Source organism: Flavobacterium piscis (assembly GCF_031457575.1).
GTDB lineage: Bacteria > Bacteroidota > Bacteroidia > Flavobacteriales > Flavobacteriaceae > Flavobacterium > Flavobacterium piscis_A.
In genome coordinates this window covers 57,672-173,014 of record NZ_JAVDWQ010000010.1, presented here as the reverse complement: position 1 = coordinate 173,014, position 115,343 = coordinate 57,672, and the positions used below count along the sequence as shown (strand labels likewise).

Below are 115,343 nucleotides of genomic sequence, written 5' to 3'. Positions count from 1 at the left end.
GTTACATTTGTCGAACTACGCAGCAAAAAGGCATAAAAAATTAGAATATAAAGTACTAAATACTGCCGATACTATTATTGTAACCAGTAAAACTACAAAAGCCGAATTTCAGACTATTACCAATAAGCCAATTTCGGTTATCACCAATGGCTATGATATCGAAAATATTGACAAGCAAACTTTGGATGCCAAATTTACTTTAGCACATATTGGATCATTTTTGTCTGACAGAAATCCGGAATTTTTATGGGAATGTCTGATTGAGCTACTTAATGAAATTCCTGATTTTAAATTTAATTTGGAAATTAAATTAATTGGTGCTGTGAGTCAGGAGGTTTTGGATTCTCTTAAAAAGTTTGATCTGAACAGCTATTTGAATCTTTTAGGATATGTTTCACATCATGAAGCCATAGCACATCAAAAAAAATCGCAGGTTTTGCTTCTTATCGAAATTAATTCAGAAGACACCAAAAGTATTATCCCGGGTAAATTATTCGAATATATGGTGTCAAATCGTCCTATAATTGCTATTGGTCCTCAGGGGTCTGATTTTGCTGATATTATAAAGGAAACAAATACGGGAGTATTTTTTGATTATTCTGAAAAACAGAAATTAAAAAGTGTAATTTTGGATTTTTATAATCAATTTCTGGAAGGAAAATTACAAGCTAATGGTGTTGGTTTGCAAAAATATTCAAGAAAAAACCTAACCAAACAATTAGTACAATTGATTAGTGAATAACAGCTTGCAATAATCAAAAATCTAAATTCATAAGTTCAAAAAATGGGTATTGTTTTAAATCAGTCCTTCAAGAATACTATAATAACTTACATAGGCTTTGGAATTGGGGCCATAAACACACTTTATTTATATCCCGTTTATTTAGGAGCTACCTATTATGCTTTAACAAATTATATCCTCTCTGCAGCAAATGTAATTATGCCTCTGTTTGCTATTGGGATGCAAAATACATTAGTCAAATTTTATTCTCAGTATGAGACCGAAGAAGAAAAAGAGCAATTTTTGTCTTTCACTGCTTTGTTTCCATTATTAATGTGTATTCCGCTGGGAATTATTGGAATATTTTTCTTTGATGATATAACAGCTTTTGTTTCTAAAGAGAATCCGGTAGTAAAAGAGTATATTCTTTTAATTCCGTTTATCGGAATTTGTATGGCGTATTTTGAGATTTTTTATGCCTGGGCCAGGGTTCATATGCATTCTGTTTTTGGTAATTTTATTAAAGAAGTTGGTTTACGTTTATTTTCATCTGCGGCTTTGATTGGACTTTATTTTCATTGGATAACATTAGTGCAATTTGTTTATTTAACAGCTGCTATTTATTTTATTGCGTTTTTGATTACGATGTTTTATGCTTTTTACATCAAAAAACCAAGATTTCAAATTACAATTCCAGAGAATGTGAAAAATGTAATGGAATATACTTTTTTTATTATTCTTTCGGGTAGTGTTGCTAATTTGCTTTTGGACGGAGATAAACTGATGCTGAATCAATACATGAAAATCGAGAATATTGCTTATTATTCTGTAGCGACTTATATCGCGTTGGTAATATCTGTTCCAAGTCGTGCCATGCACCAGATTGTATATCCAATTACAGCAAAATTAATGCATGAAAACAAGCAGGATGAATTGAACGAATTGTATAAAAAAACATCTATTAACTTGCAAATTGTGGGGGGATTTGTAATGTTGTGCATTTTTGTAAATATTAATCAGTTGTATGAAATAGTACCAGAGGAATACAGGGGCGGAATTCCGGTTGTTTTTATGATTGGGCTGTCTAAATATTTTGATTTGATTTTAGGTAATAATAATGCTATCATTTTTAATACGAAATATTACCGTATGGTTTTATATTTAGGATTGCTTTTAGTGTTTTTAACGGTTATTTTAAATATGATTTTTATTCCTATTTATGGTATTATTGGTTCTGCCTTCGCAACTTTATTATCTATTACATTATATAGTCTGGCAAAGTTGCTTTTTGTTGTAAAACGTTTGCATCTATATCCTTTTACTAAACAAACTCTCGAATCATTAATATTGACTTTTGTGCTTTTCCTATTATTTTATTTTTGGGAATTTCCATTTTACCCTCTTATTGGTATCATGTTAAAATCGATATTAGTAACAATTTTGTATGTTTATTTAAACTATAAATTTTCAATTTCCATTGAAATTAATCAGGTTATAAATAATATCCTGAAGAAAATTGGAATCAAAATTTGATTATTTTAGTGATAAATACAACATAGCAGGTTGAAATTCAGTCTTCTTTTATATTTATTAATGGAATTTATCCTTTCACAGATACGAAAAAAAGTATTTACGTTTTTGTTATAATACTGCACAAAATAATGAAGACTTTTTTAAATAATGAAAAATTTTAAATGTGACGAAAGTCAAGTACATTAAAAAAACAAATGCTACGAAATATCCTGTAAGTCCTTTAAAAGATGATTTTTAGAATACCAAATTAAAGTTTACACAAAAGGAATGAATTTATTTTTGATTTGCATCAATATTCAGGATTCTTTTAAACCACTCATATCGAAATTAAGTCTCCCCCCGATTACTACAAGATGACAATAAATCAACCCTATTTTGCTATTAATATATTGTCAAAAAACAGAATTAGCATAGGTTGAAATTTCATAAACAATTTTATAAATTATGTAAGGAATGGGATTGAATGAGATTCTAAATTCGTTAATTATCAATACTTCCTTTTTTTATGCCGAAAAATTACTTGAATATCACTAAAAGTGGGTATTGTTAAAAGAGTTCATATTTTTTAATTTTGTTAAATTAATTTTTCAGGAAAACCACACTGATTTATTTGAAACTAACAGTTATGATAAATAATCAATTTAATAACCAGGAGGAAGAAAACTTACAAGTATTCTCTAATATGATTTCTAAAAAGGTTCATAATGGATTTGTACTTGAAGAGCGAAATGATAAAATGCTTTTTGCCGTACTATCAAAAGGCGGAAAAGCAGTTGATCACGGATTTAATTTTGTTATTTTTTGTTTAACATTAGGCTTATGGTCTGTAGCATGGTTATACCTTACAGTTGAAGCCTCTAAACAAAAGAAGATCTTAGTTGCCATCGATGAAGATGGTGTTCCTTTTGAAGAAAGGTGTTTGGTTGCTTAGCAATTAAATGATTATAAAAATCTGGCCACGAATTATTTCTTATACGATTAGTAAAAAAGGAATAATTCGTGGCTAATTTATTTAATTAAGCTTTTCTTTTAAATAAATCCCAGTAATGGATTCTTTAATTTTTACAATATCCTCCGGAGTTCCCGTTGCCAATAAATGCCCGCCATTTTCTCCTCCTTCGGGACCCAGGTCAATAATCCAGTCAGCACATTTTATGAGATCCAGATTATGCTCAATTACAATAATAGAATGCCCTTTTTCTAGTAAAGCTTCAAATGAGGCGAGTAGTTTTTTAATGTCATGAAAATGCAAACCCGTTGTAGGTTCATCAAACACAAACAATGCTTTATCTTTGGTAGCTCCTTTAACTAAAAAAGAGGCTAATTTGATACGTTGCGCTTCACCGCCAGAAAGAGTTGAAGAAGATTGTCCTAATTGTACATAGCCTAAACCAACATCCTGAAGCGGTTGTAATTTTTGAGTGATTTTTGCCTGTTTATTTTTTTCGAAAAAAGCAATAGCATCATCTATAGTCATTGTCAGGATATCATTGATGTTTTTATCATCAAAAGTAATTTCTAAAACTTCCTTTTTGAATCGTTTGCCACCACAAGTTTCGCATGGTAATGATACATCGGCCATAAACACCATCTCTACATTTGTAGAGCCTTCTCCTTTACACGTTTCGCATCGGCCTCCATCAACATTAAAAGAAAAGTGTTTCGCCTGATAACCTCTTATTTTAGAGAGTTTTTCTTTGGCATACAAATCACGAATGTCATCATAAGCCTTAATGTAGGTTACGGGATTTGATCTTGAACTTCTGCCAATTGGATTTTGATCTACGTATTCAATATGTTTAATTTGTGAAAAAGAACCGTTTATTTCGCTAAACTGACCTGCTTTTTCAGCAGCATTCTCCAACTTCTTCTGCATAGCAGGGAATAAAATCTTTTTAATCAGTGTACTTTTTCCACTTCCTGAAACACCGGTAATCACTGTTAATACATCAAGTGGAAAAGTAACATTAATATTTTTTAAGTTATTTTCTCTTGCGCCAATAATTTCAATATAATTTTTGAATTTTCTTCTTTTCTTCGGAACAGAAATTTCTAAATCTCCGTTCAGATATTTCGCAGTCAGGGATTCTGATTTTAAAATTTCATCGTAAGTTCCCTGTGCTACCAAATTTCCTCCAAAAGTTCCTGCTTCCGGACCAATATCAATAATCATATCGGCCGCTTTCATGATATCTTCATCATGCTCAACTACAATAACCGTATTTCCTAAATCACGAAGAGATAATAAAACTTTTATCAGTCTTTCAGAATCTTTTGGATGCAGACCAATACTTGGCTCGTCTAAAATATACATAGAACCAACCAGACTGCTCCCAAGTGAAGTGGCAAGATTAATACGTTGCGATTCTCCTCCTGAAAGTGTTGCGGAATTCCTGTTTAGAGTAAGATAATCTAACCCGACTTCTGTCAGGAATGACAAACGATTATTGATTTCGACCATCAAACGTTTTGCAATTTGCTGTTCGTAAACATCTAAATCTATGTTTTTGAAAAAAGTAACCAAATGTTTAATCGGTAAATCGACTAAGTCAGAAACTGTTTTACTATTAATTTTGACGTAAGAAGCTTCTTCGCGTAAACGCTTTCCGCGACAGGCGTGGCATTTTGTTTTGCCACGGTAACGTGACAACATTACGCGATTTTGAATCTTGTAATTTTTTTCTTCCAGTTCTTTAAAGAATCCATTTAGACCCTGAAAATACTGATTCCCTTTCCATATTAAATCTTTTTGGTCTTCTGTAAGTTCGTAATAAGGTTTGTGAATCGGAAAATCAAATTTATAGGCATGTTTCACCAACTCCTCTTTGTACCAACTCATACTCTCGCCTCTCCATGGATAGATCGCACTTTCAAAAACCGATAAAGAAGTATTTGGAACAACCAGATCAGCATCAATGCCAATTATATTTCCATAACCTTCGCAAACAGGACAGGCGCCATAAGGATTGTTGAAACTGAATAAATGTACATTGGGTTCTAAAAACGTAATGCCATCCAACTCAAAATTATTTGAGTAAGTAAATCTTTTATCAGAATTTAATTCCTGTAAATAGCAGATTCCTTTTCCTTCAAAAAAAGCAGTTTGTACTGCATCGGCCAGACGGTTATAGAATTCTTCTTCCTCTTTAACAATAATTCTGTCAATAACCAATAAAATATCTTTATTGTCTAATTTATGAAGTTCTGTTGGTGTAAAATCATCCAAACGTACCATTTCGTTATCAACCAGAATACGGGCAAAACCTTGTTGTAAAAGCACTTTTAGTTTGCCTTCCAGTTGTCTTCCTTCTTCAAGATGAATAGGGGAAAGCAATAACCACTTACTGTCTAAGTCGAAACTTTTTACATCAGCTACAACGTCAGTAACTGTATTTTTTTTTACTTCCTGACCTGAAATAGGAGAATAGGTACGGCCAATTCTGGCGAATAGAAGCTTGATGTAGTCATAAATCTCAGTTGAAGTTCCAACAGTAGAACGTGCATTGGTTGTATTTACTTTTTGCTCAATGGCAATAGCAGGCGCTATACCTTTTATATATTCCACTTTTGGTTTGTCCAGACGTCCTAAAAACTGACGTGCATAAGAAGATAAACTTTCTACATAACGGCGTTGTCCTTCAGCGTATAAAGTATCAAAAGCCAAGCTTGATTTTCCGGATCCGGAAAGCCCCGTAATGACTACAAGTTTATTTCTTGGAATGGCAACATCTACATTTTTTAAATTATGTACTTGTGCGCCTTTAATGATTATATTATGTTTTGGGTCGAGTGTAGAAAGGTCGATTTGCATAAAAAATGTCAATTTCTACAAAAGTAATCAATTTTGAATTGAGTATTGTTAATGAACTCTATCTGAGTTTTAAAAAGCTGTTAAACATTTTCAGGTTTTTAAATATTTAACAGTTAGTTTTTTATAGCTGCCCATTTTATTTAAAATTAGGAATGTCAATAAAAAAAAAGTTAATTTAGAGCTGTTTTACGTTAATTAATACCACAATCAAAATTTGAAAACTAAATTCTTTTTGCTGTTTTTTTTGGTGAATCTCATGGCATTTTCTCAGGAGTTTCCGCCAATAATCAAATATTCTTCTTCTGTTTATGGAGCAGGAAATCAGAGTTGGATGATATCTCAGGATAATCAGAACTATTTATATTTTGCTAATAACGATGGACTTTTAGAATTTAATGGTACTAATTGGGAGTTGTACCACGCTCCTAATGAAACTATAGTAAGATCTGTAAAAGTAATAGACAATAAAATTTATACTGGCTGTTATATGAATTTTGGTTATTGGACAAGGCAATCCAATGGAAAATTAAAATATACTTCATTAAGTGATACTATTAAAAATAAAATTCTGGACGATGAACAGTTCTGGAATATTTTAAAATATGATCAGTGGATTTTGTTTCAGTCCCTAAATCGAATCTATATTTATGATACAAAAAGCAAAGTTTTTAAAATTATTGCACCAAAAAATGGTATTGTAAAATCATTTAATACCAAAAACTCTATTTATTTCCAAACCATAAAAGAAGGGCTTTTTGAAATTGAAAGTGGAAAAGTCAAATTGGTATCAGACAATCTTATTCTGAAAAAAAACACTATTGCCAATGTTTTTTCAACAGAAGACGGATTGTTGATTCAAACTCAATTAGATGGTTTTTACAAATTAACAGGAACAGATTTAACGCCTTTTATAACAGAAGCCGATGCCGAATTAAAAGCGGGCTTTGTTTATAGCAGTCAGCGTCTTGTTGATGGAAACTTTGCTTTAGGGACTGTTTCTAACGGGATTTTTATTTTATCTGATTCAGGTAAACTTAAATATCATATTTCGCAAAGTAAGGGTTTGAGTAACAATACAGCCTTATCACTTTTTGAGGATAACGATCAAAATTTATGGGTAGGTCTTGATAACGGAATTAATTGTATTAATGTTAAATCTTCTGTCCACAGTTTTACTGATGATACGGGGGTTTTAGGTACAGTTTATGCATCTGCGACTTATAAAGGAATGCTGTATGTGGGTACTAATCAGGGATTGTTTTGTAAAAAAAGTCAAAGCAATTCTGAATTTAGATTCATCAACGGAACAAAAGGACAGGTGTGGTCTTTGTTTGTATATGATGATACACTTTTTTGTGGACATGATTCAGGGACTTTTATAATTATAAAGGATTCGGCAAAAAACATATTTTCAGCATCAGGAACATGGAAATTTGAAGCGATCCCGAATATTAAAAATCAATTATTGCAAGGCAATTATTATGGGATTTCGATATTGGAAAAGGTGGATAACCAATGGAAATTCAGGAATAAAATTAAAGGATTTGATTATTCTTCACGATATTTTGAAATTACGAGCAATCATGATTTGTATGTAAGTCATGAATATAAAGGAATTTTTAGATTAAGACCAGATAAATTATTATTAAAAACAGGCTTTGCTGCTTACTCATCTCCATCAAAAGGAAAAAATGCAAGTCTGACAAAATTTAATAATACAATATATTATGCTTTTAAAGGGGGTATTTTTAAATTAAATGATACAACAAAACAGTTTGAAAAAGACAATTTGTTAAGTTCTGTTTTTGAGAAAGACGAATATACGTCGGGAAAAATGATTGTAGATGATTCTAATAAAATATGGTTGTTTTCTAAAAATTACATTCATTACTTTTCTGCAAGCAAACTAAGTAATCAGTTAAAACAAAATGTGATTCCAATTCCCTCATCGTTAACTAATTCAATGTTAGGTTTTGAAAATATCACACAGGTATCAAAATCAACTTATTTAATTGGAACCACAGATGGATATTATACATTGAATATTGATGATTTTAGTTTTAAAAATTATACTGTTTTAATTTCAGACATAGCAACAAACAAACTCAATCAGAATCAGCGAAATGTTGGGTTATCTGAAGAAGGAAAGTTTAGTTCCAATGAAAATAATATTACCTTCAATTATACTGTACCGGAATACAATAAATATATCAACTCAGAATATCAGTATTTATTAGAAGGTTTCCAGGATGAGTGGAGTGAATGGAGTACTAAAGCTACAGTAAATTTTAAAAACCTGCCACCCGGCAAATATACTTTTAAAGTTAGGGCCAAATATGCAAATAGTATTTTGCAAAATACGGCAAGTTATACTTTTATAATTTTAAAGCCTTGGTACTTAACTAACTTAGCCTGGTTTGTTTATTTTCTTTTAATTCTTGTAATTGCTTATTTTATAAATAAAGCCTACAGAAATTTTTATCAAAAGCAAAGAGAGAAATTAATAGAAGAAAATAACCTTTTGCTTGAAATAAAAGAGTTAGAAAATGAGCAACAATTAATGAGGGTTAGAAATGAACAGCTTTCCCAGGATGTTGATACTAAAAATCGTGAATTAGCAGTTTCTACAATGAGTTTAAATAGCAAGAACGAATTGTTAGCTTTTATAAAAGAGGATTTGAAAAAGACATCACAAGATGAGAATAAAAATATAAAATCGGTTATTAGTACAATTAATAAGAATATAACAGAAGAAGATTCATGGAAGGTTTTCAAAGAAGCCTTTGATAATGCCGACAAAGATTTTCTAAAGCGAATTAAACAGCTTCATCCGTTATTAACCCCTAATGATTTACGCCTTTGTGCATATTTAAGATTGAATCTTTCTTCAAAAGAAATTGCCCCATTATTTAATATATCTGTAAGAAGTGTTGAAATAAAAAGGTACCGTTTACGAAAAAAAATGGATTTACAGCACGAAAACGGTTTAGTAGAATACATTTTAGCTGTATAGTACAGTAAAGTCTAACAAAATAAAACTATACATTACCACAACATTTTACAATTGTTGTGGTTTTTTTATGCAAATGTTAAAAAATTTAACATTTTTGTTTGGGTGTGAAATATGGGTATTTTTTGAGTTATGTGTAATTTAATTGCATTTTTTTATGATGTATGTTTTTTGTTGAGGTAAATTTTAACGCATTGTTAATGATATCCGATAAATTTATCTTCAATTAAACTAACTAATTATGAAAACTAAATTATTGCAAATTGTATTGTTACTGTTTACATCTTTTGCATTTTCGCAGACTTTTGATGTAAACGGAACAGTACTAGATGGATCAGGTTTATCACTGCCTGGAGTAAATGTCAAGGTTAAAAGTTCATCACAAAGTACAACCACAGATTTTGACGGATCTTTTAAATTATCAGGTCTCTCTAATGGGACGATAATTGTTTTAAGTTATATTGGTTATCGAACTCAGGAAGTTGTGATTTCAAGTAACAAAATTACTGTCAAAATGAGTGATGATGCCAAATCACTAGAAGAAGTGGTCGTAATTGGTTACGGAAGCCAGAAAAAAAGAGAGGTAACAGGTGCTGTATCTTTTATAGACAGTAAAACACTTGATGTTTTAAAGCCAGCAAGAATTGAGCAGGCTTTGCAAGGGACGATTTCTGGTGTAAACGTAACAACCCAGTCAGGTGCTCCGGGAGCCCCATTGGATATTCGCATTCGTGGTGTAGCTACAAATGGAGAGAACAGGCCTACAACTATTATTGATGGATATGTGGGTGACTTAAATTTATTGAATCCTAATGACATCGAAACAATCACGGTTCTTAAAGATGCACAGGCAGCTATTTATGGTACTATTGGGGCCAATGGAGTTATCTTAGTTACCACAAAAATGGGCAAGAAGAATTCTAAAACAAGGTTTTCTTTTAATAGTTATACGGGATTTCAGGAAACATCCAGAACTTTACCAACTCTTAATGCAACGGAGTATGCTTTGTTATTAAACGAAAGCTATGCTAATGGCGGAAATTCAGTTCCTTATCCTAATGTTTCTGGTTTAGGTAATGGTACCAATTGGCAAAAGGAAATTTTTAATAAAGGTGTACCTCTTATCAATCATGATTTATCTATTTCTGGAGGTTCAGAAAAAATGACTTACTCTGTAAGTGGCTCGCATTTAGATCAGGAAGGAATCGTTGGCGGTGACAAATCGGGATTTTTAAGAAATACCGCAAGAGTTGGTTTAGCTGCAGATTTATCTGATAGATTGAAATTAAAAACAAACTTTATTTATACGTATTTTAATAGAAAAACATTAAACGAAAATGGCTTAGGGTCAGTTTTATTTAATGCTTTAAATGTCCCTGCTACTTTACGTCCTTATGATAGTAATGGCGATTTTGCTTTGGTACCAGGGACAACCGGATTAGGAACTGAAATCATCAATCCATTAGCACAAATAGATAATACTTATAATGATTACAATTATAAAAAAATAAACGGAAACTTTGGTTTGGATTATAAGCTTTTCCGTGGTTTTGTATTGTCTAGTGCAATTGGTTTTAATAGTTCAAATAGTGAGGAAAAAACCTTTGCAAAACAAATAAGTTATGGAGGAAAAGTTTTTGATGTACAAAGAAGTTCGGTTACTCAAAGAACGGTAAATGATAATAATTATTCTTTTGACCTTTTCGGAACTTATACAAAAAAAATTGCAGACAGTCATAATATAGCAGGAACTCTTGGAACAACTATTTTTAAAGAATGGGGCAATTCAGTTTCTGCCACAGGTTTTGATGTGCCAAATAATTCTTGGGAATTTGCGGATATTTCTTTAACAAAAGGAATTTCTGAGGCTTTAAATACAAGCGGATATGTTTATGATCAAAGGAGGCTTTCGTATTTTGGAAGAGTGCAGTATGATTATAAAGGAAAATATCTTTTGTCTGCTATGTTACGCCGTGATTCTTCGACAAAATTTGGACCGGGAAACAAAGTAGCTTATTTTCCTTCGTTTACAGGAGGTTGGGTTGTTTCTGACGAAGATTTTTTTGGAGAATCAAGAGCAATTAGTTTCTTGAAATTAAGAGCGAGTTACGGAACTTTAGGAAATGACCAAATTCCAAACTACGGATATTTAGGACTTTTGACAGGAGAAGCGACTTATGTTTTTGATGGTGCTTTGGTAAACGGAACAGCTACAGGACAAGTGCCAAATCCTGATTTGAAATGGGAAGAAGCAAGAAAGTTTGATGTTGGTTTGGATTTAAGATTATTCGATGATAAAGTATCTGTAGTAACTGATTATTTTATTGACACGCGAAACGATTTATTGATTCCTAATATTCCAGTTTCAGGAATAAATGGTACAGGAGCTCCAGGGGCGAGTGCTCCAACTCTGAATGCAGGTAGTGTGAGAAACTCAGGTTTTGAATTTGCTATCGATTACAAAGAAAAATTCTCTGATGATTTTACGATGAGTTTTGGGTACAATGTTACTTTTCTTAAAAACGAAGTATTAGAAGTTAATAACGGAATTGGTTTTATTGAAGGTGGTGCTTTTGGAGTAGGACAACCAGCTCCATCAAGAATGGAAATTGGAATGCCAATGGGATATTTTTATGGTTACAAAACCGATGGTATTTTTCAGAATCAAGCCGAAATCGATGCTCATCCTTCTCAATTAGCTTTAGGAGCAAATGCAGCACCTGGTGATATTCGCTATGTAGATGTAAACGGTGATGGGGCAATTGACACAAAAGACAGAACTGATTTAGGTAACCCAATTCCGGAGGCAACAATGGGGTTGAATATGCAGGTAAATTATAAAAATTTAGACTTTGCAGTTTACACTTTCGCTTCAATTGGTAACGATATGATCCGTAATTATGAGAGAACACTTTCTGATGCCAATCGATTAGATTATGTTTTAGACCGCTGGACAGGTGAAGGCACAAGCAATTCAGTCCCTAGAGTGACTACCGGTGCAACAGCAAACAATGTTTTTTCGGATTATTTTGTAGAAGATGCTTCTTATTTCAGAATTCAAAACATTCAATTAGGATATACTTTAAATTCTAATGTAGCTGCAAAAGCAGGTATGACAAAATTAAGACTTTATACAGGTGTAAATAATCTATACATGTTTACCAAATATAAAGGTTTTGATCCAGGTGCTTCAAATGGTGCTCCAATTGGAAGCGGAATTGACTATGGGTTTTATCCAGTGCCAAGAACCTATTTATTAGGGATTAACATTAATTTTTAATTTCAATTAAAATGAAAAAATATTTATTTACAACCATTATAATCCTAACTCTGTTCTCAACAATAAGTATTTCTTGTTCGGATGAGTTCGTAGATCCTAAGCCAGAATACTCAATAGATTCTGAGAATTATTTTAACTCTAAAGAAGATTATGATCAGGCTTTAATTGCTGCCTATGATTTGTTGCAGTCTTCCTATGTAAATGTTTTACTAGGCGAAATCGCTTCTGATAATACCTTTGCAGGAGGAGAAAGCCCAACTGATGTGGTAGGTTTTCAACAAATTGATGATATGATTCATACATCGGTAAACAGTAATTTAAAAGATATTTGGAATTGGATGTTTGCAGGTGTTCAAAGAGCTAACTACATACTTGAATTTAAAAATAAGACAGATTTTGAGGGTAAAACCCAACTTTTGGCCGAAACGCATTTTCTTAGAGCATACTATCAATTTGAATTAGTAAAATGGTTTGGTGGTATTCCTATGAAAGGAGATGCGAGGTTTAAAATTGGAGATGAAAAAACAATTCCGCGTTCATCAGTTGAAGAAGTTTATGCTTCTATTGAGGCTGATTTAAATTTTGCGGTTGCTAATTTATCTCCAATTGCTTCGCAAAAAGGAAGAGCAACAAAAGGAGCAGCACAGGCATTATTAGGAAAGGCTTATTTGTACCAAAACAAATTTTCGCAAGCAGCAACGACACTTCAGGGTTTAATAAATTCATCACCTTATTCTCTGGAAACAGATTATGATGCGATGTTTGAATTAGCTGGTGAAAACGGACCTGAATCTGTTTTTGAAATACAATATACAGATGTTGAGGGGGCTGGTTTTCCTTGTTTGCAATGTAGCGAAGGAAACGTAGCGGTTGGTTTTAGCGGAATACGAAATTATTCAGGACCTCTGTTCTCTTCAGGTTTTAGTTTTAATATTCCAACACCGGATGCAGTAAATGCTTTTGAGGCAGGAGATAAACGAAAAGATGTTGCTATTCTGGATATTGAAGCCTGGGCTGTTGCTAATGCCTCTTTTGATGGAGGAAATGGCATTAGTTTCGGAAAAGGTAATGAGGACACAGGATATTTCAACAGAAAATATTTACCAAGAAAAAGAAGTGATGTTGCAGCTGGGGATTTGAATTTGACTAATCCAAACAATTACAGAGCCATACGTTATGCAGATGTTTTATTAATGGCGGCTGAAGCGTATAATCGTGGAGGGATAGATGATGGTAAAGCAAGAGGATATTTAAATGAAGTAAGAAAACGTGCTTTTGGTGATACAAATCATAATATATCAGCTTCAGGAGCAGCTCTTACAGATTTTATTTTAGCGGAAAGAAGACTTGAACTTTTTGGTGAAGGACATCGTTTTTTCGATTTAGTGAGAACAGGAAAAGCAGTAGGAACAATACCTGGTTTTAAGGCTGATAAAAATGAATTATTTCCTTTGCCAATCGAAGAAATTCAATTTGCTAATGGAAACTGGAAACAAAATCCTGGATATTAAAAAACATTAATTATGAAAAAAATACATTTTATTATAAGTTTTTTCGTTTTTGCAATCCTTATGGGTTGTGCGAATGATAGCAGTGATATTGATTTAGATGGTATAAGTGCGCCTGAAAATATTTCGGCATTGACAACCGTAACCCAGGATAATTCTGGTAAAGTTACTTTTCTTCCTAAAGGAGAAGGGGCAACACAATACAAAATTAACTTTGGTGATGGCAGCGCTCAGTCCAATTATGTTTCTCCGGGAGCAACAATAACACACACGTATGCAGAGGGGGTTTACAAGGCAAAAATTATTGCAATGGGAATAAATGGCAAAACAACTGAAGTAGATCAGGATGTGGTTGTTTCTTTCAGAGCTCCGGAGAATTTAGAAGTAGTTATTACAAATGATGTGGCTGTGTCTAAAAAAGTAACCGTAAAAGCAACTGCTGATTTTGCATTGTTTTATGATGTGTATTTTGGTGAAGCCGGAAAACCGGATCCAATATCGGTTAACAATGGGGAATCTGTTTCATATGTTTATCAGGAAGCAGGAGTTTACACTATTCGTGTGGTTTCTAAGAGTGCGGCGGTTCAAACTACGGAGTTCACCAAAGAATTTACTGCAATACTAATTCTTAACCCAATTGCTTCAGCCCCTATACCGCCAAACAGACCAGCTGGTAATGTAATTTCTATTTATGGTTCAAAATATGCCAATGTTACAGAAACTAACTATTTTCCGGATTGGGGACAAGGAGGGCAAGGCAGTAGCTGGACTGAGTTTGATTTGAACGGGGACAAAATGCTGAATTACATTAATCTGAGTTATCAGGGAATTGCTCTGGCTGATGGTACATCTGTTGATGTTTCAGGAATGGATTATTTACACATGGATGTATGGACAGCAGATTTACAAAAAATTGAAACTTCTTTAATCAATGTAGGGCCTACAGAAAAACCAGTTACAAAAGATCTTGTTGCTAATCAATGGACGAGTATTGATATTCCAATTTCTGCCTTTACAAGTCAGGGAATGACTGTTTCTGAGATTTTTCAATTGAAATTAGTTGGTACTCCTTGGGCAGGAGGAAGCGTGTTTGTTGATAATATTTATTTTTATAAAGACGGAGAAGCATTAAATATTGCAGCACCAACACCAACAACGCCAGCAGGAGATGTTATATCATTATTTAGTAATGCTTACACTAATATTGGAATAAGTACCTGGCGTACTGACTGGTCGAGCGCAGTACTGGAAGAAACCGCTGTTGCAGGAAATGCTGTAAAAAAATATTCTGATTTAAATTTTGTTGGTATTGAGCCTGTCGCTCCTATTGATGCCTCCGGAATGACACACTTTCATGTAGATGTATGGTCTTCAGATTTTACAGAATTCAGAATAAAATTAGTTGATTTCGGACCTAATGGTGCTTATAATGGAGGTGATGATAAGGAACACGAACTTAAATTTACGACACCGGCAAAAGGAACGTGGGTGAGTTTAGATATTCCTTTAAGTGATTTTGCAGGATTGACAACACGAGCTCATATAGCCCAGCTAATTTATTCAGGAAACCCTAGCGGAACACATACAATATATATCGATAACGTATATTTTCATAAATAGAAAATAAAGTTATACAGATCATTTAAAATGAATTCACATTTTATAAAAAAATTAAAATGAAAAAATATAATAAATACTTAGTATTCCTTTTTGCATTACTATTCATGGTAAGCTGCCAAAAAGATGATTTCGCCTTTGGAGCTATAACTGCTCCATCCAATATTAAGATAACCGCTGAGATTGTTGGAAAAACAACTGATGCGCCTTATGGAGACGGATCAGGTATTGTTAAACTTGTTGCAACAGCAGATAATGCTATTTCGTATAAATATGCATTTAGTGATGGCACTTCTGTAAATTCGCCTGGTGGTCAGTTTGATAAGCGATTTACTAAAACAGGTGTAAATAAGTATACCGTTACAGCTATTGCGTATGGAAAAGGTGGCGTTGCTACTAATACAACAATTGAAGTTGAGGTTTTAAGTGACTTTAGCGATCCTGATGCAGTTAATTTTTTAACTAACGGAACTTCTAAAAAATGGTATTGGTCAGCTTCTGAACCGGGTCATTTAGGAGTTGGTCAAAATGATACGGATGCAACTAAAAATTATTATGCCAATTATTACCAGGCAGGCGTTTTTGAAAAAGCAGGATCGCAGGCCAGTAGTTGTTTATATGACAATGAATTGACGTTTTCTCTTGACGGAGAACTATTAAAATTTGAATTGAATAATGGAGGATCTACTTTCTTTAACGCAGCTTTTGCAAGTGTTGCAGGAGGAAGTTCGCCAGATGATGCCTGTCTGACTTATAATGCAGGTGGAGTGAAAATAGTTTCCCTTAGTCCATCAGAATCAGTTATAATGTCAAATCCTAATAATGCAACTCAAACCAGAGGTACAACGATGAATTTCTCTGATGGTGGTTTTATGGGGTATTACATTGGTCAGAGTTCTTATGAAATAATATCATTAACAGCCAACAGAATGGTTGTAAGGGCGGTAATGGGCGGTAATCCTGCATTAGCGTGGTACCATATATTTACTACAACCAAACCTTCGCAAGTTCCTGATACAAATGTAGATTATACTAATTTAGTATGGTCGGATGAGTTTAATACTGATGGTGCTCCTGATGCTACAAAATGGGGATATAATTTAGGAACCGGAGATAATGGATGGGGAAATAATGAAAAACAAAATTACACTAACTCCGCGACAAATGCTGTTGTAGAGGGCGGAAACCTTAAAATTACAGCTAAGAAAGAAACTTCGGGAGGGGAGGCTTATTCATCAGCAAGATTGGTGTCCGAAAATAAATTCGAATTCACTTATGGAAAAGTAGAAGTAAGAGCCAAGCTTCCAACAGGAGCGGGAACCTGGCCTGCTATTTGGATGTTAGGAGAAAATTATGCCACAAAACCTTGGCCTGCCTGCGGTGAAATTGATATTATGGAACATGTGGGCAATAATCAGAATGTTATTCATGGTACGCTTCATTATCCAGGCCGTTTCGGAGGAAGTGCAGATACTGGTTCAAAAACAATATCAAATGTTTCGACTGAATTTCACGTTTACAAAACGGTTTGGAGTCCGGCATCTGTAAAAATCTATGTTGACGAAACGCTGGTACATACTGTTGCCAATGCTGCTTCATTACCATTTAACAGTGACTTCTTTTTAATACTGAATGTTGCAATGGGAGGTAATTTGGGGGGAAATATTGATCCTGCCTTCACACAATCATCAATGGAAATTGATTATGTAAGGGTTTATCAATAAAATAAAGAAAAAAAAAAGTAAAATTAGGGAGTCAGTTTTTTTGACTGATTCTCTAATTTTTTTATGAATAAAATAAATTTATAAAATGAAAAAGATAGTATTATTGATGATAGCTAACTTTTGCCTGGCTCAACAAGCAGAAAGGAAACTAATTTGGGAAGAAAATTTTAATAAAAAAAAATTAAACGAATCGGTTTGGAATTACGATCTTGGTGATGGATGTCCCAATCTTTGCGGTTGGGGAAATAATGAGAGACAGGTTTACACAAAAAAAAATCACCAGATAAAATCCGGAGATTTGATTATTGAAGCCAAAAAAGAAGGAAATCAGTATACTTCAACAAAAATTACCACAAAAGGAAAAAAAGAATTTTTATATGGCCGAATTGAAGCCAGAGCAAAACTACCATTAGGTCATGGGTTATGGCCGGCTTTCTGGATGTTAGGTTCCAACATTGATGAGGTTAAATGGCCCAAAACGGGTGAAATAGATATTCTCGAATATATAGGAAGAGATCCGCACATGGTCTACACGACTTTGCATGCCCAGGATAGCCATGGCAACACGATTAATACCAAAAGAACTGAATTTCTTACTATAGAAGAAGGATATCATGTATATGCTATTGAATGGAGCAAGGATAAAATTGACTTTTTTGTTGATGACATTCTGGTCTATACTTTTAATCCTGAAGTTAAAAACGAAGATACATGGCCCTTTGATAAACCTTTTTATATCATCGTCAATTTAGCTATTGGAGGAAATTTTGGAGGACCAGATGTTGATGACAGTATTTTGCCACAAAAATTTCTAGTGGATTACATTCGGGTTTATCAATAATTAAAATTGTAAGATTAATAATACGTAAAAGTGTAGGGTATATTTAAAATGTCTGTTTTTGAATATTTTGCACTTTTTTAAATTCTAAAAAAGGATGGAGTTATTAAAGGTTTTAAAAGACTTTATTGCAAATGTTTGAGTTTTATCTTTTCTTTTTATGATTTTATTGTTAATTATCAGTCCATTCATTTGCATTTTAAAATAATTATTTGTTAAATTTGGAAGCAATATTAACATAACCTAAAAAGAAACAGCCTATACAATAAAATTACTTTTTTAAAAATTTTATATTTTAAATAGAAACAAAAAAGTAATATTATGGCTGATTTGCATATTCCTGACTCTCTATTGGTTAAAAATTATGTTGAAGGCAACGAAAATGCTTTGTCAACATTAATAAAAAGACATGAGTCTAAAATATATGGATTTATATACTCAAAAATTGCCGATAGGGATATTTCAAACGATATTTTTCAAGATACTTTTATTAAAGTAATTAAAACTTTAAAAAACAATTCCTATAACGAAGAAGGAAAGTTTTTACCATGGGTAATGCGAATTTCACATAATCTTATTGTTGATCATTTTCGCAAAACCAAGAAAATGCCCATGTACAGAGAAACAGAAGAATTTTCGATCTTTTCGATTATGTCGGATGATTCTTTGACTATCGAAAGCAAAATGATTTTAGATCAGGTAGAAATTGACTTAAAAAAGCTAATTCAGCAACTTCCGGATGATCAAAAAGAAGTTTTGGTAATGCGTATGTATCAGGATATGAGCTTCAAGGAAATTTCTGAAATTACAGGAGTTAGTATCAACACAGCATTGGGCAGAATGCGTTATGCTTTAATGAATCTGAGAAAAATCATCGATAAGCACCAAATTATTTTAACTAACTAAATACTATTTTGATACTTAGTTCGTTATACTACTATAAAAACATTTCACAGTATGGCGAAAATTTACTCTAAAAAGACATTAGTTACTAAAAACTTAAAACCAAAAAAAGAAGTTGTTTCTTTTTTATTAAATTATTCACAAGCGTTAACTATTGTGAAAATTGAGAACAAAAGGTTTGAGATTATAGCTAATTAAACAGCCCACTACTTTTGTCGGATGTTTATTTTGAAAGAAAGCCAAATGGTCGTTTTGGCTGAAAGCTCACTATTTGTATGTAAATACAGATAGTGAGTTTTTTTGTTCTGTTTAAGAATAATTAATTATCAGATTTAAGTTACGATTTATGTGGTTAATTTGTTAAAATTTATTGTTTTATTAGTTTATTTAATATTTTTCTTTAGTTTAGTTAAATAGTAATGCTCTTATTTGATTGAATTGACGGATTTAAATGTCTGTCTTAAAATGCATTGTAGGAATATGAATCACTAACTAATATTATTACTAATTAACCTAAGTATTATGAAGAAAAATTACACTACTTTATTCTGTTTGTTTGTTACACATCTTAATGTTTTGAAAAAAGGTTAGGCTATGGTAGGTGGATAGGTAACTTCAATTGTTGACAAAAGAAATTTTGCCCTGCATTTGAGTATTATGTCCCAACGTTTTGACGCAAAATTGTTGTATAGGTTTGCACCAAAAACTACTCATAAAAAACTATAAATCTATTGTTAACAATCAAATATAATTGAAATGAAAAAAAAACTTAAGATACTATCATTTCTTCTATTGATAAATATCGGGGCATTTGCTCAAAAAGATGAAATTAAAAATGCCCAGTCTTATTATGATAAAGGAAAAGTGCAGGAGGCATTAACTATTTTAAAAAAAATAGAATATCTCATCATCAACGCATCGGATGATATAAAATCCGATTTCTTTTACCTGAAAGGAAATGTATACAAAGAGTTAGCTATTAAAAACATTGATCCTGCTAATAATTTTTCTTTGGCAGCTGGAGCATATCAGGATGTTCTTTTATATGAAAATGATTCTCATAATTATAAATACGCATTTAAGGCAAATTTAGCTTTAAAGGAGCTGAAGTCTAAACTGGTAGATGGTGCTCATGCTGATTATAAAGCAGGAAAATTCAAAGAAAGCGCAGATAAAAGTTATGAAGTTTATTTGTTTGATAAAAAAGATACTTTAAACTTATTAAATGCTGCTGCTGCTGCTTTAACCGGGAAGGATTATATCTCTTCAATTAAATATTATGAGGAACTAAAAAAAATAAACTATTCCGGAAAGGCAGTTGTTTTTTATGCTACTAATAAAAAAACAAAAACAGAAGAAGCATTTAGTTCTATAAGTGCCAGAGATTCAAATATTAAAGAAGGTCTTTATGAAAAACCCAGAAATGTATTTCCACCTTCTAAAAAAGAAGATATTTTAATTGCTTTAGGGTTTTCTTACTTAGAGAGAAATGACTATGTTAATTCGGAAAAGTATTACCAGGAAGCCTTACAAATAAATCCCAGTTGCGTAAACTGTTGTATCAACCTTGTTTATATTAAAATGCAATTAAAAAACGCATTGGTTGATCAAATGGATACATTGGGAAATACTCCAAAGGAAATGAAAGAATATGATAAATTAAATATTCAAAAGGATGAAATCATAAAAAGTGCAATTCCGTATCTTAAGAAAGCATTGGTTATTGAGCCAAAAAATGAAGATGCTGTAAAATCTCTTTTGGGAATTTATAGGGCGCTGGATATGACAAATGAATATAATGCCCTAAAAAGTAGCAGATAAAAAGATATTTTCTAAAGAGCATTAAAAAAAAGGGTTTGACTAAAAAGTCAAACCCTTTTTTTTTAATATAGCAAATAACTAAAAAACGGTTGGATACATCTTTTTGTTATTTAGTACTACAAAATGACAAATTCAATTGGTTTTTTTTCAGCTTACACGGTTAGTAAGACAATATCTTTTTTATCAAATTAAGTTTTAATTTTTTTAACCTTATTTAAACAGATTGTCCATTCCCGGAATCATTGGCATATCCATTTTGGCAACGGCATCCAATTCTCTTTCATTTACGCTGGTTGCTTTTTCAATAGCTTTATTCAGGGTTACAATTAAGTAATCTTCCAATTGTTCCTTATCTTCAAGTAAAGAGTCGTCAATCGAAATTGATTTCACTTTTCTGTTTGCAGTTAATGTCACTTTTAGCAATCCGTCTGCACTTTGTTCGTCAATTAAAACCGTATCTAAACGTTTTTTTGTATCTTCAATTTTTTGTTGGGTTTCTTTAAGTTTTCCCATCATTCCCATTAAATCCATTTTATCAGTTTTTAAATTGTTTTCAACAAAATTAGTGTATTACGGTTTATAATTAAAGTAATATTTTATGAAAAAATTAATTCTGTTCTGTTTACTATATGGTATTTTTGCCTCGTCTTATAAAAATTAATGTCCAATCAATGCAAAACAATATTGTTGCTCCAAAAGCGAAAGTAATTCCAAAAGTATTAAAAAAACATAAAGTAACCCGAACCGACAATTATTTTTGGTTAAACGACAGGGAAAACCCCGAGGTCATTGATTATCTGAATCAGGAAAATGATTATTATAAAAGGATGACCGAACATACTAAGAATTTTCAGGGATTTTTATTTGAAGAAATGAAAAGCAGAATCAAGGAAGATGATTCTTCAGTTCCTTATTTTTATAATGGCTATTATTATATTACCCGTTTTGAAACAGGGCAGGACTATCCTATATTTTCAAGAAAAAAAGGAAGCCTTACTGCTAATGAGGAAATTATGTTTAATTGCAATGAAATGGCAAAAGGACATTCTTACTTTAAGCTTGGCGGAATGAGTGTGAGTCCGGATAACAAATATGTGAGTTTTGGTCTTGATATAGTAGGAAGGAGAATTTATACCATACAGATTAAGAATTTGGAAACAGGAGAAATTCTGGGGGATAAAATTGAAAATGTTACCGGAGGTTCTGTTTGGGCCAATGACAACAATACTCTTTTTTATACAAAGCAAGATGAGATAACCTTACGTTCCGATAAGGTTTTCAGACATAAACTAAACACAGATTCAACGAATGATATACTGGTTTACGATGAAATCGATGATACTTTTAATGTTTCGATAAGCAAAGAAAAGTCCAGAAAATATATTGTAATTGGTTCAGGGAGTACACTCACGACAGAATATCGAATTTTAAATTCGGATAATCCTGATGGTGAGTTTGTGGTTTTTCAGCCTCGTGTTCGTGGATTGGAATACAGTATTTCGCATTATGAAGATCATTTTTACATTTTAACCAATAAAGACAAGGCGACCAATTTTAAATTGATGAAAACGCCTGAAAATGCCACAGGAAAGAAAAATTGGATTGATGTTATTCCGCATCGTGAAGATGTTTTACTGGAAGATATTGAGATTTTTAGAAACTATCTGGTTGTAGAAGAGCGTTCTAACGGATTGAATCATATTCGCATTATACCGTGGAATGATGAACCGGATTATTATTTGCCTTTTGGGAGCGAAACGTATAGTGCCTACACTACCACCAATATCAATTTTGATACAGACATTTTACGTTACGGTTATCAGTCATTGGCAACGCCTTCATCTGTGATTGATTTTAATATGAAAACCAAAACCAAAGAAATCTTAAAAGAACAGCAGGTTTTGGGAGGGAAATTTAATAAAGATAATTACGTTGAAGAACGTCTTTGGGCAACAGCCAGAGATGGAGTTAAAGTCCCTGTTTCAATGGTGTATCGTAAAGGGATGGAAAAAAACGGTAAAAATCCATTATTGCTGTATGCTTATGGATCTTATGGAGCCACTATGGATGCTTATTTTTCATCTACAAGACTTTCGTTGTTAGATCGCGGTTTTGTATATGCAATTGCCCATATTCGGGGAGGTGAGGACTTGGGAAGACAATGGTATGAAGACGGAAAACTGTTAAAAAAGAAAAATACCTTTACAGATTTCATTGATTGCTCTAAATTTGTAATAGACGCGAAATATACTTCTGCAGAACATTTGTATGCAGAAGGTGGTTCAGCAGGAGGCCTTTTAATGGGAGTTATCGTAAACGAAGCGCCTGAATTATATAATGGAGTTATTGCCCAGGTTCCTTTTGTTGATGTAGTTACCACTATGTTAGATGATAGTATACCCCTGACAACAGGAGAGTATGACGAATGGGGAAATCCAAATAATAAAAAGTATTATGATTATATGTTGTCTTATTCACCATATGACAACGTAAAAGCACAAAAATATCCTAACATGTATGTTTCCACTGGATTACACGATTCACAGGTACAATATTGGGAGCCAGCGAAATGGGTAGCCAAACTGAGAAATCTAAAAACAAATGATAATTTTTTGTTTCTGGATACCAATATGGATGCCGGACATGGCGGAGCTTCAGGTCGTTTTGAAGCTTTAAAAGACTTAGCAAAGGAATTTAGTTTTTTATTAGATTTAGAAAAAATTAAAAGCTAATTAGAAATTTTTTGTTAAATTTGCAACCTATCGGGGTTATTTAAAAATACCTTTGATTAACTATTTTTTTATGAAAGAAGAAATAAATGCTTATAATAATGTTTTAGAGTTAATAGGTAATACCCCACTTATTAAACTAAATAAAGTCACCGAAGGTTTAGAAGGAAATTTCTACGCAAAGGTAGAAGCTTTTAATCCGGGACATTCGTCAAAAGATAGGATAGCATTGTATATTATTGAGGAAGCGGAGAAAAAAGGGATTTTATCTCCTGGTGATACCATAATAGAAACTACTTCAGGTAATACAGGTTTTAGTTTAGCGATGGTAAGCATTATAAAAGGCTATAATTGTATTTTGGCAGTAAGTTCAAAATCATCAAAGGATAAAATTGACATGTTGAGAAGTTTAGGTGCAAAAGTATATGTTTGCCCTGCTCACGTTTCTGCAGATGATGAACGATCCTACTACAATGTTGCAAAACGTTTACACGAAGAAACAAAAGGATCAGTTTACATCAATCAGTATTTTAATCAATTAAATATTGATGCCCATTACAACACTACAGGTCCTGAAATCTGGGCCCAGACTAAAGGAAAAATCACTCATCTTGTTGCTTGCAGCGGTACTGGAGGAACAATTTCCGGAACAGCAAAATTCTTAAAAGAGCAAAACCCAAATATCAGAATTTTAGGAGTTGATGCATTTGGTTCCGTTTTAAAGAAATATCACGAAACAAAAGAGTTTGATAACAAGGAAATTTATCCTTACCGAATTGAAGGTTTAGGAAAAAATTTAATTCCATCAGCGACAGATTTTGATATTATTGATAAATTCATCAAGGTTACAGACGAAGAAAGCGCACATACAGCAAGAGAAATTACCAGAAAAGAAGGTTTGTTCGTTGGTTATACTTCAGGGGCTGTAATGCAGGCAATTAAACAATATGCCGAAGAAGGAGAGTTTACCAGTGAAAGTAATATTATTGCTATTTTTCCTGATCATGGATCCCGATATATGAGCAAAGTATTTAGTGATGACTGGATGAACGAACAAGGTTTCTTTGATAGTGTAAATGAGGAAGAAGTTCAAAAAATTGAATTCGTAAAGTAAACTTACTAATTTATATAAAACAAAAAACTCCAGATGAAAATCTGGAGTTTTTTGTTTTTATTATTTTGCTTTCGCTAAAAGCTCTATTATTTTTGCTCTTAATTCAGGCCCTCTTAAATCCTGTGCAACAATTTTTCCTGATGCATCAAGTATAAAGGTAGCCGGAATAGATTCTACATTATATTGCTTTGCAATAGGCTCATCCCAAAATTTTAAGTTAGAAACATGTGTCCAGCTTAATTTGTCTTTTGCAATGGCTTCTTTCCAGGCGCCTGCTTCTTTGTCTAATGAAACCCCAATGATATTTAAACCTTTTGAATGTAGTTCATTATAAATAGCTACAACATTTGGGTTTTCTTTTCGACAGGGACCGCACCATGAAGCCCAAAAATCAACGATTGTTACTTTTCCTAAGCTTTCTTTAAGCGAAACTACTTTTCCCTCCGGATTTGGAGCAGAAAAATCTGCTCTTCAGTTAGGGCTGCCAACCGCAGGAGCTGTTGCGCCTACTGCAGGCATTTTTGCTTGACCTAATTTTGTTTTGATTTCTTTACCAGGAGCACTATTTTTTAAAGACTCATCTAAAGAATTGTATAAAGCCTCTGCTTTTTTAATATCTGTACTTGGATCTCCTAACATACCCTGAATGATCAATGCTGAAATAAAAGATTTTGGATGAGATTCAGCATACGTTAAATATTTCTTTTTAGAATTTGCCTGAACTTCAGTTTGAATTTCCATGTATTGTTTCATCAAACCATTGATAACTGCAGTATCCTGAGCTTGTTGAGCTTGTTGCATTTTTTGAGTATTGTTTTTTTGAAAGTCAACTAAACTCTTTTGAGTTTTTGTCAGGTCTTCATTAAATTTTACAAACTCATCATTATTGTAAGTTCCTGAAATTTTAGATTTATGAATGCTGTCTTTGTCAACTTCAATTTTAATTTCACCTGTTTCTAAGATAAAAGGCACTGGTCCTTGTAAATCCTGTATGATTAATGTATGAAAAGCCGGCTCAGTTACTTTTCCTTTTATTTCAAATTTTCCGTTTTCAACTTTTACTGTATCAAGGGCTACTGTCATTTTTGTAGTTGGATCCTGACCTTGAAGAATTATCGTTTTTCCGTTTTCAATTCCTTTTGCTGTTCCTGTAATAAGGTATTCTCCGTCTTTAACTTTACTGCATGAAATTATCGCTACTGAAGCGGTAAGTAAAAAAAATATTTTTTTCATTATTTAAATTAATTAGTTAATTGATTTGTGCAACAAAAGTATTTAAAAATATAAAACATAAACAATTTTGTAACCTAAAATTTTGTTATAGTTTATTTTGATTCAACTTGCTTATTGATAATGTGTTATCTCTTAAGGTTGAATCGAAAAAAGTTAATTGTTTTTTTATTCAGAATTAAAACGAGCAATTTAATACTTTTTAAGCAAAAAAAAAGCATCCTGATATGAGAAATGCTTTTATAAATATTATGGATATGAACTATTCCTGATTTGTTTTCTTTCTCCAGGTAAAAGAGTTTAAAACGTGTCTTTTTGCAAATCGTCCAGGTGAATCAGCATTTACCATTTTAACATAAGTTGCTTTAGGAACACTGATGTATTCGTAAACACTTCCGTTAGAAAAATCTATAATTAAGCGACCTTCAACAAATTTATAATCTGTAATTGTTGCAGTAGCGATAGTTTCAGTATATTCAGGTAAATTTGCTTTAATCGTTTCAGGATTAATACTTACCAAAAAGTGATAAGCTTCAATAATAGCTTTACTTTTTTCCTCTGCAGCTTTCAAACCAGCCTCATCACCTTGGAATTTGTCAGGATGAGATTCTTTCATCGCATTACGATAAATGGTTTTTAAATCTTTTAATTCAGCAGTTTTGTCTACGTTTAGTAACTTGCGGTATTCAACTATTTTTTTCATAAATAAGGTAACTACTTGTCTATTAGTTTGAAATTGATATTAATTGATCAAAAAGACAAATTTTTTGCAAAGGTACACTTTTTTTTAACTTTTTACTTTTGATAGAAAAAATATTCAGGAAATATCTAAAATGTAGTTTTTTAGGAGCTATTTCCCGCTATATGTTGCAATCTTTCATGCCAAACCCCGGCATAAAAGAATTTCTAGGAAACACTTTTAATGAACTTATAACTGATATGGTTTTATAAGATATCTTGAAAAGCTGAAACCTGAAACAAAAGAAACCTGAAACAAAAAACTTATTCCTGTTCCGGCTTATTATTTGCCTTTGCAAAGTTTTTAGATTTTTTAGGATATTTATTATAACTGATGTCACTCGGATTTTCGATTACAGATTTAATAGTAATTAATTCACCAAGAGTAAAGTTTGAATGTGCCATTTTATAATCTAAAAGATATTCACCACAAAAATAATTGTTGTTTTCATCTTTTTCCATGATGCCGGTGTAAACTCCTTTTTGCAACATTTTTTCTTGTGAACCTTTAGTCATGACCTCATTATTTTAAAATTGAAGCCACAAAGTTAATCAATATATCGTTTGTTTAGGCAGTTCTTTACAATCTGAGTATATTTGCACATGCAAAAAAACTTTAAGCCACATCCTAATTCTTTCAAAAATACATTTTGTGTTTTTAGAGAAGTTTTGCCAGAAGCAATTGAAGGATTGAAAATTCAGTTTGAAAGCAAAGCAGGAAGCACTTATTATTACACCGAAGCAGGAATGTACAGGGGTTCTAATCATTGGGGAAGATTAGCCAACAGCAAATGGCGATTAGTGGCAATGGAACCGGAAACCTCCTCGAAAATCAAAATAGGTTTTGCAGCGTGGAATGAATTCTACCCCGATAATGCTGAAGAAAAATTATATTATATTGAAGCAGATTACGATAAGAACACCGTAACTTATCAGCACAAAAAGAATCCGTTGTACGATAAAAAAGCGATTCTTAGAACCAGTTTTGAGACCACGAAACGGATCAAACAAATCAGAAATTTGCAACAACTCACATCCTGGGCAAAATATTTTGATTATGATGATATTGCCGATTTGAGAAAACATATCATTGAAGAATTGATTTATACAGAGAAAACTTTAGACGAAATTAAAAGAGAAATATAAAATGGGACGCAACAACGAAAGAAACATAAAAAAACACAATGATAAACTTCACAAAGCTCAGGATAAAGCCAAGCAGGCTGTCATTGCCCGTAAAGAAAGGCTGAAGGAAATCGTAAAAAAATTCAACGAAAACAAAACTGAAGAAGACAAATAAAAAGAAATACAATATGAATACTAAGTTTGAAAGTTTAAAAGCGAGCGTACAGGAAATTATAGATTTAATTGCAGCGGAAGATAACAGGGAAGCAAATAATAAATTACTTGATGTAAGTGATGTATTAGATGAGATGTTAGATTTTGCTGAAGAAGACGAAGAGCTAAGGGAAATAAGCAGATATCAGGTTCTGTTAAACCAGTTACATGTAAAACTTAACGGGGAAGAGAAAGTTGATGGTGAGTAACAAATGCTATTGCGATACTGGTTTGTTGTATGGAAATTGCTGTGGATTATATCTTGAAAACAATCAGAAAGCACCAACAGCCTTAACTTTAATGCGTTCCAGATATTCGGCATATGCAACTCACAATGCTGATTATCTTTTAGAAACGACTTATGTTTCTGAAAGGCAATATTATTCTAAAGCCCAAATTTTAAAATGGGCAACAACAAATAAATGGCAAAAACTGGAAATTCTAAATTTTACAGAAAACACAGTTGAATTCAAAGCTTATTTTTTAGATGAAAGCCAAAAACCACAAATGCATTACGAATTTTCGACCTTTAGATTCGAAAATGGAGCATGGTTTTACGTTGATGGAAAGTTTGAATAATTGACAGGATTAGGGACTGATTGAACTTTTATATACAAATACTTTAACTAAAAATTAATAGACGTTTCGTTTTTCATAATTCTAAAAAAACGTAATTTTAAAATTATGAAAAACGAATTTAAAAAAGGTTTTTATTTTAAGTCGTACGAAGCCCCGTTTCAGTCTCCGTTTGAAAAACTTTTTGGAATTTTCAAAGAGTTAATTACCCACACTTCGGGTGATTTTGATGAAGCTATAGACTGGCTTCGGGAGTTGGATAAAGAATATAAACTGACCGATGGCAACTACACAATCGATGATTTTATCGAAGATTTAAAAAAGAAAGGTTATATAAAAGATGAGGTTAAGGAAGATGGCACGGGAGGTTTTGGAATTACTGCTAAAACAGAACGTGCGATTCGACAACAGGCTTTAGATCAAATTTTTGGTAATTTGAAACGTTCCGGAAACGGAAATCATAAAACCAAATATGCCGGAAATGGAGATGAACATACCGGAGAATTCCGTGAATTTAATTTTGGCGATGGTTTAGAGCGTATTTCATTGACAGAAAGTCTTAGAAATGCCCAAATCAATAATGGTACTGAAAGTTTCATGCTGACAGAGAATGATTTGGTTGTAGAAGAAACACAGTTCAAGGCCCAAATGAGTACTGTTTTGATGATTGATATTAGTCATAGTATGATTCTATACGGCGAAGACCGAATCACGCCTGCCAAAAAAGTGGCGATGGCATTGGCTGAATTAATCACTACCCGATATCCAAAAGATACACTTGATATTTTGGTTTTCGGAAACGATGCCTGGACAATTCCGATAAAAGATTTACCTTATTTACAGGTTGGACCCTATCATACTAATACGGTTGCAGGATTGCAATTAGCAATGGATATCTTACGCAGAAAACGAAATACCAACAAACAAATTTTTATGATTACCGATGGGAAACCAAGCTGCGTGCGTGAACGAGACGGTTCGTATTATATGAACAGTAACGGACTCGATGAATATATCGTGGACAAATGTTATACGCAGGCACAGCAAGCCAGAAAATTACACATCCCGATTACCACTTTTATGATTGCAAACGATCCGTATTTACAACGTTTTGTCAATCATTTTACCGAGGCCAATCAGGGAAAAGCATTTTATACCGGACTAAAAGGTTTGGGCGAAATGATTTTTGAGGATTATGAAACGAATAGGAAAAAGAGAGTACGTTAATCAGGTTCAAAGTTGCAAAGGTTCAGAGGGACAAAGGTTTTACTGAGAAGCGCACAGCAGCGTTTAACATAATCCAAAATATAAAAAGTAAACAAATTGAATTTTAAATCATTTAATCTTTCAATTTTTAAATCATCAAAATGGAAATAAAAAATATAAATACACTCGGTCAATTAAAGGCTTCAGGATATAAAAGTATAAGCATCAAAGACGAATTGCGAAATAATCTTCGTGAGAAAATTAAATCGGGACAACCTGTTTTTGAAGGGGTGCACGGTTTCGAAAATACTGTGATCCCAGAATTAGAACGTGCTATTTTATCTCGACATAATATCAATTTATTAGGGCTTCGTGGTCAGGCAAAAACACGATTGGCGCGTAAAATGGTGGAATTACTGGATGAATATATCCCGTTTGTAACGGGTTCTGAAATTAATGACGATCCAATGAACCCAATTTCTCGTTTTGCCAAAGATTTAATTGCTGAAAGAGAGGATGAAACACCAATTTCGTGGTTGCACAGAAACGAACGTTTCTTCGAAAAATTAGCAACCCCGGATGTTACCGTAGCCGATTTAATTGGAGATGTAGACCCGATAAAAGCAGCCAATTTAAAACTATCGTACGCTGATGATCGTGTGATTCATTTCGGAATGATTCCGAGAGCTAACCGTTCTATATTTGTTATCAACGAATTACCTGACTTACAAGCGAGAATTCAGGTTGCTTTATTTAATATTCTGCAGGAAGGCGATATCCAGATTAGAGGTTTCAAATTAAGAATGCCTCTCGATATGCAATTTATTTTTACAGCTAATCCGGAAGATTATACCAATAGAGGGAGCATTGTTACACCATTAAAAGACAGAATCGGTTCTCAGATTCTAACACATTACCCTGAAAGTGTTGCCATTGCCAGAACCATTACAGAACAAGAAGCAAAATTAGACGAAACGCAAACCGATATTGTTTATGTTCCGGGTTTAGCCAAAGATATTTTGGAACAAATCAGTTTTGAAGCACGTGATAGCGAATACATCGATAACAAAAGCGGTGTGAGTGCCAGAATGAGTATTACGGCTTTTGAAAACTTGATAAGTACTGCTGAACGAAGAGCACTAAAAGCAGGAATTGAGCAAACAACATTACGTTTGTCAGATTTTATCGGAATTATTCCGGCAATTACAGGAAAAGTGGAATTAGTATATGAAGGAGAGCAGGAGGGAGCCGCTGTTGTTGCCCAGAATTTAATTGGTTCTGCAATCAGAACTTTATTTTCTGATTTCTTTCCTAAAATTGAAAAATTAGAAAAACCAGGTGAAAAAACGCCCTATTCTGATTTGATTGAATGGTTTTTTGCAGAAAGCGGTTTCGAATTATTAGATGATGCTTTGGATGCGGAATATCAACAAATTTTAGATGAAGTAACTCCTTTGGATGTTTTATTAAGAAAATACCAGCCTCAATTAAATAAAAAGGATCAGTATTTTATGAAAGAATTTATTTTGTGGGCATTGGTAGAATATAAAAAATTAAGCAAAGACCGTTTTGCAACTGGGCATCAGTTTAAAGATATGTACGGAAGTTATATTAGTAAATTGTAACAATAATTTTTATTTTATCAGGAACCCAACAAACTTAAAATTTGTTGGGTTCTATTTGTTTAAAAATAAAGCTATTACCAGTTTTATTTACTCTACCTTGCTTCGTTGACTGTATTTGCAGTTTTCCCCAATTAAAATGGAAGATGGTTTTGAAGATTTAATAGCAAGTTATATAGAAAATAAAGTAGGCATTTCAGAACATTTTTTAAGTGCAGAATTAGCTAATAATCTAAAACAAAATTTGTTGAATTTAAATGAAAATAGTTTCCTGTTAGCTGCAGGAATTGGCAACTCAGAGAAACTTTCTTACGATGGTGCTATTAGAAGCGATTCTATTTATTGGCTCGACAAAAAACATAACAGTGTTTTCGAAAATGAGTTTTTTGCTAAAATTGAGGCTTTCATTATATATTTAAACGAAAGTTGTTATGCCGGAATTACAAGTTATGAATTTCATTATTCCTTATATGAAAAAGGAGATTTTTATCTGAAACATTTAGATCAGTTTAAAAATAATTCAAGCCGGAAATATTCTATGATTAGCTATCTTAACAGCAATTGGCAGGAAGAAGACGGAGGGGAACTGATGATTTACCAAACAGACAGTAATCAAAAAATTGCGCCTACTCAAGGAAAAACAGTTTTCTTTAAAAGCAACGAATTGGTTCATGAAGTTCTGGTTACTCAAAATACCAGAATGAGTATTACGGGCTGGCTTAAAATTGATTAGTTGGTTTTTGGGAATCATTCCTGTGGTTATTTTTTCTTCATAATTAAATCATAATTCTTGCAGATGTAATTTGTATTATCAATCCAATTCTTATTTTTGTTGATAATACATTTATTATGAAACTACTCATAGTTGAAGATGAACCTAATCTTTTGTCCATTTTACGAAAAGGATTAGCAGAAAATAATAACGAGGTAAGTGTGGCTCTTGACGGAATAACTGCCTTGGAAATGCTTCAGGATTATACTTTTGATGTTGTGGTTTTGGATGTGATGCTCCCCGATATAAACGGTATTGAAATTTGCAGAAGATTGCGTGCAGGAAAGAATTTTGTCCCTGTTTTGCTTCTAACGGCTCTTGGAACTTCTGAAAATATTGTAACAGGACTTAACGCAGGAGCTGATGATTATCTGGTAAAACCTTTTAAATTTGGTGAACTTGAAGCAAGACTAAACGCTTTATACCGAAGAGCACATCAGGATGTAGAAAAAATAGACACCATCACAATCAGTGATTTAGAAATTAATGGACGGGCCAAAACTGTAAAAAGAGAAGATAAATCTATTGTTCTGACTGCCAAAGAGTTTAAGTTACTTTACTATTTGGCTAAAAATAGAGGGCATATAGTTTCTCGCGACCAGATTTTAGATAATGTATGGGATATTAATTTTGATATGAACACCAACGTAGTAGATGTTTATATTAACTATCTAAGAAAAAAAATTGACAAACCTTTTTCGACTAAACTTATCCATACAATCAAGGGATTAGGCTACGTTATAAAATCATAAAAATGAATATTAGAAAAAAAATTACATTCACTTATGTTGCTCTTTCCACATTTAGTACTTTACTTTTATGTATTATCGTTTTTATTTTATTTAGATCCAATAATCAATATTATTTTTTAAAACGTTTAGAGGACAGAGCTAAAATTGTAGCTTCAATTCATTTTCAAAAAGATCCTGAAAAAATCAGGTATTACAGAGAACTTAAAAAAAACGGACTTGAAGAGCTTATAGAGGAAGAAGAATTTGTTCTTAAAATAAAGAGTGCGAGTAGTTTTGAATATAATACGAACTTAAATTTGCCAAGCGAGTTTTATACAAAAATTCTAAGTACAGGAAAAAACTTTTTTGAAATTGATAATAAATATTATTTCGGGCAGGTTTTTGAGGAAAATAATCAAAAATATATTGTAATTATTGGAGCGAGGGACAGGAAAGGAAGTACCACTACAATTTATATTGTAAAAATCATGTTGTTTGGTGGTATTGGATTTGTCTTGTTGGCATTTTTTTTAGGGCGTCTTTTGGCAATAAGCGTTATCAACCCGGTATCAAGAATTACCAAAGAAGTAAATAGGATTAGTGCTTCTAATCTTCATAACAGATTGCCGGAACTTAAAAATTCAGATGAAATCTCAGATTTAACGGCAACTTTTAATGACATGTTAGATCGATTAGAAACTTCTTTTGAAATTCAGGCTAATTTTATTAATAATGCTTCTCATGAATTAAAAACTCCAATAACTACTATTATTGCCGAGTCTGAAATCATGCTTCTCAAGGAAAGGGAAGTGACGGAGTACATTCAGTCTCTGGAAAATATTTACAGTCAGGCTTCAAGATTAGGAAATTTAACTGAAAGTTTATTAAAATTGACTCAAACAGGTTACGATGGTAAAAAACAGGTTTTAGATATTGCCAGAATTGATGAATTGCTTTTAGATGTTAAATCGGATATCGATAAAATATTTCCTGATAACCGTGTAAGCGTCAAACTTAATTTTGCACCTAAAGATTCTAATTTACTTTTAATTCCGTGCAATAAACCTTTATTGGAACTGGCAATTAACAACATTATTACCAATGGTGTAAAATATTCAGATAACAATGAAGTTTTTGTAATGCTTACAGCCAATCAGGAATTAATTAAAATTTCTATAAATGATATAGGAATTGGCATTCCGCCTGAAGATATTCCACATTTATACGAACCATTTTTTAGGGGCAAAATTGCGGCAAAATATATCGGTTATGGTTTAGGGCTCCCATTAGCTTCTAAAATTATAAGAATGCACGACGGTGAGATACAAGTACAATCCGAACAAAATAAAGGAACTATTGTAACTATTATTTTTAAGAAAAACACATCCAAAAAAACCAACATTAAAATTTCTAATATTAATTCTTAGGAAATTCTAATTTAATATTAAGACCATACTAATGTAAGGAGACTTATTTTGTATGTATAAACAAAACATTTATACTTATGAAAAATTTCCTTATACCTACTACTTTAAAAGAAGATACAATCTGTGCTGTAAAATCTGCTATTAATCAGGCAAAAAAATCTGATTGTGAGATTGTCTTAATGATGGTTTCTGAAACACCGGATACTTTTTCCTCTTCTCAATTTTTACGCCAAATGAGGGCCGGACTTACCTCAAGTCAGGAAGAAGTTCTTGAAGTGTGTCGATATATTATCGGCAGTACTGCTAATTGTAAAATAAAAGTACATAACCAGTTTGGGCTTTCATCACCAATCTTTAAAGGGATTATTGATGCTTTTGATATAAAATTGGTTATTCTTACGCATTCTTATAAACAAGAAACAAAGCGAATTCATCAATATTTGGTAAAATTAGCCGGAAATCAAAAATGCCCTATTTTGCATTTAGGAATTGAGCAAATAAAGGACAATTTTAATAAAGCGCTTTACATAGAAAATACAACGGCGAACATGCATGTTAAGGATGTACAGCATTTTTTAAACCAAAATTTTTCATTTGAAATTGTAAGCCAGACTAAAAACTTTCAAAACGTCGAAGAGTTTACTCCTTATCTAAAGGAAGCTATATCAAAGTATGATATTGATTTGTTGGTTGAAACTCGTAAAGGGGAAAAGATAAAATTCATAAAAACAAAAAAACAAAATAGTAATGAGGGATTAGGGCTTCCAGTCCTGTCGCTTTACGAAGAATTAGTGTAACCAATCCACTTAAAATAAATTTAATTTAAACCGATTAAATATGCTGTTAAAGAAAAGAATTCCAATGAAGTACGTTCTCGGCAAAATTAAAGTTGAGATTGCCCTTGTAATGGCTTATACTATAGTGTTTGAAATTTTTCACCATTATTTCATCAATGTTTCCGTTGATATTCCTATAGCTATTCCAACAATGGTTGGGACAATTATATCTTTATTATTGGCCTTCAAATCGAATCAGGCTTACGACAGATGGTGGGAAGCTAGAATAATTTGGGGATCTATTGTAAATGAATCAAGAACTTTGATCAGACAAGTACTAACATTTTATAAAGACCCTGATTTTTCTGTTGAGGCCAATGATTTCAAAGAAAATTTTACTAAAAGACAAATTGCCTGGTGTTATAGTTTAGGACAGGCTTTGCGTAATAAAGACGCTATAAAACCAATTAAAAACTTCATAACTGAAGAAGAATTGAATTTTGTAAAAAATCATCAAAATGTTCCGAATGCTATATTATTACTGCATGCCAGAGATCTTAGAATTGCAAGAAAAGACAAACGTTTTAACACTTACCAACAAGTAGAAATTGATAATACGTTAACAAGATTATGTGATGCAATGGGGAGATGTGAGCGTATTAAAAACACCATTTTTCCAACAACATATAGTATGTATATCAGAATGACTTTGTGTTTGTTTATTATTTTATTGCCTTTTGGGCTAATTAGTTTGTTAAGCTGGTTTGCTATTCCATTAATTACAATTATCGGAGGTACATTCTTTTTAATTGAAAAAATGGCAATTCATTTACAGGACCCTTTCGAAAACAGACCAACCGATACACCTGTAACCACTATTTCGAATGCAATCGAAAAGAATTTAATGCAGATGCTAAATGAGTATCAGGTTGAATTTGATATTATTAAAGAATTTGATCTTAAACCTGAAGCTAAAAATGTAAAAAGTAATGAATATTTTGTTTTGTAATTAATTTAGCTTCTTTAATTGTAAACCAGACAATCCATTTATTTGTATTGTCTGGTTTTTTTTGTCCCGAATATGGTTTACAACTATGTACTTTATTGCATTTTTCTATAGCTTCTAAAAAATATTAGCCACAAATTTTCACAAATTAATTAGTGCTGATTCGGGTAATTGTGGCTAATAAATAGTTTTGCCCAAAGTTTGAATCGATTGCCGTAATTCATTTGTCCACGATAAACCAAAACTCAATCGCATACTATTCGAAAATTGATTTTTGAAAAAAGAAAATTCGACCTGAACCATACTTCTTACTAATATATTTTGTAGCGAAATAATAAAAAGAGGCTGTTTTTGTTTTATTTTTTTTGGAAATTTGCCCCGCAGAGAAAAAAGCATTTCATGAAAACTACAAAATATTACATAGCCGCAATTTCAGCCTATATTATTTGGGGATTTTTTAGCCTTGTGCTGAAACCAATTCATGAATATGCTTCCCTGGATATTTTATTTTATCGTGTGTTTAGTTGTAGTTTTCTTATGTTGCTTATTGTTTTTATTTTTAAAAGAAAAAGATTAACTGAAACTATAGAGGTTTTTAAAGCTTTACCTCCTTCTAAAAAAAAGAAAAATATTTTGCTCAACATTGGTGGAAGCTTCTTTTTGATTGCAAATTGGTTTACATTTATTTATGTAATGAATCATATTAGCGTAAAGGCAACTTCTCTGGCGTATTTGGTTTGCCCTATTTTAACCACTTTATTAGCCTGTTTGATTTTGCATGAAAAACTAAGAAAAACACAATGGTTAGCAGTGGGATTAAGTGTTTTAGGATGTTTACTGTTGTCTTATGCAGATATTATGGATATGTTTTTTAGCATAATTATAGGAATTACTTATGCCTATTATTTAGTAAGCCAGCGTGTGAATAAAGTTTTTGATACGTTTATTGTACTTACTTTTCATATCACTTTGGCTGCATTGATTTTGCTGCCTTTTTATCCGGCTTATAGCGGACCGGTGCCAACGGACTTTAAATTTTATTTTTGTATTGAAACTATTGCAGTTTTATTTACGATTATTCCATTGTTTTTAAACCTATATGCGCTTTCAGGAATTAATTCTTCAACGGTTGGGATGTTGTTGAATATTAACCCAATGATAGCTTTTTTACTGGCTAATTTTGTTTATAAAGAAAAAATAAGCTCATTGCAGATTATAGCCTACAGTATTATTTTTATAGCGGTTTTAGTTTTTAATGCACATCATCTTTTTGCGATGAAACAAAAAAGGATGCTATTTGTTAAAAATTAATAATAAAGATTATATTGAGTTTCGGTTATTCGAAATAATATTAAAACGCTATTTTTACATTAAAAAATAGATATGTTGTTTCTTGTTTTAAGTATTATTTGCAGTGTTGCAGTAGGAGTGATTTTTAAAATAACCCGAAGTTATAACTGTAATCCATTTCAAATTATTGCTTTTAATTATGTAGTGGCAATAGCACTGTGTTATTTCATATTCAGTCCAAATATTAATGAAATTGATTCAAAGGCCCCCTGGAATATTTATCTGGCTATTGGTATTTTGTTACCAGTTGTTTTTCAATTTCTAATACTGTCAATAAAGCATATGGGGATTGTAAAAACAGATGCTGCACAGCGCCTGTCACTTTTTATTCCAATTTTGGCAGCCTGGTTTGTTTTTAATGAGGATTTTAATTTGTATAAAATCATTGGATTAATCATTGGATTTGTGGCATTATTGTTAATCCTCAATAAACCATCAGCAAACACTCAGTCTAAATGGATTTTTCCTGCTATTGTTTTAATAGGCTTTGGGATCATAGACGTCCTCTTTAAACTAATTGCGCTTTACACAGCGTTGCCTTACACAACTTCTTTATTTATAGTTTTTGATATTGCATTAGCAGTCAGTCTGTTTGTTGTTGTTTACGAAAGTGCAATAAAAAAAGTTAGGTTAGAGTATAAAAATTTTCTTTTTGGTATTTTGGTAGGTATTTTCAATTTTGGAAATATTTTGTTTTATCTAAAAGCACATAAAGCATTTTCTGAAAATCCATCTACCGTTTTTGCAGGTATGAATATGGGAGTAATTATACTGGGAACTTTTGTGGGAGTGTTTTTTTTCAAAGAAAAGTTATCCAAGATTAACTTAGCAGGGCTCTTTTTTGCTTTAATTGCTATCGTTTTTATAGTTATTTCACAGTTTTATATATTTTGATTATTTTAAAAATGTTAATATTCTGTTTCTTCTAGATAATATTTGAGAAGCCATCTAATTATACACGGCTATAATCGCCTTTCCAATGTATGATAGCTTTTTTTATAGCTTCACCAGTAAGATTTTCACTAAGAGCACGGTCAATAAGCGATAAAAATTCACCATCAGATGCAAATCGTAAAGCAAACAACTGATCATCGGTAAATTTATATTCAATTGTTTCAAATCTATTTCCTGACAGAACAAAATAGCGATACCGCAGTTCAGTTTTTACTATTCTGTTTTGTAAAGTCATAGCATAATGTTGGCGAAGCATAAAAGCCAGACAAAATAAAAATATAAAAATGACACTTATAAATACCCATATCAATTTATCATCTGAAGTACAGGCAAAATAAATACTGCCGACTAAAAAGAGTATAAGAATTGGATAGTATAAAAAATGATGAGGGGGATAAAATCGAATATGATTTCTGAAATTTTGAGCTTTCATAATTCTTTTTTGAGGTTAAATAAATTTTAAAACCATTTCAGGAAAACTTTATAACAGCTATTATTTTGATGAATATGATAGTTGCCATAAAGTCAAATATACTTATTAAATAAGCATCTCTTCCTTTAAAGAATGTTAATTTGTTATAGCAAATGATTTATAATTATTTGAAGAATTAATCTTTAAGATAAAAAAAATGGAGCTTTAAAACTCCATTTTTTATTGGTCTCAGAATAGTTTAAAATTATGTAATTTAGTGTATTTTGCTTTAGCTTATAAAAAATTAGCTACAAATTAATTAGTGCTAATTTTTGTAATTTGTGCCTATAAATAGGTGGTTACAACTTTGCAGGCTTTCAGTCAGCTAACCAAATCTATGTACTTCAGTCCCGGTGGTTTAGTTAATTATATGAATTAAAGCAAAGCTTTTAAGATTTTATAAGGTTGTTTTTTATAGCATATTTTACTAATCCTATTGTGTTTTTAGTCTGTAATTTTTTCATAATATTTTTACGATGTGTTTCGACTGTATTAGTGCTGATAAAAAGCTGCTCACTGATTTCTTTTCCACTGTATTCAAGTGATATTAAAGTTACAATTTCTAATTCACGACCCGTTAAAATAGAGTTTACAGGAAAAATAGATTTATTTAATTTTGGATTGTTTTCTGTAAAAGTGTTAAAAATTTTCTCTCTCACTGAGTTACAAAAATATTCTTCACCCTGGCTAACAACCTCAATGGCTTCAATTATATTTTCTCCGGCGCATTTTTTTGTCAAATAACCGCTTGCCCCAAGCTTCATAACTTCTTTTATGATTTTTAAATCGTCATAGCTGGATAAAATTATAACTTTACAAGGGTACCCTTTTTTACTAAATTCTTTTAAGACTTCTATACCGTCTTTTTCAGGCATACTAAGATCAAGTACTAAAATATGGGCATTATTAGTTACAACTTCATCAAAAATGTTTAAACCATTTGATGATGATCCGACTATTTCGAAATCAGAAACAGTACTTAATAGGTTCGTCAATCCATCAATAAGTACAAGATGGTCATCGGCAAGATGTATTCGTATTTTTTGTATCATAAACATTCATGGAATAGCAATTGTAAAATTATGGAAAAACAACTTATAAACATTTATAATTTTACTTAATTTATGTAATTTTTAATAAATAACGTGATATTTAATACAAAAAAACCCGAATTATACAATTCGGGTTCTCTTCGCGCAATAAACTAAGTTTATAGGTCTATCTCAGACGATCCACAGATTTTACAAGATCTTCATCCTTTTTGATGGCCTTATTAGCTAAAACTAATAATACGATAGCAACAATAGGTAGAAACATCCCAATACCTTTCTCTGAAACAGAAACTGTTTCTCCAGATAAATTTAGTGACCGGTAAACAAATAATCCTAATAAAATTAAATTTAATATGATATTCAGCCTGCCCATAACAAACTGATTTTGTCTTTTTTTGTATGAAATAATGCTAATTACAGTAAGCATAGTACTCAAACCTAATAAAATTGTGTAAACCTGATCCTGCATAAAATAAAAAGCTTTACCATCGTTTAATGTCCAAAGCGGAACAAAAAACAGCAAAACACCAGTAACCAAAAAGGTAAGCAGCAAATATATAGTCTGAATTCGTTGTATCATGGTCTAAAATTGTTTTACAAAAATATATTTTCTTTTTTATAAATACTATTGTATGATTAAATTTTATTCGTATTATTGCATCATAATACCGTAAGCACTTCATACTGCGGTCGATTCAAAATAATTATCTACCTATTCTTTTTACAGTATTCCTTAAAATAATTAAATTCATAGAACATTCATGTTTGATATTTCTGCATTAAAAGAAATGAAGCTTTCTGAGCTTCAAGAAATAGCTAAGTTAGCTAAAACTATAAAGTTTAATGGTGTCAAAAAAGAGACTTTAATAAGTCAGATTTTAGCACATCAGGAGACTAGTAATGTCCCGGCTGCCGTTACTCAAACAGCAGATGATGATAAACCTAAAAGAGCCAGAATAGTTCCTGCAAAAAAAGTAGCCATTTCAAAAAATACTCCTGTTTTAGAATTTGATAATGTAGAGGAAACTCCTGAAAAGACTGAAACTGCAGTAGTTGCAAAACAAAATTCAAAAGCGAAACAAAATTCAAAGGCTGAGGAAACTCTAAAAGTTCAGGAAACACCGGAGAATCCTGCGGTTGAGAAAAAAGAAGCTAAAATCGTAAAATTTAATAAATCAGCTTACGAGAAAAAAATGGCTTTGCAAAAAGAAAAAGAAGCTGATTCGGAGGAAACATCAGAGCCAGAAGCAACTCCTGATGCGGCTGTAACAGCTGAAAAATCGGAACTCATTGCTCCGATAAAAAAGATAAATCCGAATCAAAATAAAAGCAATCCAAATCAAAATCCCAACCAAAACCCAAATCAAAACGGGAATGGAAATGTAAACGGAAACCAAAACCCAAGCCATAAAAATAAAAAGAGTAATTTCAGGGATTCAGATTTTGAATTTGACGGAATTATAGAAAGCGAAGGCGTTCTTGAAATGATGCCGGATGGATACGGATTCTTGCGTTCATCAGATTATAATTATTTAGCCTCTCCGGATGATATTTATTTATCAACTTCACAAATCCGATTATTCGGTCTTAAAACCGGAGATACTGTAAAAGGAGTGGTTCGTCCCCCGAAAGAAGGTGAGAAGTTTTTCCCTTTGGTCCGTGTACTTAAAATCAATGGTCACGATCCGCAAGTAGTTCGTGACAGAGTTTCTTTCGAACACTTAACCCCGGTTTTCCCTTCTGAAAAATTTAAATTAGCCGAAAAAGGAAGTTCAGTTTCAACACGTATTATTGATTTATTTTCTCCAATAGGAAAAGGACAGCGTGGTATGATTGTAGCACAACCTAAAACGGGTAAAACAATGCTGTTGAAAGACATTGCCAATGCAATTGCTGCCAACCATCCTGAAGTTTACTTAATTGTTCTTTTGATTGATGAGCGGCCTGAGGAGGTTACAGACATGCAAAGAAGTGTTCGTGGGGAAGTTATTGCCTCAACCTTTGACAGAGAACCACAGGAGCACGTAAAAATTGCCAATATTGTACTGGAAAAAGCAAAACGTTTGGTAGAATGCGGACATGATGTGGTTATTCTTTTAGATTCGATTACACGTTTGGCAAGAGCTTACAATACAGTACAGCCGGCATCAGGAAAAGTTTTGAGTGGTGGTGTTGATGCCAATGCATTACAAAAACCAAAACGCTTTTTTGGAGCTGCACGAAATGTAGAAAATGGTGGCTCGTTAAGCATCATTGCAACAGCATTAACTGAAACAGGTTCTAAAATGGATGAGGTTATCTTTGAAGAATTTAAAGGAACAGGTAACATGGAACTTCAATTGGATCGTAAAATTGCGAACAAACGTATTTTTCCTGCGATCGATCTTACTTCATCTAGTACGCGTCGTGACGACTTGTTATTGGACGAAAAAACACTACAAAGAATGTGGATTATGCGTAAATATCTTTCTGATATGAACCCGGTAGAATCTATGGATTTTGTAAATGAGCGTTTTAAGAAAACCAGAAATAACGAAGAGTTTTTGATTTCTATGAATGACTAAAAGAAGGTAGAAAGGCTCAAAGGTGCAAAGGGGCTGAGTTTTTTATCTTTGAGATTAAACATATATTACATAAAAAAGGATGAGTTTTACTCATCCTTTTACTTTTTATTTTACTTAGTAACTTTTTAAGAAACCTCTGAACCTTTGCAACTTTGAGCCTTTGTACCTATTTTTTATCAACTACAGGTCTGTTTTCTCTGTTAGCCAATTCCCAGGCAACAACAAAAGCCAATTTGGTTCTTTTGGTTAAAGCATCGTATTCAATTTTTTCCGGTTCATCGCCTTTTTTATGATAATCTTCGTGAACCCCGTTAAAGAAGAAAACAGAAGGAATACCATTTTTTGCAAAGTTATAATGATCAGATCGCTCATAGAAATGATTTGGATCTTTAGGGTCATTGAACTTAAAATCTAAATCGATTTTGGTGTATTTTTCATTCTGGGCGACCGTAATATTATGTAAATCTGATGATAATCTGTCTGCACCAATAACATACACATAATTGTTTGTATTGGCATGTTCAACATCACGACGACCAATCATATCGATATTGATATCGGCAATTGTATTGGCAATAGGAAATAAGGGATTTTCAGAGTAGTAACGAGAACCATGCAAACCATGTTCTTCACCAGTTACATGCAGAAATAAAATAGAGCGTTTTGGTCCGTGTCCGTCTTTTTTAGCTTTTGCAAATGCCTTCGCCATTTCTAATAAAGCTACAGTACCCGAACCGTCATCATCGGCTCCGTTATAAATTTCACCTTTCTGTATCCCAATATGATCATAATGTGCTGATATTACCAAAATTTCGTCCGGTTTTTCAGAACCTTCAATGTAGGCCCAAATATTCTCAGAATCAGGTAAGTTTTCATTCCGTCTTGCATTTAAAAATGCTGCAGGAACATGTTGGTAATAATCAGAAGCGCCTTTAGGAAACGGAACATCATTTTTTTTGTATTGTTCAATCATATAAAGGCCTGCTTTTTTTTGCCCTTCTGAGCCTGTTTCGCGACCTTCCATTTCATCTGAAGCTATAACGTAGAGCATTGTCTTTAAATCTTTTTCAGATATGAGATTCATGTATTTGGTTGGGTCAGAATTATCTTTGAGAGCAATAATCTGGGTATTTTTGCATGAAAATGCAGAAACAATTAATAATAGGATTGCAATTTTTTTCATTTAGTTTTATATAAATTGAGGATTATTTTTTTAGAACTTCATTCAGGAAAAGCTTGATTGCTATTGGTTCAGCAGGTCAGGCAGCGTCTTTGCCTAAACCAAGATGATCTTAACTGCTTTTTTTGGATGACTTAATTGATTAACCCGTTTATAACCTGATTTGTATCAGCATATTTACAGGTTTTAATTGTTTGGAAATACTGGTTGCATTTAATAGTATTCCTAAAATAAATAAATATATTGTTTTCATAAATGTTAAGTTTAAAACAAATATCCGAAAATAAATGAAAATTTTTCAGTTGTTCCTTAATTTTCTAAGGCTATAGAACAATATTACGTTTAAAAGCGCACCCTAATTCAATTATAGAATCGGTTTTGGCAATGCCTGATATCCGATCTATTTTTTCATAAAGCACTTTTCGCATGTGTTCATGATTTTGGGCTATAATTTTGATGTAAAGCGTGAAAGAACCTGTTACATAATAACACTCAGTAATTTCCGGGATGGCTTTTAAAGCTTCTATAATTCTGTCGGAATCTGAATCTTTATTGAGTGTGATTCCAGTAAAGGAAGCCCAGTCATAACCAATTTTCTTTTCGTTTATTAAAGGTTTAATTCCAGAGATTATACCTTGTTCAATCAGTCTGTTGACCCGTTGGTGCACCATTGTATTCGAAATTTTCAAGTTTGCAGCTATCGATGAAAAAGCCATTCTCCCATCTTTTTCCAGCTCCTTTATAATTTTAATGTCAAATTCGTCTAATGGATCCATTTGTGTTTGATTTTAATGTTAAATTGACTTTTATTTTTGATTATATTTAATGAATTGACTTTTTATTTATGTAATAAAGTCAAAAGTATTAAATTTTATTGTAAAATAAGATAATAGTATTATTTTTGTTCAATAGATTTTAAATATATAAATCATGGTACATACACAAGAAATTCTTTCATCAAAATCGGAAGTTTTGATCGGAAAAGAAAATAAATACGGGGCTCATAATTATCATCCGCTGCCGGTAGTTTTAGACAAAGGAGAAGGTGTCTACGTTTGGGATGTTGACGGAAAGAAATATTATGATTTTTTATCAGCTTATTCTGCGGTAAATCAAGGGCATTGTCATCCTAAAATTGTAGGTGCCATGGTTGACCAGGCGCAAAAATTAACGCTGACTTCCCGTGCTTTTTACAATGATAAGTTAGGAGATTACGAAGAATATGTAACCAATTATTTTGGTTTCGATAAAGTGCTGCCAATGAATACAGGTGCTGAAGCGGTTGAAACGGCTTTAAAACTATGTAGAAAATGGGCTTATGAAGTAAAAGGAATTCATGAAAACCTGGCACAAATTATAGTTTGCGAGAATAATTTTCACGGAAGAACAACTACGATTATTTCTTTTTCCAATGATGAAAGCGCCCGTAAAAGTTTCGGACCTTTTACAGAAGGATTTATAAAAATTGAATATGATAATCTGGATGCTTTAGAAAAAGTACTGGAATCTTCAAAAAACATTGCGGGTTTTCTGGTTGAACCAATTCAGGGTGAAGCCGGAGTGTATGTTCCGTCTGAAGGATATCTGGCAAAAGCAAAGGCACTTTGTGAAAAGCATAATGTATTGTTTATTGCCGATGAAGTGCAAACCGGAATCGCGCGTACCGGAAAATTATTAGCCGTTCACCATGAAAATGTTCAGCCTGATATTTTAATTTTAGGAAAAGCGATTTCGGGAGGTGTTTATCCGGTTTCGGCGGTTTTGGCGAATAATGAAATTATGAATGTGATCAAACCGGGTCAGCATGGTTCTACTTTTGGTGGAAATCCTGTTGCAGCAGCCGTTGCAATTGCAGCTCTTGAAGTAGTAAAAGAAGAAAATTTGGCTGAAAATGCAGAGCGTTTAGGAATCATTTTAAGAAAAGGATTAAACGAAATCGCTGAACGTAATGACTTAATTACACTTGTTCGTGGAAAAGGTTTACTGAACGCCATCGTAATCAATTGTGATGAAGAATCGGATTTGGCATGGGAAATTTGTTTGAAATTCAGGGATAACGGGTTACTGGCAAAACCTACGCATGGAAACAAAATACGTCTGGCACCGCCATTAGTGATTACCGAAGTACAAATTAAAGAATGTCTTGATATTATTGAGAAGTCTTTGAATCATTTCAGGTCTTAAGGATTTTATGGCCTAGCCCAGATGGAAGCGGCATCCTTTTTATGGCTTCTTTAGCCATAAAAAGATATAGTGGACAGCTGGAAATTGCTTCCGGAAATCTACATAACGAATATAAAAAGAGAAACTTTTGAGTCCGTTTAAAAACTAAACCACTCTGCACCGAAAGGACAGAGTGGTTTAGTTTTTAAATATCAATTCTTTTTTACACTTAAAACTACAATAAATATAGAGGTTGATTTTGAATAAATTAGAGTAATTTTATGCCAATAAAAATAAATCAAAATTTTTCACCTTACTAAACAGAAATACGTATATTTGTACTTAAGTATTTTTACTTAGTTTTATTCTAAAAGAAATGATACAGGTTAATGAAGCTTTAGCGATTGTGACAGAGAATAGCTCTAAAATGCCGATTAAAAAAATATTGGTAAGTAAAGCATTAGGCTATGTCATGGCTGAAACAATTTATTCGCCAATAACGATGCCGCCTTTTCGCCAGTCTGCGATGGATGGTTATGCTTTTATTTACAGCGAAAAGCAACAATACGATGTAATAAGTACTTTACAAGCCGGTGATCATTCCAATATAAAATTACAGCTTAATGAAGCAGTCCGAATTTTTACAGGAGCTTTCGTTCCTAAAGATGCAGACACAGTTGTAATGCAGGAACGCGTAATGGCAAATGAAAACTCAATTCTGATTACCAGAATGCCGGAGCAATTTGCAAATATTAGGAAAAAAGGCGAACAGATCAGTAAAGATGAGGTTGTTTTTGAAGCCAATACATTAATCACACCGGCTGCAATTGGTTTTCTGGCCTGCTTGGGAATTACAGAAATTGAAGTTTACAAAAAGCCTAAAGTGGCAATTTTGGTGACAGGAAACGAATTGGTAAAGCCGGGAAAGAAATTACCAAAAGGTAAGATTTACGAAAGTAATTCGGTAATGTTGCAGGCTGCGCTTCGAACAATTGGTGTAAATAAAACAAAAGTTTTTAAGGTTAAGGATAATCTTAAAGCGACAAAAAAAGCTTTAAAAGATATTCTTTCAAAATATGATATTGTTTTAATTTCAGGCGGAATATCAGTAGGGGATTATGACTTTGTAAAAGAAGCTCTACTCGAAAATGAAGTGGAAGAACTTTTTTATAAAATCAATCAAAAGCCAGGCAAACCAATGTTTTTTGGTCGTAAAAATGAAACTTTGGTTTTTGCCTTACCCGGAAATCCGGCATCTTCACTAACTAATTTTTATGTGTATGTGCATCCTGCGATCAAAAACCGAATGGGCTTTTCGGAAATTCATTTGCCAAAAACGATTCGGAAATTAAATGCAGAAATTTCCAATACATCAGGAAAAACATTGTTTCTGAAAGCTTTATATGATGAAACTAATGTTACGGTTTTAACTGGCCAGAGTTCGGCAATGCTTAACACCTTTGCTACTGCCAATTGCCTTTTAATTGTTCCCGAAAATGTTGAAAATCTTAAAAAAGGAGAATTTGTAACTTTGTTGCCAATTGATTAGGATAAAGAATAAGAATAAAGAATAAAGGATAAAGAATAAAGAATAAAGAATAAAGGATAAAGAATAAAGAATAAAGAATAAAGAATAAAGAATAAAGAATAAAGAATAAAGAATAAAGAATTTCAAATTTAGGATGCTGTGTGTAAATTAAGCATACAGCAATGAACCTGAAACAAAGAAACCTGAAACAAAATAAAATGCAGTTACTTAGTTCTGAAAATATAATCCTATTCAGCTGCGCTTTAATCGTGATTGCTTTTTTATACTCAAGTGTAGGACATGGCGGCGCATCTGGTTATTTGGCATTAATGACCATTTTTGCTTTTCCGGTGGCGATTATGAAACCTTCGGCATTGTTATTGAACCTTTTTGTTTCCAGTATTTCGTTCTTCTTTTATTACAGGATGAATTATTTCAAACCCAAACTATTTTATCCATTTGCAATTGGTTCAATTCCGGCAGCATTTATTGGCGGATTTATCACTTTGGATAATGTGATTTATAAAATTGTTCTTGGGATAGTATTGGTTTTTGCAGCGTTTCGCTTGTTTGGGATATTTAATTTTAAAGAAAAAGAAGCTGTTGCAATAAAATTGCCATATGCCCTGGCAATAGGATTCGGAATAGGGTTGATGTCAGGAATGTTGGGTATTGGCGGAGGAATCATTTTAAGTCCGATTTTACTGTTTTTGGGATGGGCATCGATAAAGGAATCAGCGGCAATATCAAGTTTATTTATATTTGTTAATTCATTTGCAGGCATATTAGGTTTCTTTTTAGGAGGAAAAATAATCCCGACGGAGAGCTTTTATCTGGTTCCGATTGCAGTAATTGGAGGGGTTTTAGGAGGTTTTTACGGAAGCGGTTATTTTTCGAACAAAACATTAAAACTGGTTTTGGGAACCGTGATTTTGATGGCAAGTATAAAATTGATCTTTCCATAATAAGAGAGAAAAATATTTTTAACATATAGAGGCATAGATTTTTATTTGTAAAAAATTTTAAAAGATAACACGGTATCAAACATAGCTATGTAGTTCATGTAAAAGTGAAACGTCTTTTTTAGTTAAGCAAAAACTATGTTTTTGCTATGTGTTCAGAAAAAAACATAAATAGTTCAATCATGGAAGCACTAACAGTATTTATTCTATGTGGCGGAAAAAGTTCCCGAATGCAGTCGGAAAAAGGATTGGTTTTGTTTCAGGATAAACCATTTATTGAGCATATTATTCATGCTATTCTGCCTATTACAGAAAATATTCTGTTCGTAACGAATAGTAAAGAATATGATTATTTGCCATATTCAAAAATAACAGACATTATTGCTGATAAAGGTCCTTTGGGTGGAATTTATTCAGCACTGTCAAATTCTGAAACGGAGTTTAATTTGATTCTCAGTTGTGATATTCCATTAATTTCAACCCAATTATTAACAGAATTAATTTCAAAACATAACGAAGAAGCCGAAATTACCGTTTTTGCAACAGAAAGCAGACTGCATCCGTTAATTGGAATTTATTCTAAAAAATTGCTTCCAATTATAAAAGATACAATTGAGGCTGATGATCTTAAAATGATGAATTTTTTAGCGAAAGTGCCTCATCAGATTATAAAAATTGAAGAAAGTGAAAACTTTCATTTAACCAATATTAATTCGGTTGACGAATTAAACGACCTGAATATCAATTTAAGTTAAAGAGTATGCAAAATGTAAAAACACCAAAGTTAACAGTAGTAGGGGCAGGACCGGGCGATGTGGAATTGATTACGCTAAAAGCAATAAAAGCGTTAGAAAATGCTGATGTGGTTTTGTATGATGCCCTGGTCAATGAAGAATTATTGCAATACGCAACCAAAGCAGAGATTGTTTTTGTAGGGAAACGTTTGGGCTGCCATGCTTACACACAGGATCAAATCAATGAATTGATTGTTTCAATGGCAAATCGCCATGGTCATGTGGTACGCCTAAAAGGAGGCGATCCGTTTATTTTTGGCCGTGGAAGTGAAGAAATCGAATATTCAGAAAAGTTTGGATTAGAAACGGCGGTTGTTCCTGGAATTTCGTCTGCGCTGGGTGTTCCTGCTTCGGTTGGGATTAGTTTAACACAACGTAAAGTTGCTGAAAGTTTTTGGGTGATTACAGGCACAACTTCAAATCATGAATTGTCTAAAGATGTATATTTGGCTTCAAAATCAGCCGCAACGGTGGTTATTCTAATGGGAATGCATAAATTAGAGGAAATCATTGCAATTTATCAGCAAAATCGTACCGACGATTTACCGATTGCCATCATTCAAAACGGAACCAAGAATTCAGAGCAAAAAGTGGTTGGAAACATTAGTTCTGTTATCAAACTAGTCGCAGAAAAAAATATTTCATCGCCAGCCATTATTGTAATTGGTGAAGTGGTCAAAAATACTTCAAAACTGACTTCTTATTTTCAGGAGCATTTTGAAGATGAATTTATATTTCAGAATTTAAATTTATAATAATGATTAAAGAAAAAGGTGTTTAGTAATCTTAATATGAATAGTTTCTACGGAACTTTATATTTTCAGATTAATATAACGAATGAATTCATCGTTAGTAAGATGAGAAAGAGCGGTAGGCTCGAAGAATATTATTAGGAATGAATTTTAATTCGTCCAAATGATAAAATGTGAATTCGGTAGAGAGCCTCAGGCTCGATTCATATAGATATAGCATTATGAAATTTTACATTAAATTCGTTTTAAATTTATAACAATGATTGAAATTAAATATTTTGGAGCTGTCGCCGAAAAAACACAATGTTCATTCGAAAATGTGATTTCTTCGAATATATCGTTGCAGGATTTATTGCAGGATTTAGAAGAAAAATACAAGTTCGAATCGCTTTCTTTCAGCATTGCAATCAATCAGAAAATGGTTTCAAAAACAACAGATTATACTTTGCAAAATAGCGATATTGTCGCTTTATTACCTCCTTTTGCCGGAGGTTAAATTAAATTTATGAATGCATCTTCACGTTATAACCGACAAATAATTCTTCCTGAAATTAGAGAAGCTGGCCAGTATAAATTATCTAAAGCGAAAGTTTTAATAATTGGTGCCGGTGGTTTGGGCGTGGCTATTTTACCCTATTTGGCAGCAGCCGGGGTTGGAGAAATTGGTATTATTGATAATGATGTTATTGAACTCTCCAATTTACAGCGTCAGGTCATTTATAAAAGTTCAGCAGTTGGAAAATATAAGGTTGATGAAGCAAAAGCAATGATAACCGAATTGAATCCGTTGGTGAAAGTGAATGCAATTGCAGAGAAATTATCAGGTAAAAATGCCATCTCATTATTCGAAAAATATGATATTATTGTAGATGCCACGGATAATCTGCAAATAAAATACCTGATAAACGATGCTTGTCTTGTGACTAATAAACCAATGGTTTACGGATCTATTTTTAGGTTTCAGGGTCAGGTTTCGGTTTTTAATTATCAAAACGGACCTACTTACAGATGTTTGTATCCGGATGATAATAGTTCTTCAGCGAATTGTGCTGATGCCGGAGTAATCGGAATTTCAGTTGGAATTATTGGAATGCTGCAAGCCAATGAAGTAATAAAAATTATTCTGGAAATAGGTGAGATTTTAACCGGCAGGATATTGGTTTATACTATTTTGAATAATGAACAGCAGAAATATGACTTTGAAAAAAATAGCTCGTTTTTAATGAATAGAAATATTTTCGAAGAAAAATATGTATCGATTGAAAATACTGTCGAAGAAATTTCCGCTGAAACTGCTTTGAATGAAATGGATAATGAAGAAGTACTGTTTTTAGATGTTCGTAATGCAGATGAGCTTCCAAAAATAAATTTTAAAAATGGAACCCAAATTCCGTTAATGGATGTAGAAAGAGAAATTGAAAAACTGAATCTAAATCAAACCATTTACATTTTTTGCCAATCCGGAATAAGAAGTAAAATGGCAATTGAACTGCTTCAGAAAAAGAATTTCAAAAATATAAAAAGTATTTCCGGAGGTGCTTTGGCATTGAATCAATTGCTGAATAAAGTTTATGCCACAGAGTAAAAGATTTAAGGATTAATTTTTTTGACACGAATTATTGCACGAATTAGCACAAATTAATATTTTTTTTCATTAAATTATACCTTAAAATTAGACTAATTGTGATGAATGAAAAAAATAGTTTGGCCTGTAAAAAATCAAAGAAACCTGTGATATCATTTAATCTTTGAAAAAGAAAAAAGAAAGAATATAAAATTAGTGCAATTCGTGGCAACTAAAAATAAAAACAATGAGTAAAAATGTATTCGTAGAAGGACCAATTTCTCCTGAATTTATTGCAGAATCTATTGCCAAACACCAGTCGAAACATACGATTGGTGCCCATAACATCTTTCTCGGACAGGTTCGTGCCGATGTGATTCATGATAATACCGTTGTAGCGATTGATTATTCGGCTTATACCGATATGGCGAACGAAGCTTTGCATGCGATACGTGAAAAGGCCTTTGCTAAATTCGATTTAACCTGCATGCACATTTATCACAGTTTAGGTGTGGTAAAAGCGGGTGAAATTTGTCTGTTTGTTTTTGTTTCGGCAACAAGACGCAAGCAGGTTTATGAAGCTACAGAAGCCATCGTTAACTGGATTAAAACTGATGTGCCTATTTTTGGTAAAGAAATGTTTGAAAACGATACATTCACCTGGAAACAAAATACCTAACAAAAAAATTAAATGGTAGATATCACGCATAAAATAAGCACATTAAGAGCTGCCACAGCCACAGCAATTGTCAAAGTTAGCAGACAGGAGACAATTGATGCGGTGGTGAATAATCTGGTGCCAAAAGGAAATGTGCTTGAAATGGCCAAAACAGCCGGATTATTTGCGGTAAAAAATACGCATTTGTCGATTCCGGATTGTCATCCGCTTCCTATTGAATTTACTACTGTCGAATATAAAATTGAGGATTTAACGATTCGGATTATTTTCCATGTAAAAACAGTTTACAAAACCGGAGTTGAGGTTGAAGCAATGCACGGTGCTTCTATTGTGGCATTGACGATGTACGATATGCTGAAACCTATCGATAAGGAAATCGAAATTTCAACCATCAAATTAATTAATAAAGAAGGAGGAAAATCATCTTTCAAAAATAAATTTCCCTACACTATAAAAGCCGCAGTTTTTGTTTGTTCTGATTCCATTTTTGCAGGAGATAAAGAAGATCGTTCCGGAAAGATAATAGTAGAAAAATTAACTTCGTGCGGGGTTGAAACGGCGCATTACGAAATTATTCCTGATGAAATTGACGTTATTCAGGAAAGGGCAATAGTTTTTGCAAAAGAGCATCAATTAGTCATTTTTACCGGCGGAACAGGTTTATCACCAAGAGATGTAACACCGGAAGCGTTATCTCCTTTGTTAGAAAGCAGAATTCCGGGAATAGAAGAGGCAATTCGCAATTACGGACAACAACGTATGCCATATGCGATGTTATCCAGAACGGTTGCAGGAACATTGGGAAAAAGCCTGGTTTTGGCTTTGCCGGGATCAGCCAACGGAGCCAGGGAATCTATGGATGCCGTTTTTCCACACGTGATGCACGTTTTTCATATTTTAAAAGGAAAAAATCATGATACCCTCTAGCACTATTTTGACGGATGATTTTGGACGAAAACACAATTATTTGCGTATTTCGTTGTTAGAGAAATGCAATTTGCGTTGTACGTATTGCATGCCTGCTGACGGAATCGCATTGTCTCCAAAAGCCAGTTTAATGACGGCTGAAGAGATTTTTGCTATTGCCCAGACGTTTGTACAAAATGGTGTTGATAAAATTAGATTAACGGGAGGTGAACCGCTTTTGCGAAAAGATTTCCCTGAGATTATTTCCCAATTATCAACTTTGGAAGTTTCTCTTTCCATCACTACTAACGGAATTTTAATTGACCGTCATATCGATGTTTTAAAGAAATTTGAAGTCAAAAAAATCAATTTGAGCCTGGATACTTTAGTTTCGTCTAAATTTCATTCGGTAACACTCAGAAATCAGTTTGAAAAAGTGATTGATAATCTGCATTTGCTTTTGAACAATGATTTTCAGGTAAAAGTAAATGTGGTATTGATGAAAGGTTTTAATGAAAACGAAATTATAGATTTTATTCAATTAACTCAGTTTTTGCCACTTTCTATTCGTTTTATAGAATTTATGCCTTTTGCAGGAAATGAATGGGACAGAAGTAAAATGGTATCGCAGAATGAAATTTTATCGCAGGTTGAAGCATGTTTTACTTCGGATACAATTCAAAAACTTGAAGATGAAAAAAACTTCACTGCCAGAACATATAAAATAAAAGGTTTTCAGGGTGATTTCGGAATCATTAGTTCTATTACGAATCCGTTCTGTGATGGCTGCAACAGAATTCGCCTGACAGCTAACGGTAAAATTAAAAACTGTCTTTTCTCTAATTCTGAAACCGATTTGCTGACGGCGTTTAGAAATGGCGAATCTATTACCGAATTGATTTCAGCTTCTATCAAAAACAAGAAAAAAATCAGGTCGGGAATGGTTACGATTTCTGAAATGGATGACCCAAAATTGCATTTTGATAATCGTAGTATGATTGCGATTGGAGGATAAATTTTCATGATGATTTTGTCTTTGCGAGGAATGAAGCAATCTCACTAACATTGACAATTGTTGTGGATATGCTGAATGTGTTTGCTTCGTTCCTCGCAATGACTGCAGGAGGTAACAAAAAAGGCTCAACCCTATTAAGGTTAAACCTTTCTAATCTTATTTTTTCTTTTTTGATTTAGATTTTTTACCCTTCTTTTTTTCTGTTTTTTTAGCTTTGGCTTTAGCCTTTGCCTTTTCAGCTTTTTCTTTCTTTTTGGCTTTTGCTTTTAGTTTCGCTTTTTTGGCTTTCTCGAATTTTTTGATAACCGCTTTTATCACTTTTTCTCTTTTCTTGGCTTTTTCCTTTTTCTCTTTCAGTTTATTTTTAGCCTTGTCTTTCGATTTTTCTTTAGAAACAGATTCAGTTAATTTTTCTGCCTTTTTCTTAACGGGTTTTTCTTCTTTTAACTGTGAATTTTTTGAATCAGAAGGCGAAGTTTCTTCTGCTTTTTCCTCAGGAAGAGTGATTTTTACAGGTTTTTTTATTGCAGTAGTTTTTATTGTTGCTTTTGCCTGAGATACAGCAACTGGTTTTACAACCTCGGGTTTAATAACTGCAGAGGCTACTTTTGTTTTATCAATTGGTTTTGCAACAGTGGTTTTTCTAACGGTAGTTGCTCTTGGAGTTCTTGTTGCAGGGATATTTTTTTTCTGTTCTTTTGTTATTGGTTCAATGCTATCTGTTTTAGGTAAATCGGTATTGGGCAGGATATTCTCGTCTTTTTTATTTTCCATGTGACATACTTATTAAATTAATAAAATTACTAATGCACAAGTTACCTCAGGCAAAATGGCAATGCTTAGTAAATATAATCAATATAAATGTAGTTGCATGTTAAGTTTTTCTTTGAATTTAATCAGAATTTTTAATTTATATTTTATTCTAATTCCTTTGGATCTTCTTTGTCTTCCTCAATAAAATCCAATTCCAAAGCTTTTACGGCCTGCACAGCATTTCCGGCAATACCACGAATTGAACCGTACATTCCCAATGTATTGTGGACCACTTTTTCGATTTGTTTTTCGCGTTGTTTCCAGATTCTTTGCATGGCTCTTTTTTCGGCATCGAGATCACCTTGCATTTGCGTGAAACCTTCCACAATTCCTTCAATTTGCAAACGGAATTCGTTACTGGTTAAGAAATCATACAGCATCGACATTTTATCTCCTTTGTTTTCCTGCGCCTGAACTGCATGGCTAACTTGTATTAAAGATTGACGCAAAACAGCGCTTAAACCTTTAAATTCTTCATAAGTGCAAATCCAGATTCCGTCACGCATACCCATTCGGTCCATTCCGGCCGGCATCACTTCGGTTACCAAAACTCCGATATTGGCTCTTTTCGTCCTGATGTCATTTTTGAATTTCTCGATCCACGCCGGCTGAAATGACTTGGTACGCTTGCTTTCGTAATAAATGCAGCCGCAATTTTGATGTTCTCGTGTGTTCACAATTTGTAGGCAATCGGCTCCGTTTGCCCCTTTTTTGACTTCATCAATACTGTCGAGCGGAAAATTATTCGCCAGCCATTCCTCGATTGCCAATTCCATTACTTCGCCTTGTAATTGCATTGAGCCTTGTTCCTGCTTGCGTTTCATTTCTTCGATCAGTTTCTTTTGGTCGTCTGATTGTTTTTGGTATTCTTTGATTTTAAGCTCGTTTTTTTCCTCTTCCTGTTTGCGGATTTTGTCACGTTCTAAAACCAAAGTAGCATTCAGTTGTTTTTGTGCTTCGGCTTCGATGGCGTCTTTCATCTCCAGTTTTTCACGTTGGAGTTTTGCAATTTCGCCTTCCATTTTATTAAGTTCACGAAGTTTTTCTGATTTTTCGGAAAGTTCTTTTTCCATTGAAAGCAAACGATCTTTGTTTTCTTCGTCGAGTTTGGTTTTTAGTTTTTCGGTAATATCTTTTTCGACTATCTTTTTTTCACGTTCCAGACGTTCCGCAAAAAGTTCGTTTTCCTGTTTCTTTTTAGCTTCAAAATCGGCTTTGGCTTTTTCGAATTGCTCGTTTTTGAGTTCCAGTTCTCTGGACTGAGCATTGGCTTTTTGTTGAAACTCTTTACGGATGCTGTCTTCCAACTGATGTTTCAGAATATCATTTACATCGATAGTTGTTCCGCAATTTGGACATTGGATTGAAGATTGCTCAGCCATTTTATTTGATTTTTTTAAGTAGAATTATAATTTGCTAAGATATTTAAAAGTTCCTTCTTTCTAAGGAATTTGGATGTGATAAATTGTAACTTTTTTGTTGCGAATTTCACGAATTACTTTGTGTTTCAGTGTGCAATTTAATTCCTTTAAGTTTTTGTTTTTTACGGATTTCCATACTCTTAATTAATCTCGCAAAGTCGCAAAGTTTTTAAGTATTTTATAAATAACCTCCAGCTAAAGCAGGAGGGGAGGCTATTCAAAACAAAACTTTGCGACTCTGCGACTTTGCGTGATCATTTTTTAAAATGCAATAAAAAATCAACTGCAGATTTTGTGATTTCAGAATTGTCTTCTTTTGAAGTAATTAGAGATACATCGGTAAATAAATTTACTTTTTTCAATTCAATAAAACCGATTTCAGGATCTGAATTGTTTTTGGCAATGTTGGACGGAACAATCGAAATTCCCAAACCATTTTTAACCAATTGGACAATCGAATTGATGTTATTTGATTCGTGAATGATTTTGGGTTCAAAACCATAAAACGCGCAAAGTTCCAATAAAACTTCATGATAATGTGGTGCATAATCTTTATTGAAAAACACAAAAGTTTCGTCTTTTAAATTAGGAATTTCTTCTTCAGAATTAATTTGAATTGAACTTTTATTGTAAACCACAGAAAACCCATCCTGAAACCATAATTGCGATTTTATTTTAGGAGATTTTACCGGAGACCGAATAATTCCCAAATCAATTTTTCCTTGTTCCAAAGCTAAAATCTGTTTGGTGGTGGAAACTTCAAAAAGTTTGAAATTCACATAGGGAAATTGTTCTTTTAAATGTTTGATCAATTCTGAAATAACTGAGGAATAAATGGAGCTGATATAGGCAATTCTGAATTCTCCCGAAACATTTTCTGCAATTTTTTTCGTTTTGATTGTGATACGCTCCAGATTCTGAAAAAGTTCCTTTACTTCTTTTTCGAAATATTTTCCGGCTTCGGTCAGCTCTACTTTTTTATTGTTTCTGATAAAAAGTTTTGCCTGCAGTTCTTCTTCAAGTTCCATAATCTGCCTGCTTAACGGAGGTTGGGAAATAAATAGTTTTTCAGCAGCTTTGGTGAAGTTCAGTTCTTTGGCAACAGCCAAAAAATATTTTAGATGACGTAATTCCATAAATACCTATTAAGTATTAATAATTGACAAAATAAGTATTTTTGAAGTATATATCAAAATGGTAATTTTGGTTAAATGTTAGCAGTTGTCTTGGGAATTAATTTAAAAAAATAAACGTAATACAATAACTACTTATCCAAGTTCATAACGAATAACGAATGACCCATAACTCATAACCAAAAAGTAAACCATGAAAAAATCAACTACAGAAGAGATCAGAGAGCGTTTTGACAATGATGTCGAACGATTTTCAAATTTAGAAACGGGGCAGGTGGCGACAATCGATGCTACAATTTCTTTAGAATTAATAACAGAAGCTTCTAAAAGAATCGTTCCGAATGCTACGAATGTATTGGATATTGGCTGTGGCGCCGGAAATTATACTTTGATGATGTTGTCTAAGTTACCAAACCTGAACAGCACTTTGGTCGATTTGAGTTTGCCAATGTTGGACAGGGCTTTTGAAAGAGTTTCGAAAGAAACAAATGGTAATGTAGAAGTGAAACAAGGTGATATTCGTGAAGTCGATTTGCCGGAAAACCATTTTGATATTATTTTGGCCGGAGCGGTTTTGCATCATTTACGTGATGATGAAGATTGGGAAACCACATTTACTAAAATATTCAAATTATTAAAACCGGGTGGCTGTTTTATGGTTTCGGACTTGATTACGCAGGATACTGAATTATTAAATGAATATACGTGGCAGCGTTACGGCGATTATTTGGAAGGGATTGGCGGAGCGGAATATCGTCAAAAAGTATTGGATTATATTGAAAAAGAAGATTCGCCAAGATCTATGAATTACCAATTGGATTTAATGAAAAAAACAGGTTTTGCAAGTGTCGAAATTTTGCATAAGAATATGTGTTTTGGTGCTTTTGGAGGGATTAAATAATTTAAAAAGAGCTTTTAGAATTGCCTAAAAGCTCTTTTAATTTTAAAAAATCAAACTTTATCGTTTTCCAAAGCCTGAGGTGAAAACTTATGTTTCAAATCAAAAACCAATTGTGAAGCTCCGTTTTGCTGTAAATAATCTAATTTTTCTACTGCTTCTTCAAGGGTTGGAATATGTCCTTTCGGGATCCACCACATAGCTGTCGCTGCTTTTCCGAATTTTAAAAACCATTCTTTACGTCGTTTCAAAAACTCGCTGTGAAAAGTTTTGTACATATAATGTTCTAAAGTTTCAATATTCTCCCAAACAGAAACATTGACAATAATCTGTTCATCATTATACGGATTGAGATTTGTGGCATTGTAGCTGTCATCTTTCAATCTCCAGACAAAACCTTCACTCTTCTCGGCTAAAGTATTGACAAGATCTAAATTATCTACGAATTCTTTCATGATCGGATCGTTGATGTCAACGCCTTTCATTTTGGCAATGTTAATTTCTGCTAAATGATATTTGCTCATATTTAATTAGTTAAGGTATAGGGCAATTTAGTTTTTAATGATTATTTATTTTAATTTTTTATAATAATTGTGTTGTTTTGTAAACCTGAATCGGAGCAGTAATTAAACTCTCACTTTTAGAAATGAAATCCTGTAAATACGATTGATTGTTGTGTATGTCAAGACCATCCTGATCTTTCCACTCTTCCCAAATTATGAAAACATTTTCAGTTGTATGAAGGTCGTAGCGTATGCAGGCTTCTTCTTTTCTGGTTTCTGTAACCAGGAAATGGATCATGTTTCTAACTTCTTCTAAGTTTTCCTGTTTGCTTTTTATGATGGCGGTAATAAATATCATAATTATAAAGTTTTAAAAATTTGTTTTAAATGATTCGTATAATTTTCCTTAAAGATGTTGATGTTTTCAACAGTTGCTCCTTTTTCAACATCGTGAAAATGGAAACTGTCTAATTTTTCCATACTTACAAATTTATTCATTTTATGGAAACCAAACATCACGCCGTCATCAACAGATGTTTCTTCAAAGAATTCTCCGGGAAGTGTGAAAGCAGTCGCAGGCGCATTCCAACTTGTGGTTAGCATGTATTTGCGTCCGTGTAAAAGCCCGCCTGTTCCGTAATTGATGTCCGGATTTGTTCTGGTTCTTCCGTCGCTTTTGTAAATTCCTTTCTGATGTCCGGCGGTGAAAACATCATCGATATATTTTTTGAAAAGATTCGGTAATTGAAACCACCAAATTGGTGTATGATAAATTACTACATCAGCCCAAACGAATTTTTCGACTTCTTTGTCAAGGTCGATTGCTTCTTTTATGCTGGTTGTTTTTATTTCGTAATTTTTACTTTGTAAGTATTCGATAGTCCAATCGGTTACGGTTTGATTGAATTTCCCTCCTGAATGTGCAAAATTTTGCCCTCCGTTGATAATAAATATTTTTTTCATCCTGTAAATGTTCTTGTATTTCTGGTGTTGTGTGAGGGGTAGCAGCGATATCCTTTTATTTTTTTTCTTTAAAAAAAATAAAAGATTTAGCGGATGACCCGACCCCGCTTTTTCTGCGGGGACACACCCAAAAAGTGCTTGTTGTTTTTGTGATTTTAATTATTTAACAAAATTATACCTTTTTTACAGCATTTAAATGGTATATATTTTCGTTTATTAGGTATATTTGCAAAATGAAAAAAGAAAATTTATACGAACCTTTTACGGTTTCTTTTGAAACCTTAGATGAATATCCGGATGTTGGTGACCGTCATAATTTTTTTGAACTGGTTTATATTCTGGAAGGAACAGGCTCGCAATGTATTAATAAAAATATTTTTGAATATGATGCCGGACATCTGTTTTTGTTGACACCGGAAGACTGTCATAACTTTACAATTGAGACTAAAACGAAGTTTTTCTTTTTGAGATTCAACGATATTTACCTGAAAAATTCAAGTCTGCAAAACGAAAATGTCCAACGATTAGAATATATTTTGCAGAATGCGAATCACCAGCCGGGCTGTATCTTGAAAAATGATTCCGATAAATGTCTGGTGAAAGTGATGGTTGAAGCCATTATCCGCGAGTATCAGGATAAAGATGTTTATAATCAGGAATTGATTCAGCAATTGGTGAATACGCTGATTATTGTGGTGGCGCGAAATATTGCGAAGTATTTACCGGAACAGGTAAATGTGGGTGCGGAGGCTAAAGCGATGGATATTTTGCAATACATTCAGACGAATATTTATTATCCGGAGAAAATCAAAGCGGAATCGATCAGTGATTATTTCGGAATTTCGAATACGTATTTAGGCCGTTACTTTAAGAAACATGCCAGCGAAACGATGCAGCAATATATCAGCAATTACAAAACGAAACTGATTGAGCATCGTTTACAATTCAGCGATAAACGTATCAACGAAATTGCATATGAATTTGGTTTTACGGATGAAAGTCACTTTAATAAATTCTTTAAAAAACAGAGAGGAAATAGTCCTTCGGAGTTTAGGAAAACGATTCGCGTTAGTGCTTAAACACGGATTTACACTAATTTACACGAATTTTCTGCTACAGATTAAAGGATAAAAAGGATTTTTAAATCTGTATTAATTTGTGATATTGGTGTTTTTAAATTATTTTTTTAATTACTCTTAATTTGTGTGTGTGTTTATTCAGTTCAGGATTGTAAATTCCTAAGTGGTCTAAACGGTCGATACGTACTTTTCCACTTGCGTGAATGATGTAGTTGTTTTCCATGATGATTCCGACATGGATGATGTTTCCTTCTTCATTATCAAAAAAGGCTAAATCTCCCGGTTCGCTTTCTTCAATAAAACTTAGTGGATCACCTTCAAGAGCCTGTTGTGAGGCATCACGATGAATTTTGTAGCCGTTTAGTTTGTAAACCATTTGGGTAAAACCGGAACAATCGATTCCGAATGGTGTTTTTCCACCCCAAAGATACGGAGCGTTCAAATACATAAAAGCAGTGTTTAATAAAGCACTTTTTGGTTTTATGCCACTGGTTTTTGTGCCCTCGAAATCAAAGTTTGAAGTATTGATTTCGTTATTATTCAAGAATGACAAAGAAGCCCCTAGTGGAATAGGGAGTAATAAATTATCGGATGAAGTAATATATTCGATCAAATCAGCATTTAAAATAATAGCTTCATTGCTTAACAGATTATAATTGGCTTCTGAAATTATCTGGTATTGTTTGGAATCTACCCAGCCTTCATAATCATCAAACTGAATTTTTATTCGGGCCCATTGATTTTGACGTTCTAAGATTTCGATATGTTCGCCAAACAAAAGTTGTGTAACAATTTCACTTCTGTCACTTGGTTCAGACCGAACGGGTACTATGGCTAGATTGCAAATTCCGAACATTTAGGTAATTTATAAGTTAAAAATTAGGAGTTATTGAATGAATAACTCCTAATTGAAATGTATTATTTAAGCTCTTTCGATGACAATTGCCGATGCACCACCGCCGCCATTGCAAATTGCAGCGGCACCGGTTTTGGCATTGTTTTGTTCTAAAACATTTAGTAAGGTTACGATGATTCTGGCTCCGGAACACCCAAGAGGATGTCCTAAAGAAACAGCTCCGCCATTTACATTTACTTTATTGTTATCAAGATTTAAGATTTTTGAATTCGCTAAACCAACAACAGAAAAAGCTTCATTAAATTCGAAATAATCAACATCAGTAATTGAAATTCCGGCTTTGTCTAAAGCTTTTGGTAACGCTTTTGCAGGGCTGGTTGTAAACCATTTTGGTTCCTGAGCAGCATCTGCGTAACCTTTTATGCAGGCTAAGGGTTTTAGTCCTAATGCGATTGCTTTTTCTTCAGACATTAAAATTAAAGCTGCAGCACCATCATTGATTGTAGAAGCATTTGCAGCAGTAACTGTTCCGTCTTTTGTGAAGACAGCACTTAATGAGGCTATTTTATCCAGTTTTACATTGGTGTATTCTTCGTCTTTTGAAAAGATGATTGGTTCACCACGTCTTTGTGGTACTTCAACTGGAATAATTTCATTGTCAAATTTTCCGGCATCCCATGCTTTTGCACTTCTTTCGTAAGATTGAATAGCGAAATTATCCTGTTGCTCGCGGCTGATGTTGTATTCAGCTGCACATAAATCAGCGCAAACTCCCATTGCGTTGTTATCGTAAGCATCTGTCAAGCCATCTTTTTGCATTCCGTCTAGCATTGTGGCCGGACCAAATTTATTTCCATTACGCATTTGTACGTAATGCGGAATTAAACTCATGTTTTCCATTCCTCCGGCTACTACAATTTCAGCATCACCACAAGAAATAGCCTGCGCACCAAACATAACGGCTTTCATTCCGGAAGCACAAACTTTGTTTACGGTTGTACAGGAAACTTTTTCAGACAAACCGGCAAAAAGTGCTGCCTGACGTGCGGGTGCCTGACCAACTCCGGCTTGTATTACATTGCCCATAAAAACTTCATCAACTAATTTTGGGTCAAGGTTGATTTTTTGTAATGCTCCTTTTATTGCAGCAGCACCCAATTTTGGAGCGGGTACTGTAGATAATCCTCCCATGAAACTTCCGATAGGTGTTCTAACGGCAGAAACGATAACAACTCTTTTGTTCATTTTCTGTATATTATTAGTTAATCAAGCAAATTTAATCTTTAATTTATAGAAATTCAAATTTTGAATCTATGCGATTCGATTTTAAATTTAATATGATTTTTTTGTTAATTCTATTCGTTTGATTGTGAAGTGTTTTGAAAAAAAGATTGCAAAAAGATTAAAAAAACCTCAAAAATAGTTGTGAGAAATATAATGTTGTGTTACATTTGCAACCGCAAAATAGGGCATGTTCCTTGAGCTTGGAGAGTTGCCTGAGTGGCCGAAAGGACATGTTTGCTAAACATGCGTATGGGAAACTGTACCAAGGGTTCGAATCCCTTACTCTCCGCTTCAATTTTGCTTACGGGGTGTAGCGTAGCCCGGTTATCGCGCCTGCTTTGGGAGCAGGAGGCCGCAGGTTCGAATCCTGCCACCCCGACAAAAACTTTTCCATAAGTTTTAAAACAAATGGACGCATAGCTCAGCTGGATAGAGCACCTGCCTTCTAAGCAGGCGGTCGAAGGTTCGAATCCTTCTGCGTTCACTCTCAAACCCCTTGATTTCAAGGGGTTTTTTGTTTTTGTGTCTTTTTTATCTTTATATTTACGGATCAAGGATCAATAGGATCAATACTTCTGTTGTCAAAAAAAAACTATAAGTCTATTGTACCATCCCTTGTTGGTGACTGTGCTACTTTCGTTTACACATAAACTTCATTTGAAATTAGTTTTAAAGCGTCAATTGAAGGGAAAAAAAATGGACATCTTCTGTTGGTATCACAAATGAGCAAGCATTAAAATTTAAACTTCAAAAAATAAATAGCTTATTTTTACCAACTAACTTTTAATAAGCGCCCTTATATGCTCGACAAATTGTACATACAAAAATTTCATGAAGACAAGATTGAAAAATATGGTTCGGAAAGTGCCCAAAGTCTAGCTTGGTTTTCTGAGTATGACCAACTGAAGCGTTTTGAAGTTTTAGCACAAATAGGAGATCTAAATAATAAATCTATTCTAGACATTGGTTGCGGCAATGGGGATTTGTGTTTTTATTTGTCCCAACATTTTAGTGGTTTTTCCTATCATGGTATTGATATGATAGCTACTTTTTTAGACAATGCTATTGAAAAAAACAAAGATGTTTCCACTGCAAGATTTTATCTAGGCGATTTCATGCAAGGTACTTTGCCTATGGTCGATTGTGTTTTAGTTTCAGGTTCGCTCAACTATAAAAACAGCAATCCTAGTTTTATTTTTAAAGCCATAACTCATTTATATGCCCATTGTAATATAGCTTTAGGGTTTAATTTATTAAGTAAAACTGTAAACCCAGAGAGTATTTTAATGGCATATTCTCCAAAAACGATTACCGATTTTTGTAAGACGCTTTCCAATACTGTTGTTGTAAAAGAAAATTATTGTGAGGGTGATTTTAGTGTGATGGTGTATAAATAATACTGTTTTGATAAATCAAAAAAGCCGGTATTCTATTTTTAATAAAAATGTATAGAATACAACTTTTAGATAAACTATAAATTACTTTTCTATATAATTTTTTAATTTGTGTTTAACAAAATTATTTTTTTAGAGTGCTTATTATGAGTAAATATGCCTGAAACTTATGACCTTAAAAACTGACCTTGAGCGGCAGATTCAGCATTTCCAACTATTATTATACCTGTTGATTTGATATAAAACGGTTTAAGGCTGCAAATAACATTGAATAATCTCTATCTCCACGAAGGCTATCGAGGAAAAAGAGTCGAATGTTTCTTGTGTGGGTTCTTTCTAATCGAACCGTAATCCAATGATCTCCTTGTGCAATTTGTTGATGACCATCGGTGTTAATAATAAAGTTAATTTCATTAGTGACTCCTTGAGTAAAATTATTCATTGCTACAATTTCTTGTGCTTCAATATTTCCAATAGGCCATAAATGTTGGATTACATTTGTTCCCCATCCTGCCATGTTAAATGCAGTCTGCCCTAGTGCTTCATAGGTATTATAATCTCGTATAAAAGTTTGTAATTGTGCCAAATTACCAATTACAGGGATTCCTTGATGTCCAGCATTAGCCAATAATGTACGAATATCGCCCTCACCAATATTCTGATTAAAATTACCAATTTGATGCAAAGCATTTGTGTCTTGTATTCCTTGGTTTACTTGAGCAAGTGTTCCATTTTCTTGTGCTGTTTGAAGTGCAACTACATTGTGTACAGCCATTTGTCCACATTCAGCCATAAATTGCTCTAATGCGTTTATCCGTGTAACATTTATAAATTGAATCATTTGCTGTGGATTTCCTCCTATCATTTGTCGATTAATCCATTGAGCACCTCTTGTATAAGCATCTACAATTTGGTTGTAATAAATGGTTAAATAGTAAGAATCAAAAACTCCAGATCCATTAATAAGTGCAATGTTTTGAGTTATCACATTTAAATCTAACCATACTTGAGATGTAATAGGACCAACAGGTAATGCTGCTTGAATGCGTAAGATTAAATTTTGTAAATTAGTTTTTTGTTGAGTTATCTTAAAAGACTTCAATAGTTCACTTATGCTTGGTGTCATGGGTTTGCTCTTATCCAAATGGATAGAGCTAGAGCTATTGTTAGAATCCAGTTTTATATTTTTTGTTGGTTTAGGAATTGGTATTAAACTAAGATCTTCGTCATCCGATGAAGCATTGTCGTCTCTAATTGGAGAAGAAGGATAATCATGAGATGTATATTTAGCGTTCAATTTTCTTTTCTTTCTTTTAGAACCATTGAATCCGAATTCTTCTGCTACTGTTTCAGTCTGCAATTTCACTTGCGATCTGTCTTTAAATGTTTCCAATTTCGAACCCAAATCAAAGTCAGGAACGTTTTCAGCGCTGTGTGCAGATGCCATGGTGCTTAAAGTCGCAACCAAAGCTGAGAGTAGATTGCTTATAATTAACATACTCGCACTCACGTCAGAATTTTTAGACAAGTTGGAGAAAGCCTGATTTTGTATATGAACACGTTGTCGATCAGAATAACTGTGGCTTGATCCACCAGAAGGTAGTTTGTCGTGTTTAGTCCAACTAGTGGGGTGTTGTTGTCCAACCAGATTTCCTTTATAGTTCATTGGTGCTGATATACTTCCTGTACGAGCTCGTAGCGAGCTATATGCACGTAATGTTTGTTCTATAAATCTTTGAACATCTTTATCTTGCGAACTTCCTAAACTATTACGTAGTCCATCAAACAATGCTGCTGTTGCTTCTGACTGAGTAAATTCATCTTGTGCCTTTATAATTTTCCTAAAATTATCACCTGTAAAAGATTGCTTCGCCATTTTTTTGATTTTAGCATCGTGCTTTTTAGGAACGTTGGATCCAGCTAGTTTTTCAAGTTTATCAGCTAATGCTTCAACTTTATCTGCTTCAGCCTTGATATTACTACTAGAAAGTAATCTTTTTCCAAGTTCAATACCTTGATCTTTTCGGGTTTCTTGTAATTTATCATGGGTCGGTATTTTGGAAGAATCAAAGTCTTCAAAAGTTAAGTTTCCAGTCTTATCATATTTACCTATTTTATTACCTTCATTAAAAATAACTCTAGGTTGCTGAAAATATAGTGACATGTCAAAATCGGTTTCATCTTGTTGGAGATCATAGTTATCTGCTACTTCAACTGGATGACCGTTTCGTAAAATCCATTTACCTTGAAGTGTAAATGAATTTTTCGACAATGTAACATGTCTCAATTGTTTTACATTTTGATAAACCATCATTTGAATGGCTCTCTCACCCATCATATCTGCTTCCTTCTCCAATCCTGCATCATCATTTATATTCACTTTGCCCTTCATTTGCAAAGTAGGTTTAACTCTTCCTTGTTTTTGTTGAACAACATGCCAGGCTTCATGTGGTAAATGTTTTTCTTGTCCAGAAGCTAGATGTATTTCAGAGCCTTGTGCATAAGCATGGGCATTGAGTTGTGCAGGTTTGTCGGAATTGTAATGTACTTTCACATCATCCATACTGTGGCCTGATAGGTTTTCTATACCTGATTTTAAATTATCAGGTAAACCTGTGTTGTTTGTTTTTTTTTGTACAATTGTTGTAGGACGATTGTCTTGCAGGTATATGCCTTTGGTTTGAACGGTTTTTGGCGTCAAACTAGGTTGTTTGTTTTTATTTATTTTATTGTGGTGTTCCATTGTGTTTTTTATTCTTTTTGTTTCACCATGTGACCTTCAACTAAAATGGGCAACTCTTTGTATTCATGATTGAATTCTTTTCTATTTATTAATACATAGTTTTTAGTGTCGTTGTGTTGCATTTCTTCTTTAATGTCTTTAACGTGGTTAAAGCCTATTTTCCAAACACCAATCCTATCGTGTGCAAAATCGGCTGCATTGTCCATTTCATAGGATCTTAACTTACTTGTTTCCGTCCTGCTTGCACCACCTATTTTTGAGGTATACATATTGAGAACGTCAATATTAGAACCAAATACATTGAAAGAACTTAAGAACCTATCTGAGATTAATTGTTCAATGGAATTTTTTTTCCAGGTTTCAGCCAATATAAGAAACAACTTTTCAGTTTCTGGCAGCAACTTATGGATTTGTATAATTTGGTCTGTAACGAATTTTGGGAGGGTTTTAAACTCTTCATTATGCATATAGGCTGTGGCTAATCTGTTTGCTTCCAGCGTGTGGGTTTTGCAGGTTACCAAAAAGGTTTGTAATTTAGCTTTTAAATTCAATAATTGTTGTTCAGACAGTTTTTGTGTAGTCCGTTGAGTCCATTCTTGTTCAAACTCATTTTTGGCATTATCAACATATTGAATGCTTTCTGCTATCCTTAAATACAAAGCGTCCCCTATGATTCTTGGATCTTGAGGTGTATCTTTTACTGAATTTTCTTGGGGTGATTTTGTTTTTCTAATTCGAAATTTATCTTCAGTCCAGTATTTTCCACCCACTTCTCTTTTTGCTAAATTCTTCTCTTGCTCTCGTCGCTGGTTGCTTTCAGAATGATGTTCACCAACAACATTGAGTTTTCCTGCCTCTAGTTTTTGGAGTTGAAATACAGTTTGGGTATTACTATCCTTGTCCTGTTTTTGTAATTTTGCTATAGACTTAGGACGGTTGTCTACCAACTGAAAAGTTGATACAACGTTGTCATGCTCCTTGTAAATAGCATTGGCAACTGACTGATTTTTGCTTTCTTGTATTTTATCAGTGTGTGTATTCATCATTTTTCTTTTCTAGTTTTGATAGACCTAAAAAATAAAAGCGTCATTTATATAGTTTACTTCCTCTATTTTTCAGCATCTTTTTTTTCTAGCTTTGCTTGTCTTTTAGCATCTTTTTTACTTACTCCAGTTTTTACCAGTTCTATCTGTCTTTCATTTACATCTTGATATTCAGGACGATTATGATGTTGAAGACCATTTGGATTATTCTTTTTAGCTCTTTCAAGATCTCTTTTTTTCTTACCCAACTGTGCAACAGTTGAATTGCTATCTACTATTTTTAGCTTTTTTTGAACAATTGACTCCGTACGATTATCCTCCAAAGCAAGAGTTTGATTGCCATTACTTTTTTTCTGTGCAACAGTATTTGCTACTGATTGGCTTTTATTACCATGCATTTTGTTAGCGTGAGTATTCATATTTTTTTAAATTTGGTTAATTAATTGTACTAATTGAAGTCAAATAGTTTTCTGCTAGGTTTTGTTATGGAGTTTTAAGGTTGTATTATACCATTTCCTGGATAAGCCTCTTGCAGTATAAGCCCATTTATTGTATACATAGGTAAACCTACAGGGTGAACATGAAGGGTTTGTTTAAATTCTATTGGAAGGTTTTTAACGGTTTTTACCGCGTTTTTTACTGTTGCTCTTTTAAGGATTTTCATTTTGTATTCAATTTGAGTACCATTACCCGCACTTAGTAGATTGTTTGCTTGATTCTCAACGGATTTATGTAGCCCATTCATTGAAGAAGTAATCGGGACAATATTTTTGAAACTTCCACTTCCCCCCAATTGATCATTAACCATGTGTCCTCCAATCCAGCTACCTCCAAAAAATTTCTTTACCTTTTGTGCTTCCGCTCTTGGTCCATCTTCAACTCCAGTCGCCTGACTTAAACCATTTATCAATCCAGAGGTATAACTATCTTTTTTATTTCTTACAGTCATTGTTTGTTTTTTTAAATCAATTTTATGTCCATGAGCTTTCTTTGCTTTTGCCTTTTTAGCTTTAACTTTTTGTATGATAAGAGATTTCAATTGATTGGGTTTGTTGGAATTGTTACGGAGAGACTTTTGATCTACAGAATAGTTTTTATTTTGAGATTTTAAGCTATTCTCTTTTGGTTTAGTCTGCAAAGCTTTCGCCCCCATCACATCTGCCTCCTTCTCCAAACCTTTATCATCATTCACATTCACTTTTCCTTTCATTTGCATAGTGGGTTTTACACGACCTTGCTTTTGTTGTACCACATGCCAGGCTTCATGTGGCAGATGTTTTTCCTGACCTGAAGCCAGATGTATTTCTGAACCTTGTGCATAAGCATGGGCATTGAGTTGTGCGGGTTTGTCGGAATTGTAATGTACTTTCACATCATCCATAGCATGGCCTGAAAGATTTTCTATTCCAGATTTTAAGTTATCTGGTAATCCTGTGTTGTTGGCTTTTTTTTGTATTAAAGGACGATTATCACTATGTACTTTTCCTTTACTTCCTATAACAGCTGCTGCCTGTCTACTGTTATCTTTTTGTAGAGTAGTATTTTTTATTGATTCATTCATAATTGAAAGAGTAAAAAGTTAGTTTGCAGGTTTATTTTTAACAATAGTGTTTCTAATAAATTTTCTCAATTCCAGTCGGTTACCATTAAAAATATCAAAATCAAAATTGGTGTCCTGGTATGAGTAACTATCGGAACGCTGCCATATCATCCATTTATTATCCCATGCTGAGGGAATATTACTGGTCGTAAGATCATTTGTATAGGCAGCTATCCATAATGGGTATTTTGTAAAATCGGGAGTGTTTAAATATTTGTCTCCTGTAGATTTATTAGTATAGATCATAGGAATACGATCTGTTATTTTTTCTACTTCATTTAGAAAGAGTAATATATTGTTTTGAGCGGTTTTTAAATCACCACAATTGGTATCCATACTACTATTTTCTATATCCATAACTGGAGGTAAATGACCAATGTTTAAAAAATTATTTTCCGTGATGGTTTTTGAAAAATGTTGAGCCTGGTCTATGGGGTCAAACTCACAGAGATAAAAATGATAAGCACCTCTTATTACCTGTTTTTCTTTGAGTATGGTACAATTGCTTTGAAATGTTGGATCTATGTAAGTTTCACCTTCAGTGGCTTTACATATGACAAAATAAAGGGAGTCTTTTTTTTTATTTAATGCAGTTATAAGGTCACCTTGATAGTGTGAAATATCTAATCCATAAGTAACAGAATCTTTTAGCAATAAATTTTTAACTAAACTCAATGGTTTTTTTTTAAATGTGTCTTTTACAGGTTCAGAAATTTCTGTGTTTAATTCTGTCTTTAAGAAAGGTTTTATTTTTTCATTATAAGCCCAATCTACTAAAAACCATATTGCTAAAGCTAATGTTATATTTTTTAACATAGTTTACTTTTTTAGAATTAGGGTTTTGTTTTCTTTGCTAAACTCACGTTTTATTCCTTTTAATAACTCGTTTTTAGTTACAACGGAATCATTTCTGCCTATAGCTGCCAAAGCACAGTATCGCAATACATTAATAATGGCTCCACCTGCAAGCTCGTAATCTTCGGCAATTTGATATAAATCTATTTCTTCTGATAAGGTACAAATGCCTGAGAATGCATTCTGCCACAATTGATAACGTTCATCAGTAGATGGCATATTAAAATGTATAATAGCCTGAAATCGTCTTGTAAATGCCTCGTCCATATTGGCTCTTAAATTAGAGGCCAGAATAACTACCCCAGGAAAATCTTCAATGAGTTGTAGAAGATGAGCGGTTTGCTGGTTAGCATGTCGGTCATTAGAGGAATTAGCGGCAGTTCGTTTACCAAATAAGGCATCGGCCTCATCAAAAAACAAAATCCACTCTTTATCTCGGGCAATATCAAATACTTTGGATAAATTTTTCTCGGTTTCTCCAATGTATTTGGAAACAATCATAGATAAATCAATTCGATATACTTCTTTGTTTGTTGCTTTTCCTAAAAGGGTAGCGGTTAATGATTTTCCTGTTCCTGGGGGACCGTAAAACAAGGCGCGATAACCAGGCTTTATTTTGCTGGACAAACCCCATTCTTTGAGTAAGGTTTCACCATGTTCCAGCCAGGTAAGGATTTCGTTTACTTGTTCCATAACGATAGTATCGAGTACAACATCTTCCCAGTTCAAAGGGCTAGTTATTTTTTGCGCTGGGAAAGAAGTACTTTGTGCAACACTAATTTTTTCATTGGTTATAAAATAATGAAACCAATTAGGATGTAAACTAAGAATACCATTTAACTTAGGTATGAATTCTTCAGTTTCGGCTAATTGTAATACATCTTCTTTGATGAGTATGTTTTCTTTACTAACTATTTTGTGTACTTCATTTCTTAATTCTTTATGTGTAGCAGTAATAAGAAAAACCAAGGTTTGACCAGTAGGAATAAAACCACTATGATTTTTGTCGATAACACCTCCAAATTCTGTAAAACCTCTATCATAGATTCCATTTTTTCCAAAGAAAATATCTAATAATTCTGGTTTAAGATGTGGTGCTAGACAAAGTGCCATGGCTAAACGTTCGTAGTTATTTAAATTCCATTCGTTTATTAATGAAGCATAGGTGCCATTTTCCATTGATAAATCAGGTAAAGGAATATCGTGCCAATCTTTTTCATGTCCTTCTTGCAACAAATAGCTACTAATGACTTGCTGTATTACTTTTTCAAGCCAATCGAGTTCCTCATGAAGAATTGCTATGTTAGTTTTAGATTCCATAGTTGACAAAAAGTTTTTCAATATCATCTAAAGATGCATCAGCCCATTTAAAATAGAGCAATGCCGTGTTAGGATTGAGTTGATTACTAGGTAAAAGATCTAGAATGCTTATTTGTGCATTGTTTAAAATGGCAGCATCATGTTCGTGACTACTATTCAGATTGTACTTATAAAAATCTTTCCCCCATTTATTTAGTAAGATGCGTTGGTAAATAAGTTCGTCTATAAATACTTGTACAGTTTCATTTTGCTCCACTAATTTTTTTGCCTTAAAAAAACTGGGTTTTCTTTCCGATTGTCTATTGTAATATTCGATATCTTTCGACTGAATTGTTTTTGAAGAGGAATGTCCAAAAATGTCTACTAAACCAAAGTTTTCTGTATCGATTGCAATTTCTAATTCTCCATTTTTTGAACCAGAAATAGCTAATGTCCAATCTGAAGTACTTGCAGTTTCTGTAATTAAATAAAGTTCTCTGAAGGAAAAATAAGTTTGTGTAAGTTTGATTATTAATTCATTTTGTAACTCACTCCATTTTTTTATTCTAACAGCTTCGGGTTCGTTACTTGTAAAAAAGAAACTACCACTGGATTCAAAAGCTAGAATTTGTTTACTAAATTCAAATACTCCATCAATGGCATTATTTCCTGTTCCTCTACCAGAATAAGGTTTGGTAACACCTTCACTAAACTTCCAGGAATCTGTATTTAATTTGATAGCATGCTCAAAATCTACATTTTTTGTATCTACAATTTGGGAACTAAAAATATTTCCAAGAAGAATCATTTCTCCATTAATGATATGGAAAAAGTCTCCAGGAAATAGCGTTTTGTTTAACGGTTTTGAAGGAATATAACTGGTTCTTGCATAGAACGTTCTATAAAATTTCTTGTAAATACTATTCATGTTTTTTCTTTTTAGGGAAATTTATTGTTTTTAATCACAGTTTTTATTTAGACATTAAAAAACTGTGACTAAAAACTAAATGATTTTGTAGCATCTTATGAGGCAAGCGCAGCAGCATTTGCAGCAGCTAAACCAGATTGTAATGATTTTAAATTAATCTGAGCTTTATTCAAATCTGCTGTTTTTAAATTTAACTGATTTAAAGTTTCATTATAAGCACTTTGCATCTTATTGAATTCAACAACAGTAGTATTATAGGCATTGTTTAACAAAGTATTTAAGGATAAATTAGTACTATTAGTCTTTTTATCATTAGTTAGTTTATTGTACAACTTGATAGATTGTAAACTTTCTAAAGCAGCCGTGTTTTGAACTTCTTTATTTGTTGATTGAGCTGTGAATGCTGCATTTAAAGCTACTAAAGATAATGCCACTGCATTGTTTGCATTATTGCCTGCAGTTGTAACCATTGTTATTAATTGATCTGAAATAAGAGGATTTTGTGCTTTTTTTCTAATAATTAGATTAGCCAATTTATTTATCATCTCAGCGGTATAAATCAGTTTATTTGTAACACTTGTAGTTTTTTCAGCTACTTTTTCGGTTTTACTATTAGCTTTTATAACTTCTTTTAAGGCCACTTTTGAATTATCTCTTAAGTTTAAAGCATTTTTTACTACGTTATTTATTAAATTAACATTATTGAGTGCTTGCGTTTTATTTGCATCTGCTTGTGTTAAAAAATCTTGATAAGTAGTTAATTTGTTTGTTAGAGAACTTACTATTGCTTGTAATTGAGATACTTCATCTGTTGCATTTAAAACTTGAATAGTTAAAGAGTCTAGAGTTCTTTTTTTATTTTCGGTAACACCATATTTTAATGGTTTCATTGCTATTGTTGTCATATTTGTTGTGTTTTTAATTTTTAATTATTTTTGATTGCTGTATTTTTTGTAGCGTAGTTGAAGGTTGCTGTATTTTTAAAATCAGAAATTGAGTTTGAAAATTGAACAGTTACTTTTTTAGGTCCAGAAGCTACCGATAATACAACTGGAATATATTCATTCCCTTCTATAAGAGGATTTCCAAAATTATCAGTTGTGTTTTCTTGTATAGGAAGTGCTACTGTTATTTTATTTTTTACTATTTGGATTTGATTTCCAGAAGGCACTGTATAATTTCCATCAGTGACATTTTCTGCAATTAATTGGTTAAAGAAGAAACCAGGTTTTGGTGTTTGATTTTGGCTACTTACATTTCCTTCTTTATCAATTGGATTAATATCTCTTAAATCTATAGCAGTTAATTCTTGAATTCTAGCTTTTAATTCTGTAATTTGAGTGTCAATATCATCAGCATTTATATTGTTTTTTGCTGTTTTTTTGACCTCTGTATCAGTTGTATCAGCAGCTGAATCATTTTGATTTAATGCTACTTTCTTCTGAGTAAGAATTTCTAGTTCGCTAGTTAAACTGTTCAATAAGTTTTGATTATTATAAGTTTTTATTTCATCTTCCTCGTCTTTAATCTTATTAATTTCATCATTAATTTCTTTTACAATTTGATTTTCTACTGATAGTAAATCTTCTGTTTTGAACATTTGATTAATTAATGTTGAATTATTAAGTAAAAACATACAGCGATATTCAACATTACTATTTTTTTCATTCAAATTAAATTGTAATACTTGAGTTGTTATATTAGTAGGATTTGCATCTGTCTCTAAGAAAGAGACTTTTATAGAATCTGTACTAGGACTATTTAAAGGAGTTGTTAAAGTAAATGATGAAGATGCAGCTGTTAAATAATCTTCAAAATTATTTAATGATTTTTTATAATCTACTGTAAATTGTGCTAAAACAAATACAACATAGTTTTCTCCTAATACTAAAGAATTATTACTTGTATCTTTCAGTTGGGTTATTGAAATAGTCTCTGAAATGGTTTCCGTATTTAAATCAAGAGCATCAGCATTTATAGGGAAAGCTATATCAGGGGTGTTAATTAAGCCTTCAGCTGTAGCTATTGAAAAAATTGACTTTTCACTTTCTTTAACTACAAAAGCGTAATAACTTTCTACAGGATTAACATTGTATGGAGAAGTAGTTAAACCATTCTCAGTAACACCATAGAAAGGGTTTGTATAAGGACTAAATTGTACTGTAAAATCTGTATTACTTTTATTAGTAATTTGTAAATTTAGATTTAATTCGTTAATATTAGATAAGTAAGTAGCTTTAGCAGCATCATATTCTACTTGAGCATCTATTAATTCCCCTTCTGCTTTTTTCTGAGCTGTTGCAGCAGAAGCATAATCAGCATTTTCAGCTGTTTGTAATGCTGAAGTAGCTTCTAATTGACTAGTTAAAACACTTAATAGATTGGTAATAGATGCTCCAGTGGTTGTTGCTATATCAGCAACTGTACTTGCTGTTACTTCCGCAGTCAAGGAAGAAGCTTCCATTGCCCATTGAGATGCTACTTCAGCATTGTATGCCGTATCATTCATTAATTTGTTTACAGCAAGGGCTTGTTCGTAAATTTGGCTACCATAATCAGCAGCATTTAAAATACTTACTATGCTTCCCATATCGCTTGCTAAATTGACTATAGCATTTGTAGCAATCTGAACATTTGCAGCAGCAACTGCAGTATTAGAAACGGATTGTAAGTTAAACTGTTTTTCCTGATTAGCAGTAGCAACTACATTTGTACTAAGGTTATTATCTCCAACAGCTTCTTCTTTTATTATTTCTTGATCAGCATATTTTTGTTCTGTTCTTTTTAATTTTTCTTGAGCTGTTATTTTTGCATCTTCTGCATAATAGAGTGTAAACATACCCGCATTTAATTGTGCTTGAGTATTGCTTAATTTTAGTTCTTGTGCTTGCAAGGATGACACTACACTTGCATTTAGATTTTCATTGTAGGAACTCATAATTATTTAATTTTAAATGTTTATATTATTTGTTAGTATTCTTTCTTAAATTGAAGCCAATGGTTTTTAACTGCTATCAATTATTTTTGCTCTTATTTTCATTTTTAAATTTCATTTTTAATTAATAGGGCCAGATAACATGCAAAGGTTTTTGCATCCAGGGGTATTTAATAATAGAAAATGAAAACGGTGATTTGTGAATCAATAAGTCATAGACTCTTTTTTCAACGGTTAATTCCCAGCGTTCTTCTTTTTCTATAAGGATTCCATCTCGTACCAGCCAATTTCCTCTAAATCCTAATATGGAGGTGTCTCCAACGTTTGGCCAATGGGAAATGGCAGCACTAATAAGTCCATTAATTAATTTTTTTTGATCTTCTGTAATAGTAATGCTTTCCATCACAGGTGTTGTTATTGGTAATCCACACAATACTTTATTTAGAAGTAATAAGGTTTCTTCTGTTTTGGTTAATCCGGTGACAACATATTGTAAATAATGAACCGCATTCAATTGTGAAGTACTGTCTTTAAATTGTTTTTCTTCTAATAAACCTAATCGTTCCATTAGTATTTCTATGTAATTGTTTAATAAAACAATACCAGCATTTTTAACAGCTATTCCACTAGTACTTTTTTGAGACGAAAGTGTTTTTAAATCTACTTTTTTTTGAAATTTTGCTTCTATATTTTGCATTGTAGTTTTAGAATCTGATTTTATTAATTGGCTCAAACTAATTTGCAAAGCAGGGGGTAAGCTATATTTTATTTTGTCTAAGGCAGGCAGTATCTCTTTGGTTGAAATATTTTTCTTCTGACGAAGTTCCCATAGTAATTCTTGCCAAATACTGGCAACTGAAAGAATGGACCAATTGTTTTCTGTCCATGCAAGGATTACTTTTTTAAATAAAATAGCTTGTATTTCTTTTGAAGTAAGTCCTTTAATAGACAATTGTCCCAGAACAGCATACAGGTGTTCAATAGAATATAGTTGTTGTTTGTTTTTGTCAGTATTTTTAATAACGGCCATTGTTTTACTAAAATCCATCCAGTCATATAGTTGTTGTTTCTGCAACTGAGGAATTTTATTTTGCTTATAAACAACAATAAAGGATGTAGGATTGTAGGCTAATACTTCATGAAATAAATCTAACACAGAAGTGTTTTTAGTATTGTTGTACCAAATAGGTATTTTCTTTTCTACAATTAGAGAAACATATAGTACTTCAAGTAAGCCTTGTTTCTCACAAAACTGTATGTCCTCATTTAAAACGGCTGAGGGTTCGCTAATCAGATTTGTAAAAGAAGTGTTGTATTGCATTAAAATATTTTTTAGCATTAGACTAATATTTATTCCATTGGTGATTACAGTATTTATAATCTCATTAGAGGTTATCGTTTCCTGTTTTATCATTTGGTTGACCCAATATTCGATAAATGGTTTTACCAGGTTTTCGGTCGTTTTATTTTGTTGAATAATTTCCCAGGTTATTTTCCAAAAAGAGCTATCGATATTTGTCTTTTTATTTGAACCCATAAATAATAATATAAAATCATAAAAAGATTTAAGGGTTTCCATAGCTTCTTTGAGCAATGTGGAGCTATCATTTGTAATCCATAAACTAAGAGTGGACCAATCTAAACTGATTCTTAGTATTTTAATGCGTTTCTTGGTTATGGTACAGTTTGAAAGTATTTTTCGCACTTCCGACGGATTGATTTCAAGTGATATTTGTAGCAAATCTTTCAATAGGAATTCCTGATTGTTTGCCACAAATTTTAAAGTTTCGTTTTGAATGCTTTTTGCCAGCCACTCATATAAATTTTCAGTGGTTACCATTTGTCCGTTAATTAGGATACTTTCTGTACGAAATAGATTTGACTGTTCTGAAGTTGCTATTTGGTACTTTACAAGTTTTTTTTCGGTCGTTGGTTTTGTTTTGTTCTGAAATAATTTCAGTTTTATTTTCTCCAGGTTATTTTCAGAGGCACTGATATTCTGTATTTTTTCATGTTTAAAAAGAAAAGCTACAAAGACATCAAAATTGTTTTTTTGGGAAGGTGTTATCAATTTTAAAAGTTTTTCTAATACTGCTTCTAAAAACCGGATTGAAGTGTAATCGGCATGTAATAGAATTAGTTTTGCGCTTATCAGACAGAGGTTTTCTAAAAGGAGTGAACTAAAGTTTCCAGAAGTAGTATTTTGGTTCATTTCTTTTATTATCTTTTCAAGTGTCTGCACTAAATAAACCTTTGGATTGTTGCCTTTTTTTATAAATATATGAGCATTTTTTTTGTTTAAAATATAGGGTAATAACTGTTTTATAATTCCTTTATCCTTGTAACCTGATAGAGCGTCAAAGGATTGAACAGGATATAAACGAATGTGTTCAATAATTAATTTTTGAACAGCCATAGAGTGTATTGTACCAGTAGTGTACGATTTTATTTGTTGCACTAGTTCGGTTACTAAATCATTAAAACCAACTACACGCGAAGAGGCGTTTTTTTCTGAAACTTCATCAATTAGAATGGAAGTCAGATTCGTATATATTTCTAAAGTAGCAATAGTTTTTGATGATGAAGGAACACTTACATTGGTTAGCCTGTTTACTATGGCCTCTTTAAGTTCATTATTTTTTTTACTTAACTCATTTAATGTAAAATTTAAAAATATTTTATTGTCAAAAGGTGTGGTTTTATACTGCATAAGGAATTGCAGGCCAATTTCCCACAATAAAGAAAGCTCCAGCTTTTCATTCATTTCTTTGTAAAGCTTCTCAATAAAATAGATACTTTCTATCAACATTTGAGATTTAACAGGAATAACGGCATGAAAAATATTCTCTAAAGCTTCATTTTTTAAATTCGGAACAACAGCTGTCCAAAAAAGATTAGAATTTCCTAAAGATGAAAAAAGCGTGCTGAATTTCGTTTTGTTTTCTTTCGAAAGAACAATAATTAACTCATTAAGTTCATTTTTCTTAGTACTGTTTTCTCGAAGTGAAGTTGAACTAAAAAGTGCTGTCAGAAGTATCCAATAATCAGGTTTTTCAATTGTAGCTAACTCTTTTTTGGTTTTAATAAGTTCATTTTCTTTGGTTAGAAGATTTAGGATTAATATAAAATCGGCTTTTGTACTTGTAGTAACATAAATATGTTGTATGGCCAATTCAATCATATTTAGCAATTCAGAATAAGATACATTATAATGATTTGACATTTGCTGAATACTACTTTTCATAAAAGCAACTTTATTGAAAATAGTTCCTCTATCTGTAAATAAATAATTAAGTATCCAAAACCAAAGGTTTCTTTTGAATTCATTTTCATTAGCAGGGACAAGTGTTTCCTGCTGTTGAATTTTGGTTAATTCTGCAGAAAATTTAATAATCTGATTGTGATTACTGGTTTCTAAACCTTCAATGATTTTTAAAATAATTGATTCCTGTAATTGCCAAGCCATTCTTTTTCTAACATTCTCATCTGTTTTTCCAACTTCAGTTAGCATTTTTAGTACAGCTTCTTTATTGTTTTTGATCTGAAAAGCCATCATTTTATTCAAAGAACTATTGTTTTTATAGTTCCAGGGCATATTTCCAGTTAGAAAATAATGACCAAGCATGCCTATTTGAGAAGTGTCGGTGTTTGAAATTTCAATACTATCAATTCTTTTTTCGGCATTTAGAACCATAACAAATAGTTGTTCGCTTAATTGATTACATAGTTTTAAAGACAAATCTTCTTCTAAATTATCATAATCTATAAGCCCAAAATCCAATGTTAATGATGGGATGCTCCATGTTTGACTTTCAGGACACATCTTATCAAAAAGAGCTGTTATCTCATTTTGCATTTTTGTCTTGCTCCAAACACTGATGCGTTGCTGCAATTCATGAGCTTTTTCTTTCTTGTCAAAAGAATTTTCCCATTTAAGTTTTGATATGATATGATTTACCCGACTTGTCATAAAATTACATTTTAGGTATATTATTTATAATGTTAAACAATGCAGTAGCGGTGTCGGTAGTTTTTTTATAGGTTGAATTGTTATAGGTTAAATTGTTGTGCCAATCAATATAGGCTGGAATGAAACTGTTTAAGGTTTCTTGATTTATAAAGCGATAGCTGTAGGAAACTTCAATTGGCAAGGTGTTTTCCAAAAATGTATCCAATCGATTCTTAAAATAATCGGTGTTGAAATAAGGAATATAATCAGGAAAAAGTAAAGTTATAGTTTCTATAGATTCTGAGTTTTCAGAGCTGTTTTCGAAATTAATTCCAAAAAAATAATCAGATGCAATAGTAGCAGTCTGTTTCCAGTTTATACTTGTTGTTTGCGTTATTACAAGAAGTTCATAAGTAATAGTATCTATAGTAAGAACAATTTCACCAGAGTTTGAATTAGTGTCTATGGTAATTGTATTAGCGTTTTCCAGAAAAGTATACAAAGCTATGGTTTCAGCATAACTCAGGGCATCTTTCATTTTATAGTAAGGACCATTTTCGATAGATTGTGTGATTACCATGGTGTGATCAAATGGATATAATAAGCAATTTTCAATGCAAACCAATCCTTTGCGTTCTTTTAAAAACCATAAACATTGTTGAATTTGTTCTAACTGTTTCTTGCAATCCTGGCATTTTTCAGTTTGCTGTTGCGTGTTTTCACAAGGGGCACATTTTTTTTCTTCTAAATTGTTTAATGCGTTTTCCAGGTAATTAATATAAGGTGTTTTCAAGCTCAATAAAATATTGAGTTGTAATTCCAGTGCAGCATAATTAATAAAATCTTGTTTTTTTATTTTTTCAATTTGATCGACTTTATTGGTATTAAAAATAAAATCATTTTCAAATTTTTCATTTTTAGAAATAGTGATGTCTTTTTCAGATTCTAAGTAAAAACGAACAGATGAAATATTAATTAATAGTTGTTCCAAATTTAGAGGGAATTCTAGTTTTATTTCTTCAATTTTTTTCGCACCTAGATAATTATATCCTTTAAATCTATAATAAGAAAGCAATCCTAAATTTTGAAGATACAGGCTTTTAATAATGATTCTATCTTTAGCACTATTTCCTGTATAGATAGAACCTTCAATCACCGTGTTTATTAATAATGGAGATTCTCCATGTCGTGCTAGCAAATGATCTAACATTTCATTTCTTCTATTCAAATTGATGGTTTCATCTTCAACAAGATTTTGTAAGCCTCTTATGTAAGAATTGTAAGGATCATCTTTGAATTTTTTCCAACTCATTTCTTCCGCTACACTTTTAGTTCTTGCTTCTAAACTAAAATTGAAAGCATCATTGTTTTTAAACAATGGTTTTATATTAGGAATAGTATATAAAGGTTGATAAAAATAAGTAGGAGAGAAGCTCAAATAAGGTACAGGATATTTAAGATGCTCTTTTTCATATGGTGTTTTAGAAGCATAAAAGTTTTTTAATTCTGATGGTGTACCTGTTATTCCATTTTTAAACGAAAAGAGTTGAGGTACATTAGCCAATTGAGAAAATTGATTAGCCAGTATTTGATCAAATAAGGTAAGATATCCTTTTAATTGACGAGATTGTGCAATTTGAAAATCACTTGCATTGGAATTTATGGCATTTTCGCCCACAGCATATATTTCTGGAAAGGTATTTTGTATCGAATAATAAGAATTAATATCTCTAAATTTTCCTTTAGGAAGTTTCTCCTCATTATTTGTTAAGATATCGAATGATAAATCGGGTAATGAAAGTGTATCTGTTACAGTAGTTGAATTGTCATTCTTAAGATTAGTATAGGTAATTTCTAAATTATTCAAATCAAAAGAAAGTAATTGACTAGCTGTTGAAGTTACATAATCGCTATTTTTTGCACCACTAATTTGAAGATCTTGAATATTAATTACACCATCAATAGAGTGTATAATAGTAATAAGATTTCGAGTAGTAATGGTATTTTTCTTTTCACCTAAATTAGCATCACTAATCCATCCATGTCTCATTTCAGGACCATTATAGATTGTATTAGTATCTTCACCATCAAGAAGTAATTGGTCATCATCTTCTTGAATTGCTTTTGGAAAAATGTAATTGTTAATTCTCTTTTCAAGCAAGGTGAGTACTTTTGTAAGTTCTACTTCATTGCTAATTTGAAGTTTCCCATTTAAAATATAAGTTGTTTTTTCTAAAGGTAAAGGCATCATGAATAATTCACCAATGTTTCTACGTTTGTTTAAGCGATAGAATACTGTGCGACAAATAGTTGTAATTTCAATAGGGCTTTTTAGTGTGGACACAATTGATAAATACACTAGATAAACACCTTTGATATAGGATAAATTACTTTGTTTTGGAAGTAGTACTACATTTTCAATTTCACTTACCTCGTCCACAATATACTTGATATAGTCGTTACAAGTAATAGGAGAAGTGGTTAATATCTCTTTGGGTAAATAAAATTGATCTTTTAGGACAAGCTTATCATCAGAATCCGTTAGAATATCGCTTATTGAAAAATCATTACAATAGCCTAATTCCGTTAAGGCATAACAAAGTTGATCTAATATGGTAACACCTGGATCACTTTGATTTAAGTTGGTCCATTCGTTACCACTTACTTTTTGGATATGAGCAAGACCTTCCTTTTTTAAAGATTTAAAATCCTGAGTAATAGGAAGTGGTTGATCTATTATGTAATTAATCTCTTTCATTAATAGTATGATTTATATTGGAAGTGATTATTAATTCTGGATTTTTATCTAATGATAGTAAAGTAAGATCTGTTTGTGCAATCAAATCTCCACTTGGTGAGAATCTAGTGGTGTTAAACGTTACTTTTTCAACATTGTTAACACCTTCTATTGTTCTTATAAAATGAATAACATCATTAGCATTTAGATTCTCACCTATTGTAATTTGTGGACTATTTGTTGAAATCCAAGGTGATAAAAATAGCTTTAAAGCATTTTCCACTGCTTTTTGAACACCTTGAAATTCATAACCATTAGAAACTGTTATAGAAGTGTTTACGGTAACAGTTAAGAATGAAAAATTAGAAACAGTAATTGTTGTAAATGCAGAAGTACGTGTTTCCAAGTATTGCTGTATTTTTTCTTCCGCACAAATAGTAATCATAGGTGCAAAAGCATTATAATCGTTTACATTATTGCATCTTTTTATGACATAAACAGTAATTTCTTTGTTGTTATAAATCGCTTTAGAATAATAAATATCATTAAATTCTTGTTGAATAACACTATAATAATCAGTCAAACTAACAATTCTATCCTTTGTTTTTAATCTATTACTGATTCTTTTGTTTTTAATACTATCATTTTCCATTGCTTTTCCACCAAAAGAAGGAAAAGGTTGCACAATATTGGCAATTTCGGGAATAGCAATGTGAGATTTGGTAATGCTATCGCTATTGATCTTTGGTTCAGTTGTATCCAATAAATCCTCACTTCCAGAACGAGTTAGTAAAACACCATTTGTTTTTAAAAAAGTAATTTCTGGATAATTAGAGATATCACTTTCCGTGGCTAAGCAAATCCAATAGTTTTTGCCATCCATTAATGAGGTTTGATTGCTTATATCTTTGGGTAAATTAAAAGTAATAATCCCAGAACAACTCAAGTTGTTTGTCCCATCAGAAAGAAGAGGTAAGTGTTGCCAGCCAGTAGTACTCAAATAAAAATAATCAGGTTTTGTATCTGTTGGTATATTTCCTTCTTTTCTACCTAATTCCACATAAAAATTAATTTCACTTGGAGCTATTACATCTTTTAATTCAATGTATAAAAATCCTTTATAATTGTATAAAGAGGAAACAAGAGGAATTCCAGCGGATGTTTGCGAACTCGTTATTTTGTTATCACCAACATTATAATTGTAAACTGGAACAGTAGCTGAAGTATCATAGGTTAAATAGTTTACAAAAGGAGAATAAGTATAAAATTGTAGAGGAAAAGCTTCTGTTTTAGTTAAATCATAGGATTGTGAAGCCGAATAATTTACTGCTATGGTTTTTAGTTTGGGAGCAAAAGGAAGTTTAGCAGGAGCAGCTAATTTTTTAGAGTTTTTTGGATCTTTTGAAATCAGAAGGGCATTTTGTAAAGCAATATTTGCTACGATTTCTGGATATATTTGGGAACCAAAACCATAAGGATTAGGACCAGATAAAATCATTTTTATAAATCCTGACGAACTTTCAGCAGTAAAAACTAAAGATGAGTTTTGAATATTTGGGTCAACTGTAAAAGGAGTTGCTATTGTTTCAGTTTTAGAAATAGTAGTATCTTCAGTGGTTTGTACGGTATTTTGATTTGATGGAACTAGTGATTGAAAAGCACTTGATAAGGCAGTATAACTAAAGAAACTTTTAGTTGTTAATTCACATTTTTCGGCTGCGTTATTTGTACTGAATAATAAATTAGAAGAACTATCTGCTGGTGGGACACAATATTTATTCATACTATAAGGAATGGGTGTTATTGTGCCATCTTCGGCAACTGCGACACCTTCTTTAATGATATTAATTTTTTTCCAAGTAGCATTATTTAGTATTTCAAAATCAACGGTAAAGCAAGTGTTATTGAAAGGTGTTGTTGCATTTGGGTCTATTATGCCTAAAATATCTTTTAATAATTGCACTATTTCTTTTAATAGTGCTATAATTGTATTTACCGCTTTTTTTAGAACATCTTTAATTATTTGTACTCCAGCTTTTAAAACGGTACCAATTTTTTGTAAAATTCCATGTGATTTAGATGTGTCTGAAACCAATTGTTTTTGAGTAGCTGTAGGTAGTGTGTTAGAAATATAAGTGTTATATTCTTGATAATAAGTCTGAAAGCTTTTTGGTAAAGTATCCCAAGTCAAATCCATTTGAAGCGATTGTAAAGGTTTACTAAAAATTTCATTGCTGCCTATTATGAAACTACTATTCAGCAATGGAGTAGGGCCAAATAATTCGAAGGGTTTTTTAGTGTCTAAAGCACCAAAATCATTATATAATTGAAGAGAAGTAATATTCTGTACAGTTACGTCAAATTGAACAGCATTTAAAATAGGGATAGAAATACCAGTATTTGTGCTATCAAATTGAATTTTTAGCATAGGCCATTGTGAATCATAACCATCAGGATTTTTGGTAAACCCTTCAATGGCTGGTTGGGTAGCATTTAATGTTATCGTTAAAGTTATTGCTAATGTAGAAGTACTAGATTCATTAATAGAAACAGGAACAGAAAACCAATCTTTTTGTGTGCTGAGAAAGTATGTGGCACTATTTAAAAATGTTATGGCACCTTCTTCATTAAAGTTTAGTGTTACATGAATAGTTCTGTCTCCTTCTTTCAAAAACAATATAGGTGATGCAAGAGCAAATCCTAATGGTATTGATGAAGTAATAGTAGGTGTGGTATCACCAAAAAGTGGCCATCCTTCAATTTTTCCAGATTCATTTTTTTGTAAAAGCGATGGAGTAGCTATATTTTCTAAATAAAGTTTAGTAGAGGTGTTTTTTATAGTTGCTGCAGCGATTGTTTTTGCACTGACTATCGTTGCTGGATTTAAAGTTATATTCTCATTAGAACAAAAAATGATGGTTTTTTTTTGGGTATCCATACCAGCATCAAATAAACTTCCTTTTGGTAAAAGAAAAGAAGTATCTTTTTTGCTTAATGCGATAGCAATAAACGCACTATCAGGAAGTGCATTTTTTATTTTCTGCTGTAGAATATCCGTATAATAAAAATCTAAATGTTTTTGAGAAATTTCATTTAATTGATTGCGATGATGCATTAATAATTGAATAAAAGTTCTCATTAAAATTGTATCAGGAAAATGACTTCTTGTTTCTTTTAGTTTTTCAAAAGCTACTTTAGCATGTTGAATAATAGTAGTAAAAAAAGTAAACAATTGATCTCCAGATTTTTTTAGAGCAGTAATAAAATCTGGAATTTTATTTTTCAGAAAAGATGGATCTAAATGAAGTATTTCCCAATATGGTTTTTTGTCTTTACTCTGTCTCCAAATGGTAGCATCAGCATTTTGAAAAATAGAAGATTCAAAATTTTCTACTTTTGCTATAATATTATTCAGAATTAACTGTTTGCGCAATGATAATAAAGCCCATAATTGAGCACTATAAATATGTTCAACTTGGTATAGAATATATTTTTTAAGACTAAAGTCTTGATCCGATTTTAATAAAAAACGAATCCAGTGCTCTAGTTTTACAAACAATTGGAATATTTGATCAAAAAGAGAACTGATTAGTTTACCAATGGTTGTATTATTTTCATCCTTTTGAAATAAAGATTCTATATGCGAACAGCTATGAAGAAAAAGGGCCTGTTTTTTAGTAACATTCGTTTTTGAAATGGAAGCTAAGATAATAATTGGATCTTTTAATAGAAAAGGAGACCAGTTACCGTTTATTTGATTAGAAGCGTCATAAAAATTAATAAGTGAAGCAAAATCAGCTATAAAACTCAACCAGTCACGCTCTGTTCTTCCATCAATCAAATTAGATGATGGAACCAAAGCTTCTTCTACTGAAGTTAAAATAGTATTTTGGTTCAATATATTCATTTATCTACTTCCTAAATTGGTACCTTCTTTTATGTAAAAAGGAAAAACATAATTGTGTCTTGTATTGGTTTGATTAAACACATATACAATTTGTATTTCTATAAGTCCAGCTAAAATATCAGCATAAGCAACTGTGATTTCTTGTAAACTTATTCTAGGTTCATTGTGTAATAAAGAGAATCTAACTACATCTGCAATTTCTCCTTTCAATGTTTCATCCATTTTTCTAAAGAAAAACTGTTGAAGTCCTGAGCCAAATCTTGAATTTAAATTACGTTCACCAGTATTTGTAAGCAGAATAATTCGTATAGATTCATTCACATTTTGTTCATAACCAGAAAGATTTAGCTGATGATTTCCTGCTGAAAAAGTAACAGGAAAAGACCATCCAGAACCTAAAAAATGATTCTCTTGTTTCGTTATTGACTTGCTATTATCCACCTATCATTACATTTAAAGCTCCTATTACAATACTTCCTCCATGAGCGGTTGAATCACCCATTCTTGCAGCAGGCATTCCACCTATCATTACTGTTGATGAGCCTTTTACAATAGAGTCTGGAGGACCTACACAAACTAACATATCACCTACTCTTGCAGCAGGTAACTTACAAATTAAAACAGTAGGCTCTCCTGGCCCTATTATAGGACCACCAACATGTGGAATAGGTGCTGGAACGGCAGGAGTTTGCATAGGACATTGATGAAAATCTGTTAATCGTGCTGCTGGAGGCATATTTTTATTATTTTAAATTATTATTTTAAATAGTATTGTATTCTCTAAATAATCACTTTCTATTTTCTACTTTTGACTTTCAACTTCCTAATTAATCATTACCATAGCACCTTTGAGTACTAATTGAGCACCACCTTGTACTTCTGCGTTTAAATTTCCTTTTGCAGTAAACTGGCTTTGAGCAGTTTCTTTAATATTAATACCACTTGTAGCAATATCACCACCAGAAGAAGCTATAGTTACACCTTGATTTCCTTTAATAGATACTTTTTGTGTGGCTTCGATATTGATGTCTTTTGCACTTTTTATAGTTATGCCACTGCTAGACATCACTATACTATTTTCATTTTGATCTTTAATTGTAATTTGCTTGTCTTTATCACTAACAATGATGGTGTTTTTATTGGGAGTATTTAATGTCCAAACTACATTTTCATCATCAAATTCAATGGCTATTTTGGATTTAGATATAATGGCTTTAATACTGTTCTTTTCATTTGGAGTTAAACCTTCAAAGGGTTTCAATTTAGAACTACTATACATACTGCCTAAGATAATGGGGTAACGAGGATCTTCATTTAAAAAACCAATAACAACTTCATCACCTACTTCTGGTAAAAAGAAAGCACCAGCTCCATTTGTAGAGTAGAAATTAGACAATCGTGCCCAAATACCTTCTCCGTTTGTGTCAAACAAAGGAATAGTAACTAATATTCGGTATTGAGCGTCAGGATCATTATAAATTTGCTTTACCGTTCCGTTAAATAATCCTCTTGCTCCAGGTAATAAACCTGAGGCTGGAGGAGCCATAACATCGGGTTCTTCTGTAAACCAAATAGGAGAAAGACCTATACTTATCTCGGTAATCCAATTGCCTTCGGATATATCATGAGTAACGCTAGAGATAAAATGATCTCCATTAAATCGATCTCCAAGACCTCCCAAAGTGATATAGTTGCCAGGATTAACTAAATTGGTACCTTGAAATTTTGCTTCTCCCTGTATTTTTGAATATTCACTTTTTATAAGTTGTGCTTTTGCCCAATTCGTTAAATCTGCATTTTCAAGAGGAGCAGTAGTTTGTACTTGATAATCTGATAAACCCACAACCTCAGACAATTTCTTGGAAGAAATATTCCCAGGACCAGGGACATTATTAGTAGATTGCATTGAAGCAATAGCCTGATTTTTATAATCCCAAGTACTGGCTTTTACAGTATCTGTTTGTGTAATTGAATTCATGACTGCATTAAATTGCATTAGTCCATTGCCATAAGATACATTTAAAACTGGACTTGTATTTGCATCAGGAGGTGCAACAGTAACTGTTCCGTTAAGTGTGGTAATTAACATGCCATTACTTTCAGCAAGAGCCATAATATAATCCCAATCGCTCACATAGTATTGAATTTGTTCAGGCCAAGTTGTGCTCGTTGCAGTTACTTTTGCAGTTAAACCTGAATAGGTTCCAATGATTGAGGTGATGATATCACTATCTTTCTTTTTGTTAAAAGTCAAACTTTTTCTACCCACAATCATTTTTATGGCTTCATCTCTACATTCAACTTCTAGTGCTGAACCAACCATTTCATCTATTCGAATGGATTGACTTGTAATAATCCCTTGAAAAATAACCTGATTTGTAGAGTCATAACCGCACTCAATAGTTACTTTTGCACCTGGCACAAAAGTGGAAGAGGAACTAGTATCAAATTTTCCTGTATTTGCTTCCCCATCAAGTATGGTTATTTTTGCAATAGCAATACGATTTACTTCTTTATTTATATGTACAGATAGTACATTCAACTCACTAGGAATTGCAGTGCCACCCACTTTTATTGTAAATGTTGCTGTATTACCAGATGCTATTTCACTTTGAGTTGCCATTTATTGAGGTTGTATAATAGGAGGGAATATTAATTTTTGTCCTCCTTTTAGGTTTCTAAATTTATTCAGATTATTATATTGTGCCACTTGTACATAATAGGAATCATCATTCCAAGTTTGTTCGCAAAGTTGTGGCAGTGTATTTCCTTCCACTACATTTATTAAGTGAGTAATATCAGGTGATTTTTTAGCATCTAATTCCTCAACACTTTGTGGAGAGATATATTCTGAAAAACCTAATGATAATTTTGCTCTTAAAGGACTTCCATCAGGTTTAAATAGCGTGTATGAGGTATCCATAGACTTTAAAACACCTTTAAAAACAAGACTTTTGCCCCACTGTACTTTGACAAAATTAGGTCGGTGAATTTTACCATTATAAGTATAGATGATGCTTTCTAAAGAACTAATTTCCTGAGCCATATCGACTCGTTTAGAATCTACTATTCCAGTACAATCTATTACTATATCAAAGTTTAATTTTTCTACTGGAGTACTCTTATATTTTTGAGAAGGAGCGCTGGTATTGGGTGCTTGTTGTTCATTATATTCAATGCCTCTCTGCCATTTTATAGTATCCGGATTAATCATTACAGTATAAGGCTGACCACCAAAAGCTTGTTGGAAGTTTTCATCCGTATATCCTGTTATTTTCATTAGTTCCAAACTTGCTCCCATACTATTGTTTTATCTTTTGTGACTGTTTTTTTTAGTCCGTTCTGCAATCATTCTTCTACATTCTTCAAGCAATTGTTTTTTTAAAAGATGCGTTTCAGCTTCTTTAATAGTGGTGTCATTGAAACTACCTCTTGAAGATATTTCCGTTTTTATGATTAATTCTCTTATTTCTATTGGCATACGCTAAGCAAATAAATCTGCGATTGATGTGTCTGGTGTAATTACAAAATAGGTATAGGCTAATTCAATAGATTCTATTACAATTTCATTCTCTTGTGATTTTAAATCAGATACAGAATATTTTACAGGATAAGCATTGTAAAATGTCCACATAACTGAAACAGAACCATCAGAATTAAACAAGCTAACAGAAATATCGTGCGGACTTATAGCATTAGCTAATCCTTCGTCTAATGTACTTGCGCACCAGTCAATTAATTTAGAGCCCTCAGGAATTAATGCTCTTTTTAGTACTAGGTTCTGACTGGTGGTAATAGTAGGGAGCCGATATTTAAATCTATTCTCCCCACCACATACTACTTCTTCCATACTCAATTCTTTTGAAATACCAGATACTTCTTTGAAAGCAGCATCTTCTCCTTTAAAGGAAAGTTGAAAGTAAAATCCTACTGGATAACTATTTGCCATTAGTAATCACTAGTTGTTCATGTGCAATTTCTATAGTATCTACCGCTACTTCATTACCATCTGATTTTAAATCGGTACTTGTAATTTTAGTAGGCCAGGCATTGTTTAATTGCCATTGCATGGTAGTTCCTCCTTTTTCATCTAATAATCGAATGATAACGGTTCTTCGTTTGATGGTGTTCATGGTTATTTGTGCGTGCCAATCCCAGAAAGAATTGTCATTTACAAAAACACCTCGTTTCATAGTAACGTTTCCATATTTTGTAATACCTGGCATTTTTTCAGTTGAAAAAAGAGGGCTATTACTTTTTCGATATTCAATGATTTGATTTTCAACATCCATTCCAGATACTTCCTGGAATGCTACTTTTGTTAATTCAGTTCCTAAATCTACTTCAAATCGGAACTTTGGCATGGGCCATGTTGCGCCTTCTACGCTTCCGTCATCTGCTGCCATAATATTTTATTTTTTAGATTGATTATAATTTTATTTATGTGTTTTTTCTGTCTAGCTAGAAGTAGCCATTTGTTGTTGAAAAGTTAGTACTATAAATTCAGCTGGACGAACTATAGCTACTTTGATAGTAACTTTCATAAATCCATTTAAAATATCTTCTGATGTCATGGTAGTTCCTAATCCACAAGCAACAGAAAAAGCATCTGAAGCCGATGCCCCCTGGAGGCCACCTTCTTTCCAAATAGAGGTCAAAAAGCTTCCAATCATTGCTTTTACAGCTTCCCAGGTGTTTTTATCATTTGGTTCAAAAACATAAGCATTAGCCGCTAGTTTACATGACTGCTCTAAAAAGGTCATTGTTCTTCTAACCGGAAGATATCTCCAGTCCTGACTATTTCCATCTAAAGTTCTTGCTCCCCAAATTAAAATTCCCAGACCATTGAAAAAGCGAATGGCATTAATCGATTTTCCAGAAACAGCATCTACATTTAGACTACCTTGTTGTGTTTCTGATAAACGAATAGGTAAAGAAGAAACGCCTACAATGGAAGTATTTGCTGGAGCTTGCCAAACACCTTCTTGGTTGTCGGTCGTAGTGATAACACCAGCCATTCCACCACTTGGAGGTAAAATATTAGCATCAAACAAGATATGCTTAATCATAAGGCTATAAGTTTTGCTGGCATTTATTAAAGCATTGTTATTTTGCGTCACAGTTAGCCCTGAAGATGGATTGTTGATGTTAGTCATAATACTTGCCACACTTGGATTTGGATTATCAGCAGGATTTAATAATGCTTCAAGCTGTTTTGTATCACCACCAAATAAATTAGTATAATCGATATCCTGATTTTGCATTATGGTTGTTCCTATAAAAGGATAGTAAGCTGTTCCATAATTTAAACCTTGTGAACCAGTATTGTTTCTAAAGGTTTCAATATCATTTGGATACATAATAGGATCAGGGTTTCTTCCTCCTATAATGTCAAAAATAGCAACAGCTGTTTGCATTTGAGTACATTGCAATAACATTTCTTGCATTAAGGTACCGTTGTTTTCTACCGAAAGTAGTGTTGCTTCTGGGCAAATATACATGGTAGGTTCTTGCTCATTTAAGAGTAAGGATAAACCATTTTGTAAATCGGCTAGTTGTACATTTGGATTTACAATTTGATCTCCAGGATTCATTGGATTTTTTGAAGGTGCACCATAAGAACCTACTGATACAATATAGGCATCACCTCCACCATTTTCATAAAATAATTTAATACTATTGTATAAATAATAAATAGTATTTGGATCAGGAACAATAGAGTAATAAGCATTATCAATAAGCATATAATCTCCTTTTGTTGGCTGACTTTTTTGTTTTACCATATAATATTCCGGAGTATATTGTTTGGCAGGACTAGCAGGTGGTGCTGGATCTGGAAAACAATAAATAGCCTGAAATTCAGCAAAAGAAGTAATCTTTTGCGCCACATTAGTGTATGACTTTCCTTCATACGATGCTGTGGGTGTGTACCCAATAAAGGCAGGTACTGCGGTTGCAACAGGGACTACTGAATTAGGAAAGGCATTTAATTCATTAATGTAGACACCTGGTGATTTAATGTTAGACTCAATCATGGTTTTTCATATTTATTTTTATTAATTAATTATATATACACATACATGGATGATGTAACTATTTTTTCTTTGTTTTCTTCCTCAAGACCTATGTTGTTTGGTCCAGGATTTGGTAAACCTTTAAAAATTATTTTTCTTGTTTGATTTGTAGTATTCGATTTATCTACTAAATCAAATTTATATTTTGCCACTTTACTCATCTTCATAAAGTTTTCACCTGATGAAAAGAGTAGTGCCTTTCTTCCATTTTGTACAGTTACAGTTATAGCTTGTTCAAAAGCAATAGGATTTTTGCTAATTATTTCTGGATTATTGAGTGATACATCGCTCTTATTTATAATATAATACCGCCATTGAGTAGCTCTTGATTCAAATGTAATGGCATAGTTACATTCAGTAATCTTATTTATCAATCCAATTAAATCTCTAAAGTAAATTTTTAGTGAACCAATGATAACAGAATTAGCACTAGAAGAATAATCTGTTTTTAATGCTAATTTTTCATTTTCCTTGAGTACATTTGAGCTTGTATATACAAATTGACCAATCCAATTGGTGGGAAGTTCTGTAAATACTGTAAAATTAGAATCGGTTGTGGTAATATCAAATTCAAAGAAATTTTGCTGACTATTAGTTTCAATATAAGTCAAGTAAGTGGTGATATCTTTAGGTGTATTGCTGTAAAAATGGAAACCGTTTTCATTCTGATTTATTTTAAACCCATATCGATTAATGAGATTAGTCGTATTTCTATTTGGTTGAAAAACTAGACAATTACAAATCCCTTTCTCAAAATACTCATGAAAAACTTGTACTGAAAAAATGATATTGAATTGGTTATTCATAATGTTTACGGTTAGTTATTTTCAATTTGATTAATGGCAGGAGTAAAGCTTTCGTTATCATAAGACTGAATGGTTATTAAACGTGTCTTATAAACTATTGAAGGTTGGTATTTTGCACCCATAGCTGTCCATAAACTATGCATTTGATTGTAATTTAATTTTTCAATCTCAAATTCCAGTTTGTTTAAACCAGTTGGAATATTTGAAAAATTAGTAGCATCTAACACTACATAAGATTGAAAAAACTGAATAACAGTGTTTAAAAATTTTAAAGATTCATTATAATCATCAAAATTTGACGTAACCAGTAAATCGAGATTAAATCGTTGGGAAGGATTTAAATCCCCATAATTTCCATTGGTTAACTTTTGATTGCGAATATAAAAAGGTTGCAATGTTTCTTGTTCTATATTTATTAAGGATACCACAATTTTGTTTTCATTCTTTGTAGGTATTGAACCATTAGAATCTATAATATTGTTAAGAATAACTTTGCTTTCATCCAATTGAAACTTATTCCTGATATATTGATCAAGAACATTAACAGTAAATTGAAGAGATTGCATTAACATAGAGTTCTATTTTATCTTTATTAAATCAAAAAAAATATAGGTATTGGCTTAATTATTAATAAAGTAAATTTAAACTTGTTATTTCGATTTGTGAGAAATCAAGCATATACTTTTTGTGTACATGTTATAAAAAAAGAATAGTTTTTGTAGACAAAATGTAGACAGTTTTTGTTAATGCAAATAGGACATAGCATTTATTGCAATTTTTTTTTCTTTGTTTAAAAAATGAAATATAACTTAGTTGCTATTTCTTTTGGAGATTAAATAAAATCAGGAGAATAAAAGCTTTCATCCAACTTTAATAATTAGCAAAGTAATCGAATGATTTTTTAGATTTTTTTGAAATTCGCTTACTCTAGGAGTATAATCTCTTGTTAAGGAGAAAAAATGAAAGTGAATTTTAAATTTTAACTATACTCTGAATTTTTTCTAAGCTTAATTCAGGATCTAATAGCAGTTTTTAGAATAGTTTAGGATACTGTTCTTAAATATGTGATGATTTCTTCTTCTTTTTTAAGTGTCAATTTTTTCTTTAGACGATATTTATGAGTTCTCACACTATTTTGGTTGATTCCAAGAAGATTGGTAATATCATTATTACTCATATTCATTTTGATATAACAACAATACTTTAAGTCTTTTGAACTCAGAGAAGGGTGTTTTTGCGCTAGTTTTACTAAAAAATTCGGATTTGCCTGTTCAAAGTAAATTTTAAAATCATCCCATATTTTAGTGTCATTTGCAACTGTTTTAATAGAATTTACAATTGAGATTAGTTCTTTCCGAGTGGAATCATTCACATTAGGATAAAGATATGAGATACGGTTTTTTACTTTTTGTAGTACTTCTACTTTTTGATCAAGTTCCATAACATAATGGCTTAATTTTCTAGTATGATTTATGATGTTGTTTTGTAATGCTGTCTCTGTAAAGGTATTCGCTGTGTTTCTTTGTACCTGATTTTTTTTTATTTTAAAGAGAGAGTTTATTCTATATTTCAAAAAATTAGCATTATTTATAAGTTTGTATGGATACGAGAAAATAATGCAGTTTTCGGACCAGCAGTTAGATTCACATTCGTAGTTTTGAGTAAGACATAAAATTGGGATTTCTATTTTATTTAAATTAAATAGGCTATCTTTTATGATATGTTGATTTCTTCTAAAGCACAAAATAATTAAGTCAGGATTTAATGATTTTATAGTGTTAAATAAATCAACAGCTTTTAAAACAGAAACAGTAGAAAAAGTAAAATCAGAGATGGAAGATATAGTGCATAATACTTGAGTTAAAATCATTGTATCATCACATCCAATCAATATTGATTTCTTTTCATGCATTTCTTTAGATAAGATAGTATTTGTATTTAAATGACTTGTGTCCATTTTTACTTTAATTTTTATGATCAAACACAATAAAAAATGTATGCTTATTGTAAATTTAGTTTTCAAGTGCATTACTTTTAATTTAAATGTCATTAAGAAGAGTTTTTATGTCATGAAAGTAATTTAGTTTTTGTCAAATTTTATGTGATACTATAAGTCCAAAATTTCGGTTCTTATACGCCCTTTACACTTTCTAACTTCACAATGGTAATATTGGTGCTTTGCATATTTTCCAGTCGATGTACTTCCAGTTAATGGCTTGTTACAATATGAACAGATTAAAAATCTTCTCAAGAGGAAAATCTGTTTCATTTTTTGTTTGAAGGAATTTTTTGTGCGTCGGCTGTTTAGCAAGCATTGAACTTCTTTAAAAAGATTCTCTGAAATAAGTGGCTCATGTAGTCTTCTACAAAATATTCTTCCTCCATTTTGTATGCAGGTACAAAGACTAATCCACAATAGAGTGGGTTGTGCAGAACCTTCCAAAAATTATTCCTGCCACAGATAAGTCCTTTGAGGTAAGCCATTCTTCTGATATAGCTAATTGTAAATTTACCTTTAGAATATTCTTCAAATGACCAGCGGATATAATCAGCTTCAGGATGCTTGGGCACAATAATCTTTTTACCATCAGGAGCAACCTTGTTGATATAACCAATAGGCGCTTTTCCCGGCCATCTGCCCATTTTTCTCGCTCTTCTTATGCCATCAGATGTATTTAGACCTCGTCTGCTATTCTCTGCTTCCAAAATTGATAAATACAAGGCAAGCATTACGTTACTTTCAGGAACTTCAAAATCGATTACCTGATCAATAGCCATAGCTTGAGTATTCAGTCCTCTTAGAATCCCAATCATTTGATAAGCATATTCAATGTTACGACTAAAACGATCCCATTTAATAAATAGAATATTCTCTGGTGGGCGATGTTTATTTTTCTTTATTGTTTTAATAAGTTTTGTCCATTTGGTCTGTTGAAATCCTTGGCAGAAAAATCTTCTCTGAAAATTCCCTTAACCTTTATTTGGTTCATCACACAGAATTTTAATAAGCGATCTTCCTGTTCAATCAGTGAAAACCCTTTTCTTTTTTGTTCGTCAGTACTTACTATGACATATAAAATAAGCATTTTCCATAGCAATAATTATGTAGAGATTTCTTGATTTGCTTTTAGTAGGAAACATGTTTAGATATCTCAATTAGTTATATAAAATTACAAAAACAGTAATCTTTAGGATAAATTATTAAGTAGCTATTAGATAGTTAAACAGGTATAAATACGTAGTTGTTGATTTTTATTAAATATTTATATTTGAGCGGACAATATGGTTTTCCGTAAAGAGAATCCATAAAAAAGAATAACATTTGTTATAAATCTTGACAATAGAGATTTAATGATTTATTTTCTGTTTCACTATCACTTAAAGACTAAATCTAATGTTTGAAAAGAATTTATGTATGACAATTGACGAAATCTATAAGAATGAAAATATAAGTGTTCGTTCCTATCACGTCTGTAAATATAATGGGCTTGAAACTCTTAAAGAAGTAATTGAATTCTACCATGAATACAGGTCTTTCAATAAACTCAGGAATTGTGGTAAAAGATCAGATGAAGAGTTAACAGAATTATGTAACAAATATGAAAATATAGATTCTGGTTTTGAGAAAATTTTTCAAGTCAATATCGAAAATGAATTCAAAATAACTATTTCTAAATTATCTAGAAATCAAAGAGAAGTAATAAATAGTTTTATACAAGTAAATACAAATGGTCTTTCAGTTAGAAGTCAAAATGCAATAAAAGCATTATTAGAACATAATTTAAAAATTAAAAATTTTGCAGATAAAATATTTTTTACAGATAGTTTTGATGTAAAAAAAATAAAGAATGTCGGAGCAAAATCAATACCTGAATTAGAAATATACATCAAAATTATTGAAGATTTTATTATTGAAGTTAGTAAGTATGAATCTGATAAATTTCTAATCTCACTAAAAAATAAATTTTTAATTCAGAATACATTTTCATTATCTAATATCCCAAATGAAATACTAGAATCTGAATCAATATTTCAATTGACTAATTTTTTAATAAATCAAAATGCTTTTTACGATAAAAATCAAACTAAAATCTTATTGAAAGCTTTAAAAATTTATCTTAATTCTCCTGAACTAACACTTGATGAAATAGCTGGAGAAGTAGACTTATCTCGTGAGAGGGTTAGACAGATTAGAAAAATAATTTTTGAAGAGTTATTTAGCAAATTACTTTTTATCCAAAACTTCGATGATAATTTACTTGAAAAATATAATATCGATAATACTCAATATTACATTGAGATAAATGATACTCAAATAGAAGCTATTAATAATCAAAACAACACAAACTTCACTAAAGAATTTATAATATATCTAATATATTCCTATTGGTCTTATGAATTTGAACTTGTTGGTAATAATGAAGATGTTTTACTTCCAAAATACTTTAATGCTCGAAATAGACATAATTGGAATGATTTTTATTTAGTAAAAAAAGAGCTTGTGCGAGAATTTGATTTTATTTCATTTGCAAATGATATTAGTGAACGATTAAATGAACGCCTTGAAGAAACGTATAGTTTCAGTTTTAAAAGTTATCTATCTAATTTTTTAATAAATGATAATTTAGAAATTCTCAACTCAATTATGGAGATTGCAGAAAGAATAGTAAATCAAGAATTCGAAATCTATATTGATTTAGAGGACAATATAATTTTTGAAAGAAATTCTTCAAAATCAGGTTTTGAATATTCGTATGAAGCATTACAAGAAATAGGCAAACCATCAAAAATAAATGAAATTACTCAAAAAATCATTGAATTGCATCCTAATTATGAAACTGATGATGCTAAGGTTCGAGCTACACTAAAAAGAATAAATGGTTTTGTACCATTTGGTAGGGCGAGTATTTTTGGACTTAAAAAATGGGATAATGAAAAAGAAAATATTAAAGGAGGGACAATTAGAAGCATAACTGAAGAATTTCTTTCAAATTATTCAAAACCTATGAGTATTAAAGATATTGTTGAATTTGTTTTGCAATACCGTCCTGAAAGTAATGAATATAGTATTTCTCAAAATTTAAAGTTAGAGGATAATAATAAATTTGTTTTTTTTACAAACTCTTTTATAGGGCTTAAATCCAAGCAATATAATCTTGAAGAATATTCACTTTTAAGAGATAACGAAAATATAATAAGAAAATCTTGGGATGAAAATTATCAAGTATTATTAAATTTTATTTCTTCCAACAATAGACTTCCATCTTCGATAAGTTGTCCTTTAGAAGAAATAAGAATAAATAGATGGTTAAATGTGCAGAGAAGCAAAATTAATAGAAACTTACTTGACAAATCAAAGTTAGAGTTAATTTTAGAAGTAACTTCTAATTATAATTTAAGAGAAGACAAAACAACTATATTCAGGAATGATGGATATAATGAATTATTGGAATTTGTTAAAAAAAATAAAAGATTACCAAATGCCGGTAAAAAAGAAGAACAACTCTTATATTCCTTTTTCTACAAACAGAAAAAACTCTTTGAAGATTCAAAATTAGGAATCGATGAAGAATTAAAATTTATAGAAATAGCCAAAACAATACAAACTTATAAATATGAAAATCAAAGAAACTAAAATGTTGCAAGAAAAAAGGCTAGATGATATTTGTCAGTTAAAAGGTGTCAATTATGCTTCTTTAAAAACTTTACTCGAATCTGTAAAAACAAAAAAACTTTTGAAAAGAAATAATTATCATCAGCAAAAAATTAATGATATAATCGAAAAAGCAACAAAATGAAGTTTTCAAATATAGAAATAAATAATTTTAGACAATATTATAACTCTGCTAATATTGACCTAACAACTAGTTCTGATAAAAATATTATTATCATAGGTGGAAAAAATGGATATGGTAAAACAAATTTTCTATTATCTATTGTTTGGTGTCTTTATGGTGATAAAATTTCCCAAATAGATGAGAATTTCAAAAAAGAAATTCAAAAAGAAAAAAATTATTCATCTTTTATGCAACAATCAATTAACTGGACTGCGAAAAGAGAAAATAAAACTAATTTTTCTGTAAACATTTTTATCACAGAAATTGAATTACCAGAACTAAGAACGTTGTCTTCAAATACAGAAAGTGTGATTATTGAAAGAACATTTGATGTAGCTACTATGAATGAAACTTTATCAATTATTGATGCAGTTTCTAAAATTGAAATATTTGATGAAGAAAGTGATAAAATTAATTTCATCAACGATTACATCATTCCGATTGATGCTGCAAAATTTGTATTTTTTGATGCAGAGAAAATCGGGGAGATTGCAAATTTGTCTATAAAAGAAGAAGGGAGTTTTATCAATGATGCGTTAGGTAAAATTTTAGGATTAGATACTTATGAAACACTTATAGATGATGTCGAATTTTACATCAATAACCTTAAAAAAGAAGGAGCAACAAAGAATCTACAAGAATTAATTGCCAATAAAGAAAATGAAATTAGGATATCAGAAATTGATATTGAAAAATTTGAAGAAGAAAACGCTGAAAAGTTAAAAGAGATTGATGATCTTAAAAAGAAAATACGGGAATATGACAATTTAATATCTAAACATAGCAAGCAAGGGAATTCGATATTTGACAGGGAGGCTGTCTTAATTGAAATTGAAAAACTCAAAATTAAAGAGGACGAGCTAAATGAGCGATTTAATGAACTAAGTGAAATCATACCACTTGTGATACTTACTGGGAAATTAGAAGAAGTAAATGAGCATCTTGAAATTCAAGAAAAAAACGAGACCTCCCAAATATTTTCAAAAGAAAATTCAGAAAAAATAGAAAGTTTTATTGAATTACTTTTTAACAAACCTCCTGAACCAGAAAATTCAACAATGTCTTTAAAGGACAAAATGTTTTATTACCAAAAAGCTCAATCATTAGGCTCGGAATTGTTTAAAGAAAACGATGGTTATGTAGAATTAGAATTTGAGCACGACTTAAATAACTCGGAAAAAAAATTAATTTCTGATGCTATCAATCTTATAAATACACAATCAAAAGATTTATTTGAAACAACAATTGACGAATTCAATGAAACAAAAATTAAACTTTCTGATTTAACTAAGACACTTAATAAAGTAGATGCTGATTTAGAAGATGAATTAATTTTAGATTATTCTTCAAAAAAGGAAACTTCCGATTATAATGTAACTGAAAAGAACAGAAAAATAGGTGAAAATCATCAACAAATCACGAAACTTAAAAATGATATTGTTAGACTTAACCAGCAATTAGTTACTCTTGTCAAAAAAGTTGACATAAATGAGCAAAACAAACTAAAAATCAAGAAAAGTAACGAATATATTGAAGTTTTAAATTTGTTTTTAGACGAGCAAAAGGACAAGCATAAAGATAGTTTGGAAAAAACAATTCTTGTAGAATTGAAAACCTTGATGCATAAACTAAATAGCGAGGAAAATCAAAGTAAGTTTATTGAAGATGTGAAAGTAACAATTTTAGCATCTGGTCAGGGTATGAAAATCACTCTTATGGATCAGGATGATAATGAAATCAGAAAAGAAAGTTTGTCATCTGGTGAAAAACAGATTTATATTTCTTGTTTAATAAAAGCTATTCTAAAAGAATCAATTCAAAGCTTACCCATATTTATTGATACCCCTCTTGGAAGACTCGATGAAGAGCATAGAGATAGTATTACTAAAAAATATTATCCAGCACTTTCAGAACAAGTTGTGTTATTTTCAACAAATAGTGAAATTACACCAAAAAGATTTAAAGATATTTCAGCTAATGTTTCAAAATCTTACTTATTGGTAAATGATGGAGCAAATACTAATTTAAAAATAGGATATTTCCAAAGTTATGAGAATTAAAATTAGCAAAGAAAATGACGAATTGTTATACAAGTTAAAAACTTTATACAATTTTAAAAATGATGGTATTGTCCCTCGAATTGCATTCTCATACAGTTTGCTCTCTGGTAAAATATTTGATATTGAAAATGAGGCAATGCCAAGCTCAGATGGTAAAGAATTTCGTGATGATAAAGCTTTGTTTGGAAATATTATTGGGGATAGCAGTAATACGATAATTTTTAAATCAATATTAGATCAGCATTATAATAAAAATACTTTTGAAGATGAATTCTCAAAACTTTTTAAGCTTCATTTAAATCACGGTTTAAATATTTGGAATGATAAGATTGAAAAAAGCAACATCTCAAAAGGGGACCATATCGATATCCTTTTAACAGCTATCAATAAAGGTTTATTAATGCGTAGTTCAAATGTTCATATTACTAGCCAAAACGAGCCTCAAAATAATATTTTAAAAATTAATAGTTCCAATAAACCGATTGAACTTTGTTTTGGAACTGACTTAGATGGCAATTCTATTAAAATTAAAATTAATGATGAAACTGAATATACTAGTCGACATTTTGGGATTGCTGGAACAACAGGTTCCGGGAAAACACAATTTGTATTTGATTTGATTTATCAAATTTCTAAACAAACTGATTATGAATTAAAATATACTTTTTTTGACTTTAAAGGAACTGATACAAAAGAAAAACTTGATTCTTTTTTATCTTTAACAAAATCAACCTTTATTGATGTTAACCATCAAAATGGTTTTCCTTTTAGTCCTTTGAAAAATTATGATTTAAGTAACCAAAATTATATAGAATCATTTGCAAGTGATTTGAGAACTTTTTTTAAAAGTATTGGACAAGTTCAATCTGCAAGTTTAGTTAGAGAAATTAAGGATTATTATTATGAAAATAATGAAGCGCCTACATTGGATGAATTATTAGAAACAATTCTAGAAAAAAATAAAGGCAAATTTGACACAACTACAAGTGTAATACAACAATTGATAAATTCAGGAATTTATAATGAGTCTGATACTTATTCAATCTTTAATCAAAGCACATACATTTCAATGCCCTCTGAAGTTACGAAAGAAATTAAGCAATTTGTAACTTTTAATCTTTTAAAATATATGTATGATAGTATTAAAAAATCGGGTGATACTATAGTTACCAATAATATTAAAGAGTTGAAACATGTTATTGTTATTGATGAAGCTCAAAATTTTTTGCAACACAAAAATGCACGACCTGTAATTGAATCAATGCTAAGAGAACTAAGATCAATGGGAATAATTATAATTTTAATTGCTCAAGAGACTCAAGATTTTATATATAATGATTTTAATTTTATGTCTCAAATACAGTTTCCAATTTGTGCAAATGTTAATGATAAATCTTCTAAAAGAATAATACCGTTTCTTGGAAGCGTAAATAGCGAAGTGAAATTAAATTCTCAATTATCTATGCTGGATTCTGGTAGGGGCTTAATTAATATAGGAGAACCAAAACTTATTGAATTAAAGCAATGGTGGAAGACTAAAAGAGAAGAAAATATATAATAATAAAGAATTACTTGAGGACAAATTTAGAGCGGTTTAATTTTACAGTTGAAGATGCATTGGAAAAAATAAATACTGCAATGACAGATTTTATTTTGCAGTTAGTAATAAAATTTTAAAGTCTAAATTTTTATCATAAAGCGCAAAAAAAACATTTGATTACAAATTTGGAAGAGTGAGAAATTATGGAATATAAAAAGTGGTTAACATATTGGAAAAAAAGTTTATCTGATTCCTTGAAAGCAGATATAAATATTGATAAACTTCAACATTTTGAAATTGATAGTTTTGAAATTGACATTCAGCAAATAGAAGATTTGAGCAGTGTAAACAACCTGATAAATTTTGAAGAAGAACGTATAAACAAAAAGAAAGATGTTTTAAGTAAGGATAGTGAGAATTGGGTTGATTTAGATGAAATCGAAGTCTTGATCTCTCCAATAAAAATAAAACCCACAACAGAAAATCTTGTTTTCTTAAAAGACAAACAACCTAAATTTCCTTTTTGGTATTTTGCGAAACTAGATAGAAAAGGAAGTTTACGTGTTCCTGAAGAATATTTTCCAGTTTTTCAAAGAAAGTATTTAGAGCCTTTAGCTGATGAAAGAACTGAGTTTGTATTTGGCACTGTTGAAAATATTGATAATGCAACTGCCGTAGGTCGGGAAGAATATGAGAATTATAAGGAATATATAGATTACGTAAAAAATGTTTTTGCCTTAGCCATAAATCAGAGTATTGAGAATTATAAAACAGAGGGTTACGATACTTTAAAGAATGCAATCGTTTTATTGCCGGATGAAGATATAAATGCCGCTATTGGTATAATTCATTTGTATGAGAAGATATTAAAAGAAGACGGTATTCCCGAATTATTAAAGACGTTTATAACACTAAACAATCCAAAAGAGAATAATGCATTAGATGTATCTGAATTCATTGATTCAAATTTTTTGCATACTGGACAAATGGGATTTGATTTCCCAATCTCAATATCGCAGCGTAAAAGTTTAAATACCTTTTTAAAGACAAATGACAAAGTTTTTGCAGTGAATGGACCTCCTGGAACAGGAAAAACTACGTTGTTACAAAGTATTGTTGCTAATAAATTTGTAGAAACTGCTATAATAGGAGATGAACCCTCTATAATACTCGCGTGTTCAACTAATAATCAAGCGGTAACTAATATTATAGATAGTTTTTCACAATCAAATACAAAACCTGGGAATTTAGAAGGAAGATGGTTACCCGAAATTGATGGCTATGCTACCTATTTACCATCTAATAGAAAAACAGAGGCAGAGTTGAAAGGCATAAACTATAAAAAGCAAAACGGTGAAGGGTTGTTTAGTAGAGTTGAAAACCAAGAATATTTAAAAATTGCTAATCCTTATTTTATTGAAAAGTGTTCAAAATATTTAAAAGATAAGATTTTAAATATTAATGATGCTATAAAAAAAATCCAGGAGGAAATTGTTAATATACAGGCAATATTGCATGAAGCATCTAACAAATGGAAAGCTTACTTGCAAAATGAACAACTTTTTTCAAATGGATATCTAAATGATATTAGTATTCGTGATAAATACTACTCTGAAAATATCTTAAACGAAATACAGTTTCAATCTGATATTGAGATTTTAAATAAATTAGAAGAAAAAATTATTTCATATTTTAATAATGAACCGTTTTTTAGAAAGCTATTTTGCTTTTTTGGATTGAAATCAGCTTTAGCGAATAGAGCATCTGAAGTTAGAATCTTATTGAGAGATTCATTAATAAGTGAAGCTAAAGAATTTGTATGCACAAAAAGTGCAATACTTGAAAAGATCGACAATAAAATAACAACTGTAAAAACGATTATTGAATCGATTAAAAATTGGAAAGAATGGAAAATTTATAATTCAATTACTGGAAATCCACCTAAGACAGAAGAGGAATACTGGGAGTTTGAATATTTTAAAATTAAAAATGGTGTAAAACCAAATTGTTTTTATGACGAGTTAGATGTTACACTACGTCATGAAGCATTTCAGCTTGCTTTGCATTATTGGGAAGGAAGATGGTTATTAAAATTAGAATCGGATTTGAGAGATGGAAATTTCGATAAAAAAGGATTTGATGCAATGAGAAACAGATGGCAACGACAAGCAATGTTGACTCCTTGTTTTGTAAGTACATTTTATATGGCTCCTAAATTTTTTAGTTTTTTCAGGTTTTTCAAAAAAGGAGAAGATGGTAAAAATATTTATGACACACCTCCACTTTATAGTTTTATAGATTTACTAATTGTTGATGAAGCCGGTCAGGTTGCACCTGAGGTAGGGACTGCAACATTCTCACTTGCTAAACAGGCCGTAATTGTGGGTGATGTTAAACAAATTGAGCCTGTTTGGAATATAACTAATAAAATTGATATTGGTAACTTAAAAAAATGCAATATCATTAAAAGTTATGATGATCCTATTTATGAAAAAGAGTTTGATCCTAAAGGTTTTCTTGCTTCAACTGGAAGTATAATGAAAATGGCTCAAAATGCCAGTAATATTCGACAATCTGGCGCAAAAGATAAAGGTGTTATGTTGGTTGAGCATAGACGTTGTTTCGATGAAATAATTAACTATTGCAATGTATTAGCATACGATGGAAAGTTGATTCCACTTAAAGGACAGGCAAAAAATGATTTACTATTTCCTCCAATGTATTGTATCCATGTTGAAGGAAATTCTATTATAAAAAATTCAAGCCGTTACAATGAGAACGAGGTGAATGCAATCGTTAATTGGCTAGTTCAGAACAAAAGTAAAATTGAAGAAAAGTATGGAAAAGTTGAAGATTCGATTGGTATTATTACTCCTTTCGTTGGTCAAAAAAACAGTTTGAGATACGCATTAAAAAATGCAGGATTTAATGTTGATAAATTAAAATTAGGAACAGTTCATGCACTTCAAGGTGCAGAAAGATCAATCATTTTGTTCTCAATGGTTTATGGAAAAGGTGATTCTGGTACGATGTTTTTTGATAGGGACAATAAACCAAATATGCTAAATGTTGCAGTTTCACGAGCTAAAGATAATTTTATTGTTTTTGCAAATACAGAAATACTAGACAAAAGAAGTAAAGCTCCATCTGGTGTACTATCAAATTATTTAACTTATGAAACAAAAAAGTAATTTCTCATTACAACATCAAAATCTATGATTGTAAATTAAGATTATTGAGTTATACGCTTAAGTAATTTTATATTTTATTAATAATCAATAATTTATGCTTTTAAGGATTATAATTAGAGCTAATCTCTAAAAAAGTTTTGCTTTTTAAATTCATAATTTAAACACTAAGTATTTGATTACCAAACAATAACTAAGTGTATAACTCAATAAGATTATTTCTTAAAGCAAAATATCATCAAACGAGTCGGTTAAAAGTTCCAAATCTTCGAGTAAAAGGTTCGTATTTCCTCCTGTTAAGCTCACTTAAATCAATTTTTAATTCATTTAAAAATTGGCTAAAACTACTGAAAACCCGCACTTTACAAAGATGCTGTTTTTTTTACTCTTCATGTTTATAAGGATTTTATTCTTCAATATCAGCATCGTTACCCATTAGTATTGGCGAGTTCATCATTATCAAATTCATCGTTATTAATCTCATTACGATTTAACTCATCGTTTTTAATTTCTTCGTTGCTTAGCTCATCGATATCGAATTCTTTATTTTGAAAATCACTTTTATCTAATTCATCATTTTCAAATTGATCCGTGTCAAACTCGTTGCTGTCCGGATCGTCTATTTCTGAATCTGTACTTTCAAATTTTTCAGATGAATCGTTGTTTCTAAGATCATTCTCAATATCCTGCTCGGTAATATCCTTAAATTCACTTCCTGATTCGTCGTCCAGATTTTCAGAATCGTAAGGGTTGTCGTTTGGATGATTTTTATGTTCGCGATATTCAAAATCAGTATCCTGACTCTCTTGCGGACTGTTATCGAATGATGAGCCTCTTTCAACGATATTATTTTGCTGTGAATTTTGATTATAAAGATTTTCATCATTTTGAAATTCATCCAAAAGTCTGTCATCCTCTTCTGATTGATTTGCGGCAGACCAATTATTGTCCTCTTTTTGCGGATTCATACTCACGTCATCTGAGTTTTGAAAAATACGATTTTCCTCACCGTAAAATTCATTGTTTTCTGCTTTCATAATAAAGTATTTAATGTTAGTTTTTTAGCTTGTGCCGTTTTCTTTGTTTTAGTATTAGATTTTTCGTTACCTCTTGAGGAAGCTGTTTTCGGATTTGCTTTTTTTGTTTGAAGCCCTCACGCTGGCAACAGTACTATTCTTGTAACATGAAGTGTCATTTAGTTTTATAATTACTATTTACAAATCTACTTTTGATTGACAGGGTTTGTTTATATTATTTTAAGTAATAATTCTATAATTATCAGGTAGTTACTGTTTTTTTTGGCTGAAGCATTTAATAATCGCCATTATAACTGACTTTATAGGCATTGATGCTTCTTCGTTCCCGTAAAGATGCCTGTGTTTTCGAGTTCTTTCACCAGCGCCTCAGTAAAAGATAGTATAAAGGCCTTTGTTGCCGCATACCGCCATATATGGAGATGGTGCTTTTGAAACGGTAGCTGGATTCAGCATTTTCTAATCGTATTTATCACCGTTTAATTTTTAAACCCGGATTAGCAGTAAAAAAAAAGATGTAGGAATATTGTAAACTCCAGTTTAAATTATATAAATACGCTTTATCTGCCTCATTTACTTTTGAATCCTAATATTAAATATAATCTTATGAAAATTTTAAAATTTGTAGATACCAATAAAAATGGTATTTACTCTGAGCTTCCTGTAACTGCAAAAAAATCTTTGAAAGATATGTTTACAGAATCATTAAGGAGTATGAAATGGTCAGAAAGAGAATTAGAAAATTTGCTTTTAAAAATGAAAGCAGTTGCAGATAATGAAACTATATATAAAACAATCCAGCAATATATTGCGCTAAGTTGTAATAAATTAAATCGCATAGAGCAAATTTTCAACGTTTTAAATCAGCATTCCACTGGCAAAAAAAATGCGGCAGTTGAAGGACTTATTAAGGAAGCAGAAATTAAGACAGCAAAACATCTTGATGGAACTGTTTGTGATATGACAGTTTTAATGATACTTCAATTAATAAGCCAATATAAAATTACGCATTATAGCATTTTAGCTTCAATTGCAAAAATTATAGGCTCAGTTCAAATTAACACCATTCTTTCCGGCATTATAGAAGAAGAGAAAATAGCCGATAACATGATTGATCAGATGATTAATAAAATAATTGATTTTTAGGTGTCCAATTATATTTTTGAAGGCAAAAGGACTTATTCTGACGAAGAAATACAACATATTAATGTTGGAATCCGATGGACAAATTCTATTTTGCTGCTTCAACTAATTCTTTAACTATAATTTTTTCATGAAATTATGTAATATTTTTTTTATCCCTAATTTTAAATTTGGATTTATGATACTATAAATTATTAAAAAATTAAATTATGAAAACACTATTCAAATCCAAAATGGCACTTTTACTTGTACTGACGGGTCTTGCATTTTCATGCAAAAAAAATAATACTGCAACAGATAACCAGTATTCGGATTCAACAGCAACAGAAACTACCGTTGATACTACTGGAATCTCAACTGATACGACCGGAGTTAATTCGGGTACAGGAGCTGCAGGAGGCACAGGTATAGAGTGAACAACCGGAATGGGATCCGGTGCAACCGGCGGATCTGCCGGGTCAGCTTCAGATACATCAACGACAAAAGGCAGATAATTAATAATTACGGACCATCCTTATCATGCTTTTTATAATTCCTTTAGTTGATTATTTATTAATTCTTGATTGAAGAACCTGCAGCAAGCTGCAGGTTTTTTATTGGTCTCAGATTTGGGTTTTATTCCCTGCAATTTATTGCATCACTTTAGTAATGCGAAAAAATATAAAACATTAGTTTTTAAATTAAATTGACCTAATGTTAGTTTTGAAAATTTTTAGTCCAGTTTTAGAATAGAGGGACTGAAAGTCCCTGTAAAACAAACCTTTGCACTTTCAGCACAGAGTGGTGTAGTATAATAAGCGTGAAAATAAATTATTAAGTGTTTGTATTAGAGTATTTAATGTTGGTTTTATAACAATGCAATTTTATTCTACAGTAAAAAAATACAGAATAGTAAATTTTATACTTGTACAGATTATCTAATAATTATTTTTTAGAAGATGATGAAGAGAATTCCCTAATCAGTAAGATCCGTGTGACATTACTTTAGGGTGCGGAATAATTTATTTTAGAGTTGCGGATGCTTCTGCTGGTTTTTTCCACATATTTATTTTTTCAGAAAGAAGAGAAATACAACCCGGGTTATCTCTATACTTGTCGGGAAAGAAGCGGTAAGGTGGGGCAGGAAGTCTACGGTGGGGGTATTGCACAATTGGTTGTGATTGATAATCAGTTATATATCTATGAAAGTTGTAAAAGCAAATGTAAATTTTGTAAAATGTCTTCGTATGTATATTTTAATTTTCGAAAATTAATTTTAAATCAAATATTATGATACTTGAAAATGAAAACACAGAAGGTACTACCGCAAAAGCTATTGAAGAGCAAACATCAAAAATCCCATCAGATGTGTATTTATATGCTTCTTTGGCGGCAATGGGAACATCATTAACATTAAAGTGCCTGGGTAAAAACCATTCGGCCTTATTTGTAGGGCAATGGGCGGCTCCATTTTTATTGCTTGGTATATATAATAAACTAGTTAAGCAAGCCGGACATGACGCTCAGGACAACGGTGAAAACTATTAAATTATGGAAAAGAAAAGTAAAAATCCGATAGATCTTGAAAACCCAAATTCGGACAAAGATTTTAACGCCCGAAATCAATATAGCGGATCTGGTACTTTTAGTCCGGACGAGGAAGAAGGTCTTTATAGAAAAGACAGTAATTTAGAATCCGAGACCGAAAATAATTTTGCTGATCTTACGCAAGACCTGCAACAGGAAAATCCTGAGGAAAATGAAGAATCATAGCTCATCTCATTAATAAAGCTGCTCTAAAGCAGCTTTATTTTAAAATTACTTATCAAAGAAAACAAAAGAAAATAGTATAAAAAAAACTGCAGCACTTACCGTTGCAGGCTTAGATTTTATATGATACTATAAGGCCAGAATATGGATGTAGGTGATAGAATGTCAACTACATTATTTATTATTTTAAGGATTACCTTCTCCACCGCTGGCACCATAAATCTGGCCTGTGGCATAACTGGCATCATTAGCGGCAAGTTGTACATAAATAGAGGCAAGTTCTGCCGGCTGTCCTGGTCTTCCCATTGGTGTCATTGAACCAAACTCCTTAAGTTTTTCCATAGTTGCTCCTCCGCTCACCTGTAGTGCAGTCCATATTGGTCCGGGCGCAACACCATTAACCCTAATACCTTTTGGACCTAGTTGTTTTGCCAGTGATTTAATGTAATTTGTTGTCGCAGCCTTTGTTTGTGCATAGTCGTATAAATCCTCTGTGGGAGCATAAGCTTGTACTGAACTGGTTCCTATAATGGAGGCACCGGGTTTTAAATACGGAAGTGCAGCCTTGATGATCCAGAAAGGAGCATAAATATTAGTTTTCATTGTCCAGTCAAAATCTTCTGTAGAAATATCCAAAATAGATGCATGTGTCTGTTGACGTGCCGCATTATTAACTACAATATCAAGTCCGCCAAGACCTTTTGCAGCTTGCTCAACGAGAGATTTACAAAATGACTCATCTCTTAAATCCCCCGGAATTGCGATAGCTTTGCGTCCTTCGGTTTTTATTAGCTGGATTACTTCTTTGGCATCTTCTTCTTCAGTAGGAAAATAATTTATGGCTACATCTGCGCCTTCTCTGGCGTAGGCAATTGCTGCAGCCCTGCCCATTCCTGAATCACCTCCGGTTATCAATGCTTTTCTGCCTTTTAACCGCCCTGTGCCTTTATAACTTTTTTCGCCATGATCAGGTCTGGGATCCATTTTACTAACAAGACCCGGCCAGGGTTGTGATTGCTCCTTAAATGGCGGTCGGGGATATTTTGTTGTTGGATCTTCCGGTATATCAGAAGTTTGAATTTCGCCTGGCTCAAAGCCATTTGCCAAAATAGGAGTAAACGCTGTAGTTGCAAGTACGGCTCCCATACTCGTTATTGCGGAGCGACGGGATATTGTATTTTTGGTCTCCATAATATTCTTTTTTTAGTTCTTTAAATTTTTATATTATTTTTTATGATGTTGATAATCAGTTAAATTTAAAGAATGCAAAAAATATGGTTTTATAGAATTATCACGTTTTGTTACATAAGTATAATTAAAGTATATTAATTAAAGGTTTATGTGGCCCAGCGGTGAGTATGCCGCCCCCATCCCAAAACATATTCATGTTCTTGTAAACCAGTGTATCTGTGTTCTTGTAAACCAGTGTATCTGAAGGAAACTTATTCGACAACATATTATGCCTGTAATATTTGATGGAACACAATACCATCCTGAAATCCGCCAATACCCATTCCTAAAATGACAGAGGTACATGCTAAAACCGTGGCTTGCTTTTTATATGGAATAGAATTAATTGTAAAACGAGTGGCAAAGTAAATTAAAATCAACAGTATAATAGTTTTAACTAGTTCAATGTTTAAGTAAAAATAATCTGGTCAAAAAAGATGAATTTACAAAATTTGTAATTATAATATTTATTAAGTATTTGATAATCAAATTAGTATTTGGGAAAAGTAAAATATTTTTCAAAAAAATCATAGAAATATTATAAGAAAGAATGTATAATTATATAAAGGCATTTTCTAATGTCTCCTTTATTTTTGAAAGAGGAGAGTTGACAATTAATAGTCTACGAAATGACTAATTATAAAATAAAATTATGCATTTTCCTATATTTTTAGAACGCATAAAATGGTTACTGTTATTATGCCTTTTACTTTTAACAGCAGGCTGTACCACTTGGAAACTAGGTGCTTCGGGACAAAAAAAATATCCGGCAAAACGTATGTAATAATTGGAGCTTCCAGTGGTGTTGGCCAAGGCGCTGCGAAAAAATTAGGCCGGTATAAAGCTATCAAACCAGTTACGCAGCATCTAAAGCAGGGGTAAGAAGTGTAAGTCTTTCTTTAAGTCAGGAATTACGGCTTAATGGTTATACAAACATTAAGATAGTTACAATAGAGCCATGGGCAGTTGACACTCCATTGTGGAGACATGCCGCCAATTATACTGGAGTAGAACCAAAAATGGCATTAATGGACGAACCGGATAAAGTGGTAAATGCAGTGCTTCGAAAATCTTTGCGTCCAAAAAAAATAGTTTCGGTAGGATGGAAGGCTAAAGGAGCTTCTTTTTTTGCTAATGTTTTTCCACGATTTACCGAATGGTTTAGTGGCAATGTTTCTCATAAATATCAAATAGAAATGGGGCCTCCTGCCGCGAATACTGAAGGATCAATCTACAAACCTATGTCTGAAGGCCGGGGAGTTGACGATGGTGCAGATGAACGAATGAAACAAAACAAAAAAGAACGCAGGGATAAGAAAAAAAATGAGGAATATTAATCGATATTTAATTTAAGACAAATAAAAATGAATCCATTTATTCAATTATTGATTGCCACTTTTACAGCAACTTCAGCGATGACAATGTTTAGTTATATTGTATCGGCAAGTTTTAAGGAATTGTACAAAGAGCCTTTGCTTCTTAAATATCTTCTAATCCGTTTAAAAATTACTGTTTCAGACCGGCTAAAAGAAATTTTGGCATGGCTGATACATTACCTTATCGGATTCATTTTTGTTTTAGGATATTATCTTCTTTGGTTAAATGGAATAATTTCCTTCAATGTCGTGGCTGGAATTTATCTCGGTGCGATATGCGGCGTAATTGGTATTATTGGCTGGATTATAATGTTAAAGCTCGCCCGATTTGAAAAAAAAGCCAATGACAAAGGCTATTATATCCAGTTATTTTTGGCACATATTATTTTTGGCATAACAGCGATATTTACTTTCTTGCTTATAAATGGTGAAAAAATCATGTAAGTTCTGCAAGAGCATAATTGCTGGTAACAGTAGCAGTCTATGTTTAAACAGAGATGCAGATTACTTTTTCAAAACGTCCGTGATTGCTGATGGAAACATCGTGCAGGCTATTTGAAAGGGAAGACAATAAAAACGGAATTCCGTCCTGGTCTTTAATGATACTGTTTTTTTTAATTTCAGTTACAGTATTCCACTGCTGTAAATCACTAACAGCTATTGTATGTATATAATCTTTAGTGATGACTGTTTTAGTGTAATAAATAGTATTGCAGCAGCTCACTTTTCCTGTGGCCATATCAGGATCACTTGCTGGATTATCTAAACTGCACATCAGCTTATGAGGAATATAGGCCCTGATTTTGGTTTGTCTGTTATAAATTTTATAGGCAGCTTCTTTCATGCTCCAAAAAATCCAAACCATAAGTTCAGGGTTTAAATCCTGGGCTATAAGTAATTGTTCCTCGGCAGTAAAAATTTTCTCTACAAAGCCTTTACGCTTCCAGTTACTTTCAAGGCGTGATTGTATAATATCTATAACATCATTGCCTATCATTGCGCACTGAGTTTTGTTTCTATAATTTCTACAGCGGTTTTAACATCAAGCATGCGTTCCATATCAGTATTGTCAATGACTACATCAAAAGTTTCTTCGATGTCCAGAACAATATCAACTAAATTGGCTGAATTAATACTAAGATCATTTATAAAATCAGTATCTTCTGTTAGGTTGTCAAAAGCCTCTGTATTGGTTGTGTAGGGCTTTATGATCGTTTTAAGCTTCAGTATAAGTTCTTGTTTGTTCATATAATTATTTTTGAAATTTTTTAAAGAATACGCAGGCGTTAACATCACCAAAACCAAAACTTGCTTTTGCAATGATATCAGAAGTTATTTTTAGTGTTTTTAAGGGAATTTTTGAAGAGTCAATAAGTGCTGTAATTTCAGGGTGCAGATCCTCACAATTGGTATTTCCAAATATAAAATCTTCATGAAGCTGCAGCACCGTTGCAACGCTTTCTATGCTTCCTGCTGCACTTAAGCAATGACCGGTCATGCTTTTTAAAGAATTTATATATGGAAATCGATCACCATTTCGCCCCAGAGCTTTAGTCCAGTTCTCAATTTCAAGACTATCCTTTGTGGTTGCTGTAAGGTGGCCGTTTATAGCGTCTATATCATTTGCCGATATTCCGGCATTGCTGATTGCACTAATTATACATCGTTGTACTGCTGTGCTGTTTGGCGCTGTCATACTGCCGTTACCTCGCTGTCCGCCAGAATTTACGTTGCCTCCCAGTATTTCTGCATAGATGGTTGCGCCTCGTTCCAAAGCACTTTCGAGGGTTTCAACAAGCAATGCGCCGGCACCGCTGCCGGGTACAAATCCCGTTGCCGATGCACTCATAGGACGAGAGCCATGTTCAGGATTGTCATTATATTTTGAACTGCATACACGTAAAGCATCGAATCCAGCCCAGATATATGGACCGCTGTCTCCGGTACTACCCGCTAATACCCGCTTTGCCTGCCCGGATTGTATGCGGTCATAAGCCATTATAATAGCTTCAGTACCCGTGGAGCAGGCTGATGAGTTTGTAGTGACCTGATTTCCTAATCCGAGTTTTCCACCCAGATAAGCACTTATGCCACTATTCATGGTTTGGGCAACAACAGTACTGCCAAGCCTGCGGGTTTGCAATTCGTCAATTTTATAAATGCTTTCTCGAAATTTATCAATTCCAGATGTTCCCGACCCAAAAATAGTACCGCTTTCCCAGTCCGGTTCTTCATTTGCTATCGGCAAACCTGCATTTTTCCAGGCTTCCATTCCGGCAATAACACCATATAAAATTCCAGTGCTGTTAAAGCCACGGAGCTCCAATTCTGTAAAATACTCAGATTTCAATTCTTCCGAAATTTGCGGTTTGCCGGCGATCTGGCAGGAAAACTGCAGTTTTTCTAATTGTGCATCATGTCGTACACCTGAAATTCCGTTTTTCAAAGCATGTGTAAACGCGGCAACTCCAATTCCGTTTGGGGCAGCAACTCCAAGACCTGTTATGACAACTCGTTTTTTCATAATTTTGTGGTAATAATTCCGGCAATTATTCCCTTGCAGACTTCTTGTCCGGTTTCATTTTTCATAATCGCTTCACATTTTAGTTTACCAAATCTGAAAAATATTTTTTGAGACGTTACCGTCACTTTTTCATTTGGATATACAGGTTTCAGAAATTGCATATCTGCCGATGTAAAAGCAACTACGGTATCTTTTTTCAATTCATTACCCAGTAAATAAATACCAAGACAGACCATCCCAATCTGAGCTATGGTTTCAGTTAAAATAACGCCAGGTGTTACAGGATTACCTTTAAAATGTCCTTTGTAAAAGTCAAGATCTTCCTTGAAAGTATAAGTTCCCGTAATGCCGTTTCCATCTGCTTGAAGTATTTCATCCACAAATAAAAAAGGTTTACTGTAAGGAAGCTGTGCTATAATATCTTTTAATTCCATTTTCTGTTGTTATATGTACTAATTACCACTGTAATAAAACGC

Annotated in this window: 100 protein-coding genes, 3 tRNA genes and 2 pseudogenes (2 of these 105 cut by a window edge); 54 read left to right on the top strand and 51 right to left on the bottom strand. The window is 32.2% G+C overall.

Features of this window, described 5'->3' with window-relative positions:
* The 3 genes from J2W48_RS15240 to J2W48_RS15230 form a co-directional block, all read left to right on the top strand.
* On the top strand, nt 1–742 hold the 3' portion of the coding sequence (locus J2W48_RS15240; RefSeq protein WP_310282499.1) for a glycosyltransferase family 4 protein. It extends 545 nt beyond the left edge of the window; only the last 742 of its 1,287 coding nucleotides appear in the window; the start codon falls outside the window, past its left edge; the stop codon is at nt 740–742.
* 42 nt (nt 743–784) lie between these two features.
* Entirely contained in the window at nt 785–2,254 is a 1,470-nt protein-coding gene (locus J2W48_RS15235; RefSeq protein WP_310282498.1) for an oligosaccharide flippase family protein, read from the top strand.
* Nucleotides 2,255–2,879: 625 nt separating this feature from the next.
* The gene (locus J2W48_RS15230) at nt 2,880–3,185 is read left to right on the top strand and encodes a hypothetical protein (protein ID WP_310282497.1); all 306 of its coding nucleotides are present in this window, start codon (nt 2,880–2,882) and stop codon (nt 3,183–3,185) included.
* 81 nt (nt 3,186–3,266) lie between these two features.
* On the opposite strand, the gene uvrA is transcribed toward J2W48_RS15230, so the two are convergent.
* Nucleotides 3,267–6,065, bottom strand: a complete 2,799-nt coding sequence (uvrA, locus tag J2W48_RS15225; protein ID WP_310282496.1) for an excinuclease ABC subunit UvrA — start codon at nt 6,063–6,065, stop codon at nt 3,267–3,269.
* 214 nt (nt 6,066–6,279) lie between these two features.
* On the opposite strand from uvrA, the gene J2W48_RS15220 reads away from it, so the two are divergent.
* From J2W48_RS15220 to J2W48_RS15185, 8 genes are all read left to right on the top strand, one after another.
* Nucleotides 6,280–9,078 carry a triple tyrosine motif-containing protein gene (locus J2W48_RS15220; protein ID WP_310282495.1) on the top strand — a complete coding sequence of 933 codons (2,799 nt, stop codon included), beginning with the start codon at nt 6,280–6,282 and terminating at the stop codon, nt 9,076–9,078.
* Between the two features lie 238 nt (nt 9,079–9,316).
* Complete coding sequence (locus J2W48_RS15215) at nt 9,317–12,355, top strand: SusC/RagA family TonB-linked outer membrane protein (protein WP_310282494.1); 3,039 nt, start codon at nt 9,317–9,319, stop codon at nt 12,353–12,355.
* A gap of 11 nt (nt 12,356–12,366) precedes the next feature.
* Nucleotides 12,367–13,866 carry a RagB/SusD family nutrient uptake outer membrane protein gene (locus tag J2W48_RS15210; protein ID WP_310282493.1) on the top strand — a complete coding sequence of 500 codons (1,500 nt, stop codon included), beginning with the start codon at nt 12,367–12,369 and terminating at the stop codon, nt 13,864–13,866.
* Nucleotides 13,867–13,878: 12 nt separating this feature from the next.
* A complete protein-coding gene (locus J2W48_RS15205; RefSeq protein WP_310282492.1) occupies nt 13,879–15,483 on the top strand; it encodes a hypothetical protein in 1,605 nt (534 codons plus the stop codon).
* Nucleotides 15,484–15,539: 56 nt separating this feature from the next.
* Entirely contained in the window at nt 15,540–17,204 is a 1,665-nt protein-coding gene (locus J2W48_RS15200; RefSeq protein WP_310282491.1) for a glycoside hydrolase family 16 protein, read from the top strand.
* 85 nt (nt 17,205–17,289) lie between these two features.
* On the top strand, nt 17,290–18,045 hold the full coding sequence (locus J2W48_RS15195) for a glycoside hydrolase family 16 protein (protein ID WP_310282490.1): 756 nt from the start codon (nt 17,290–17,292) through the stop codon (nt 18,043–18,045).
* Between the two features lie 318 nt (nt 18,046–18,363).
* Nucleotides 18,364–18,948, top strand: a complete 585-nt coding sequence (locus tag J2W48_RS15190) for an RNA polymerase sigma factor (protein WP_310282489.1) — start codon at nt 18,364–18,366, stop codon at nt 18,946–18,948.
* A 753-nt stretch (nt 18,949–19,701) separates the two neighbouring features.
* Entirely contained in the window at nt 19,702–20,766 is a 1,065-nt protein-coding gene (locus J2W48_RS15185) for a tetratricopeptide repeat protein (RefSeq protein ID WP_310282488.1), read from the top strand.
* A gap of 210 nt (nt 20,767–20,976) precedes the next feature.
* On the opposite strand, the gene J2W48_RS15180 is transcribed toward J2W48_RS15185, so the two are convergent.
* A complete protein-coding gene (locus J2W48_RS15180) occupies nt 20,977–21,297 on the bottom strand; it encodes a YbaB/EbfC family nucleoid-associated protein (protein ID WP_029269321.1) in 321 nt (106 codons plus the stop codon).
* Between the two features lie 140 nt (nt 21,298–21,437).
* On the opposite strand from J2W48_RS15180, the gene J2W48_RS15175 reads away from it, so the two are divergent.
* Together J2W48_RS15175 and capA are read left to right on the top strand one after the other, a co-directional pair.
* Nucleotides 21,438–23,498: a S9 family peptidase gene (locus J2W48_RS15175; RefSeq protein ID WP_310282487.1), complete on the top strand. Its 2,061-nt coding sequence runs from the start codon at nt 21,438–21,440 to the stop codon at nt 23,496–23,498.
* Between the two features lie 70 nt (nt 23,499–23,568).
* Nucleotides 23,569–24,609, top strand: a complete 1,041-nt coding sequence (gene capA, locus J2W48_RS15170) for a cysteate synthase (protein ID WP_310282485.1) — start codon at nt 23,569–23,571, stop codon at nt 24,607–24,609.
* Nucleotides 24,610–24,669: 60 nt separating this feature from the next.
* Here capA and J2W48_RS23130 read toward each other — a convergent pair.
* The 4 genes and pseudogenes from J2W48_RS23130 to J2W48_RS15155 all read right to left on the bottom strand — a co-directional run.
* Nucleotides 24,670–25,062 (bottom strand): annotated as a pseudogene (locus J2W48_RS23130) (peroxiredoxin family protein); the annotation flags it as partial.
* 18 nt (nt 25,063–25,080) lie between these two features.
* Nucleotides 25,081–25,842, bottom strand: coding sequence for a DUF4369 domain-containing protein (locus tag J2W48_RS15165; RefSeq protein ID WP_310282484.1), 762 nt, complete (start codon nt 25,840–25,842; stop codon nt 25,081–25,083).
* 259 nt (nt 25,843–26,101) lie between these two features.
* Complete coding sequence (locus J2W48_RS15160) at nt 26,102–26,542, bottom strand: KTSC domain-containing protein (RefSeq protein ID WP_310282483.1); 441 nt, start codon at nt 26,540–26,542, stop codon at nt 26,102–26,104.
* A 299-nt stretch (nt 26,543–26,841) separates the two neighbouring features.
* Nucleotides 26,842–27,093, bottom strand: a complete 252-nt coding sequence (locus J2W48_RS15155; RefSeq protein ID WP_310282482.1) for a hypothetical protein — start codon at nt 27,091–27,093, stop codon at nt 26,842–26,844.
* 87 nt (nt 27,094–27,180) lie between these two features.
* Between J2W48_RS15155 and J2W48_RS15150 the strand changes: the two genes are divergently transcribed.
* The 13 genes from J2W48_RS15150 (at nt 27,181) to J2W48_RS15090 (ending at nt 38,275) form a co-directional block, all read left to right on the top strand.
* A complete protein-coding gene (locus J2W48_RS15150) occupies nt 27,181–27,723 on the top strand; it encodes a hypothetical protein (RefSeq protein WP_310282481.1) in 543 nt (180 codons plus the stop codon).
* Between the two features lies 1 nt (nt 27,724).
* Nucleotides 27,725–27,877 (top strand): hypothetical protein, encoded by a 153-nt coding sequence (locus J2W48_RS15145; protein ID WP_310282480.1) that lies wholly within the window; start codon nt 27,725–27,727, stop codon nt 27,875–27,877.
* Nucleotides 27,878–27,890: 13 nt separating this feature from the next.
* On the top strand, nt 27,891–28,124 hold the full coding sequence (locus J2W48_RS15140; protein ID WP_310282479.1) for a hypothetical protein: 234 nt from the start codon (nt 27,891–27,893) through the stop codon (nt 28,122–28,124).
* On the top strand, nt 28,114–28,494 hold the full coding sequence (locus J2W48_RS15135; RefSeq protein WP_310282478.1) for a YchJ family protein: 381 nt from the start codon (nt 28,114–28,116) through the stop codon (nt 28,492–28,494). Before J2W48_RS15140 ends, J2W48_RS15135 begins: the two co-directional genes overlap by 11 nt.
* A 105-nt stretch (nt 28,495–28,599) precedes the next feature.
* Nucleotides 28,600–29,718 carry a vWA domain-containing protein gene (locus J2W48_RS15130; protein ID WP_310282477.1) on the top strand — a complete coding sequence of 373 codons (1,119 nt, stop codon included), beginning with the start codon at nt 28,600–28,602 and terminating at the stop codon, nt 29,716–29,718.
* A gap of 140 nt (nt 29,719–29,858) precedes the next feature.
* The gene (locus tag J2W48_RS15125) at nt 29,859–31,322 is read left to right on the top strand and encodes an AAA family ATPase (protein WP_310282476.1); all 1,464 of its coding nucleotides are present in this window, start codon (nt 29,859–29,861) and stop codon (nt 31,320–31,322) included.
* A 136-nt stretch (nt 31,323–31,458) separates the two neighbouring features.
* The gene (locus tag J2W48_RS15120) at nt 31,459–32,052 is read left to right on the top strand and encodes a 2OG-Fe(II) oxygenase (RefSeq protein WP_310282475.1); all 594 of its coding nucleotides are present in this window, start codon (nt 31,459–31,461) and stop codon (nt 32,050–32,052) included.
* Between the two features lie 116 nt (nt 32,053–32,168).
* Nucleotides 32,169–32,843, top strand: a complete 675-nt coding sequence (locus tag J2W48_RS15115) for a response regulator transcription factor (protein ID WP_310282474.1) — start codon at nt 32,169–32,171, stop codon at nt 32,841–32,843.
* Between the two features lie 2 nt (nt 32,844–32,845).
* Complete coding sequence (locus J2W48_RS15110) at nt 32,846–34,249, top strand: HAMP domain-containing sensor histidine kinase (RefSeq protein ID WP_310282473.1); 1,404 nt, start codon at nt 32,846–32,848, stop codon at nt 34,247–34,249.
* Nucleotides 34,250–34,326: 77 nt separating this feature from the next.
* Nucleotides 34,327–35,046, top strand: a complete 720-nt coding sequence (locus J2W48_RS15105; protein WP_310282472.1) for an adenine nucleotide alpha hydrolase family protein — start codon at nt 34,327–34,329, stop codon at nt 35,044–35,046.
* Between the two features lie 64 nt (nt 35,047–35,110).
* Nucleotides 35,111–36,034 carry a bestrophin family protein gene (locus J2W48_RS15100; RefSeq protein ID WP_409025180.1) on the top strand — a complete coding sequence of 308 codons (924 nt, stop codon included), beginning with the start codon at nt 35,111–35,113 and terminating at the stop codon, nt 36,032–36,034.
* 396 nt (nt 36,035–36,430) lie between these two features.
* Complete coding sequence (locus J2W48_RS15095; RefSeq protein ID WP_310282470.1) at nt 36,431–37,342, top strand: EamA family transporter; 912 nt, start codon at nt 36,431–36,433, stop codon at nt 37,340–37,342.
* A gap of 72 nt (nt 37,343–37,414) precedes the next feature.
* On the top strand, nt 37,415–38,275 hold the full coding sequence (locus J2W48_RS15090; RefSeq protein WP_310282469.1) for an EamA family transporter: 861 nt from the start codon (nt 37,415–37,417) through the stop codon (nt 38,273–38,275).
* A 58-nt stretch (nt 38,276–38,333) separates the two neighbouring features.
* On the opposite strand, the gene J2W48_RS15085 is transcribed toward J2W48_RS15090, so the two are convergent.
* The 3 genes from J2W48_RS15085 to J2W48_RS15075 form a co-directional block, all read right to left on the bottom strand.
* Nucleotides 38,334–38,768 carry a DUF6526 family protein gene (locus J2W48_RS15085; RefSeq protein ID WP_310282468.1) on the bottom strand — a complete coding sequence of 145 codons (435 nt, stop codon included), beginning with the start codon at nt 38,766–38,768 and terminating at the stop codon, nt 38,334–38,336.
* Between the two features lie 428 nt (nt 38,769–39,196).
* Nucleotides 39,197–39,859 carry a response regulator transcription factor gene (locus J2W48_RS15080; protein ID WP_310282467.1) on the bottom strand — a complete coding sequence of 221 codons (663 nt, stop codon included), beginning with the start codon at nt 39,857–39,859 and terminating at the stop codon, nt 39,197–39,199.
* A gap of 166 nt (nt 39,860–40,025) precedes the next feature.
* Complete coding sequence (locus J2W48_RS15075) at nt 40,026–40,439, bottom strand: DUF4293 domain-containing protein (RefSeq protein ID WP_310282466.1); 414 nt, start codon at nt 40,437–40,439, stop codon at nt 40,026–40,028.
* 181 nt (nt 40,440–40,620) lie between these two features.
* On the opposite strand from J2W48_RS15075, the gene rho reads away from it, so the two are divergent.
* Complete coding sequence (gene rho, locus J2W48_RS15070; protein ID WP_310282465.1) at nt 40,621–42,423, top strand: transcription termination factor Rho; 1,803 nt, start codon at nt 40,621–40,623, stop codon at nt 42,421–42,423.
* A gap of 166 nt (nt 42,424–42,589) precedes the next feature.
* Here the strand turns inward: rho and J2W48_RS15065 are convergent, their stop codons facing one another.
* Nucleotides 42,590–43,606: a M28 family peptidase gene (locus J2W48_RS15065; RefSeq protein WP_310282464.1), complete on the bottom strand. Its 1,017-nt coding sequence runs from the start codon at nt 43,604–43,606 to the stop codon at nt 42,590–42,592.
* 320 nt (nt 43,607–43,926) lie between these two features.
* Nucleotides 43,927–44,379 carry an Lrp/AsnC family transcriptional regulator gene (locus tag J2W48_RS15060; RefSeq protein ID WP_310282463.1) on the bottom strand — a complete coding sequence of 151 codons (453 nt, stop codon included), beginning with the start codon at nt 44,377–44,379 and terminating at the stop codon, nt 43,927–43,929.
* Nucleotides 44,380–44,533: 154 nt separating this feature from the next.
* Between J2W48_RS15060 and rocD the strand changes: the two genes are divergently transcribed.
* The 10 genes from rocD (at nt 44,534) to moaA (ending at nt 53,966) form a co-directional block, all read left to right on the top strand.
* Complete coding sequence (gene rocD / locus J2W48_RS15055; protein ID WP_310282462.1) at nt 44,534–45,787, top strand: ornithine--oxo-acid transaminase; 1,254 nt, start codon at nt 44,534–44,536, stop codon at nt 45,785–45,787.
* A gap of 355 nt (nt 45,788–46,142) precedes the next feature.
* Complete coding sequence (locus tag J2W48_RS15050) at nt 46,143–47,315, top strand: molybdopterin molybdotransferase MoeA (RefSeq protein ID WP_310282461.1); 1,173 nt, start codon at nt 46,143–46,145, stop codon at nt 47,313–47,315.
* A gap of 197 nt (nt 47,316–47,512) precedes the next feature.
* Nucleotides 47,513–48,259 (top strand): sulfite exporter TauE/SafE family protein, encoded by a 747-nt coding sequence (locus tag J2W48_RS15045; protein ID WP_310282460.1) that lies wholly within the window; start codon nt 47,513–47,515, stop codon nt 48,257–48,259.
* 179 nt (nt 48,260–48,438) lie between these two features.
* Nucleotides 48,439–49,011, top strand: a complete 573-nt coding sequence (locus J2W48_RS15040) for a molybdenum cofactor guanylyltransferase (RefSeq protein ID WP_310282459.1) — start codon at nt 48,439–48,441, stop codon at nt 49,009–49,011.
* Nucleotides 49,012–49,016: 5 nt separating this feature from the next.
* The gene (cobA, locus tag J2W48_RS15035; RefSeq protein WP_310282458.1) at nt 49,017–49,805 is read left to right on the top strand and encodes a uroporphyrinogen-III C-methyltransferase; all 789 of its coding nucleotides are present in this window, start codon (nt 49,017–49,019) and stop codon (nt 49,803–49,805) included.
* A 256-nt stretch (nt 49,806–50,061) separates the two neighbouring features.
* Nucleotides 50,062–50,298: a MoaD/ThiS family protein gene (locus J2W48_RS15030; RefSeq protein WP_310282457.1), complete on the top strand. Its 237-nt coding sequence runs from the start codon at nt 50,062–50,064 to the stop codon at nt 50,296–50,298.
* Between the two features lie 9 nt (nt 50,299–50,307).
* On the top strand, nt 50,308–51,387 hold the full coding sequence (gene moeB / locus J2W48_RS15025; RefSeq protein ID WP_310282456.1) for a molybdopterin-synthase adenylyltransferase MoeB: 1,080 nt from the start codon (nt 50,308–50,310) through the stop codon (nt 51,385–51,387).
* 226 nt (nt 51,388–51,613) lie between these two features.
* A complete protein-coding gene (locus J2W48_RS15020; RefSeq protein ID WP_180909287.1) occupies nt 51,614–52,045 on the top strand; it encodes a molybdenum cofactor biosynthesis protein MoaE in 432 nt (143 codons plus the stop codon).
* A gap of 12 nt (nt 52,046–52,057) precedes the next feature.
* A complete protein-coding gene (gene moaCB, locus J2W48_RS15015) occupies nt 52,058–52,972 on the top strand; it encodes a bifunctional molybdenum cofactor biosynthesis protein MoaC/MoaB (RefSeq protein WP_310282455.1) in 915 nt (304 codons plus the stop codon).
* A complete protein-coding gene (moaA, locus tag J2W48_RS15010) occupies nt 52,959–53,966 on the top strand; it encodes a GTP 3',8-cyclase MoaA (RefSeq protein WP_310282454.1) in 1,008 nt (335 codons plus the stop codon). The genes moaCB and moaA overlap by 14 nt, the downstream gene beginning before the upstream one ends.
* Nucleotides 53,967–54,122: 156 nt before the next feature.
* Here the strand turns inward: moaA and J2W48_RS15005 are convergent, their stop codons facing one another.
* The 3 genes from J2W48_RS15005 to J2W48_RS14995 all read right to left on the bottom strand — a co-directional run bounded on the left by J2W48_RS15005 (nt 54,123) and on the right by J2W48_RS14995 (nt 57,336).
* A complete protein-coding gene (locus J2W48_RS15005; protein ID WP_310282453.1) occupies nt 54,123–54,740 on the bottom strand; it encodes a hypothetical protein in 618 nt (205 codons plus the stop codon).
* A 143-nt stretch (nt 54,741–54,883) separates the two neighbouring features.
* A complete protein-coding gene (locus J2W48_RS15000) occupies nt 54,884–56,161 on the bottom strand; it encodes a DUF2130 domain-containing protein (protein ID WP_310282452.1) in 1,278 nt (425 codons plus the stop codon).
* A gap of 293 nt (nt 56,162–56,454) precedes the next feature.
* On the bottom strand, nt 56,455–57,336 hold the full coding sequence (locus J2W48_RS14995; protein WP_310282451.1) for a LysR family transcriptional regulator: 882 nt from the start codon (nt 57,334–57,336) through the stop codon (nt 56,455–56,457).
* Nucleotides 57,337–57,526: 190 nt separating this feature from the next.
* On the opposite strand from J2W48_RS14995, the gene J2W48_RS14990 reads away from it, so the two are divergent.
* Nucleotides 57,527–58,234: a class I SAM-dependent methyltransferase gene (locus J2W48_RS14990; RefSeq protein ID WP_310282450.1), complete on the top strand. Its 708-nt coding sequence runs from the start codon at nt 57,527–57,529 to the stop codon at nt 58,232–58,234.
* A 50-nt stretch (nt 58,235–58,284) separates the two neighbouring features.
* Here J2W48_RS14990 and J2W48_RS14985 read toward each other — a convergent pair whose 3' ends face one another.
* The 3 genes from J2W48_RS14985 to J2W48_RS14975 are packed head-to-tail and all read right to left on the bottom strand — an operon-like array spanning nt 58,285 to nt 59,697.
* A complete protein-coding gene (locus J2W48_RS14985) occupies nt 58,285–58,755 on the bottom strand; it encodes a DUF3291 domain-containing protein (RefSeq protein ID WP_310282449.1) in 471 nt (156 codons plus the stop codon).
* A gap of 58 nt (nt 58,756–58,813) precedes the next feature.
* Nucleotides 58,814–59,092, bottom strand: coding sequence for a putative quinol monooxygenase (locus J2W48_RS14980; RefSeq protein WP_310282447.1), 279 nt, complete (start codon nt 59,090–59,092; stop codon nt 58,814–58,816).
* A gap of 2 nt (nt 59,093–59,094) precedes the next feature.
* Nucleotides 59,095–59,697, bottom strand: a complete 603-nt coding sequence (locus J2W48_RS14975) for an NAD(P)H-dependent oxidoreductase (RefSeq protein ID WP_310282446.1) — start codon at nt 59,695–59,697, stop codon at nt 59,095–59,097.
* Nucleotides 59,698–59,930: 233 nt separating this feature from the next.
* Between J2W48_RS14975 and J2W48_RS14970 the strand changes: the two genes are divergently transcribed.
* Complete coding sequence (locus J2W48_RS14970) at nt 59,931–60,776, top strand: AraC family transcriptional regulator (protein ID WP_310282445.1); 846 nt, start codon at nt 59,931–59,933, stop codon at nt 60,774–60,776.
* A 94-nt stretch (nt 60,777–60,870) separates the two neighbouring features.
* On the opposite strand, the gene J2W48_RS14965 is transcribed toward J2W48_RS14970, so the two are convergent.
* Complete coding sequence (locus J2W48_RS14965; protein ID WP_310282444.1) at nt 60,871–61,632, bottom strand: C40 family peptidase; 762 nt, start codon at nt 61,630–61,632, stop codon at nt 60,871–60,873.
* A 66-nt stretch (nt 61,633–61,698) separates the two neighbouring features.
* A complete protein-coding gene (locus J2W48_RS14960; protein ID WP_310282443.1) occupies nt 61,699–62,877 on the bottom strand; it encodes an acetyl-CoA C-acyltransferase in 1,179 nt (392 codons plus the stop codon).
* 241 nt (nt 62,878–63,118) lie between these two features.
* On the opposite strand from J2W48_RS14960, the gene J2W48_RS14955 reads away from it, so the two are divergent.
* The 4 genes from J2W48_RS14955 (at nt 63,119) to J2W48_RS14940 (ending at nt 64,313) form a co-directional block, all read left to right on the top strand.
* Nucleotides 63,119–63,205, top strand: a tRNA-Ser gene (locus tag J2W48_RS14955).
* 15 nt (nt 63,206–63,220) lie between these two features.
* Nucleotides 63,221–63,295: transfer RNA gene (locus J2W48_RS14950), tRNA-Pro, on the top strand.
* A gap of 31 nt (nt 63,296–63,326) precedes the next feature.
* Nucleotides 63,327–63,400: transfer RNA gene (locus tag J2W48_RS14945), tRNA-Arg, on the top strand.
* A gap of 328 nt (nt 63,401–63,728) precedes the next feature.
* On the top strand, nt 63,729–64,313 hold the full coding sequence (locus J2W48_RS14940) for a class I SAM-dependent methyltransferase (protein WP_310282442.1): 585 nt from the start codon (nt 63,729–63,731) through the stop codon (nt 64,311–64,313).
* Between the two features lie 217 nt (nt 64,314–64,530).
* Here J2W48_RS14940 and J2W48_RS14935 read toward each other — a convergent pair whose 3' ends face one another.
* The 24 genes and pseudogenes from J2W48_RS14935 to J2W48_RS14820 all read right to left on the bottom strand — a co-directional run bounded on the left by J2W48_RS14935 (nt 64,531) and on the right by J2W48_RS14820 (nt 96,272).
* A complete protein-coding gene (locus tag J2W48_RS14935; protein WP_310282441.1) occupies nt 64,531–67,053 on the bottom strand; it encodes an eCIS core domain-containing protein in 2,523 nt (840 codons plus the stop codon).
* Nucleotides 67,054–67,061: 8 nt separating this feature from the next.
* A complete protein-coding gene (locus tag J2W48_RS14930) occupies nt 67,062–68,099 on the bottom strand; it encodes a hypothetical protein (protein ID WP_310282440.1) in 1,038 nt (345 codons plus the stop codon).
* Between the two features lie 62 nt (nt 68,100–68,161).
* A complete protein-coding gene (locus J2W48_RS14925; protein ID WP_310282439.1) occupies nt 68,162–68,515 on the bottom strand; it encodes a hypothetical protein in 354 nt (117 codons plus the stop codon).
* A gap of 74 nt (nt 68,516–68,589) precedes the next feature.
* Nucleotides 68,590–69,657, bottom strand: coding sequence for an eCIS core domain-containing protein (locus tag J2W48_RS14920; RefSeq protein WP_310282438.1), 1,068 nt, complete (start codon nt 69,655–69,657; stop codon nt 68,590–68,592).
* 18 nt (nt 69,658–69,675) lie between these two features.
* The gene (locus J2W48_RS14915; RefSeq protein WP_310282437.1) at nt 69,676–70,512 is read right to left on the bottom strand and encodes a glycoside hydrolase family 25 protein; all 837 of its coding nucleotides are present in this window, start codon (nt 70,510–70,512) and stop codon (nt 69,676–69,678) included.
* Nucleotides 70,513–70,515: 3 nt separating this feature from the next.
* Nucleotides 70,516–71,871 (bottom strand): ATP-binding protein, encoded by a 1,356-nt coding sequence (locus J2W48_RS14910; protein ID WP_310282436.1) that lies wholly within the window; start codon nt 71,869–71,871, stop codon nt 70,516–70,518.
* Nucleotides 71,861–72,778, bottom strand: coding sequence for a hypothetical protein (locus tag J2W48_RS14905; protein WP_310282435.1), 918 nt, complete (start codon nt 72,776–72,778; stop codon nt 71,861–71,863). Before J2W48_RS14905 ends, J2W48_RS14910 begins: the two co-directional genes overlap by 11 nt.
* 95 nt (nt 72,779–72,873) lie before the next feature.
* Nucleotides 72,874–73,683, bottom strand: a complete 810-nt coding sequence (locus J2W48_RS14900; protein ID WP_310282434.1) for a hypothetical protein — start codon at nt 73,681–73,683, stop codon at nt 72,874–72,876.
* Nucleotides 73,684–73,703: 20 nt separating this feature from the next.
* The gene (locus J2W48_RS14895; RefSeq protein ID WP_310282433.1) at nt 73,704–75,716 is read right to left on the bottom strand and encodes a hypothetical protein; all 2,013 of its coding nucleotides are present in this window, start codon (nt 75,714–75,716) and stop codon (nt 73,704–73,706) included.
* A gap of 121 nt (nt 75,717–75,837) precedes the next feature.
* Nucleotides 75,838–79,683, bottom strand: a complete 3,846-nt coding sequence (locus J2W48_RS14890) for a contractile injection system tape measure protein (RefSeq protein ID WP_310282432.1) — start codon at nt 79,681–79,683, stop codon at nt 75,838–75,840.
* A gap of 4 nt (nt 79,684–79,687) precedes the next feature.
* On the bottom strand, nt 79,688–82,420 hold the full coding sequence (locus tag J2W48_RS14885; protein ID WP_310282431.1) for a hypothetical protein: 2,733 nt from the start codon (nt 82,418–82,420) through the stop codon (nt 79,688–79,690).
* Entirely contained in the window at nt 82,407–86,306 is a 3,900-nt protein-coding gene (locus tag J2W48_RS14880) for a hypothetical protein (RefSeq protein ID WP_310282430.1), read from the bottom strand. Before J2W48_RS14880 ends, J2W48_RS14885 begins: the two co-directional genes overlap by 14 nt.
* Entirely contained in the window at nt 86,307–86,747 is a 441-nt protein-coding gene (locus J2W48_RS14875; RefSeq protein WP_310282429.1) for a GPW/gp25 family protein, read from the bottom strand.
* Complete coding sequence (locus J2W48_RS14870) at nt 86,740–87,042, bottom strand: PAAR domain-containing protein (RefSeq protein ID WP_310282428.1); 303 nt, start codon at nt 87,040–87,042, stop codon at nt 86,740–86,742. The genes J2W48_RS14875 and J2W48_RS14870 overlap by 8 nt, the downstream gene beginning before the upstream one ends.
* Nucleotides 87,043–87,129: 87 nt before the next feature.
* The gene (gene vgrG, locus J2W48_RS14865; protein ID WP_310282427.1) at nt 87,130–88,929 is read right to left on the bottom strand and encodes a type VI secretion system tip protein VgrG; all 1,800 of its coding nucleotides are present in this window, start codon (nt 88,927–88,929) and stop codon (nt 87,130–87,132) included.
* On the bottom strand, nt 88,930–89,607 hold the full coding sequence (locus J2W48_RS14860) for a CIS tube protein (RefSeq protein ID WP_310282426.1): 678 nt from the start codon (nt 89,605–89,607) through the stop codon (nt 88,930–88,932).
* Between the two features lie 9 nt (nt 89,608–89,616).
* Nucleotides 89,617–89,787, bottom strand: coding sequence for a DUF5908 family protein (locus J2W48_RS14855; protein WP_310282425.1), 171 nt, complete (start codon nt 89,785–89,787; stop codon nt 89,617–89,619).
* A 3-nt stretch (nt 89,788–89,790) separates the two neighbouring features.
* Nucleotides 89,791–90,255 (bottom strand): phage tail protein, encoded by a 465-nt coding sequence (locus J2W48_RS14850; protein ID WP_310282424.1) that lies wholly within the window; start codon nt 90,253–90,255, stop codon nt 89,791–89,793.
* Complete coding sequence (locus J2W48_RS14845) at nt 90,245–90,712, bottom strand: phage tail protein (RefSeq protein ID WP_110305362.1); 468 nt, start codon at nt 90,710–90,712, stop codon at nt 90,245–90,247. The genes J2W48_RS14850 and J2W48_RS14845 overlap by 11 nt, the downstream gene beginning before the upstream one ends.
* A gap of 51 nt (nt 90,713–90,763) precedes the next feature.
* Nucleotides 90,764–92,341, bottom strand: a complete 1,578-nt coding sequence (locus J2W48_RS14840) for a phage tail sheath family protein (protein WP_310282423.1) — start codon at nt 92,339–92,341, stop codon at nt 90,764–90,766.
* A gap of 29 nt (nt 92,342–92,370) precedes the next feature.
* A complete protein-coding gene (locus J2W48_RS14835) occupies nt 92,371–93,186 on the bottom strand; it encodes a hypothetical protein (RefSeq protein WP_310282422.1) in 816 nt (271 codons plus the stop codon).
* Between the two features lie 11 nt (nt 93,187–93,197).
* Nucleotides 93,198–93,758: a Pvc16 family protein gene (locus J2W48_RS14830; protein ID WP_310282421.1), complete on the bottom strand. Its 561-nt coding sequence runs from the start codon at nt 93,756–93,758 to the stop codon at nt 93,198–93,200.
* 470 nt (nt 93,759–94,228) lie between these two features.
* Nucleotides 94,229–95,143 carry a helix-turn-helix transcriptional regulator gene (locus J2W48_RS14825; RefSeq protein ID WP_310282420.1) on the bottom strand — a complete coding sequence of 305 codons (915 nt, stop codon included), beginning with the start codon at nt 95,141–95,143 and terminating at the stop codon, nt 94,229–94,231.
* Between the two features lie 347 nt (nt 95,144–95,490).
* Nucleotides 95,491–96,272: pseudogene (locus tag J2W48_RS14820) on the bottom strand (recombinase family protein).
* 329 nt (nt 96,273–96,601) lie between these two features.
* On the opposite strand from J2W48_RS14820, the gene J2W48_RS14815 reads away from it, so the two are divergent.
* From J2W48_RS14815 to J2W48_RS14795, 5 genes are all read left to right on the top strand, one after another.
* On the top strand, nt 96,602–98,821 hold the full coding sequence (locus J2W48_RS14815; protein ID WP_310282419.1) for a hypothetical protein: 2,220 nt from the start codon (nt 96,602–96,604) through the stop codon (nt 98,819–98,821).
* Nucleotides 98,802–98,984: a DNA modification system-associated small protein gene (locus tag J2W48_RS14810; RefSeq protein WP_310282418.1), complete on the top strand. Its 183-nt coding sequence runs from the start codon at nt 98,802–98,804 to the stop codon at nt 98,982–98,984. Before J2W48_RS14815 ends, J2W48_RS14810 begins: the two co-directional genes overlap by 20 nt.
* On the top strand, nt 98,981–101,083 hold the full coding sequence (gene dndD / locus J2W48_RS14805; RefSeq protein WP_310282417.1) for a DNA sulfur modification protein DndD: 2,103 nt from the start codon (nt 98,981–98,983) through the stop codon (nt 101,081–101,083). The genes J2W48_RS14810 and dndD overlap by 4 nt, the downstream gene beginning before the upstream one ends.
* Complete coding sequence (locus J2W48_RS14800; RefSeq protein WP_310282416.1) at nt 101,073–102,641, top strand: DndE family protein; 1,569 nt, start codon at nt 101,073–101,075, stop codon at nt 102,639–102,641. Before dndD ends, J2W48_RS14800 begins: the two co-directional genes overlap by 11 nt.
* A 185-nt stretch (nt 102,642–102,826) precedes the next feature.
* Nucleotides 102,827–105,814 (top strand): AAA domain-containing protein, encoded by a 2,988-nt coding sequence (locus tag J2W48_RS14795; protein ID WP_310282415.1) that lies wholly within the window; start codon nt 102,827–102,829, stop codon nt 105,812–105,814.
* Between the two features lie 425 nt (nt 105,815–106,239).
* On the opposite strand, the gene J2W48_RS14790 is transcribed toward J2W48_RS14795, so the two are convergent.
* Nucleotides 106,240–106,848, bottom strand: a complete 609-nt coding sequence (locus J2W48_RS14790; RefSeq protein ID WP_310282414.1) for a hypothetical protein — start codon at nt 106,846–106,848, stop codon at nt 106,240–106,242.
* 603 nt (nt 106,849–107,451) lie between these two features.
* Here J2W48_RS14790 and J2W48_RS14785 point away from each other — a divergent pair.
* The 4 genes from J2W48_RS14785 (at nt 107,452) to J2W48_RS14770 (ending at nt 109,740) form a co-directional block, all read left to right on the top strand.
* Nucleotides 107,452–107,991 (top strand): DUF892 family protein, encoded by a 540-nt coding sequence (locus J2W48_RS14785; protein WP_310282413.1) that lies wholly within the window; start codon nt 107,452–107,454, stop codon nt 107,989–107,991.
* A 206-nt stretch (nt 107,992–108,197) separates the two neighbouring features.
* Nucleotides 108,198–108,404, top strand: coding sequence for a hypothetical protein (locus J2W48_RS14780; protein WP_310282412.1), 207 nt, complete (start codon nt 108,198–108,200; stop codon nt 108,402–108,404).
* An 853-nt stretch (nt 108,405–109,257) separates the two neighbouring features.
* Nucleotides 109,258–109,515 (top strand): hypothetical protein, encoded by a 258-nt coding sequence (locus J2W48_RS14775; RefSeq protein WP_310282411.1) that lies wholly within the window; start codon nt 109,258–109,260, stop codon nt 109,513–109,515.
* A gap of 3 nt (nt 109,516–109,518) precedes the next feature.
* Nucleotides 109,519–109,740: a hypothetical protein gene (locus J2W48_RS14770; protein ID WP_310282410.1), complete on the top strand. Its 222-nt coding sequence runs from the start codon at nt 109,519–109,521 to the stop codon at nt 109,738–109,740.
* A gap of 183 nt (nt 109,741–109,923) precedes the next feature.
* On the opposite strand, the gene J2W48_RS14765 is transcribed toward J2W48_RS14770, so the two are convergent.
* Together J2W48_RS14765 and J2W48_RS14760 are read right to left on the bottom strand one after the other, a co-directional pair.
* Entirely contained in the window at nt 109,924–110,928 is a 1,005-nt protein-coding gene (locus J2W48_RS14765; protein WP_310282409.1) for an SDR family oxidoreductase, read from the bottom strand.
* A 266-nt stretch (nt 110,929–111,194) separates the two neighbouring features.
* The gene (locus J2W48_RS14760; protein ID WP_310282408.1) at nt 111,195–111,347 is read right to left on the bottom strand and encodes a DUF2243 domain-containing protein; all 153 of its coding nucleotides are present in this window, start codon (nt 111,345–111,347) and stop codon (nt 111,195–111,197) included.
* A gap of 639 nt (nt 111,348–111,986) precedes the next feature.
* Between J2W48_RS14760 and J2W48_RS14755 the strand changes: the two genes are divergently transcribed.
* Together J2W48_RS14755 and J2W48_RS14750 are read left to right on the top strand one after the other, a co-directional pair.
* On the top strand, nt 111,987–112,304 hold the full coding sequence (locus J2W48_RS14755) for a hypothetical protein (RefSeq protein WP_310282407.1): 318 nt from the start codon (nt 111,987–111,989) through the stop codon (nt 112,302–112,304).
* A gap of 27 nt (nt 112,305–112,331) precedes the next feature.
* Nucleotides 112,332–112,787 carry a hypothetical protein gene (locus tag J2W48_RS14750; protein ID WP_310282406.1) on the top strand — a complete coding sequence of 152 codons (456 nt, stop codon included), beginning with the start codon at nt 112,332–112,334 and terminating at the stop codon, nt 112,785–112,787.
* Nucleotides 112,788–112,830: 43 nt separating this feature from the next.
* Here J2W48_RS14750 and J2W48_RS14745 read toward each other — a convergent pair whose 3' ends face one another.
* The 5 genes in view from J2W48_RS14745 to J2W48_RS14725 are tightly spaced (at most 22 nt apart) and all read right to left on the bottom strand, a layout consistent with a single transcriptional unit that may run on beyond the window.
* Nucleotides 112,831–113,340, bottom strand: coding sequence for a 4'-phosphopantetheinyl transferase superfamily protein (locus tag J2W48_RS14745; RefSeq protein ID WP_310282405.1), 510 nt, complete (start codon nt 113,338–113,340; stop codon nt 112,831–112,833).
* A complete protein-coding gene (locus tag J2W48_RS14740; protein WP_310282404.1) occupies nt 113,337–113,591 on the bottom strand; it encodes an acyl carrier protein in 255 nt (84 codons plus the stop codon). The genes J2W48_RS14745 and J2W48_RS14740 overlap by 4 nt, the downstream gene beginning before the upstream one ends.
* A gap of 4 nt (nt 113,592–113,595) precedes the next feature.
* The gene (locus tag J2W48_RS14735; RefSeq protein ID WP_310282403.1) at nt 113,596–114,867 is read right to left on the bottom strand and encodes a beta-ketoacyl-[acyl-carrier-protein] synthase family protein; all 1,272 of its coding nucleotides are present in this window, start codon (nt 114,865–114,867) and stop codon (nt 113,596–113,598) included.
* Nucleotides 114,864–115,301, bottom strand: coding sequence for a 3-hydroxyacyl-ACP dehydratase FabZ family protein (locus J2W48_RS14730; RefSeq protein WP_310282402.1), 438 nt, complete (start codon nt 115,299–115,301; stop codon nt 114,864–114,866). The genes J2W48_RS14735 and J2W48_RS14730 overlap by 4 nt, the downstream gene beginning before the upstream one ends.
* A gap of 22 nt (nt 115,302–115,323) precedes the next feature.
* Nucleotides 115,324–115,343, bottom strand: partial view of a type III polyketide synthase gene (locus J2W48_RS14725; RefSeq protein ID WP_310282401.1) — the end only. 1,033 nt of this gene lie beyond the right edge of the window; only the last 20 of its 1,053 coding nucleotides appear in the window; its start codon lies off the right edge, out of view; it ends in the stop codon at nt 115,324–115,326.

Bases quoted from the DNA above. Each gene is read 5' to 3' on its own strand.
- J2W48_RS15235 (WP_310282498.1), top strand. From the start codon at position 785: ATGGGTATTGTTTTAAATCAGTCCTTCAAGAATACTATAATAACTTAC.
- J2W48_RS15230 (WP_310282497.1), top strand. From the start codon at position 2,880: ATGATAAATAATCAATTTAATAACCAGGAGGAAGAAAACTTACAAGTA.
- uvrA (WP_310282496.1), bottom strand. From the start codon at position 6,065: ATGCAAATCGACCTTTCTACACTCGACCCAAAACATAATATAATCATT.
- J2W48_RS15215 (WP_310282494.1), top strand. From the start codon at position 9,317: ATGAAAACTAAATTATTGCAAATTGTATTGTTACTGTTTACATCTTTT.
- J2W48_RS15210 (WP_310282493.1), top strand. From the start codon at position 12,367: ATGAAAAAATATTTATTTACAACCATTATAATCCTAACTCTGTTCTCA.
- J2W48_RS15205 (WP_310282492.1), top strand. From the start codon at position 13,879: ATGAAAAAAATACATTTTATTATAAGTTTTTTCGTTTTTGCAATCCTT.
- J2W48_RS15200 (WP_310282491.1), top strand. From the start codon at position 15,540: ATGAAAAAATATAATAAATACTTAGTATTCCTTTTTGCATTACTATTC.
- J2W48_RS15195 (WP_310282490.1), top strand. From the start codon at position 17,290: ATGAAAAAGATAGTATTATTGATGATAGCTAACTTTTGCCTGGCTCAA.
- J2W48_RS15190 (WP_310282489.1), top strand. From the start codon at position 18,364: ATGGCTGATTTGCATATTCCTGACTCTCTATTGGTTAAAAATTATGTT.
- J2W48_RS15185 (WP_310282488.1), top strand. From the start codon at position 19,702: ATGAAAAAAAAACTTAAGATACTATCATTTCTTCTATTGATAAATATC.
- J2W48_RS15180 (WP_029269321.1), bottom strand. From the start codon at position 21,297: ATGGATTTAATGGGAATGATGGGAAAACTTAAAGAAACCCAACAAAAA.
- J2W48_RS15175 (WP_310282487.1), top strand. From the start codon at position 21,438: ATGCAAAACAATATTGTTGCTCCAAAAGCGAAAGTAATTCCAAAAGTA.
- capA (WP_310282485.1), top strand. From the start codon at position 23,569: ATGAAAGAAGAAATAAATGCTTATAATAATGTTTTAGAGTTAATAGGT.
- J2W48_RS15165 (WP_310282484.1), bottom strand. From the start codon at position 25,842: ATGAAAAAAATATTTTTTTTACTTACCGCTTCAGTAGCGATAATTTCA.
- J2W48_RS15160 (WP_310282483.1), bottom strand. From the start codon at position 26,542: ATGAAAAAAATAGTTGAATACCGCAAGTTACTAAACGTAGACAAAACT.
- J2W48_RS15155 (WP_310282482.1), bottom strand. From the start codon at position 27,093: ATGACTAAAGGTTCACAAGAAAAAATGTTGCAAAAAGGAGTTTACACC.
- J2W48_RS15150 (WP_310282481.1), top strand. From the start codon at position 27,181: ATGCAAAAAAACTTTAAGCCACATCCTAATTCTTTCAAAAATACATTT.
- J2W48_RS15145 (WP_310282480.1), top strand. From the start codon at position 27,725: ATGGGACGCAACAACGAAAGAAACATAAAAAAACACAATGATAAACTT.
- J2W48_RS15140 (WP_310282479.1), top strand. From the start codon at position 27,891: ATGAATACTAAGTTTGAAAGTTTAAAAGCGAGCGTACAGGAAATTATA.
- J2W48_RS15135 (WP_310282478.1), top strand. From the start codon at position 28,114: ATGGTGAGTAACAAATGCTATTGCGATACTGGTTTGTTGTATGGAAAT.
- J2W48_RS15130 (WP_310282477.1), top strand. From the start codon at position 28,600: ATGAAAAACGAATTTAAAAAAGGTTTTTATTTTAAGTCGTACGAAGCC.
- J2W48_RS15125 (WP_310282476.1), top strand. From the start codon at position 29,859: ATGGAAATAAAAAATATAAATACACTCGGTCAATTAAAGGCTTCAGGA.
- J2W48_RS15120 (WP_310282475.1), top strand. From the start codon at position 31,459: ATGGAAGATGGTTTTGAAGATTTAATAGCAAGTTATATAGAAAATAAA.
- J2W48_RS15115 (WP_310282474.1), top strand. From the start codon at position 32,169: ATGAAACTACTCATAGTTGAAGATGAACCTAATCTTTTGTCCATTTTA.
- J2W48_RS15110 (WP_310282473.1), top strand. From the start codon at position 32,846: ATGAATATTAGAAAAAAAATTACATTCACTTATGTTGCTCTTTCCACA.
- J2W48_RS15105 (WP_310282472.1), top strand. From the start codon at position 34,327: ATGAAAAATTTCCTTATACCTACTACTTTAAAAGAAGATACAATCTGT.
- J2W48_RS15100 (WP_409025180.1), top strand. From the start codon at position 35,111: ATGAAGTACGTTCTCGGCAAAATTAAAGTTGAGATTGCCCTTGTAATG.
- J2W48_RS15095 (WP_310282470.1), top strand. From the start codon at position 36,431: ATGAAAACTACAAAATATTACATAGCCGCAATTTCAGCCTATATTATT.
- J2W48_RS15090 (WP_310282469.1), top strand. From the start codon at position 37,415: ATGTTGTTTCTTGTTTTAAGTATTATTTGCAGTGTTGCAGTAGGAGTG.
- J2W48_RS15085 (WP_310282468.1), bottom strand. From the start codon at position 38,768: ATGAAAGCTCAAAATTTCAGAAATCATATTCGATTTTATCCCCCTCAT.
- J2W48_RS15080 (WP_310282467.1), bottom strand. From the start codon at position 39,859: ATGATACAAAAAATACGAATACATCTTGCCGATGACCATCTTGTACTT.
- J2W48_RS15075 (WP_310282466.1), bottom strand. From the start codon at position 40,439: ATGATACAACGAATTCAGACTATATATTTGCTGCTTACCTTTTTGGTT.
- rho (WP_310282465.1), top strand. From the start codon at position 40,621: ATGTTTGATATTTCTGCATTAAAAGAAATGAAGCTTTCTGAGCTTCAA.
- J2W48_RS15065 (WP_310282464.1), bottom strand. From the start codon at position 43,606: ATGAAAAAAATTGCAATCCTATTATTAATTGTTTCTGCATTTTCATGC.
- J2W48_RS15060 (WP_310282463.1), bottom strand. From the start codon at position 44,379: ATGGATCCATTAGACGAATTTGACATTAAAATTATAAAGGAGCTGGAA.
- rocD (WP_310282462.1), top strand. From the start codon at position 44,534: ATGGTACATACACAAGAAATTCTTTCATCAAAATCGGAAGTTTTGATC.
- J2W48_RS15050 (WP_310282461.1), top strand. From the start codon at position 46,143: ATGATACAGGTTAATGAAGCTTTAGCGATTGTGACAGAGAATAGCTCT.
- J2W48_RS15045 (WP_310282460.1), top strand. From the start codon at position 47,513: ATGCAGTTACTTAGTTCTGAAAATATAATCCTATTCAGCTGCGCTTTA.
- J2W48_RS15040 (WP_310282459.1), top strand. From the start codon at position 48,439: ATGGAAGCACTAACAGTATTTATTCTATGTGGCGGAAAAAGTTCCCGA.
- cobA (WP_310282458.1), top strand. From the start codon at position 49,017: ATGCAAAATGTAAAAACACCAAAGTTAACAGTAGTAGGGGCAGGACCG.
- J2W48_RS15030 (WP_310282457.1), top strand. From the start codon at position 50,062: ATGATTGAAATTAAATATTTTGGAGCTGTCGCCGAAAAAACACAATGT.
- moeB (WP_310282456.1), top strand. From the start codon at position 50,308: ATGAATGCATCTTCACGTTATAACCGACAAATAATTCTTCCTGAAATT.
- J2W48_RS15020 (WP_180909287.1), top strand. From the start codon at position 51,614: ATGAGTAAAAATGTATTCGTAGAAGGACCAATTTCTCCTGAATTTATT.
- moaCB (WP_310282455.1), top strand. From the start codon at position 52,058: ATGGTAGATATCACGCATAAAATAAGCACATTAAGAGCTGCCACAGCC.
- moaA (WP_310282454.1), top strand. From the start codon at position 52,959: ATGATACCCTCTAGCACTATTTTGACGGATGATTTTGGACGAAAACAC.
- J2W48_RS15005 (WP_310282453.1), bottom strand. From the start codon at position 54,740: ATGGAAAATAAAAAAGACGAGAATATCCTGCCCAATACCGATTTACCT.
- J2W48_RS15000 (WP_310282452.1), bottom strand. From the start codon at position 56,161: ATGGCTGAGCAATCTTCAATCCAATGTCCAAATTGCGGAACAACTATC.
- J2W48_RS14995 (WP_310282451.1), bottom strand. From the start codon at position 57,336: ATGGAATTACGTCATCTAAAATATTTTTTGGCTGTTGCCAAAGAACTG.
- J2W48_RS14990 (WP_310282450.1), top strand. From the start codon at position 57,527: ATGAAAAAATCAACTACAGAAGAGATCAGAGAGCGTTTTGACAATGAT.
- J2W48_RS14985 (WP_310282449.1), bottom strand. From the start codon at position 58,755: ATGAGCAAATATCATTTAGCAGAAATTAACATTGCCAAAATGAAAGGC.
- J2W48_RS14980 (WP_310282447.1), bottom strand. From the start codon at position 59,092: ATGATATTTATTACCGCCATCATAAAAAGCAAACAGGAAAACTTAGAA.
- J2W48_RS14975 (WP_310282446.1), bottom strand. From the start codon at position 59,697: ATGAAAAAAATATTTATTATCAACGGAGGGCAAAATTTTGCACATTCA.
- J2W48_RS14970 (WP_310282445.1), top strand. From the start codon at position 59,931: ATGAAAAAAGAAAATTTATACGAACCTTTTACGGTTTCTTTTGAAACC.
- J2W48_RS14965 (WP_310282444.1), bottom strand. From the start codon at position 61,632: ATGTTCGGAATTTGCAATCTAGCCATAGTACCCGTTCGGTCTGAACCA.
- J2W48_RS14960 (WP_310282443.1), bottom strand. From the start codon at position 62,877: ATGAACAAAAGAGTTGTTATCGTTTCTGCCGTTAGAACACCTATCGGA.
- J2W48_RS14935 (WP_310282441.1), bottom strand. From the start codon at position 67,053: ATGGAACACCACAATAAAATAAATAAAAACAAACAACCTAGTTTGACG.
- J2W48_RS14930 (WP_310282440.1), bottom strand. From the start codon at position 68,099: ATGATGAATACACACACTGATAAAATACAAGAAAGCAAAAATCAGTCA.
- J2W48_RS14925 (WP_310282439.1), bottom strand. From the start codon at position 68,515: ATGAATACTCACGCTAACAAAATGCATGGTAATAAAAGCCAATCAGTA.
- J2W48_RS14920 (WP_310282438.1), bottom strand. From the start codon at position 69,657: ATGAATGAATCAATAAAAAATACTACTCTACAAAAAGATAACAGTAGA.
- J2W48_RS14915 (WP_310282437.1), bottom strand. From the start codon at position 70,512: ATGTTAAAAAATATAACATTAGCTTTAGCAATATGGTTTTTAGTAGAT.
- J2W48_RS14910 (WP_310282436.1), bottom strand. From the start codon at position 71,871: ATGGAATCTAAAACTAACATAGCAATTCTTCATGAGGAACTCGATTGG.
- J2W48_RS14905 (WP_310282435.1), bottom strand. From the start codon at position 72,778: ATGAATAGTATTTACAAGAAATTTTATAGAACGTTCTATGCAAGAACC.
- J2W48_RS14900 (WP_310282434.1), bottom strand. From the start codon at position 73,683: ATGACAACAATAGCAATGAAACCATTAAAATATGGTGTTACCGAAAAT.
- J2W48_RS14895 (WP_310282433.1), bottom strand. From the start codon at position 75,716: ATGAGTTCCTACAATGAAAATCTAAATGCAAGTGTAGTGTCATCCTTG.
- J2W48_RS14890 (WP_310282432.1), bottom strand. From the start codon at position 79,683: ATGACAAGTCGGGTAAATCATATCATATCAAAACTTAAATGGGAAAAT.
- J2W48_RS14885 (WP_310282431.1), bottom strand. From the start codon at position 82,420: ATGAAAGAGATTAATTACATAATAGATCAACCACTTCCTATTACTCAG.
- J2W48_RS14880 (WP_310282430.1), bottom strand. From the start codon at position 86,306: ATGAATATATTGAACCAAAATACTATTTTAACTTCAGTAGAAGAAGCT.
- J2W48_RS14870 (WP_310282428.1), bottom strand. From the start codon at position 87,042: ATGCCTCCAGCAGCACGATTAACAGATTTTCATCAATGTCCTATGCAA.
- vgrG (WP_310282427.1), bottom strand. From the start codon at position 88,929: ATGGCAACTCAAAGTGAAATAGCATCTGGTAATACAGCAACATTTACA.
- J2W48_RS14860 (WP_310282426.1), bottom strand. From the start codon at position 89,607: ATGGGAGCAAGTTTGGAACTAATGAAAATAACAGGATATACGGATGAA.
- J2W48_RS14855 (WP_310282425.1), bottom strand. From the start codon at position 89,787: ATGCCAATAGAAATAAGAGAATTAATCATAAAAACGGAAATATCTTCA.
- J2W48_RS14850 (WP_310282424.1), bottom strand. From the start codon at position 90,255: ATGGCAAATAGTTATCCAGTAGGATTTTACTTTCAACTTTCCTTTAAA.
- J2W48_RS14845 (WP_110305362.1), bottom strand. From the start codon at position 90,712: ATGGCAGCAGATGACGGAAGCGTAGAAGGCGCAACATGGCCCATGCCA.
- J2W48_RS14840 (WP_310282423.1), bottom strand. From the start codon at position 92,341: ATGATTGAGTCTAACATTAAATCACCAGGTGTCTACATTAATGAATTA.
- J2W48_RS14835 (WP_310282422.1), bottom strand. From the start codon at position 93,186: ATGAATAACCAATTCAATATCATTTTTTCAGTACAAGTTTTTCATGAG.
- J2W48_RS14830 (WP_310282421.1), bottom strand. From the start codon at position 93,758: ATGTTAATGCAATCTCTTCAATTTACTGTTAATGTTCTTGATCAATAT.
- J2W48_RS14825 (WP_310282420.1), bottom strand. From the start codon at position 95,143: ATGGACACAAGTCATTTAAATACAAATACTATCTTATCTAAAGAAATG.
- J2W48_RS14815 (WP_310282419.1), top strand. From the start codon at position 96,602: ATGACAATTGACGAAATCTATAAGAATGAAAATATAAGTGTTCGTTCC.
- J2W48_RS14810 (WP_310282418.1), top strand. From the start codon at position 98,802: ATGAAAATCAAAGAAACTAAAATGTTGCAAGAAAAAAGGCTAGATGAT.
- dndD (WP_310282417.1), top strand. From the start codon at position 98,981: ATGAAGTTTTCAAATATAGAAATAAATAATTTTAGACAATATTATAAC.
- J2W48_RS14800 (WP_310282416.1), top strand. From the start codon at position 101,073: ATGAGAATTAAAATTAGCAAAGAAAATGACGAATTGTTATACAAGTTA.
- J2W48_RS14795 (WP_310282415.1), top strand. From the start codon at position 102,827: ATGGAATATAAAAAGTGGTTAACATATTGGAAAAAAAGTTTATCTGAT.
- J2W48_RS14790 (WP_310282414.1), bottom strand. From the start codon at position 106,848: ATGAAAGCAGAAAACAATGAATTTTACGGTGAGGAAAATCGTATTTTT.
- J2W48_RS14785 (WP_310282413.1), top strand. From the start codon at position 107,452: ATGAAAATTTTAAAATTTGTAGATACCAATAAAAATGGTATTTACTCT.
- J2W48_RS14780 (WP_310282412.1), top strand. From the start codon at position 108,198: ATGAAAACACTATTCAAATCCAAAATGGCACTTTTACTTGTACTGACG.
- J2W48_RS14775 (WP_310282411.1), top strand. From the start codon at position 109,258: ATGATACTTGAAAATGAAAACACAGAAGGTACTACCGCAAAAGCTATT.
- J2W48_RS14770 (WP_310282410.1), top strand. From the start codon at position 109,519: ATGGAAAAGAAAAGTAAAAATCCGATAGATCTTGAAAACCCAAATTCG.
- J2W48_RS14765 (WP_310282409.1), bottom strand. From the start codon at position 110,928: ATGGAGACCAAAAATACAATATCCCGTCGCTCCGCAATAACGAGTATG.
- J2W48_RS14755 (WP_310282407.1), top strand. From the start codon at position 111,987: ATGGCATTAATGGACGAACCGGATAAAGTGGTAAATGCAGTGCTTCGA.
- J2W48_RS14750 (WP_310282406.1), top strand. From the start codon at position 112,332: ATGAATCCATTTATTCAATTATTGATTGCCACTTTTACAGCAACTTCA.
- J2W48_RS14745 (WP_310282405.1), bottom strand. From the start codon at position 113,340: ATGATAGGCAATGATGTTATAGATATTATACAATCACGCCTTGAAAGT.
- J2W48_RS14740 (WP_310282404.1), bottom strand. From the start codon at position 113,591: ATGAACAAACAAGAACTTATACTGAAGCTTAAAACGATCATAAAGCCC.
- J2W48_RS14735 (WP_310282403.1), bottom strand. From the start codon at position 114,867: ATGAAAAAACGAGTTGTCATAACAGGTCTTGGAGTTGCTGCCCCAAAC.
- J2W48_RS14730 (WP_310282402.1), bottom strand. From the start codon at position 115,301: ATGGAATTAAAAGATATTATAGCACAGCTTCCTTACAGTAAACCTTTT.